This window comes from Bacillaceae bacterium S4-13-56, from assembly GCA_040191315.1.
Taxonomy (GTDB): domain Bacteria; phylum Bacillota; class Bacilli; order Bacillales; family JAWJLM01; genus JAWJLM01.
Genome location: JAWJLM010000001.1, coordinates 1 through 115343 on the forward strand (window position 1 = coordinate 1; position 115343 = coordinate 115343).

General features: G+C 37.2%; 114 protein-coding genes, 2 pseudogenes and 1 other annotated feature (1 of these 117 running past the window's edge). Of the genes and pseudogenes, 110 read left to right on the forward strand and 6 right to left on the reverse strand.

All coding sequences use genetic code 11. The annotated features are described in order from the left end of the window. Nucleotides 1–255: 255 nt before the first annotated feature. The 3 genes from RZN25_00005 to coaD all read left to right on the forward strand — a co-directional run bounded on the left by RZN25_00005 (nt 256) and on the right by coaD (nt 2036). Nucleotides 256–525, forward strand: coding sequence for a DUF2129 domain-containing protein (locus tag RZN25_00005; protein MEQ6375215.1), 270 nt, complete (start codon nt 256–258; stop codon nt 523–525). A gap of 463 nt (nt 526–988) precedes the next feature. Then, complete coding sequence (gene rsmD / locus RZN25_00010) at nt 989–1555, forward strand: 16S rRNA (guanine(966)-N(2))-methyltransferase RsmD (GenBank protein MEQ6375216.1); 567 nt, start codon at nt 989–991, stop codon at nt 1553–1555. A 1-nt stretch (nt 1556) separates the two neighbouring features. Then, nucleotides 1557–2036, forward strand: a complete 480-nt coding sequence (gene coaD / locus RZN25_00015; protein MEQ6375217.1) for a pantetheine-phosphate adenylyltransferase — start codon at nt 1557–1559, stop codon at nt 2034–2036. A 312-nt stretch (nt 2037–2348) separates the two neighbouring features. On the opposite strand, the gene ylbJ is transcribed toward coaD, so the two are convergent. Next, nucleotides 2349–3551, reverse strand: coding sequence for a sporulation integral membrane protein YlbJ (ylbJ, locus tag RZN25_00020; GenBank protein MEQ6375218.1), 1203 nt, complete (start codon nt 3549–3551; stop codon nt 2349–2351). Nucleotides 3552–3730: 179 nt separating this feature from the next. Here ylbJ and RZN25_00025 point away from each other — a divergent pair, with 179 nt between their 5' ends. Together RZN25_00025 and RZN25_00030 are read left to right on the forward strand one after the other, a co-directional pair. Next, nucleotides 3731–4519 carry a patatin-like phospholipase family protein gene (locus tag RZN25_00025; GenBank protein ID MEQ6375219.1) on the forward strand — a complete coding sequence of 263 codons (789 nt, stop codon included), beginning with the start codon at nt 3731–3733 and terminating at the stop codon, nt 4517–4519. After that, nucleotides 4519–5538 carry a SepM family pheromone-processing serine protease gene (locus RZN25_00030; GenBank protein ID MEQ6375220.1) on the forward strand — a complete coding sequence of 340 codons (1020 nt, stop codon included), beginning with the start codon at nt 4519–4521 and terminating at the stop codon, nt 5536–5538. Before RZN25_00025 ends, RZN25_00030 begins: the two co-directional genes overlap by 1 nt. 394 nt (nt 5539–5932) lie before the next feature. Here RZN25_00030 and RZN25_00035 read toward each other — a convergent pair whose 3' ends face one another. Next, on the reverse strand, nt 5933–7153 hold the full coding sequence (locus RZN25_00035; protein MEQ6375221.1) for a nucleotidyltransferase: 1221 nt from the start codon (nt 7151–7153) through the stop codon (nt 5933–5935). A 220-nt stretch (nt 7154–7373) separates the two neighbouring features. On the opposite strand from RZN25_00035, the gene RZN25_00040 reads away from it, so the two are divergent. From RZN25_00040 to RZN25_00055, 4 genes are all read left to right on the forward strand, one after another. Beyond that, on the forward strand, nt 7374–7889 hold the full coding sequence (locus tag RZN25_00040; protein MEQ6375222.1) for a YceD family protein: 516 nt from the start codon (nt 7374–7376) through the stop codon (nt 7887–7889). Between the two features lie 48 nt (nt 7890–7937). Then, nucleotides 7938–8111 carry a 50S ribosomal protein L32 gene (gene rpmF, locus RZN25_00045; GenBank protein MEQ6375223.1) on the forward strand — a complete coding sequence of 58 codons (174 nt, stop codon included), beginning with the start codon at nt 7938–7940 and terminating at the stop codon, nt 8109–8111. 273 nt (nt 8112–8384) lie between these two features. After that, a complete protein-coding gene (locus RZN25_00050) occupies nt 8385–9161 on the forward strand; it encodes an enoyl-CoA hydratase/isomerase family protein (protein ID MEQ6375224.1) in 777 nt (258 codons plus the stop codon). Between the two features lie 67 nt (nt 9162–9228). Further along, nucleotides 9229–9744: an RsfA family transcriptional regulator gene (locus RZN25_00055; protein MEQ6375225.1), complete on the forward strand. Its 516-nt coding sequence runs from the start codon at nt 9229–9231 to the stop codon at nt 9742–9744. A gap of 35 nt (nt 9745–9779) precedes the next feature. On the opposite strand, the gene RZN25_00060 is transcribed toward RZN25_00055, so the two are convergent. Further along, on the reverse strand, nt 9780–10265 hold the full coding sequence (locus RZN25_00060) for an N-acetyltransferase (GenBank protein MEQ6375226.1): 486 nt from the start codon (nt 10263–10265) through the stop codon (nt 9780–9782). 198 nt (nt 10266–10463) lie between these two features. On the opposite strand from RZN25_00060, the gene RZN25_00065 reads away from it, so the two are divergent. From RZN25_00065 to RZN25_00275, 43 genes and pseudogenes are all read left to right on the forward strand, one after another. After that, complete coding sequence (locus tag RZN25_00065; protein MEQ6375227.1) at nt 10464–11357, forward strand: 2-dehydropantoate 2-reductase; 894 nt, start codon at nt 10464–10466, stop codon at nt 11355–11357. Beyond that, the gene (locus RZN25_00070; GenBank protein MEQ6375228.1) at nt 11350–11733 is read left to right on the forward strand and encodes a DUF3397 domain-containing protein; all 384 of its coding nucleotides are present in this window, start codon (nt 11350–11352) and stop codon (nt 11731–11733) included. Before RZN25_00065 ends, RZN25_00070 begins: the two co-directional genes overlap by 8 nt. Nucleotides 11734–11810: 77 nt before the next feature. Then, complete coding sequence (gene bshC / locus RZN25_00075; GenBank protein ID MEQ6375229.1) at nt 11811–13436, forward strand: bacillithiol biosynthesis cysteine-adding enzyme BshC; 1626 nt, start codon at nt 11811–11813, stop codon at nt 13434–13436. Nucleotides 13437–13677: 241 nt separating this feature from the next. Then, nucleotides 13678–14109, forward strand: coding sequence for a division/cell wall cluster transcriptional repressor MraZ (gene mraZ / locus RZN25_00080; protein ID MEQ6375230.1), 432 nt, complete (start codon nt 13678–13680; stop codon nt 14107–14109). A 25-nt stretch (nt 14110–14134) separates the two neighbouring features. After that, the gene (rsmH, locus tag RZN25_00085) at nt 14135–15076 is read left to right on the forward strand and encodes a 16S rRNA (cytosine(1402)-N(4))-methyltransferase RsmH (protein MEQ6375231.1); all 942 of its coding nucleotides are present in this window, start codon (nt 14135–14137) and stop codon (nt 15074–15076) included. Nucleotides 15077–15110: 34 nt separating this feature from the next. Then, complete coding sequence (ftsL, locus tag RZN25_00090; GenBank protein MEQ6375232.1) at nt 15111–15497, forward strand: cell division protein FtsL; 387 nt, start codon at nt 15111–15113, stop codon at nt 15495–15497. 15 nt (nt 15498–15512) lie between these two features. Continuing rightward, nucleotides 15513–17747, forward strand: coding sequence for a penicillin-binding transpeptidase domain-containing protein (locus RZN25_00095; GenBank protein MEQ6375233.1), 2235 nt, complete (start codon nt 15513–15515; stop codon nt 17745–17747). Nucleotides 17748–17960: 213 nt separating this feature from the next. Then, a complete protein-coding gene (locus tag RZN25_00100) occupies nt 17961–19904 on the forward strand; it encodes a stage V sporulation protein D (protein ID MEQ6375234.1) in 1944 nt (647 codons plus the stop codon). Nucleotides 19905–20023: 119 nt separating this feature from the next. Further along, a complete protein-coding gene (locus RZN25_00105) occupies nt 20024–21487 on the forward strand; it encodes a UDP-N-acetylmuramoyl-L-alanyl-D-glutamate--2,6-diaminopimelate ligase (protein MEQ6375235.1) in 1464 nt (487 codons plus the stop codon). 12 nt (nt 21488–21499) lie between these two features. Continuing rightward, nucleotides 21500–22861, forward strand: coding sequence for a UDP-N-acetylmuramoyl-tripeptide--D-alanyl-D-alanine ligase (gene murF / locus RZN25_00110; protein ID MEQ6375236.1), 1362 nt, complete (start codon nt 21500–21502; stop codon nt 22859–22861). A gap of 21 nt (nt 22862–22882) precedes the next feature. Then, complete coding sequence (gene mraY / locus RZN25_00115; GenBank protein MEQ6375237.1) at nt 22883–23869, forward strand: phospho-N-acetylmuramoyl-pentapeptide-transferase; 987 nt, start codon at nt 22883–22885, stop codon at nt 23867–23869. Continuing rightward, nucleotides 23866–25215, forward strand: coding sequence for a UDP-N-acetylmuramoyl-L-alanine--D-glutamate ligase (murD, locus tag RZN25_00120; GenBank protein ID MEQ6375238.1), 1350 nt, complete (start codon nt 23866–23868; stop codon nt 25213–25215). Before mraY ends, murD begins: the two co-directional genes overlap by 4 nt. 55 nt (nt 25216–25270) lie before the next feature. Then, nucleotides 25271–26377 (forward strand): stage V sporulation protein E, encoded by a 1107-nt coding sequence (spoVE, locus tag RZN25_00125; protein MEQ6375239.1) that lies wholly within the window; start codon nt 25271–25273, stop codon nt 26375–26377. A gap of 102 nt (nt 26378–26479) precedes the next feature. Further along, nucleotides 26480–26604: pseudogene (locus tag RZN25_00130) on the forward strand (UDP-N-acetylenolpyruvoylglucosamine reductase). Nucleotides 26605–26788: 184 nt separating this feature from the next. Next, a complete protein-coding gene (locus RZN25_00135) occupies nt 26789–27574 on the forward strand; it encodes an FtsQ-type POTRA domain-containing protein (protein MEQ6375240.1) in 786 nt (261 codons plus the stop codon). Next, a complete protein-coding gene (locus tag RZN25_00140; GenBank protein ID MEQ6375241.1) occupies nt 27558–28253 on the forward strand; it encodes a DUF881 domain-containing protein in 696 nt (231 codons plus the stop codon). The genes RZN25_00135 and RZN25_00140 overlap by 17 nt, the downstream gene beginning before the upstream one ends. Nucleotides 28254–28258: 5 nt before the next feature. Next, the gene (locus tag RZN25_00145) at nt 28259–28972 is read left to right on the forward strand and encodes a DUF881 domain-containing protein (protein MEQ6375242.1); all 714 of its coding nucleotides are present in this window, start codon (nt 28259–28261) and stop codon (nt 28970–28972) included. A gap of 9 nt (nt 28973–28981) precedes the next feature. Further along, entirely contained in the window at nt 28982–29344 is a 363-nt protein-coding gene (locus tag RZN25_00150; GenBank protein ID MEQ6375243.1) for a small basic family protein, read from the forward strand. Nucleotides 29345–29784: 440 nt separating this feature from the next. Then, nucleotides 29785–31062 carry a cell division protein FtsA gene (ftsA, locus tag RZN25_00155; protein ID MEQ6375244.1) on the forward strand — a complete coding sequence of 426 codons (1278 nt, stop codon included), beginning with the start codon at nt 29785–29787 and terminating at the stop codon, nt 31060–31062. 68 nt (nt 31063–31130) lie between these two features. Further along, complete coding sequence (gene ftsZ / locus RZN25_00160) at nt 31131–32240, forward strand: cell division protein FtsZ (GenBank protein ID MEQ6375245.1); 1110 nt, start codon at nt 31131–31133, stop codon at nt 32238–32240. A 209-nt stretch (nt 32241–32449) separates the two neighbouring features. Continuing rightward, complete coding sequence (gene spoIIGA / locus RZN25_00165) at nt 32450–33370, forward strand: sigma-E processing peptidase SpoIIGA (protein ID MEQ6375246.1); 921 nt, start codon at nt 32450–32452, stop codon at nt 33368–33370. Nucleotides 33371–33400: 30 nt separating this feature from the next. Beyond that, nucleotides 33401–34120 (forward strand): RNA polymerase sporulation sigma factor SigE, encoded by a 720-nt coding sequence (gene sigE, locus RZN25_00170; GenBank protein MEQ6375247.1) that lies wholly within the window; start codon nt 33401–33403, stop codon nt 34118–34120. Nucleotides 34121–34266: 146 nt separating this feature from the next. Continuing rightward, nucleotides 34267–35046, forward strand: a complete 780-nt coding sequence (gene sigG / locus RZN25_00175; GenBank protein MEQ6375248.1) for an RNA polymerase sporulation sigma factor SigG — start codon at nt 34267–34269, stop codon at nt 35044–35046. 112 nt (nt 35047–35158) lie between these two features. After that, nucleotides 35159–35428, forward strand: coding sequence for a YlmC/YmxH family sporulation protein (locus tag RZN25_00180; GenBank protein ID MEQ6375249.1), 270 nt, complete (start codon nt 35159–35161; stop codon nt 35426–35428). A gap of 71 nt (nt 35429–35499) precedes the next feature. Beyond that, nucleotides 35500–36309 carry a peptidoglycan editing factor PgeF gene (gene pgeF, locus RZN25_00185; GenBank protein ID MEQ6375250.1) on the forward strand — a complete coding sequence of 270 codons (810 nt, stop codon included), beginning with the start codon at nt 35500–35502 and terminating at the stop codon, nt 36307–36309. Nucleotides 36310–36322: 13 nt separating this feature from the next. Beyond that, complete coding sequence (locus RZN25_00190; protein MEQ6375251.1) at nt 36323–36997, forward strand: YggS family pyridoxal phosphate-dependent enzyme; 675 nt, start codon at nt 36323–36325, stop codon at nt 36995–36997. Between the two features lie 80 nt (nt 36998–37077). Then, entirely contained in the window at nt 37078–37338 is a 261-nt protein-coding gene (locus tag RZN25_00195; GenBank protein MEQ6375252.1) for a YggT family protein, read from the forward strand. A gap of 67 nt (nt 37339–37405) precedes the next feature. After that, the gene (locus tag RZN25_00200) at nt 37406–38179 is read left to right on the forward strand and encodes a YlmH/Sll1252 family protein (GenBank protein MEQ6375253.1); all 774 of its coding nucleotides are present in this window, start codon (nt 37406–37408) and stop codon (nt 38177–38179) included. Nucleotides 38180–38269: 90 nt separating this feature from the next. Continuing rightward, on the forward strand, nt 38270–38794 hold the full coding sequence (locus RZN25_00205) for a DivIVA domain-containing protein (GenBank protein MEQ6375254.1): 525 nt from the start codon (nt 38270–38272) through the stop codon (nt 38792–38794). A 47-nt stretch (nt 38795–38841) separates the two neighbouring features. Beyond that, nucleotides 38842–39069 (forward strand) — a binding site (T-box leader). A gap of 94 nt (nt 39070–39163) precedes the next feature. Then, a complete protein-coding gene (gene ileS, locus RZN25_00210) occupies nt 39164–41920 on the forward strand; it encodes an isoleucine--tRNA ligase (GenBank protein MEQ6375255.1) in 2757 nt (918 codons plus the stop codon). 526 nt (nt 41921–42446) lie between these two features. Beyond that, the gene (locus tag RZN25_00215) at nt 42447–43121 is read left to right on the forward strand and encodes a hypothetical protein (protein MEQ6375256.1); all 675 of its coding nucleotides are present in this window, start codon (nt 42447–42449) and stop codon (nt 43119–43121) included. A gap of 130 nt (nt 43122–43251) precedes the next feature. Further along, complete coding sequence (gene lspA / locus RZN25_00220) at nt 43252–43710, forward strand: signal peptidase II (protein ID MEQ6375257.1); 459 nt, start codon at nt 43252–43254, stop codon at nt 43708–43710. A 3-nt stretch (nt 43711–43713) separates the two neighbouring features. Beyond that, complete coding sequence (locus RZN25_00225) at nt 43714–44628, forward strand: RluA family pseudouridine synthase (protein MEQ6375258.1); 915 nt, start codon at nt 43714–43716, stop codon at nt 44626–44628. Nucleotides 44629–44800: 172 nt separating this feature from the next. Further along, entirely contained in the window at nt 44801–45343 is a 543-nt protein-coding gene (gene pyrR, locus RZN25_00230; GenBank protein MEQ6375259.1) for a bifunctional pyr operon transcriptional regulator/uracil phosphoribosyltransferase PyrR, read from the forward strand. 195 nt (nt 45344–45538) lie between these two features. After that, entirely contained in the window at nt 45539–46450 is a 912-nt protein-coding gene (locus RZN25_00235) for an aspartate carbamoyltransferase catalytic subunit (GenBank protein ID MEQ6375260.1), read from the forward strand. After that, entirely contained in the window at nt 46434–47735 is a 1302-nt protein-coding gene (locus RZN25_00240; protein ID MEQ6375261.1) for a dihydroorotase, read from the forward strand. Before RZN25_00235 ends, RZN25_00240 begins: the two co-directional genes overlap by 17 nt. Then, complete coding sequence (gene carA / locus RZN25_00245; protein MEQ6375262.1) at nt 47710–48810, forward strand: glutamine-hydrolyzing carbamoyl-phosphate synthase small subunit; 1101 nt, start codon at nt 47710–47712, stop codon at nt 48808–48810. The genes RZN25_00240 and carA overlap by 26 nt, the downstream gene beginning before the upstream one ends. Then, the gene (gene carB / locus RZN25_00250; protein MEQ6375263.1) at nt 48803–52021 is read left to right on the forward strand and encodes a carbamoyl-phosphate synthase large subunit; all 3219 of its coding nucleotides are present in this window, start codon (nt 48803–48805) and stop codon (nt 52019–52021) included. The genes carA and carB overlap by 8 nt, the downstream gene beginning before the upstream one ends. Beyond that, nucleotides 52002–52766: a dihydroorotate dehydrogenase electron transfer subunit gene (locus RZN25_00255; GenBank protein ID MEQ6375264.1), complete on the forward strand. Its 765-nt coding sequence runs from the start codon at nt 52002–52004 to the stop codon at nt 52764–52766. The genes carB and RZN25_00255 overlap by 20 nt, the downstream gene beginning before the upstream one ends. Continuing rightward, nucleotides 52763–53704 (forward strand): dihydroorotate dehydrogenase, encoded by a 942-nt coding sequence (locus RZN25_00260; protein ID MEQ6375265.1) that lies wholly within the window; start codon nt 52763–52765, stop codon nt 53702–53704. Before RZN25_00255 ends, RZN25_00260 begins: the two co-directional genes overlap by 4 nt. Continuing rightward, nucleotides 53673–54392 (forward strand): orotidine-5'-phosphate decarboxylase, encoded by a 720-nt coding sequence (pyrF, locus tag RZN25_00265; protein MEQ6375266.1) that lies wholly within the window; start codon nt 53673–53675, stop codon nt 54390–54392. Before RZN25_00260 ends, pyrF begins: the two co-directional genes overlap by 32 nt. Further along, nucleotides 54379–55017: an orotate phosphoribosyltransferase gene (gene pyrE / locus RZN25_00270; GenBank protein ID MEQ6375267.1), complete on the forward strand. Its 639-nt coding sequence runs from the start codon at nt 54379–54381 to the stop codon at nt 55015–55017. Before pyrF ends, pyrE begins: the two co-directional genes overlap by 14 nt. 125 nt (nt 55018–55142) lie before the next feature. Beyond that, nucleotides 55143–55474: pseudogene (locus RZN25_00275) on the forward strand (MGMT family protein). A 311-nt stretch (nt 55475–55785) separates the two neighbouring features. Here RZN25_00275 and RZN25_00280 read toward each other — a convergent pair. After that, nucleotides 55786–57486: an NFACT RNA binding domain-containing protein gene (locus tag RZN25_00280; GenBank protein MEQ6375268.1), complete on the reverse strand. Its 1701-nt coding sequence runs from the start codon at nt 57484–57486 to the stop codon at nt 55786–55788. A 154-nt stretch (nt 57487–57640) separates the two neighbouring features. Between RZN25_00280 and RZN25_00285 the strand changes: the two genes are divergently transcribed. From RZN25_00285 to spoVM, 14 genes are all read left to right on the forward strand, one after another. Continuing rightward, nucleotides 57641–58519, forward strand: coding sequence for a YicC/YloC family endoribonuclease (locus RZN25_00285; protein ID MEQ6375269.1), 879 nt, complete (start codon nt 57641–57643; stop codon nt 58517–58519). Nucleotides 58520–58606: 87 nt separating this feature from the next. After that, a complete protein-coding gene (locus RZN25_00290; GenBank protein ID MEQ6375270.1) occupies nt 58607–58870 on the forward strand; it encodes a DUF370 domain-containing protein in 264 nt (87 codons plus the stop codon). An 11-nt stretch (nt 58871–58881) separates the two neighbouring features. Continuing rightward, on the forward strand, nt 58882–59496 hold the full coding sequence (gene gmk, locus RZN25_00295; protein ID MEQ6375271.1) for a guanylate kinase: 615 nt from the start codon (nt 58882–58884) through the stop codon (nt 59494–59496). Nucleotides 59497–59502: 6 nt separating this feature from the next. Next, nucleotides 59503–59706: a DNA-directed RNA polymerase subunit omega gene (rpoZ, locus tag RZN25_00300; protein MEQ6375272.1), complete on the forward strand. Its 204-nt coding sequence runs from the start codon at nt 59503–59505 to the stop codon at nt 59704–59706. A gap of 159 nt (nt 59707–59865) precedes the next feature. Further along, entirely contained in the window at nt 59866–61071 is a 1206-nt protein-coding gene (gene coaBC / locus RZN25_00305; protein ID MEQ6375273.1) for a bifunctional phosphopantothenoylcysteine decarboxylase/phosphopantothenate--cysteine ligase CoaBC, read from the forward strand. Further along, nucleotides 61068–63479: a primosomal protein N' gene (priA, locus tag RZN25_00310; GenBank protein MEQ6375274.1), complete on the forward strand. Its 2412-nt coding sequence runs from the start codon at nt 61068–61070 to the stop codon at nt 63477–63479. Before coaBC ends, priA begins: the two co-directional genes overlap by 4 nt. Before the next feature lie 15 nt (nt 63480–63494). Next, nucleotides 63495–64439 (forward strand): methionyl-tRNA formyltransferase, encoded by a 945-nt coding sequence (fmt, locus tag RZN25_00315; protein ID MEQ6375275.1) that lies wholly within the window; start codon nt 63495–63497, stop codon nt 64437–64439. Beyond that, nucleotides 64436–65794 carry a 16S rRNA (cytosine(967)-C(5))-methyltransferase RsmB gene (gene rsmB / locus RZN25_00320; protein MEQ6375276.1) on the forward strand — a complete coding sequence of 453 codons (1359 nt, stop codon included), beginning with the start codon at nt 64436–64438 and terminating at the stop codon, nt 65792–65794. The genes fmt and rsmB overlap by 4 nt, the downstream gene beginning before the upstream one ends. A 154-nt stretch (nt 65795–65948) precedes the next feature. Beyond that, entirely contained in the window at nt 65949–66701 is a 753-nt protein-coding gene (locus RZN25_00325; protein ID MEQ6375277.1) for a Stp1/IreP family PP2C-type Ser/Thr phosphatase, read from the forward strand. Continuing rightward, complete coding sequence (pknB, locus tag RZN25_00330; GenBank protein MEQ6375278.1) at nt 66701–68638, forward strand: Stk1 family PASTA domain-containing Ser/Thr kinase; 1938 nt, start codon at nt 66701–66703, stop codon at nt 68636–68638. Before RZN25_00325 ends, pknB begins: the two co-directional genes overlap by 1 nt. Further along, nucleotides 68638–69519: a ribosome small subunit-dependent GTPase A gene (gene rsgA / locus RZN25_00335; protein MEQ6375279.1), complete on the forward strand. Its 882-nt coding sequence runs from the start codon at nt 68638–68640 to the stop codon at nt 69517–69519. Before pknB ends, rsgA begins: the two co-directional genes overlap by 1 nt. A gap of 3 nt (nt 69520–69522) precedes the next feature. Further along, nucleotides 69523–70170 carry a ribulose-phosphate 3-epimerase gene (gene rpe / locus RZN25_00340; GenBank protein ID MEQ6375280.1) on the forward strand — a complete coding sequence of 216 codons (648 nt, stop codon included), beginning with the start codon at nt 69523–69525 and terminating at the stop codon, nt 70168–70170. A gap of 168 nt (nt 70171–70338) precedes the next feature. Continuing rightward, nucleotides 70339–70986: a thiamine diphosphokinase gene (locus RZN25_00345; GenBank protein ID MEQ6375281.1), complete on the forward strand. Its 648-nt coding sequence runs from the start codon at nt 70339–70341 to the stop codon at nt 70984–70986. 72 nt (nt 70987–71058) lie between these two features. Further along, nucleotides 71059–71139: a stage V sporulation protein SpoVM gene (gene spoVM / locus RZN25_00350; protein ID MEQ6375282.1), complete on the forward strand. Its 81-nt coding sequence runs from the start codon at nt 71059–71061 to the stop codon at nt 71137–71139. 149 nt (nt 71140–71288) lie between these two features. Here spoVM and rpmB read toward each other — a convergent pair whose 3' ends face one another. Then, nucleotides 71289–71477 carry a 50S ribosomal protein L28 gene (gene rpmB, locus RZN25_00355; protein MEQ6375283.1) on the reverse strand — a complete coding sequence of 63 codons (189 nt, stop codon included), beginning with the start codon at nt 71475–71477 and terminating at the stop codon, nt 71289–71291. 246 nt (nt 71478–71723) lie between these two features. Here rpmB and RZN25_00360 point away from each other — a divergent pair, with 246 nt between their 5' ends. From RZN25_00360 to rnc, 11 genes are all read left to right on the forward strand, one after another. Beyond that, nucleotides 71724–72089, forward strand: a complete 366-nt coding sequence (locus RZN25_00360) for an Asp23/Gls24 family envelope stress response protein (GenBank protein ID MEQ6375284.1) — start codon at nt 71724–71726, stop codon at nt 72087–72089. Nucleotides 72090–72127: 38 nt separating this feature from the next. Continuing rightward, nucleotides 72128–73801, forward strand: coding sequence for a DAK2 domain-containing protein (locus RZN25_00365; GenBank protein ID MEQ6375285.1), 1674 nt, complete (start codon nt 72128–72130; stop codon nt 73799–73801). Between the two features lie 466 nt (nt 73802–74267). After that, nucleotides 74268–74930 carry an L-serine ammonia-lyase, iron-sulfur-dependent subunit beta gene (gene sdaAB, locus RZN25_00370; protein MEQ6375286.1) on the forward strand — a complete coding sequence of 221 codons (663 nt, stop codon included), beginning with the start codon at nt 74268–74270 and terminating at the stop codon, nt 74928–74930. Nucleotides 74931–74958: 28 nt separating this feature from the next. After that, nucleotides 74959–75843, forward strand: coding sequence for an L-serine ammonia-lyase, iron-sulfur-dependent, subunit alpha (gene sdaAA, locus RZN25_00375; GenBank protein MEQ6375287.1), 885 nt, complete (start codon nt 74959–74961; stop codon nt 75841–75843). A gap of 1 nt (nt 75844) precedes the next feature. Further along, the gene (recG, locus tag RZN25_00380) at nt 75845–77878 is read left to right on the forward strand and encodes an ATP-dependent DNA helicase RecG (protein ID MEQ6375288.1); all 2034 of its coding nucleotides are present in this window, start codon (nt 75845–75847) and stop codon (nt 77876–77878) included. 108 nt (nt 77879–77986) lie between these two features. Continuing rightward, nucleotides 77987–78562: a transcription factor FapR gene (fapR, locus tag RZN25_00385; GenBank protein MEQ6375289.1), complete on the forward strand. Its 576-nt coding sequence runs from the start codon at nt 77987–77989 to the stop codon at nt 78560–78562. A 5-nt stretch (nt 78563–78567) separates the two neighbouring features. Then, the gene (plsX, locus tag RZN25_00390) at nt 78568–79563 is read left to right on the forward strand and encodes a phosphate acyltransferase PlsX (protein ID MEQ6375290.1); all 996 of its coding nucleotides are present in this window, start codon (nt 78568–78570) and stop codon (nt 79561–79563) included. A 1-nt stretch (nt 79564) separates the two neighbouring features. After that, nucleotides 79565–80506, forward strand: coding sequence for an ACP S-malonyltransferase (gene fabD, locus RZN25_00395; GenBank protein MEQ6375291.1), 942 nt, complete (start codon nt 79565–79567; stop codon nt 80504–80506). A 1-nt stretch (nt 80507) separates the two neighbouring features. Beyond that, nucleotides 80508–81248 carry a 3-oxoacyl-[acyl-carrier-protein] reductase gene (gene fabG, locus RZN25_00400; GenBank protein ID MEQ6375292.1) on the forward strand — a complete coding sequence of 247 codons (741 nt, stop codon included), beginning with the start codon at nt 80508–80510 and terminating at the stop codon, nt 81246–81248. Nucleotides 81249–81327: 79 nt separating this feature from the next. Continuing rightward, on the forward strand, nt 81328–81561 hold the full coding sequence (acpP, locus tag RZN25_00405; GenBank protein ID MEQ6375293.1) for an acyl carrier protein: 234 nt from the start codon (nt 81328–81330) through the stop codon (nt 81559–81561). A 119-nt stretch (nt 81562–81680) separates the two neighbouring features. Continuing rightward, on the forward strand, nt 81681–82358 hold the full coding sequence (gene rnc / locus RZN25_00410; GenBank protein ID MEQ6375294.1) for a ribonuclease III: 678 nt from the start codon (nt 81681–81683) through the stop codon (nt 82356–82358). 437 nt (nt 82359–82795) lie between these two features. Here the strand turns inward: rnc and RZN25_00415 are convergent, their stop codons facing one another. After that, a complete protein-coding gene (locus tag RZN25_00415; protein MEQ6375295.1) occupies nt 82796–83020 on the reverse strand; it encodes a DUF1128 domain-containing protein in 225 nt (74 codons plus the stop codon). A 140-nt stretch (nt 83021–83160) separates the two neighbouring features. Between RZN25_00415 and smc the strand changes: the two genes are divergently transcribed. From smc to RZN25_00580, 33 genes are all read left to right on the forward strand, one after another. Continuing rightward, nucleotides 83161–86745 carry a chromosome segregation protein SMC gene (smc, locus tag RZN25_00420; GenBank protein ID MEQ6375296.1) on the forward strand — a complete coding sequence of 1195 codons (3585 nt, stop codon included), beginning with the start codon at nt 83161–83163 and terminating at the stop codon, nt 86743–86745. After that, complete coding sequence (gene ftsY / locus RZN25_00425) at nt 86742–87734, forward strand: signal recognition particle-docking protein FtsY (GenBank protein MEQ6375297.1); 993 nt, start codon at nt 86742–86744, stop codon at nt 87732–87734. The genes smc and ftsY overlap by 4 nt, the downstream gene beginning before the upstream one ends. A gap of 83 nt (nt 87735–87817) precedes the next feature. Further along, nucleotides 87818–88150, forward strand: coding sequence for a putative DNA-binding protein (locus tag RZN25_00430; protein ID MEQ6375298.1), 333 nt, complete (start codon nt 87818–87820; stop codon nt 88148–88150). A 13-nt stretch (nt 88151–88163) separates the two neighbouring features. Next, nucleotides 88164–89507 (forward strand): signal recognition particle protein, encoded by a 1344-nt coding sequence (ffh, locus tag RZN25_00435; GenBank protein MEQ6375299.1) that lies wholly within the window; start codon nt 88164–88166, stop codon nt 89505–89507. A gap of 82 nt (nt 89508–89589) precedes the next feature. After that, on the forward strand, nt 89590–89862 hold the full coding sequence (gene rpsP / locus RZN25_00440; protein ID MEQ6375300.1) for a 30S ribosomal protein S16: 273 nt from the start codon (nt 89590–89592) through the stop codon (nt 89860–89862). Between the two features lie 14 nt (nt 89863–89876). Continuing rightward, nucleotides 89877–90104 carry a KH domain-containing protein gene (locus tag RZN25_00445; protein ID MEQ6375301.1) on the forward strand — a complete coding sequence of 76 codons (228 nt, stop codon included), beginning with the start codon at nt 89877–89879 and terminating at the stop codon, nt 90102–90104. Nucleotides 90105–90173: 69 nt separating this feature from the next. Further along, the gene (locus RZN25_00450; GenBank protein ID MEQ6375302.1) at nt 90174–90563 is read left to right on the forward strand and encodes a YlqD family protein; all 390 of its coding nucleotides are present in this window, start codon (nt 90174–90176) and stop codon (nt 90561–90563) included. Between the two features lie 9 nt (nt 90564–90572). Next, a complete protein-coding gene (gene rimM, locus RZN25_00455; protein MEQ6375303.1) occupies nt 90573–91091 on the forward strand; it encodes a ribosome maturation factor RimM in 519 nt (172 codons plus the stop codon). Beyond that, nucleotides 91088–91822, forward strand: coding sequence for a tRNA (guanosine(37)-N1)-methyltransferase TrmD (gene trmD, locus RZN25_00460; protein ID MEQ6375304.1), 735 nt, complete (start codon nt 91088–91090; stop codon nt 91820–91822). The genes rimM and trmD overlap by 4 nt, the downstream gene beginning before the upstream one ends. 146 nt (nt 91823–91968) lie before the next feature. Next, a complete protein-coding gene (rplS, locus tag RZN25_00465) occupies nt 91969–92313 on the forward strand; it encodes a 50S ribosomal protein L19 (GenBank protein ID MEQ6375305.1) in 345 nt (114 codons plus the stop codon). Nucleotides 92314–92434: 121 nt separating this feature from the next. Next, nucleotides 92435–92992, forward strand: a complete 558-nt coding sequence (lepB, locus tag RZN25_00470; GenBank protein MEQ6375306.1) for a signal peptidase I — start codon at nt 92435–92437, stop codon at nt 92990–92992. Nucleotides 92993–93257: 265 nt separating this feature from the next. Next, nucleotides 93258–94109: a ribosome biogenesis GTPase YlqF gene (gene ylqF, locus RZN25_00475; protein MEQ6375307.1), complete on the forward strand. Its 852-nt coding sequence runs from the start codon at nt 93258–93260 to the stop codon at nt 94107–94109. Nucleotides 94110–94515: 406 nt separating this feature from the next. Beyond that, entirely contained in the window at nt 94516–95277 is a 762-nt protein-coding gene (locus RZN25_00480; protein ID MEQ6375308.1) for a ribonuclease HII, read from the forward strand. 19 nt (nt 95278–95296) lie between these two features. Next, complete coding sequence (locus RZN25_00485; GenBank protein MEQ6375309.1) at nt 95297–97072, forward strand: hypothetical protein; 1776 nt, start codon at nt 95297–95299, stop codon at nt 97070–97072. Beyond that, on the forward strand, nt 97069–97350 hold the full coding sequence (locus RZN25_00490) for an EscU/YscU/HrcU family type III secretion system export apparatus switch protein (protein ID MEQ6375310.1): 282 nt from the start codon (nt 97069–97071) through the stop codon (nt 97348–97350). The genes RZN25_00485 and RZN25_00490 overlap by 4 nt, the downstream gene beginning before the upstream one ends. Nucleotides 97351–97435: 85 nt before the next feature. Beyond that, the gene (sucC, locus tag RZN25_00495) at nt 97436–98596 is read left to right on the forward strand and encodes an ADP-forming succinate--CoA ligase subunit beta (GenBank protein ID MEQ6375311.1); all 1161 of its coding nucleotides are present in this window, start codon (nt 97436–97438) and stop codon (nt 98594–98596) included. A 14-nt stretch (nt 98597–98610) separates the two neighbouring features. Beyond that, the gene (gene sucD, locus RZN25_00500) at nt 98611–99513 is read left to right on the forward strand and encodes a succinate--CoA ligase subunit alpha (protein ID MEQ6375312.1); all 903 of its coding nucleotides are present in this window, start codon (nt 98611–98613) and stop codon (nt 99511–99513) included. 63 nt (nt 99514–99576) lie between these two features. Then, nucleotides 99577–100497 carry a DNA-processing protein DprA gene (gene dprA, locus RZN25_00505; GenBank protein MEQ6375313.1) on the forward strand — a complete coding sequence of 307 codons (921 nt, stop codon included), beginning with the start codon at nt 99577–99579 and terminating at the stop codon, nt 100495–100497. Between the two features lie 116 nt (nt 100498–100613). After that, entirely contained in the window at nt 100614–102689 is a 2076-nt protein-coding gene (gene topA, locus RZN25_00510) for a type I DNA topoisomerase (GenBank protein MEQ6375314.1), read from the forward strand. Nucleotides 102690–103160: 471 nt separating this feature from the next. After that, nucleotides 103161–104057 (forward strand): tyrosine recombinase XerC, encoded by an 897-nt coding sequence (xerC, locus tag RZN25_00515; GenBank protein MEQ6375315.1) that lies wholly within the window; start codon nt 103161–103163, stop codon nt 104055–104057. Nucleotides 104058–104091: 34 nt separating this feature from the next. Further along, nucleotides 104092–104634 carry an ATP-dependent protease subunit HslV gene (gene hslV / locus RZN25_00520; protein MEQ6375316.1) on the forward strand — a complete coding sequence of 181 codons (543 nt, stop codon included), beginning with the start codon at nt 104092–104094 and terminating at the stop codon, nt 104632–104634. A gap of 19 nt (nt 104635–104653) precedes the next feature. Beyond that, on the forward strand, nt 104654–106045 hold the full coding sequence (gene hslU, locus RZN25_00525) for an HslU--HslV peptidase ATPase subunit (protein MEQ6375317.1): 1392 nt from the start codon (nt 104654–104656) through the stop codon (nt 106043–106045). A 33-nt stretch (nt 106046–106078) separates the two neighbouring features. Further along, nucleotides 106079–106858 (forward strand): GTP-sensing pleiotropic transcriptional regulator CodY, encoded by a 780-nt coding sequence (gene codY / locus RZN25_00530; protein ID MEQ6375318.1) that lies wholly within the window; start codon nt 106079–106081, stop codon nt 106856–106858. 594 nt (nt 106859–107452) lie between these two features. Next, on the forward strand, nt 107453–107836 hold the full coding sequence (gene flgB, locus RZN25_00535) for a flagellar basal body rod protein FlgB (protein ID MEQ6375319.1): 384 nt from the start codon (nt 107453–107455) through the stop codon (nt 107834–107836). Between the two features lie 2 nt (nt 107837–107838). Beyond that, the gene (flgC, locus tag RZN25_00540) at nt 107839–108294 is read left to right on the forward strand and encodes a flagellar basal body rod protein FlgC (protein MEQ6375320.1); all 456 of its coding nucleotides are present in this window, start codon (nt 107839–107841) and stop codon (nt 108292–108294) included. A gap of 11 nt (nt 108295–108305) precedes the next feature. After that, the gene (fliE, locus tag RZN25_00545; protein MEQ6375321.1) at nt 108306–108608 is read left to right on the forward strand and encodes a flagellar hook-basal body complex protein FliE; all 303 of its coding nucleotides are present in this window, start codon (nt 108306–108308) and stop codon (nt 108606–108608) included. 46 nt (nt 108609–108654) lie between these two features. After that, nucleotides 108655–110244 (forward strand): flagellar basal-body MS-ring/collar protein FliF, encoded by a 1590-nt coding sequence (gene fliF, locus RZN25_00550; protein ID MEQ6375322.1) that lies wholly within the window; start codon nt 108655–108657, stop codon nt 110242–110244. 12 nt (nt 110245–110256) lie between these two features. After that, nucleotides 110257–111270 carry a flagellar motor switch protein FliG gene (gene fliG, locus RZN25_00555; GenBank protein MEQ6375323.1) on the forward strand — a complete coding sequence of 338 codons (1014 nt, stop codon included), beginning with the start codon at nt 110257–110259 and terminating at the stop codon, nt 111268–111270. Then, the gene (gene fliH / locus RZN25_00560; GenBank protein ID MEQ6375324.1) at nt 111263–112006 is read left to right on the forward strand and encodes a flagellar assembly protein FliH; all 744 of its coding nucleotides are present in this window, start codon (nt 111263–111265) and stop codon (nt 112004–112006) included. Before fliG ends, fliH begins: the two co-directional genes overlap by 8 nt. Nucleotides 112007–112038: 32 nt before the next feature. Continuing rightward, complete coding sequence (gene fliI / locus RZN25_00565; protein ID MEQ6375325.1) at nt 112039–113319, forward strand: flagellar protein export ATPase FliI; 1281 nt, start codon at nt 112039–112041, stop codon at nt 113317–113319. Beyond that, nucleotides 113319–113762: a flagellar export protein FliJ gene (gene fliJ, locus RZN25_00570; GenBank protein ID MEQ6375326.1), complete on the forward strand. Its 444-nt coding sequence runs from the start codon at nt 113319–113321 to the stop codon at nt 113760–113762. Before fliI ends, fliJ begins: the two co-directional genes overlap by 1 nt. A gap of 8 nt (nt 113763–113770) precedes the next feature. Next, nucleotides 113771–114340 carry a hypothetical protein gene (locus RZN25_00575; GenBank protein ID MEQ6375327.1) on the forward strand — a complete coding sequence of 190 codons (570 nt, stop codon included), beginning with the start codon at nt 113771–113773 and terminating at the stop codon, nt 114338–114340. A 30-nt stretch (nt 114341–114370) separates the two neighbouring features. Further along, a protein-coding gene (locus tag RZN25_00580) for a flagellar hook-length control protein FliK (GenBank protein MEQ6375328.1) crosses the window boundary here: on the forward strand, nt 114371–115343 show its 5' portion. The gene runs 428 nt beyond the window's last position; only the first 973 of its 1401 coding nucleotides appear in the window; its start codon is at nt 114371–114373; its stop codon lies off the right edge, out of view.

A 115343-nucleotide genomic window follows, 5' to 3' on the forward strand; every position in this document is an offset into this window, starting at 1 on the left:
ACGAATTTTGTTATCGATTCAATCGACGTAAATTTGATGGTGAGTGGTTCAGTCGCTTACTAAAGTTGTGTGCATCTTCAAGCGCTATTACTTATTCTGAGCTAGTGGATAATCATTAAACTAAATTGAATGTCTATCACAAAGGGCTCGCTATTTAGCGAGCCCTTTGTAAATTGACAATTCAAGCAATTTTGCCTACACTAAAAACTGTATATGCTATTTAGAACGTTTACATAACATGGGGAGGGCGGAGTAATGGAACGCCAAGGAATTATCGTATGGTTTCAGCATATGAAAAACGTGCGCCAATTTAAAAGGTTTGGACATCTATTATATGTTTCCAAGGAAATGAAGTATGCTGTTATTTATGTTAATCAAGATCAAGTGGAACAAGTTAGTGAAAAACTGAATCGTCTTCCCTTTGTTTCAAAGGTGGAGTTATCTTATAAACCGTTTATTAAGACGGTCTTTGAAAGCAAAAAAAATGACAAGGAAAAAGAATACGAGTTTAAGTATGGATTATAGTTTGTTAGAAACTTGGCTTATCAGTAAAGGGATTCTTGAAAGCGTATTTTGCTTTTTTTGAAGCCCTTATACTCTTGAGTGCAAGTTCTAAGTTCTAATGTACTATCAAACGAACACAGTTATAATGATAGCAATAAAGTGCAAACCCCCTTAGTCAATAGGGTGTGGAGCTAGACAATTCTCTAACAACTTATAACTGATACTATAAAAAAAGCCTGCAGAGTGGCGTACACTCTGCAGGTTCCTTTTTGCCCCTACTATATAGAAGCAAGAAGGCAAAGGGAGAGGAGAAACCGGAGGAAGAACTTATGGGGAAACGTAAGTCTTCTCCGTCTTCTTGGAACAACTGTTTAGCTGTCCCTATGAAATATTATGGACAGTATTCCATGTTTTATACTTCACTTTTTCTTTTCTTGAATTTTTGTGATAGGATATTACAGAGAATCTGTTCAGGAGGAAAATCATGAGAATTATTGCTGGTGTCCATAAAGGCAGACATATAGAGCCTGTTCCTCATCAATCCACCCGTCCTACAACCGATAAAGTTCGTGAAGCTATTTTTGATATGATTGGTCCTTTTTTTAATGGAGGACTAGCTTTGGATTTATTTGCAGGAAGTGGGGGGCTAGGGATTGAAGGATTAAGCAGAGGATTTTCAAAAGTTATTTTTGTTGATCACCATCCTAAGGCTATAAAAACATTAAACCATAATATAAAAGAACTTAAGTTAGAAGATAAAACGGAGATCTTTAGAGCTGATGCAATTCGTGCTCTAAAAGGCGCGAGCAAACGTGATCTAGCTTTTGACTATGTTTTCTTAGATCCTCCCTACTTAAAATTTTCTATTCAAGACATTTTAATGCAATTGGAAGAACTAACTCTAATAAAAGACCAGGCTATTATTGTTTGTGAACATGATCAGAAGGAATCTTTACCGGATATTTTGAAAGGATTTCATAAAATAAAAGAAGAAACTTATGGAAGCGTTATTAAAGTGACAATCTATAAATGGAACAGGAAGGGCGAATAAGATGAAAACAAAAGCAATATGTCCAGGCAGTTTTGATCCCGTTACATATGGTCATTTAGATATTATTAAAAGAAGCGCTAAAATTTTTGATGAAGTGATCGTGGCTGTTTTCAATAATCAAAGTAAGTCACCATTATTTACAGTAGAAGAACGCCTTCACCTTTTAAGAGAAGTAACAAAGAATATAGGGAATGTAAAAGTCGATTCTTGCAATGGACTTTTAATGGATTATGCTAAAGAACAAGGAGCAAATGCCATCATACGTGGATTAAGAGCAGTTAGTGATTTTGAATATGAGATGCAGATTACTTCAATGAATCGAAAGTTAAACGATAATATAGATACCTTTTTTGTCATGACAAATAATCAGTATTCTTTTCTTAGTTCAAGTATAGTAAAAGAAGTTGCTAAATATCATGCTTCTGTTACAGATCTTGTTCCAAAAGTTGTTGAGGAAGCCCTACAAAAGAAATACTCCTAAAAAATCGCCAACTGGCGATTTTTTATTGTATCAGCTATAACTTAGGGCAGTTGATAGTATAAAAAACTAAGGCTTTCTCCATTAAGACTTGGCGGTAAACCAAGTTTTTCAAAAAATAAAGTATGAAATTTGTCTAGCTCCAGTGAAAAAGCTTCATCGAGTAATCTTCGAAGTTTTTGCCCCAAGTAATCGCACAAAGGAAAGCTACATAGAGGTACTTCGCAGAAACAAGTGCTTTTTCTTGTTTCGAAAGGCGCTTGCGCTTTTCTTAGGAGTATTTCAACTTTAAAATAATGTAAGGTTCTAATCTTTTTAAGATATCCAGCGCTTCAATTGTATAAAAATTGCTAAGGTTAAGGCAATTAAAGTAATGAAAGGTCCCCAAGAACTAATCAAGTGTAGCCAATCAATAGATCTGTCCCCAAATGACATTTGAACCGCAATCTCATCTGATGAAATGGCTTGTCGATTTACATATAAAGGAACAAAAAGTAGTACCGATAAGACACTTGCAAAAAAACCGTGAATCAACCTTCCGATGAAGTAAGGTTTAAAACGAATATCGGTCTCTCCTAGTATACTTGCCACTTGAGCTTGAACAGACAAACCATTGAAACCTAAAATGAAACTTACAACAATAATTTGCTCTAGAATCGATACATTTTGTGCTAGTGAAATCATCTGAGAACCAAGAGTAATCTCAAAGATACCAGAAATAAAAGGAATGGAAAGGTCATGTGGTAGCCCAATTAAATCCATCAATACATTCAACATTTCTGCAATAAATGGGGTGATATTAACTAAAAAAAGCAGTTTATTGAATACAGAAAACATGATGATAAATCCACCGATCATAAGCAAAGTATGTACAGAGCTGAGAACAGCATCCCCTAAGATTTTCCCAAAACCTCTCTTCTCTTCTTTTTGGGTATCATACATCGCCAACAGAGCTCGCTTCAATGAAAAATGTGAAGATTTATTGTTTTGATCATTGTTTTCTTCTTTACGACCATAAAACCTCATAAAAAAACCAACAAAGGCATTAGCACCATAATGGCTTACTGCTAGAAGTAGGCCTAGTTTTGGATCATGGAAAAAGCCGACTGAAACAGCGCCAAAAATAAAAAGCGGATTAGATGCATTAGTAAAGGATACAAGCCTTTCTGCTTCAATTCTGGAGATCTGCTCCTCCTGTCTTAATCGAGCTGTGATTTTTGCCCCAGAAGGATAGCCACTAGCCATTCCCATGGCCCAGACAAAGCCTCCAACACCCGATACTCTAAAAACGGGTCGCATCAATGGTTCAAACAAAATTCCAATAAATTTTACAACTCCAAATCCGATAAGAAGCTCTGCTGTAATAAAAAATGGAAGTAAAGAAGGGAATACGATCTCCCACCACATGTCTAATCCTCTTAAGGATGCTTCCAAAGACTGATCGGGGTAAATAATCAAGCAAACAGCCAGCGATAAAATTAAAAATGATGATGTATAAACTTTTATGTGACTTTTCATTCAAAGTGCCTCCGTTCCTTGCTTGGTCGCTATTTCTGTACTTATAGGAACAAAAAATGTAGAATAATCTTATCCCATTAGCAGAGACGCAGTGGCATGTCCCTTCTAACAATATACGCACATTAATCCTTGAGTTATGCCATAAAATAGAAAAAAGGGAGTTAAAGGGGGGGGGAGTTGTGCGAGATATTAAAATAGGTCTTGCACTAGGATCAGGTGGTGCTAGGGGATTTTCTCATTTAGGGGTTTTGCGGGTCTTTCATGAGGAAAATATAAAAGTAGATTATATTGCTGGAAGTAGCATGGGTGCTTTGGTGGGTTCTTTGTATGCTGCTGGACAATCTATTGAGGATATGTACCAGTTAGCTTATACATTTAAAAGAAAGTATTATTTAGACCTAACAGTCCCTAAAATGGGATTTATTCAAGGGAATCGAATTCTTGAATATATAAGGTTGTTTACATATGGTAAAAGTTTTGATCAATTACCTGTTCCTTTGTCAGTAATTGCAGCTGACTTATATACAGGGAATAAGGTTGTTTTTAATAAAGGTTCAGTTGCAGAGGCTGTTCGAGCGAGTGTTTCTATTCCAGGCGTTTTTGTACCAGTTCCTTATGGTGATCAATTGTTAATCGATGGAGGAGTCATCGATCGAGTTCCTGTTTCCGTAGTGAAAGAGATGGGAGCGGATATCGTAATAGGAGTTGACTGTGCCCACTTCAAAGATAATCATGATGTTCATTCTATTTATGATGTTATTATGCAGAGTATTGATATCATGCAGGATGAACTTGTAAAAGACGTTAAAGTTAATGCTGACGTTTTATTATTGCCATCTGTTGAACAATACAGCTCAAGATCATTTACAAACATTAGAGAAATTGTTGAAGAAGGAGAGCGAGAAGCCAGAAGGAAACTCCCAGAAATTAAGAGAATGATCGAGAAGTGGAAGGATGACCAAAGGTGATGTCTAACAAACGATATATGGCGGTTCTCATAATAGTTTTTTTAATATCCTTATTTGTAGGAAGCTATAGGCTTCCATATTATGTTTATAAACCAGGATCTGCTGATGCACTAGATCCAATGGTAACGGTTCAAGATGCTTTTAATAGCGAAGGAGATATGCATTTAGTAACGGTAAGGGGAGGGCAAGCAACTCCTCTTCAATTGTTACTAGCTTATATCCAACCGTTTTATGATATTTATCCTATTGAAGAAATTCGACCTGAAGGTGTTACAGAGCAAGAATACATGAATGGACAGCTCCACATGATGGAGACTAGTCAAGAGGCATCTATAGTAGTTGCTTATGAAGCTGCAAATAAAGAAATTTCAATTGAATATATGGGAGTCTATGTCATGAGTATACTAGATGGTATGCCTGCAGGAGAATTCCTCGAAATTGGGGACCGAATCATTCAGGTAGATGATATAAAAGTCGAAAAATCAGATGATTTGATTGACTATGTCTCTACTTTTCGTGAGGGTGAGTCAGTGGCTATTTCCTTTACTAGAAGTGGTGAAACCAAACTAGTTAATATTCCTTTAGCCGAATTTCCTGAGAATCCTGAAAAGGTGGGAATCGGAATTTCGTTAGTTACAGATCGTGAAATAGTTGTTGATCCAGAGGTGGAGTTTAAGAGTGGTGACATTGGGGGACCTTCAGCAGGGTTGATGTTTTCTTTAGAAATCTATGATCAATTAACAGAAGAAGATATTACAAAGGGATATCAAATTGCTGGCACAGGGGAAATCAACTATAATGGCGAAGTTGGCCGGATAGGCGGCATAGACAAGAAAGTTGTCGCGGCTGATAGCGAGGGAGTAGATGTCTTTTTCGCGCCATATGAAGGTGGTGCAAAAGACTCTAATTATGAAGTAGCTAAAAAAGCAGCTGAAAAAATTGGAACAGACATGAAGATTGTTCCAGTAGATACCTTCCAAGAGGCGTTATCCTATCTGCAAAACTTGGACCCTAAGTAAAGGGAAACTTCAATCAGTGTCCGTCCCCCTCGGATTGTAAGTGCTCAGGGGTATGATCTAAATGCCTTTAAACTATACGGTCATTTATGGGCAGCAGTAACACCCTCACCTACTCTTCTCGTTTTAGTTAAGATTTAAGGTAGGGTATTACTGCCTGTTCATTTAGACAAAATGAACCAAAAAAAGAGAGGGGTTTCTTGGAAAACGAGGAATCCTTTCTCATTTTTCGCATGATAAAAGTATAAAATTTGTCTAGCCTCAGCGAAAAAGCATCATCGAGTAATCGCACAAAGGAAAGCTACATAGAGCTACTTCGCAGAAACAAGCGATTTTCTTGTTTCGAAGGGCGCTTGGGCTTTTCTTATTAAGAGGTTTCTTTGAAAAACAATTTTTTCTACTTCATAACTTTCCCTAATCTTATTGGTGGTTGGTATTCTCTTTGTAATTGTTTTTGTTTCAGAGAGATTGGCAAAACACTAGTGTAAGCCGCTGTTGCCTTCTTTTCAATTTCAGCTATCCAATGGTCAGAATGATGAAGAGGGTGGATAACTGGGATTTCTATTCGATCTTTGACATAACGAAGATATTTTTGACCAATATCATCCATTCCTAGTACTCGAACATAAGGAATCTTAGGAAGGGAGTATGCAACTTCATCTTTTTTTGTCCCAGTTAAAATGTGTGTAAACATACGTTGTAATCTAGTCCATGTATATCGCTTGGTTTTGAGTAGATTCACCCAATTTTCGAAGTTTTTTGAGGTGAGAGCTGTTTCTTTTAACCTAAATTCAATGCCCTCATCTACTCCTAAAAATTTTGATAACTCATCAGTTGATGAAGTTAATATCTTATAATGTAAAAGGGGAAAATAACCCTCCCATTCATGCCACCTGCCATACTCTTCATAGTAGGAAGTCAATGTTTGATAAGTTGTTTTAGGTATGGCTACTTTTGCTAGATTCGTTATTTCTTGGTGGGTAAATATCTCCTTTCTGATACTTGTGGCACTTGCAATTTTATCTGCTATAAAGGGGTCGTGGTAATGACTTTTTGTTCTTTGAATAGTTAGTGGCTTCATATTATAAGAGTTATCCAAAATCTGTTTCACATAGCTATAACCCAAGATATTGTTAGGCTGTGTTAAGTCGATAGTTTGCTCGGAAATTCCAATTTGTGAGTATGCTTGCTTAGCTGCTTGAGGAAAGGAAAGTCCTTGTTGTATAAATTGAAGATGAAGTTCTTCAAATTCTGACTTTTTTTCTTTTTGTAAAGTATATGTATTTATAAAAGGGTCGATTGTTCCCTTTTCACTTCCAAAACATAGATAGTTTGTATCAAGGGCCTCTAACAGTTGAACGGCACCTTCAGCAAAACGATCACTATTTTGAACAGCATAAACATAAGGAAGCTCGATAACAAGGTCAACTCCAGACTGTAGGGCAATCGAAGCCCGCTCCCATTTATTAATAATGGCAGGTTCTCCTCTTTGCAGAAAATCCCCACTCATCACTGCTATGATACAGTCAGCATTAGTTACCCTTTTAGACTCATCTAAATGGTACTGGTGACCATTGTGAAAAGGATTATATTCGACGATAAGGCCACATGAAATCATTGTTTTTTCACTCCTCGTTCTCTCCTTGCCTATCTATTTTAGACTATTATCGTAGTAAAATCTAGAATTCATCCTGTTGTGAGAATTTCATGTTTTGAAAAGGGAATGATATAATCAATAAATAGTGTCTATAAGAAGGAATATGAATGGTGTCAAGAAAAGATATTGACAAATAGGCTAATTCCTTTTACAATAATTTTTGTTGCCTTGAGGTGATTATATGTTATTTCCGCTTCAAAAAATTAGAGCGGCCAATGGAAATTCAATTGAAATCAATGAAACCGTTGACTTGAGTGAAGTAAAAAAAGCAGATATGGATATAAGGGAGATCTCCCCGGTAAAAGTTACTGGTACAGTAAATAAACGTGGGGATGAGATCACTTTTTTACTTCATATTGAAGGAAAGATGATCCTGCCCTGCTCTAGAACTTTAGTGGATGTCCCTTATCCTTTTTCAAAGGATTTTGTTGAAGTTTTTTCTACTAGTCCTTACATTCAAGAAGGAAATGAAGAAGAAATTCATCCAGTTCGAGGAGAAGTCCTTGACTTAAAGCCCTTTATCAAGGAAAATGTTTTATTGGAAGTTCCTTTGAAAGTTGTAGCAGATGATGCAGAGGAGCAGAATTCACCTAGGGAAGGGAAAGGCTGGGAATTTATAGAGGAAGAACAGTCCTCGCAAAAAATTGACCCACGCCTTGCAAAACTTCAAGGTTTTTTTGATGATGAAACGGAGTAAGAAGATCCTTTAAATAGAGCCGGATCTACCGTGAAGGAGGTGTAACACATGGCAGTACCTTTTAGAAGAACGTCTAAGAAAGTAAAACGTCAACGTCGTACACATAAAAAATTACAGTTACCAGGAATGGTTGCATGTGACAATTGCGGAGAATATACAAAGTCTCATCACGTGTGTAAGTCTTGTGGACATTACAATGGAAAGCAAGTAGTGGAACAATAAAAAGACAAGGAGGATACTCGAGCTTTCGAGTATCCTCCTTTTTTAAAAGATTAAAAAAATCCGCCCTAGCTTCTGCGAAAAAACTTCACCGAGTAATCCTCTCAATTTCGCGAGCTGTGTTTCCTTTACTCTGCGTGACCCACATCCTCGAAAATGTAAAGCTCATTGTAACAAGTGTCTCTCACCCCATACGTCGAGAGTCAAGGGAGTTTGTTCTTTTGTTAGCAGATAGGAAAGTATAATTTTCTTATCTTTATAAAGGAGATGCTGATATTGTATAACACCATTACTTATTCTACATATAAACAAGGGGGACTATTAATTTTAAATCGACCACATAACAGAAATGCCGTTTCCTTTGAAATGATTGAGGAACTCAAAATGTTATTGCAGGATCTAAAGAATGAACCCAATATTAATTATCTCATTTTAACAGGGGCAGGATCTAGTTCCTTCTGTTCGGGAGGGGACTTACATGAATTTCACCCCAACATAAAGAAAAATATTCTTCTTGAAAAACTTTCTGCCATGAAGGGAATTCTCTATGATTTGGCTACATTCCCAGTACCTACTATTGCCCTGCTTAATGGACATGCTCGAGGGGGAGGCTGTGAAATTGCATCTGCCTGTGATTATAGAGTGGCTCAAGTTGGAAAAACTTTTGGTTATGTTCAAGCTGATTTAGGAATCTCAACTGGTTTTGGAGGAGGGAGTTTCCTATATAAGAGAATTTCCTCCAAACAAGCATTTGATTGGATTATGAAAGGAAAGATCTACACTTCTGAAGAACTGCATAATGTTGGATGGATCGATTCATTATTTCGTGAAGAAGGAATAGGTCACTATTCGTCTATTCCGCTGATAAGAACTTTAGAAGAACGAAATCATTATCAACTTATTCTTTGGAAAAAGCAATATATGAAAGAAATTGGGATTTTGAATGAAGATTTTTTAGAACAATTATCAAATGAAATACATGGTTGTACTCAATTATGGGGAAACAAACGCCATAAGGAGGCAATAGATTTGTTTTTTCGCCGGAAAAAGTAGGAGTCTTTCGATTCTATCAACCCTATGAATTGCATAAATTGTTAGTAAAATGAATAGGAGGGATCGAATGACAACACGTCAAGATGCTTGGAGTGAAGAAGAAGATTTAAAACTGGCTGAAATCGTGCTTAGGTATATAAAGGAAGGTAAGACTCAGCTTGAAGCTTTTACAGAAGTAGGGCACTTGCTTTCAAGAACCCCGGCAGCATGTGGGTTTCGATGGAATGCAACTGTTAGAAAACAATTTGATGAAGAGGTAAGAAAGGCCAAAGAAGAAAGGAAGACTAAAAAAAGACATTTACAAACGTCTCTAGTTAATTCATTGTCACTTCCTCTTATAGGTCAAAATGGAGAAACTATTGACGAAGCAATAGCTATACTTGAGAGAATGAAATTAGAGATGGACCATAAAGTGTCTAAAGTGAAAGATGAGAAGGAACTGGCTTATTTAAAAGCGGAGAACGAACAACTTAAAAATGAAATTCGCCGCTTCCGATTAGCTTGGCAGGAAATGGGGAAGGTTTGGCAATGGGCAATTAAAGAAGAAAAAGAGAAAGACGATTTACCTAAGGAAATATCTTAATGGAAAGTAAAAACGAAGGCGTGCTGCCTTCGTTTTTACTTTCCTGTAGGATCTTGTTCTTTTACTCCTTCTGGTAACCAAATTAAAGGATTTTCCCCTAAATCTCTTTCCATATCATAATGCACCTTTTGAAACCCCATTTTTTCCCAAAATCCGTGGCTGTTTATTCTCGGATTGGTTTTGATAGGCAGTTTAAAACTCTTCGCAAAATCAACAAGCTTCTTCCCTAAATTTTTACCCTGGTAGTCTGGGAGTACTTCCAATTTCCAAAGCTCTAAATAATCTTGAGGAGGTTCAAAATAATAATCATATTTTTTGTTTCTTCTATAAAGACTCATTCGTGCAACGAGTTTATTACCAAAATATATTCCGTAGAATGGTGACTCGGAGTCGTTCTCAACCATATTATTTTGCAAATCTTCCATCATGGACAATTCCTGTACTCCATACTCTTTAAACAGTTTAAATTCTTCAAGTGTTTTATAATTCACAAGTAAACGTTTTACTTCTAAGTTTTCCATTAAACATCCCCCTACAAAACTTTATCATATCACCTATAGTATAATATAAATATTTTCTGAATGAAACGAATTGTTAGATTATATTATGAAATCCATAAAAAAACTTTTGTTCATATTGTTTCCTAATTATAAAATGATTATAGTAGATAAGTAGCGATTTTTAAAAGAAAATGGGGAAAAGTCTGGAGGCGCATACAAGTGAAGATAGGAGTAATTGGTGGAGGGGCTTTAGGATTATTGGTATCGGGATTTCTAGCTTTGCACTCCCATAATGTCACACTTTATTGTAGACGCGAGGACCAACAAAAGAATATAGACAAAAATGGAATCTATATTGAGTCCGCTGTTCAAGCGAATTTTAATGTACGGGTATCCACTGGTATATTTCCTCATATTCAAGAGGAAGAACTCTTTATTGTTGCAACGAAGCAAAATGCCATCCATGATGTTATGAAAGTTCTTTCTAAGAAACTTCGTTCGGGTCAAGGAGTACTGTTTTTGCAAAATGGAATGAGCCATATTCAATGGTTTGACTGTATTCCGACAACAGTATATGTGGGTACGGTTGAACATGGGGCAAAAAAGGTATCTGATACACAAGTTGTACATACAGGAAATGGGCAGATTAATATCGCTATTTGGAAAGGAAATAAAGATTTGCTAGGTCTATCAGCTCGTCTACATCACGATACCTTTCCTTTTATATGGAAAGAGGATGGGCAAGCTCTATTAAAGTGGAAATTGATTGTGAATGCGGTAATCAATCCAATTACCGCTTTGTTCAAAGTGAAAAATGGAACTATTCTGAATAATGCCTATCTGTTGAAAATGGCCTATGACCTTTGCCAGGAAGCTAGTGGCGTTCTAAGGTTGCCCTTTGATGATGCCTGGAAATATGTTCAACAAATTTGTCAAAGAACATCGGAAAACGAATCATCCATGTTAAAAGATATTTTGAATGGACGGCAAACAGAAATTGATGCTATTTCAGGCTTTATTATAGATGAAGCAGATGATCAACCGATCCCCTATACTCTTTTTGTGTATCAAAGTATAAAAGCATTGGAAGAAGAGGAGAAAAGGAATGGTTAATGTTTTAGCCTATACAGTAGCCACTGGGATGACAATACCGCTCCCTATTGCTATAGTTACATATATGATTGTTCAAAAAACAACAAAAAATAATCGTCTTGCTGTAGATCTAACAGTTCATCTTTCCACTGTACTATTTATTGGAGGAGTTCATACGCTTCTCTATGTAATATTTGCTCGTTCTTTTCTTTCTTGGATCTTAATTTTAATCCTAGTTATTGCTAGTGTTATGGTTATTTTTCATTGGAGGGTTAAGGGAGAAATAATTTTTAGAAAATTCGTTAAAGGATTTTGGAAATTTAATTTTTTGATCTTTGGTTTACTATATATATGTCTCGCGGTTTTTGGATTAATTCATCGTATCCTTTCAATTTAAGCAAATCAGATGAAAGATAGAATAGACTTTAGTACAATTACATTCAAGTCAAACATGTTAGAAAGGAAACATATAAGATGACAGTAGAAGGGGTTTACATAGATAACGAAAGCCAATTTATGAAGGATTATCGTAATCAGTCTGCAAGCGTGATGCCTAAATTTCACTACAATCCCTATGATGAACAGGTAGATAAACAACGATTATTAGAACTTGATCAACGTGCTTATCCAAGGAATGAACTGGTAGAACATTTATATGTTTATAATGAAAAACTTGGTGCAGACACAAAAACGCTATCCCAAATCAAAAGACTTTCAGATGAAAAAAGTGTTGTGATTGTGGGAGGGCAACAAACAGGACTGCTTTCTGGCCCCCTATATACCATTCACAAAATTATTTCTATTTTATTATTGGCGAAAAAGAAAGAACAAGAACTGAATAGGCCTGTAATTCCCGTCTTCTGGATGGCAGGAGAGGACCATGACTTTGAAGAAATTAATCATATCTTTTTACCAGAAGAAAAGAGAATGAAAAAAATGAGAATCCTTCAAAAGGAGTGGACAAAAAAACCAACCTCTCAAATCACATTAGACCAAGAGGCATTCAAACAATGGATGGACAGAATATTTGAGCTCCTTCCAGAAACAGAAAATACTAGAATGTTGTATGTTCAAATAACGGATATAGCCAACCAATCAGAAACATACGTTGATTTTTTCGGGAGATTTATCCATCATTTATTTCAAGAAGAGGGACTGGTTTTACTTGATTCGAATCATCCTGAAATTCGCAAGATAGAAAAAGACTTTTTTAAACTAATAGTTATTCAACAAAAGGGAATAGCCTCCGGTACAGAAAAGATGGTAATGGATTTGATAAAGGGAGGATATCCAAAGCCATTTGATGCAAATACTTCCGATGGACATTTGTTCTTTCATAAAAATGAAGAGCGAGTGCTTCTAGTTCGTGATCAAGATGGTCACTGGGTAGGGAAGAACGGAGATATAGCTTTCACTGAACCTGAACTCCTGCATTTAATCCAAGAAACTCCAGAACAATTTAGTAATAATGTAGTCACACGCCCGGTGATGCAAGATTTGCTTTTACCGACTTTAGGCTTCGTTGGAGGCCCAGGTGAAATTGCCTATTGGGGTGCATTAAAGTTAGCGTTTGAAGCGGCAAATATTCGAATGCCACCCGTGTATCCGAGGTTATCCTTAACTCTCATTGACAGAGAGGTGCAAAAGTGGGGGAATCAACTACATTTTTCCTTAAAAGATGCCATTGAAAATGGATTGTTGACTCAAAAAAATCATTGGTTAAGGCATCAAGCTAATCCACCTATAGAAAAAATGGGGGATGAGCTAAAATTTGTTATTGAGGAAGCCCAACGCCCTATAAAGGAGTTTGCCCAAAACGTTGGTAAGGACTTAGGGCAATTAGCCGAAAAAAATCTAATTCACATGTTCCGAGAGGTGGATTATTTACAGGATCGAATTTATATGGCAATGGAAGAAAAATATGAACAAACTTTATCAAAATATAACCGTGCACATATAGAGCTTCGTCCAGAGAATGGTTTGCAAGAGCGATGTTGGAATATTGTTTACTGGATGAATCTATACGGAACAGATTTAAGTAAAAGACTTTTAAGAGACGATTATGATTGGGCAGCAAATCATCATATTTTTTATTTGTAGTGTTAAAATAGTCTAGGCAAATGCTGGGAAAGGAAGCGAATTCACAGACAGGGATAGCGCCACCCTTTTTAAAAACCTCGACAGTTTTTCAACAGACTAAAAAGATGGAATCGAATGATTCCATCTTTTTTTGGTTTTTTCTCATATAGGGGAGGACTTTTAATATATAAAAAAGAATAAATAAAGTGGTAGAAAGTGGGGGAATGTGGTATCTTAAAGTAAGAAAGTGGGTGGCCGGGATATGTTTATGGGAGAATTTCAACATAGCATTGATGCGAAGGGCAGAATAATAGTACCGGTCCGCTTTAGAGATGAACTTGGAGAAACTTTTATTGTTACAAGAGGACTTGATCAATGCTTATTCGGTTATCCTATGAGCGAATGGAAGGTTCTCGAGGAAAAAATGAAAAAACTTCCACTTACGAAAAAAGATGCACGTGCCTTCACTAGATTTTTCTTCTCTGGTGCAGTCGAATGTGAAGTGGACAAGCAGGGCAGAATTAATATCCCTCCACCTCTACGAGATTACGCAAAACTCGACAAAGAGTGCGTTGTAATTGGTGTCTCTAATCGTATTGAATTATGGGATAAAGCTAAATGGGGTACGTACTTTGATGAATCTGAGGAATCTTTCACTGAAATTGCAGAAAATATGATGGACTTTGATCTATAACACAGAAAGAAAAGCGGTGAAAAGGTTGTTTGAACACTACACAGTATTAAAAAAAGAAACAATAGAAGGGCTTTCTGTTAAGCCAAATGGGGTTTATGTCGATTGTACATTAGGTGGAGGAGGCCATAGTGAACAGATTGTTAGAAGATTGAATGAATCTGGACATTTATTTGCCTTTGATCAAGATGAACAAGCTATTAAATTTGCAAAAAGTCGACTATCAGAATACGGGGATAAAGTTACGTTTATACGTAGTAATTTTAGATATTTAAAAAAGGAACTTGAGGAAAGAGGAATCCAAGAAATAGATGGAGTTTTATTCGATTTAGGAGTATCTTCACCTCAATTGGATCAAGAGGAGAGAGGCTTTAGTTATCATCAAGATGCTCCCCTTGATATGAGAATGAACCAGGATCAGTTGCTATCAGCATATCATGTGGTAAACGAGTGGTCATATGAAGATTTGGTACGTATTTTCTTTCGCTATGGGGAAGAAAAATTCTCGAAACAAATTGCTCGTGTCATTGAAAAAAGAAGAGAATTAGCTCCCATTAAGACAACCGGACAGCTAGTTGAGTGCGTGAAGGAAGGGATTCCTGCTCCTGCAAGAAGAAAGGGAGGACATCCTGCCAAACGGGTTTTTCAAGCGATTCGAATAGCAGTGAATGATGAATTAGGAGCATTTGAAGAAGGATTAGCTGATGCGGGAAAGCTTGTAACTGTCGGTGGGCGAATTGCCGTCATTACTTTTCACTCCTTGGAAGACAGAATTTGTAAACAGATGTTTAAGGCATGGAGTGAATATCCAGATTTACCTAAAAATATTCCTGTTATTCCTGAGGAGTTTCAACCGGAATTTAAACTGATTACTAGAAAACCAATTGCTCCTTCAGATTTTGAATTAGAGGAAAATAGAAGGTCACGGTCTTCCAAATTAAGGATAATAGAAAAGATTAGACGCAAATAAATACAATCATGATAAAATGGGAAGGTGGAGAAACATGGCATCAACCGTAAGAAAATTAGAAACCTTAGGTCAACAAAGGCAACAACAAGTTCCTTACCAACCAATACAACCGAAAAAAAGCGAGCAAGTTGGTTCACGGAAATGGATTTCAACAGGTGAAAAGTGGTTATATAGTTTGTTTGCGATTATGATGATTGTTTCTTCAATCGTTGTCGTTACTTATTCAGCAAGTATCGATTCTACAAACCGTCAAATACATAGTTTAGAAGGAGATATTCAAGATCTGAAATTGCAAAGTCAGAGCTTAGAGTTAGAAGTCAAAGAGCTTTCTAAACCAGATCGTATTTTAGAAATTGCTAAAAATGCTGGTATGGATATCCGATATGCTGAAGTTAAACAGGCAAAGACGTTAAACAATTAAAATAGGAGTTTATATATGTCAAAGGGGAAAAAGAGCAGTAAACAAATGGCGGCATGGTTTATGGCGTTTTTTTCAGCCTTATTCTTGCTTTTGGCTGGAAGATTTTTGTACATTCAATGGACAGGGGTTGTTCAAGGTCAATCTTTACAGCAATGGGCAGATGAGAAAAGAACAAATAATTATACACTCCCTGCTGAGCGAGGAAAAATCATTGATCGAAATGGGATGGTTTTAGCCTATGACATCCCAACCTATAATATTTATGCAATCGTTGATGAATCTTATTCTGAAAGGTTACAGGAGCCAAAACATGTGGTTGATGCTAGAAAAACCGCTGATGCATTGGCTCCTTTATTGAATATGGACCCCAATGAGATTTATCAAATTCTATCTAAAGAGGGACAATTCCAGGTGGAACTTGGCACCAATGGAAGATATCTATCACAAAAAAAGAAGGAAGAAATAGAAGCATTAGATCTTCCAGGGATTCAGTTTAATCAAGTTCCTAGACGTTTTTATCCAAATGGACTTTTTGCCTCTCAAGTGATCGGGTTTGCTCTTTCCAAAGAAGGAGTAATAAAAGGAAGTATGGGAATAGAAAAGGAAATGGACGATTACCTCAGAGGAACCCCAGGTGAAATAAGCTACAAAAGGGATAAATACAACATTAAACTTTTGCAACCTGAAGAAATCATGACTTCTCCTAAGGATGGTGCTACTGTACAACTAACTTTAGACCAAAAGATCCAAACTTTTCTTGAGGATGCCATGTCGCAAGTAGAAGAACAGTATCAACCAGAAAAAATTATAGCAGTTGTAATGAATCCGAAGACTGGAGAAATCTTGGCGATGTCTAATCGTCCAAGTTTTGACTTAAATGACCGAAGTAATATTACAAATTGGTATAATGATGTAGTCTCTACTCCGTACGAACCGGGTTCTACTATGAAAATTTTCACGCTAGCTGCAGCCATTGAAGAAGGAGTTTTTCATGGTGGGGACACTTATCAATCTGGCCAATACAAGATTATGGAGGAAAGCAAGCCTATTAGAGATCACAATGGAGGAAAAGGTTGGGGCCAAATTACATTTTTGGAAGGTGTTCAACGCTCCTCGAACGTTGCTTTTGCTAAATTAGTATGGGAGATTCTTGGTACAGAAGTCTTTCGAGAATATTTGGATAAGTTTCACTTTGGACAGCCAACAGGTATAGATTTACCCGGAGAGCAAGCAGGTGAAATTTTATTTAATTATCCTATCGAGAAAGTAACAACCGCATTTGGACAGGGTTCAACTGTAACACCTATTCAACAAATGATGGCATCTAGTGCCGTTGCCACAGATGGAACGATGGTAAAACCTTATGTAATAAAAAAAATTATGGATTCTGAAAATGGAGAAACCATCAAAGAAGGAAAAACGGAACAGGTGGGTTCACCCATTTCTGCTGAGACCGCAAAAGAAGTTCGAGAAATACTTGGAACTGTTGTAACTGGGGAACATGGAACAGGAAAAAGGTATCAACTTGATGGTTATTCAGTTGCTGGTAAAACAGGAACGGCTGAAATTCCAAATCCAGATGGTCCAGGCTACTTATATGGTCATGGCGAATATATATTTTCTTTTTTAGGAATGGCACCTCTAGAAAATCCCGAACTCGTAATGTATGTTTCAGTGAAGCAACCCAAACTAGAAAAAACGGAGTCTGGGGCAGAACCAGTTTCTTTTATTTTTCGTACAGTAATGGAAAATAGCTTGAATTATCTTGAAGTAAAACCGGATACAGTAGATGTACCTGACATTACTTCTGTTTCTGTAGATCCTTTTGTTGGTAAATCTATAGAAGATGCCAAGAAGGAATTAGTAAGTAAGGGGATTCAACCAATTATTCTTGGGAACGGAAACACAATTAAAAGAATTCATCCAGATCAAAACACGGTTCTTCCAGGAGAGGATGTTTTTCTTTTAACATCAGATGATGAAATTACCATCCCAGACCTCACTGGCTGGTCTTTGAGGAAAGTAATGATGTTAGCCGACTTGCTAAAACTCGATATTGAAATAGCAGGCAATGGCTACGTAACGTCTCAGAGTAGACCTTTTGGAGATACGATAAGACCGAAACAGTATTTATTAGTAGAATTATCAGAACCAGAAAATGGACAGTCAGAACGAACAGGGGAAGGTAGTGTAATAGAACAAGAACAACTAGAAGATGAAAATCAGGAAAACCAATTGCAAATAGAATAAGATTAAAATTCAACCGGTGGCCGTCCCTCATGGATTGTTAGCGCCCAAGGGTTGACCATTAAGATTGGTGGTGCGGGTATTACTACCCGCTCATGCGGGATAATATTCATAGCAAGTAAAGATTCAAAAAGATAAGAACTAGACAGTGTTCTAACCAGTTCGCATAAAACATATACTTGGAAATAACGTAAAGTAGGACAAGAAGGTGATGTCATGAAACGTGTTTCTCAAGTAACAATGCGAAAAAGGTTGGTCACTGTCTTTTTGGTATGTTGGGCTGTTTTTCTCATTATTGATGTAAGGCTTGGGTATGTGCAATTTATTAAAGGAAATGAAATTGCGTTAAAGGCAGAGGATCTATGGAGTCGAAATATTCCATTTGAGCCTGAACGCGGGGAGATTTTGGACCGTAATGGGGAGGTTTTAGCTGAAAATGTTTCAGCACCTACGGTAATGGTAGTCCCAAGTCAAATTAATAATCCTCAAGAGACTGCAGAAAAATTAGCATCAGTACTTCCCATTACTGTGGAGAAGGCTTATCAGCATGTAACCAAGAGAACAAGTATTGAGGAGATCAAGCCGGAGGGTAAAAAAATTTCTATTGAAAAAGCAGAAGAGATTAGAATGTTAGATCTAGAAGGAGTCTATATTGCAGAAGATTCAAAGCGCCATTACCCAAAAGGATCCTATCTTTCCCATGTTCTGGGATTTGCTGGAATTGATAATCAAGGACTAATGGGTATTGAGCTATCTTATGATGAAGAGCTGAGTGGGGAGAAAGGAAGCCTTAAGTTCTATTCAGATGCAAAAGGAAGAAAGATGCCGGATATTGCTGACTCTTACAAGGCACCAAAGGATGGTCTGGATCTTATGCTCACAATCGATGACAGAGTCCAAACTATTATTGAAAGGGAATTAGACAAGGCTGTCGCGAAATATAATCCTGATGGGGCTATTGCAATTGCAATGGACCCAGACAATGCAGAGGTATTGGCCATGTCTAGTCGTCCAACTTTTGATCCAGAAAAGTATCAGGAAGTAGACCAAGAAGTCTATAATAGGAACCTACCTATTTGGAGTACATATGAACCAGGTTCTACTTTTAAGATTATTACCCTTGCAGCTTCTCTCGAGGAAAAGGTAGTTGATTTAGAAAAAGATAAATTTTATGACGATGGATCTATTGAGGTTGCTGGGAACCAACTCCATTGCTGGAAAAGCGGGGGACACGGAGATCAGACATATTTAGAGGTTGTCCAAAACTCATGTAACCCGGGGTTCGTCAATTTGGGAGAACGACTTGGAAAAGATAGATTATTTGATTATATTCGTGATTTTGGATTCGGAGAAAAAACGGGAATAGACCTTCAAGGTGAAGGTAACGGGATTTTGTTTAAAGAAGAGAATATCGGTCCTCTTGAAGCTGCAACCACAGCATTTGGTCAAGGTGTTTCTGTTACACCTATTCAACAGGTAGCGGCTGTTTCTGCTGCCATTAATGGAGGATATCTTTACCAGCCCTATGTTGCAAAGGCTCTAATTGATCCGATTACTGGTGAAATCGTTTCTGAGAAAAAACCTGTTAAAAAACGTCAAGTCATTTCAGAAGAAACCTCAAAGGAAATTCGTTACGCCTTAGAAAGTGTAGTTGCCCAAGGTACAGGGAAAGGAGCCTACGTTGAAGGTTACAGAGTAGGTGGGAAGACCGGGACTGCCCAAAAGGTTGGTGAAGCCGGAGGATATTTAGAAAATAATCATATTGTTTCATTTATCGGATTTGCCCCTGCGGATGACCCGGAAATTGTAATCTATGTGGCCATTGATAATCCTAAAAACACAGTTCAATTTGGAGGAGTCGTAGCTGCTCCAATAGTCGGAAATATCATGGAGGAAAGCTTGCGGGCCCTTGGTGTAGAAAAAAGAAAAGAAGGTATTGAAAGAGAAGTACAGTGGCCTAATGTTCCATTGGTAGAGGTTCCAAACTTAATTGGTCTAGAAACAAAGGATCTACAGAAATATTTGCTTCAAGTTCAATTGGACGCTGCAGGTGAGGGCAAATATATTGTAGATCAAGCTCCAGCACCAGGTGTAAAAATAGAACAAGATGAAAAGATTCGAATATTTCTATCCGATAAGCCATTAAAGAAAAAAGATTAAAAAATATATTTGTACATCTAGAACATTTGCTATAATAGTTGTAGCTTCTATCTGGTAATCAATCTAAAAGCTTGAAAAAGCTTAGGATGTATGAATGAACAGTTAGGAGTCGAACGAAAATGAATATTCATGAATTGATTTCAATCCTTCCGTTTTATCAATCCTATGGAACCATCCCAGACATTCAAATTGAAGGTATTGAAATGGATTCAAGGAAAGTTAATTCTAACTTTTTATTTGTTTGCATTGAAGGTTTTCATGTAGACGGTCATCAATTTGCCCCTCATGCAGTCGAGCGAGGGGCATGTGCCATTATAAGTCAAAAACCATTGGATATTCAAAGTGTTCCAGTGATTGTAGTCAATGACACGGTAAAGTCCCTAGCTATGATTGCAGACAAATTTTATCAATCTCCAACTCGTAGTCTAAGACTAATTGGGATTACAGGAACAAATGGGAAAACTTCTATATCTTATATGGTTGAAAAAATGTTTCAAAATATCGGGGAAATTACTGGACTTATTGGTACTATTCAAATGAGGATTGCAGAGAAAGAGTATGATGTAAGAAATACTACTCCAGACTCGTTATTTTTGCAGGAAAGCTTTCATAAGATGGAAAAGAGTGGGGTTTCCACTGCAGTGATGGAAGTATCCTCCCATGCATTAGATTTAGGAAGAGTATTTGGCTGTGACTTTGACATAGCAGTCTTTACTAATCTAACTCAAGATCATTTGGATTATCACCAAACGATGGAGGAATATTTCAGGGCAAAAAGCATGTTATTTTCACAACTGGGAAATACATACGACAAAGATCCTAAATTTGCAATAATTAATCTAGATGATTCATATGGAGAAAAATTACTTCGATGTACTGCCCAGCCAGTGATCACTTACGGATTAGAAGCAATCGCAGATATTGTCGCTAAAGATATTGTGTATGAACCTACAGGAACTACTTTTACCATTCGAACTCCTATAGGCGAAGAAGAAATTTCCACTCCACTTGTAGGTAAATTTAATGTCTACAATATTTTGGCGGCAACTGGTGTTGGTTTAGCTGCTGGAATTTCCCTCCCTGTTATGAAAAAAACGTTTGAACAGTTGTCAGGAGTTCGTGGCAGATTTGAATCAGTGCTCACGGGTCAATCATTTGGAGTGATCATTGATTATGCACATACACCTGCTTCCCTGGAAAATGTCCTAGAAACGGCAAAAGAAATGACAAATGGAAAAATCCATGTTGTAATAGGCTGTGGAGGTGACAGGGATCGAACGAAAAGGCCGAAAATGGCTCAAGTTGCTATAAAATACGGTGACATAGCTATCTTCACTTCTGATAATCCTAGAAGTGAAGATCCACAGGATATAGTTAATGATATGATTTCTGGTATAAACGGGGATAATTATATTGTTGAATTAGATCGTAAGAAGGCTATTGAGAAGGCTATCCTGGCAGCAAAACCAGATGATTTAGTTCTCATAGCTGGAAAAGGACATGAAACGTATCAAGAAATAAATGGGAACGTTTATCCATTTGATGATAGAGCAATTGCCTTACAAGTACTGAGAGATCTATAAAGGAGAAATTTTATGTTATTCGCAACTAAGGAACTAACTGACCGGTTTCCTAATCATCAAGGAGCCATATACGATGCCATACAAATTCAATCCATTATGACTGATTCACGAAAAGATTCCAAGGGAAGTTTGTTCGTTCCGATTGTTGGAGAGACATTTGACGGTCATGATTTTTTAAACGAGGCTATAAAAAAAGGTGCAATTGCAACCTTTTGGCAAAAAGATCATACATTACCTTCCTATATTCCAACTGACTTTCCTGTTTTCTTTGTTGAAAACACGATTCATGGTTTACAGGAATTATCTATCTTTTATTTAAGTAAAGTGAATCCAAAGGTGGTTGCGATTACTGGTTCGAATGGTAAAACAACAACAAAGGACCTTGTGGCGTCAATAGTCTCTCAAAAATTTATTACCCACAAAACACAAGGTAATTTAAATAACCATATCGGAGTCCCTCTTACCATTCTATCTATGCCTTTATCAACAGAAGTTTGTGTATTGGAAATGGGAATGAACCATTTTGGAGAAATAAGCGTACTTTCCAAAATAGCTAGACCTCATTTCGCTATTATTACCAATATAGGGGAGTCGCATATTGAGTTTTTAGGATCTAGAGATGGAATAGCAAAAGCAAAGTCAGAGATTCTGGATGGTCTGAGAGAAGATGGGACGTTTATATGCGATGGAGATGAACCCCTGTTAAAAAACACGAATGCAGAAAGAAAGTTATCATGCGGTTATCAGGAAGAAAATGATTTCTACATTTCAAGCATCAAGCAAAATCTTAACTCCACTAATTTTATAATAAATGAAAAGAAGGCTTTTACTTTTTCATTGTTAGGAAAACATAATGTTAAGAACGCAACCTTTGCTATTGCTGTAGGAGAGCTTTTAGGTATGGCTGACAAGGATATTCAAAAAGGTTTAAATGAAATTGAAATAACCAAAATGCGTTTTGAACCAGTAGCAGGAAAAAGAGGGTCTCTGATTATTAATGATGCTTATAATGCTTCACCTACGTCAATGAAAGCAGCTATACAATTAGTTCAGGAAATGCCACATAAGAAGATGAAAGTTCTTGTTCTAGGGGACATTTTTGAGCTTGGGGACAAAAGTGAAGAGTTCCACCGTTCTATTGCTGAGGTAATAACTGATGACAGTCATTATTTGTTTACCGTTGGAGAAAAAGCAAAATGGATTGCTGAAGAAGTTCTAAACAAACAAACCACAGTAAATGTTACTATCTGTAAAGACCGGATAGAACTAATTCAAAAGGTCGAACCATTGCTTCAAGAGGAAACGATTGTTTTAATCAAAGGATCGCGTGCGATGAAGCTTGAGGAATGTGTAGAGTCTTTTAAAGAAAGCTAATTCCAATAGGAGGAGATTGAAATGAACCAGGGAATATTGCTTATTACCTTAATTATATCATTTTTATTTACAGTACTCATCTCTCCTATTATCATTCCTTTTTTACGGAGATTAAAATTCGGGCAGAGTATAAGAGATGAGGGTCCAAAATCTCATATAAAAAAAACAGGAACGCCTACTATGGGCGGTGTCATGATTATTTTTGGAATCATATTTACAACCTTGCTTGTCAATTCACAATTTAATCTCAACCCAATGTCTTTTGAGGTTTTGTTACTTTTATTTGTATTAATTGGTTACGGACTTATTGGATTTTCAGATGATATTATAAAAATTATAAATAAAAGAAATTTAGGCTTAACCTCCAAACAGAAAGCTATAGGGCAACTTGTTATTGCAATAGTTGTCTATGCGATCTTAAGGTCGCACGGTTTCCCAACTTATATTCAAATTCCAGGTACAGATATTCAATGGGAGATTGGGTTGGCTTATCCTGTCTTTATTTTATTTATGTTAGTTGGTTCTTCTAATGCGGTGAATTTAACGGATGGCCTTGATGGACTTCTAGCTGGGACGGCAGCCATTGCTTTTGCAGCGTTTGGTATTTTAGCATGGAATGGAAATATTCAACCCGAGATTGCTATATTTTGTATGGCTATTGTTGGATCGTTGCTTGGATTTTTAGTATTTAACGCACATCCTGCTAAGGTTTTCATGGGGGATACAGGATCCCTTGCTTTAGGTGGAGCAATTGCCACAGTCGCTATACTTACAAAATTAGAGCTTTTATTAATTATTATTGGGGCGGTATTTGTTGTTGAAACATTATCTGTTATTATCCAAGTAATTTCTTTTAAAACGACTGGAAAAAGGGTATTTAAAATGAGTCCTCTACACCATCATTATGAGTTGTTGGGATGGTCTGAATGGAAAGTCGTTTCTACCTTTTGGATTGTAGGCCTATTATTTGCAGCATTAGGATTATATATTGAGGTGTGGTTGACGTGAACAAATTAGAGAATTTTCCCTACAAAAATATACTTGTTTTAGGCCTTGCAAAAAGCGGAGAAGCAGCTGCAAGGCTTCTTCATCGTAGTGGTTGTATGGTGCGGATCAATGATTACCAAGAGGAGGGTAAAAATCCGCTGGTTCAGGAACTTAGAAAGGAAGGTCTTGAAGTCATCACCGGTGGTCACCCACTCACTGTTTTATCTGATATTGAATTAGTAGTTAAAAACCCTGGTATTCCTTATTCGAACTCTATTGTTAAGGAAGCAATAAAAAGAAAAATACCTGTGATTACTGAAGTTGATTTAGCTGGAAGAATGATAAAGGGATCGATTATTGGTATTACAGGTTCCAATGGTAAAACGACAACGACTACTTTAATTTATAAGATGATTGAACAAGATCATATACCGGTAGAAATAGCTGGAAACATTGGAAAGACTGCTTCTTTGGTAGCGAGTGAAGCTGATCCGGAAGCAGTTTTTGTTGTAGAATTATCCTCTTTTCAATTAATGGGGATTCAAATCTTTCGTCCACACATATCTGTGTGGTTAAACCTTTTTGAAGCCCATTTAGATTACCACGGGACCATGGATGAATATGCCAAAGCAAAGGCGAAGATTTTTAAAAATCAAACCTCCGATGATTATTTTGTATACAATGCTGACGACTTGTCTATTAGACAGTTTCTTTTAGAATGTAAAGCAAAGGTAATCCCCTTTTCAACTACTTCAAAACAGTTAGAAGGAGCTTGGGTAGATGATGAATGGATTTATTTTCGAGATGAACGAGTTATTAGATTAAGCCAGGTAGTACTTGTGGGGAAACATAATTTAGAGAATATTCTTGCAGCTATTGCTTCTTCCAAACTCATTGGGGTTAATAATGAATCTATTGTTCATGTTCTTGAAACTTTCGGTGGGGTAGAGCACAGATTACAGTTTGTCAAAGAATTAAACGGCAGGCGATTTTATAATGATTCAAAAGCAACGAATATCTTAGCTACATCTAAAGCACTTGAGGCATTTGAACAACCTGTTATCCTGCTGGCAGGTGGATTAGATAGAGGAAATTCTTTTGATTCTTTATTACCTCATCTTAATTATGTAAAGGCGTTAGTTGTTTTTGGTCAAACATCAGAAAAAATTAAGGAAATAGGAAAACAAAAAGGAATAACAAAAATTATAAAGGTCGATAATGTTAGAGAAGCAGCCGTTAAGGCTTATGAAATCTCTGAAGAGGGTGACATCATTCTGTTATCTCCAGCATGTGCGAGTTGGGATCAATATCGTACATTTGAAGAACGAGGAGACATGTTTATGAATGCTGTGCATACATTAGAGTAGGGGCTTGTTTCTCTGATGTGCCAAGCCCCATTTATGTTCGAAATGGGGTGTTTTTTTGCAATCAAAACTTCTGCACAACCGACCAGATTGGCTATTTCTTATCTTGGTTTTTACATTATTAACCATTGGGGTAGTCATGGTTTATAGTGCTTCAGCAGTATGGAGTGAATACAAATTTAATGATCAGTTTTTCTATGCAAAGCGTCAGCTGTTATTTGCAGTAACAGGGATAATTGCTATGTTTTTTATTATGAAAATTCCTTATTTGACTTGGAGAACTTATGCTCCTACAATTTTAATCATCTGTTTTATTTTGTTAGGGATAGTGTTGGTTCCAGGAGTCGGCTTAGTCAGAGGAGGAGCTCAAAGTTGGATTGGAATTGGAGCGTTTAGTATCCAACCTTCGGAATTCATGAAACTAGGTTTAATCATGTTCCTATCTAAATTATTAACAGAGAATCAAAAATCAATCCAGTCTTTTAGAAAAGGTTTTATCCCTCCATTTTCTATTGTTCTTGCTGCCTTTGGATTAATTATGTTACAGCCAGATTTGGGGACAGGTGTGGTAATAGTTGGTACGAGCTTGTTACTTATGTTTATTGCTGGGGCAAAAATATCACATTTTATTGGACTTGGGATAGTTGGAATTGCAGGGTTTGTTGGATTGATTGCCTCAGCTCCCTATAGGATTCAAAGAATTACAGCATTTTTAAATCCTTGGGAGGATCCATTAGGTAGTGGGTTCCAAATTATTCAATCCTTATATGCCATTGGGCCAGGCGGGTTAATGGGGTTAGGGTTAGGTCAGAGTCTTCAAAAATTCTTTTATCTTCCTGAACCACAAACTGACTTTATTTTTGCGATATTAGCAGAGGAACTGGGTTTTATTGGAGGAACTTTTGTTCTTTTATTGTTCTTTTTATTTTTATGGCGCGGCATTCGAATAGCTTTGGGAAGTCCAGATATGTTTGGAACTTTGTTAGCATTAGGAATTGTTGGTATGATTTCCATTCAGGTGATGATTAATATTTCAGTCGTTACAGGATTAATTCCTGTTACAGGAATTACCTTACCTTTCCTTAGCTATGGAGGATCATCATTAACCCTTACATTGTGCTCAGTGGGGGTCCTTCTAAACATCAGTCAACATGCAAAGTATTAACTTAAGAAAACCACCTTTAAGGCTCGTCATCGGCGGGCTTTTTGCTTATTTAAAAGGTGCATTCCCTTCATTACAGTAAGGGCCGGCCACTGATTGAAGTTTCACTTTATTATAAATACTGAGAGTGCAATGTTTGAAGATGTAATTGCCCTTGTTGAACATGTGAAGAAAACCATTAAAGAAAAACTTCAATTGATTTGCACACTGAGGTAGAAATTATTAACTAGAAACTCTAAAAATTATAGAAAAACTAAAGAAAAATACTTTGTTTTGGGATAAAATTCCCTTCGATTTTATACAGACCTCTATGGTATAATGCTTCTATATCATGATGAAACGGCATCTTTGTATGCCGTTTCCTTTCTTTCATAGTACTAATCCAAGTTGAGAATTTATTGAGGGGATATATATATGTCAGATAAAAAAATAATCTCCATTGAGGAACGAATACCACAGTTAAAACAGTCCAGAAAGAAAAAAGCAAATCGAAGATTAGTGTTCTACCTGTCCATTTTTTTCTTGCTTATTGGTATTATTGTTTATCTTCAGTCTCCTTTAAGTGGGATAAAGACTATAGGTGTTACGGGGAACACATCATTGGAAAAGGACTTTATCATTTCTCAAAGCGGAATTCAACTTGGTGACAATCTTTGGAAGGTAGAACAGAAGGATGTAAAGGAAGCCTTGCTAAAAATACCGGAAATAAAAAATGTCTCTGTAAAAAGGAACTTTCCTTCAAGCTTGATTATTACAATTACTGAATTTCATCGTGTGGGATATGTTAAGATAGATGGCTCTTATTTTCCAATACTCGAAAATGGGACAGAGCTGATCAATCAACCTATGAATTTGCCTAATGGAGATGCACCTATTCTTCTAGGGTTTGAGGAAGGAATCTATCTTTCAGAGTTTACAGAAGAGTTAACAAACCTCCCATTATCTATTTCTAATCTTATTTCTGAGATTCATTGGATTCCTACAGATGAAAACCCCTATCGAGTAAAGCTTTATATGAACAATGGACTTGAAGTTCATACCTCTATTCGGAGATTTAGTCAAAAGATGTTAGCCTACCCTTCTATTGCTCAACAAATTGACCCAAATAAACCGGGCGTTTTACATATTGATGTTGGTGCTTTTTTTAAACCCTTGAATGAGAATGATGAGGAAGTGGACAACGATGAAATTGAGGGGTAATGATGTCATATTAGCATTGGTATTGCTTGTTTTCGGATTTATGGTTGCCTTTAGTTATCAATATACAAAAGAACAATCCGAAAATAAACGGATTTCAGAATCACTTAATGAGGATTATACTTACAGACAACAATTGGTGGAAATCAAACAAAAAAATAAAGAATTGAGAACTGAGCTCTTAAATAAGAAGACTAGGGTCCATGAATTAGAATCTAATCTTGCCTCTCAAGAATCTATCCTGTCTAACTATGTAGATGAGAAAACAAAATTGCAGATGCTAACCGGGGGGTTACCTATCATGGGTTCTGGTGTCGAAGTCACTCTTCAAGATGCAGAGTATGTACCTAGTGAGGGAAATATAAATCAATATATTGTACATGAAGGTCATGTATTAAAGGTCATACATGAATTGTATGCTGCAGGGGCAATTGCAATCGCCATTAATGGTCAAAGAATCTATCATGATAGTTTTATATCATGTGTTGGACCAGTCATATCCGTTGATGGCAAAAGCTTTCCATCTCCGTTTACTATATCAGCTATTGGTGATCAAGATACTCTTTACAAGAGTTTAGAGCTAACACAAGGTGTAGTAGATGAGCTTGTTGCTGAAAATATAACGGTAACTTTGCAAAAGAAGCAAGAAATTCAAATGAATGCAAGATTAACGAACGGGTGAATAAGATGAGGAATATAAAGCAACAGGTTATATTTTCTGTTATTTTCTTACTCATTGGTTATATGGTAACTCTCCAACTAAAAAGTGTTGGGCAACCCGAGATCCGTGATACTAGAGATTTATTTGAAGTAAGAGAAGAAATTAAAAGAGAGCAAAAAAACCAACAATATTTATATAAAGAATTAGAAAAAATCGATGAAACCATTGAACAATACACAGAAGCAAGTGAGGAAGAAAAAATAAACACATTACAAGACTCAGTAAGCTCTTTGAAAAAGCAGGCAGGGTTAACAGAAATCACTTCGACTGGCTTAACGATTACCATTTCCCCTATTTTGTATGGGATAGGTATGGAGGCACAGACTTATCCAACTCTATCTTCAGATTTATTACGAAGATTGATTAATGAACTAAACAAGTTTGGAGCCGATCATATTGCAATTGAAACAGAGAGGTTAACCTCCATTTCACCAATTAGAGAAGTAAACGGAAGGACCTATGTGAATCAACGGCCTGTTCCTCCACTTCCCGTTCATATCTATGTTGTCACTGATTATCCAGACCGAGTTCGGGATTTTTTAGAGGTTAGTGAGTCTAGGGACATATTTGCAATTGAGGACATGGAAATTACTGTAAAAGTAGAAGAAGTGACACTTCCCAAATACGAAGGCCATATAGAGATTGTTGAAATAGAGCTAGCTGAAGAACATACAAAGTAGGTGAACAATTTGTGGTTACCCGTTCTCTTCTTGTTAATAGGTATCAGTTTGGGATTATTAACTGATTTTCATCTCAATGATACTTATACAAATTATCTGTCCATTGCTTTGTTGGCGGCTTTTGACACATTAATTGGTGGAACAAGAGCACATCTTGAAGGTAAGTTTGATGAAAGTATTTTTGTATCGGGATTTTTTACTAATATTTTATTAGCTGCATTTTTAGCTTTCTTGGGATTGCAGCTTGGGATAGACTTATATTTAGTAGCTGTTTTTGCATTTGGAGTGCGAATTTTTCAAAATATTGCTGTAGCACGTCGAATTTTGCTAGAAAAATTTAAGAATTACAAGAAAATCAAAAAAAATCATTAGAAATAAGAAGGAAAATATCTAATTGTTGTGGAAATACAAACTGTATGTTTCATTTATTTTAAATAGAGGTGACTTTTTTAGTTTTCATTATTTTTATCCCTCATGCTTATCAAATCTTAAGTAAAATGAGAAGAGTAGGTGGGCGGATAAACTCCCATGAAAATAAAACATTAAATTTTTCATCTTTGTTGGTAAAGCTTGCTTCATGGTTGGCTTACCCGTAAGTGTCCGATTAATTCCAGGACCTTTAAGTCATACCCAACCATGGGTACTAACAATCAGTGGGGGATGAAGAAAGCCCCACCGATTCAAGTTTTACTTTATTTCTTAATCTTGATTAAATTTACACTTTTGGAAAATGCCATTCGTTGTTATTTGTTGGATAATTCGATACCATTTTGATATATTCGATGGCCTTATATTGTAGGAGGTGCCTTAGTTTGAATCACAATGAAATTTTAGTCAGCTTGGATATTGGTACATCAAAAATTAAAGTGATCATAGGTGAAGTTTTAAAAGATACATTGAACATAATCGGTGTAGGTACAGCTAAATCTCAAGGTATGAAAAAAGGTGCCATTGTAGATATTGATTTAACTGTTCAATCCATTCGTAACGCAGTTGAACAAGCTGAAAGAATGGTTGGAATGAATATAGATCGTGTAATAGTTGGAGTTAACGGAAATCATGTACAGATGCAGCCATGTCATGGAGTTGTAGCTGTTTCGAGTGAAAACCGCGAAATAGGAAACGAAGATATTACAAGAGTTATAGATGCTGCTCAAGTCATGTCTATCCCGCCAGAGAGAGAAATTATTGATGTGATACCAAAACAATTTATTGTAGATGGTTTGGATGAAATTAAAGATCCAAGAGGAATGATTGGTGTTCGTTTGGAAATGGAAGGTATCATTATCACTTGCTCGAAAACCATTTTGCACAATTTGTTGAAATGTGTTGAAAGGGCAAATCTTGAAGTGTTAGATATCTGTCTCCAACCTTTAGCAGCAGGCTCCGTTGCTTTGTCAAAAGATGAAAAAAATTTAGGAGTTGCATTAGTTGATATTGGTGGAGGAAGTACAACAGTTTCTCTTTTTGAGCATGGACACATCAAGGGGTCTAGTGTTATTCCTTTAGGTGGGGATATGATTACTAAGGATTTATCCATTGGTTTACGTACCTCAACTGAGGAAGCTGAGGAAATTAAGCAAAGAATTGGACATGCATACTTTGATCATGCTTCTGAAGAGGATTCTTTCGAGGTTTCTATAATTGGAAGTGATAGAAAACAATCATTTAATCAATTGCAAATTTCTGATATGATTGAGGCAAGGCTTGAAGAGATATTTGCTTTTGTAGATCAAGAAGTTCGTAGATTAGGATATAAAGATGTGCCTGGAGGATTTGTATTGACTGGTGGGGTAATGAGTATGCCAGGGGCACTTGACCTTGCCTATGATGTATTTCAATCTAATGTTAGAGTAGCAATACCGGATTACATAGGGGTAAGAGAACCGCAATTTACGTCTAGCGTTGGAATATTGCAATTTGCCTACTCCAATGCCAAAATACAAGGGAAACAATTAAACCAAGCTGTTTCTACTCATTCACCAGAAGCAAAAGTGAAAAAAGTAAAGGTTCCCGTAAAAGATAAACGTCAAAAGAAGCCAAAGGAATCGGGCTTGTCGAACTTCTTTAAATACTTTTTTGATGAATAAGACGTTCCCTTTCTCCATGAAATTAACTTCATTGAAACTTTGAATCTTGCAAAATAGGAGGAACGAAAATGTTGGATTTTGATACAAGTATGGAGCCGCTAGCAACGATAAAAGTTATCGGAGTTGGTGGCGGTGGAAGTAATGCCGTAAATCGAATGATTGAACATGGAGTTCAAGGTGTTGAATTTATAGCTGTTAACACGGATGCTCAAGCTTTAAATTTGTCCAAAGCACAAGTGAAAATGCAGATAGGAACGAAGTTAACTCGTGGGTTGGGAGCGGGTGCTAACCCTGAAGTAGGGAGAAAAGCAGCTGAAGAAAGCAAAGAGCAGATTGAGGAAGTCTTGCAAGGAGCGGATATGGTATTTGTCACGGCAGGAATGGGTGGAGGCACTGGGACAGGTGCGGCGCCTGTAATTGCTCAAATCGCTAAGGAGATTGGGGCATTAACTGTTGGGGTTGTTACTAGACCGTTTACCTTTGAAGGCAGAAAGCGTTCTGCTCAAGCAACTGGTGGAATTGATGCGTTCAAATCAAATGTGGATACTCTAATTGTCATCCCAAATGACCGATTGCTTGAAATTGTAGATAAAAACACCCCAATGCTAGAAGCGTTTAGAGAGGCAGATAATGTTTTGCGTCAAGGGGTCCAAGGGATATCCGATTTGATTGCTGTCCCTGGATTAATAAACTTGGATTTTGCTGATGTTAAGACCATTATGTCTGACAAAGGTTCAGCACTTATGGGTATTGGTGTTGCAACTGGAGAAAATCGTGCACAAGAAGCTGCTAAAAAAGCCATTTCTTCTCCACTACTTGAGACATCGATCGACGGTGCTCAAGGCGTATTAATGAACATAACAGGTGGGACAAACCTAAGTCTTTACGAGGTACAAGAAGCAGCGGATATCGTTTCTTCTGCAGCAGATCAAGAAGTAAATATGATCTTTGGTTCTGTCATCAATGAAACCTTAAAGGACGAGATCATAGTTACTGTTATTGCTACAGGCTTTGATGAAAATCAAATGCAAGCTCAAAAACCAAGGATCCTTGGGAAGGTTACACCTCAAAGAAAAAGAGAAGAATCCAAAAGAGAAACAGCTCCGGCTCACACAAATTATGAAGAGGATACACTTGATATTCCAACCTTTTTAAGAAATAGAGATCGTAGAAGATAAACCAACGCAAAAACGACTGATACTAATCAGTCGTTTTTTTATATTCAAAAGTCAAGAATTATTTCTAAATATTAATCGACTGAATAGAACAGAAACAACAAAAAATGGAGAAAAAAAGAACTAAATTCATGGCAACATCCGACACACTTTGTTGGCTCTATCTTTTATACTAACCATTAATGATTCCTTTAATAGAAAGGAAGACAATCTTGACTATCTATTTAGATGCCGTTTGGTTACTGAATGTGCTACTTGATGCCATGATTTTAATGTTAACTGCAGCCTGGACTAGAACATTTTTGCGAAAGAGAAGAATTATTTTAGGGGCTATATTTGCTTCTGTGATCGTTCCCCTTTCTGTATATTTTCCAGGTTCACCATTAGAGTCGATTCCTGGAAAAATTCTTTTTTCCATGGCAGTTGTATGGGTAACCTTTGATTTTCAAAATATCCGAATGTTTTTTCAAAAATGGCTCACTTTTTACTTTGCAACATTTGCATTAGGAGGAGGAATGGTAGGGTTTTATTTTTTGTTGGGAGAGCCATTTCATATTCAAGATGGAATACTCCTTACCAATAGAACCGGAATAGGAGCTGGTGTGACTTGGATTTATGTCATTGTTTTATTCCCATTGATTTGGATATTTTTGCATAATCGAATGAAGGAATTATTTGCTTTTAAATTAAAAACAGATCAACTTTTTCCTGTAACAATTAAAATGAATGGTCATTCCTATTCCACTCAAGGATTGCTTGATACGGGGAATCAGTTAGTAGACCCTTTTTCAAAGCGACCTGTCTTATTAGTAGATGAACCTTTTATTAAGCAGTGGTTTGACCATGAAGAGTGGCAAAGTTTAAAAACAGTCCATGAAACGTTTGACGTTTCTCTTCTTCCAGAAAAGTGGATTGGAAGAATTCATATGATTCCATATCAGGGAGCAAAGGGAATAAGTGAATTTATGTTGACTTTAAAGCCTGAACAAGTCATTTGTACCATTGAAGACAAGAAACAAATATTTTCAAAGGTTTTTATAGGGATTCAGTTTGGTCAAATGACGACTGACGAGAGTTATCATTGTTTGTTACATCCACATATGTGGATTGACTCCACTTCTACTGCTTCATAATTCTGATACTAACGAAAAGGGGAGAAAATCATGAGGTTACTGCGATTGCGACTTCAACTATTCTGGTACAAGCTAAAAGAGCGGTTAGGTTTAAAACCAAAAGAAATTTATTATATAGGAGGTAGCGAAGCTCTACCACCACCACTTTCAAAGGAAGAAGAACAAGAGCTTTTAACCAGATTACCAAAAGGAGATAAGGCGGCAAGAGCAGTATTAATAGAGCGAAATTTAAGGCTTGTAGTATACATTGCAAGAAAATTTGAAAATACAGGTATAAATATTGAAGATCTTATCAGTATTGGAACGATTGGATTAATAAAAGCTGTAAACACTTTTAATCCAGAAAAGAAAATTAAATTAGCCACATATGCATCAAGGTGTATAGAAAATGAAATATTAATGTACTTAAGAAGAAATAACAAACTACGTTCAGAGGTGTCATTCGATGAACCACTTAATATTGATTGGGATGGAAACGAATTGTTGTTATCAGATGTATTAGGTACAGAAAATGATATTATAACAAAGGGGCTAGAATCAAAAATAGATAGAAAACTATTGATAAAAGCTCTTGAACAACTGAATGACCGTGAAAAACAAATTATGGAATTAAGATTTGGATTAGTGGGTCAAGAAGAAAAAACACAGAAAGATGTAGCAGATATGCTTGGGATTTCACAATCCTACATTTCAAGATTAGAAAAAAAAATCATAAAAAGATTACAAAAAGAATTTAAAAAAATGGTTTGAATGAAAGTAAGAAAACCCTGAATAAATAACGTTTTCTAGAATGTCCTGAATTACTCGGGGCATTTTGTTCTATTTCCACAACTGCATAAAATTCCCCCCAACGGTAATACTAACGCATACACCAACTCCATATGGGAGGGAATGCAGTGACAAGACATAAGGTTGAGATATGTGGAGTAGATACATCAAAATTACCAGTACTCAAAAATGAAGAAATGCGTGTGTTGTTTAAAAGGTTGCAGGCTGGAGAATTAGAAGCAAGAGAACAGCTTGTAAATGGAAATCTACGTCTCGTATTAAGTGTCATACAAAGGTTTAATAACCGAGGTGAAAACGTTGATGACCTCTTTCAAGTTGGTTGTATCGGTTTAATGAAATCAATCGATAACTTTGACTTAAGTCAAAATGTAAAATTCTCAACTTACGCAGTACCAATGATAATTGGTGAAATAAGACGTTATTTAAGAGATAACAATCCTATAAGAGTGTCACGTTCATTACGTGATATTGCTTATAAGGCTTTACAAGTAAGAGAAAAATTGATTAATAAAACTTCCAAAGAACCAACAGCAGCTGAGATTGCAAAAGAGATGGACATCCCTCATTCCGATGTTGTTTTTGCATTAGATGCTATTCAAGATCCTGTATCCTTATTTGAGCCCATCTATAATGATGGGGGGGACCCGATTTTTGTTATGGATCAACTAAGTGATGAGAAAAATAAAGATTCCATATGGATCGATGAAATTGCACTGCAAGAGGGGATGCATAGATTAAATGAAAGAGAAAAGATGATACTTAATAAGCGATTTTTCCAAGGGAAAACTCAAATGGAAGTAGCCGAAGAAATTGGTATTTCTCAAGCTCAAGTTTCCAGATTGGAAAAAGCAGCAATAAGTGAAATGAACAAGCAAATTTTCGATTAAATTTCAGCACTGCCCGTTGGGTAGTGCTTCTTTTACTACTTCCTAATTAACAAAAAATCATTGCAATCCTTTCCCAAACACCGCATATAGTTTACTAAAGGCGGTGTTTTAGATGATTACTATTTCAGAACTCCAAGTGAAAGATATTGTCGCTGTAGATACAGGTAAAAAATTAGGACATCTCACAGATTTAGATATTGACATTCATCAAGGGGTTATTCGGGCAATTGTGATCACAACCAAAGGGAAGGTAATGGGAATGTTTGGTCAAGTGGAAGAGTGGGTAATACCTTGGAAAAACATCATCAATATAGGGGAAGATGTGATTTTAGTTCGACATGTTCAAACTCCTGTCATCAAGGAATATCCAAAGGTTGAGTGATTTCATTTCGAGAAACTTTATTAAAATTGTGTTAAAATAAACAAAAATAAGTTATAAGTGAGGGGTTTTTGTTGAAAGAACCTTTTCAAATGGTATCATCTTCTCTTTTAGCAATTGATGAATGGCAAAAAATTGAACCAACTCTTTCTGTGGGTTTCACAACCAAAATCGGAGGGGAAAGCAGAGCTCCGTACCAGTCTTTAAATCTTGCCTATCATGTGGCGGATGACCCGGATCGTGTTACAGAAAACCGGAAGAGAGTAGCTGAAGATCTTGGATTTCCTCTTACCCAGTGGATCATGGGAGAACAGATTCACGGAAAAAAAGTGGTTCGAGTAGGAGGTAAGGATGCGGGATTAGGTTCTATAGACAATCAAAGTAATATTGCACAAGTAGATGGGCTTATAACTAATGAAAAAAATCTATTATTAGTTGCTGCATTTGCAGACTGTACGCCCCTTTATTTTTGGGATCCTGTTAGCGGTAATATTGGATTGGCACATGCAGGTTGGAGAGGGACGGTACAAGGAATTGGAACAGAAATGCTTCGCCAATTTTTAGAAGCTGGATCTAAAATGAAAGATATTAAGATAGCAATCGGTCCATGTATTGGTCAGCCGTATTATGAAGTTGACACTGTGGTGATTGATCAGATCCCAGCACAGTATCATCGAGAGTCAATGATCTCACAGGTTGATTTCGCTCATTATTTGTTGAACTTAAAGGAAGTAAATCGTCAAATTTTGTTGGATTTTGGGGCTTGCCCGGGAAATATTCTCACTACAAACTACTGTACACACGAAGATTCTTCTCTGTTTTATTCACATCGAAGAGATCAAGGAAAAACAGGAAGAATGTTAGCTTATATCGGGAAAAGCTAGAAAGGGGTATATCATGCCTGTAGCAAAAAACTTGGCACAAATAAAACAAAGAATTGAGGATGCATGTAAAAAATCCAATCGAAATCCTGAGGATATTCAAATAATAGCTGTTACTAAGTATGTTTCAAATGAAAGGGCAGCTGAAGCCTTGGAAGCTGGTATAAAACATTTTGGAGAAAATCGTGTAGAGGGAATACAGGCTAAGTTTACTTATTTTCAAGATAAAGCCCATTATCATTTCATTGGAACTCTCCAATCACGAAAAGTAAAAGAACTACTACCATACATAGAAATGCTACACTCACTCGATCGTGAATCGATTGCAAAAGAAATCGATAAACGCTCAGAAAGGGTCATTCCTTGCTTTGTTCAAGTGAATACAAGTGGAGAGGAATCTAAGCAAGGTTTAGATCCATCTGAGGTTGAAGCTTTTATCGAAAAGTTAGCCAATTACTCTAAGGTCAGGGTAGTAGGATTAATGACCATGGCCCCCTTAACGGAGAATCAAAGTAAGTTACGTGAGACTTTTACTAATCTTCGTGAACTAAAAGAAAAAATAGAGGCTAAAGGGTTGACTCATGCCCCTTGCCACTTTTTATCTATGGGGATGAGTAATGATTTTGAGATTGCTATTGAAGAAGGAGCTACTCATGTACGTATAGGCTCCGCTCTCGTTGGCCATGAATAGTTGATACAAAATTACAATAAATAGGTGGACAAACCTAAAAGAAATGATTAAGGTAAAAGAGAAGAAGAGGTGGTGATTATATGTCAACGGTGATTAGTTTAATAGGGACAATCATATATTTTTATAATATATTATTAATTATTTATATCCTTATGTCATGGTTTCCAGGAGCAAGGGAATCATCATTCGGAAAAATGCTAGCTAATTTGTGTGAACCTTATCTAGAGCCCTTCCGAAAAATTATTCCGCCATTAGGGATGATTGATATTTCACCAATTGTCGCTATTCTGGTTTTAAATTTTGCATCTAGAGGCGTAAATCAGCTTGCTTTCATGTTTTAACATGATCCCCCTTGCCGATTATTTTAGCAGGGGGGTTTTTACTTATTTATAGAAGGTGAATTGAGGAATGAACATCTATCAACATTATCGTCCTGAAGAGCACCCATGGGTTGATTTGATTTTGTCATGGCAAGAAGAAGTGGGGACAACATATCAAAGAAAAAGAAGCGACTTTTTGAATCCAAGGGAACAATGGATCTTTCAATCGGTTATTGGAAAACACTCCGATTTTAAGTGGGAACTTTTTGGCGGTCATCCTGAATCAGAAAGAAAACGTGCTATTTTAGCCCCATTTTACGAAGAAATTCAAATGAAAGATTTCGGGTTAAAGCTTTTAAGAGCTTCCTATCCAACAAAATTCATGGATATTGGTCATCGTGATGTTTTGGGTTCTTTTATGTCCTTAGGCATAAAAAGAAGTAAACTAGGAGATTTATTTGTTCAGGATGGGATGATACAGATTATGATAGATGAAGATATATCTTCATATGTTCAAATGAATTTAACTAAAATGAAAAATGCGTCAGTTTCTTTTCAAGAAATTGCATTGACTGAGATAAAAAAGAGTGATGAGAAATGGTTGGAAAATGAAGGAACTGTATCTTCTCCAAGGCTAGATGCTATACTTAAAGAAATTTATCGTCTATCCCGTTCAAAGGCTTCTGAAGCCATTACAAGAGGAATGATTAAAGTTAATCATCAGCTAGTTGAAGATCCAAGCTTTATTATCCAGGAAGGAGACATTCTTTCTTTTCGTGGGAAAGGAAGAGCGAAAATGGATAATTTTCATGGGGTCACAAAAAAAGACAAGCACCGTTTTTCATATAAAACCTTAAAATAGTCGTGAAAAAAGAAGGATTTTAAGGAATTACGTCGAAATAAAATGTTAATAGAAAATGAACCAGACACGAATATTAAGGAGGTGGCCCTTGTGCCATTAACGCCATTGGACATTCATAATAAAGAATTTACTCGTACATTTCGTGGATATGATGAGGATGAGGTAAACGAATTTTTGGATCAAGTAATTAAAGATTATGAATTTGTAATCAGAGAAAAAAAGGCACTTGAGGAACAAGTAGCTCAACTTAATGAAAAGTTAGGCCATTTTAATAATATTGAAGGGACTTTGAATAAGTCTATTTTAATTGCTCAAGAAACTGCAGAAGAAGTAAAGGGGAATGCGAAGAAAGAAGCTAAGCTTATCATTAAAGAAGCGGAGAAAAATGCTGATCGAATAATTAATGAATCTCTCTCTAAGTCTCGTAGTATTGCGTTAGAGGTAGAAGAGTTGAAGAAGCAGGCAAAAGTCTTTAGAACAAGATTAAAGATGATGGTTGAAGCTCAGCTAGATCTAATTGATAATGATGATTGGGACGATATTTTTAATATAGAAAAGCTTGAAATAAATGAAGAGGAAGAATTTAATCGCCGGCTTGCAGAGAATAATTCTTGACGCAGAACTTATTTTTACATATAATTCAATAACATAATTGAATGATATGAACTACTATGACAGGGATAGTACAATTTGAGCGATTTCATAAAGCGAGTCAGGGATGGTGAAAGCCTGAATGGAATTTAAATTGGAAGATCACCCTCGAGTATCCACTCGAAAGAGAACAAGTAGATGTGGACGTTTTATTCACGTTACGAATGCTTCAAGAGGATTGATGTTATCAGAAAACAACAATCTAAAAGGGTGGTACCGCGAGCTTTCTCGTCCCTTAGGGATGTGAAGGCTTTTTTATATGGTGTAAAAGATTGCTTGAGTTTTATTAAAATTGTCAATGATGGTAAAAAGAATTAGAAGGAGGAAATGGTGTTGGAATACAAAGACACATTGTTAATGCCAAAAACAGATTTTCCAATGAGAGGAAATCTCCCCAATCGGGAACCTGTTCTCCAAAAGGAATGGGATGAACAAAACATTTATAAAAAGGTACAGGACCGAACCAAAGGGAGACCTTTATTTATTCTTCATGATGGCCCGCCATATGCAAATGGCGACATTCACATGGGTCATGCTTTAAATAAGATTTTAAAAGATATGATTGTTCGTTATAAATCTATGTCTGGATACCATGCCCCTTATGTTCCTGGTTGGGATACACATGGATTACCTATCGAAACTGCACTAACTAAAAACAAAAAAGTAGATCGCAAAAAGATGAGTGTGGCGGAATTTCGTCAACGCTGTGCAGAATATGCTTTAGAACAAATCGATCGTCAAAGAGAACAATTTAAGCAACTTGGAGTCCGTGGTGATTGGGAAAATCCCTATGTGACCTTAACAAAGGATTATGAATCTGCTCAGATTCAGGTTTTTGGAGAAATGGCTAAAAAGGGTTATATTTACAAAGGATTGAAACCAGTTTATTGGTCTCCATCAAGTGAGTCAGCTTTAGCTGAAGCCGAAATTGAATATTATGATAAACGTTCTCCATCTATTTATGTGGCCTTTGAGATTGCAGAAGGAAACGAATTCCTAAATGGAGAGGAAAAAATTATTATTTGGACGACAACTCCTTGGACTATTCCGGCAAACTTAGGAATTTCTGTCCATCCAGAAGTCACTTATTCTGTTGTGAAAGTAAAAGAGGAGAAGTTTGTCATTGCTCAAGACTTATTGGAAGAAGTTACAAAGGTGCTTGAGTGGGAAAATCCTGAGGTTGTAAAATCTTTCAAAGGTAAAGATATTGAGAATGTAAAGGCGAAACACCCTTTTTATGATCGAACTTCTTTAGTTATGGTTGGTGATCATGTAACAACAGAAAGCGGAACTGGTTGTGTGCACACGGCTCCAGGTCATGGGGAAGATGACTTCTGGGTAGGGAAGAAATATGGCCTTGATACATTGTGCCCAGTTGATGATAAGGGGTATTTTACTTCGGAAGCCCCTGATTTTGAAGGATTGTTCTATGAAGACGCAAACAAAGCAATTACCGAGCGCTTAGAGTCACAAAATGCTTTATTGAAATTAACTTTTATTACTCATTCCTATCCACATGATTGGAGAACAAAGAAGCCGACTATTTTCCGGGCAACAAGCCAATGGTTTGCTTCTATCAAAGACTTCAGAGATCAAATTCTTAAAGAGATTAATGAAGTAACGTGGGTTCCTAAGTGGGGAGAAACTAGATTATATAACATGGTTCGTGATCGTGAAGATTGGTGTATTTCTCGCCAAAGAACATGGGGAGTGCCAATTCCAGTCTTTTATGGAGAAGATGGAGAGCCGATCATAACAGATGAAACAATCAATCATGTTTCCCAATTATTTAGAGAACATGGTTCTAATGTTTGGTTTGAGTGGGAAACAAAGGATCTACTACCTGAAGGATTTACATCAGATCATAGTCCAAATGGCAAATTCACAAAAGAAACGGATATTATGGATGTATGGTTTGACTCAGGATCTTCTCATCAGGCTGTCCTTGTAGAAAGAGAAGAACTCCAGAGACCAGCAGATATGTATTTAGAAGGATCAGATCAATATAGAGGATGGTTCAATTCATCTCTTTCCACCTCTGTAGCTGTGACCGGGAAAGCTCCTTATAAATCAATTTTAAGTCATGGATTTGCATTAGATGGAGAAGGCCGCAAAATGAGTAAATCCCTTGGGAATGTCGTTGTTCCTTCTAAAGTCATGAAGCAGCTTGGAGCTGACATTTTGAGGTTATGGGTTGCAAGTGTTGACTATCAAGCTGATGTAAGAATTTCAGATGATATCCTTAAGCAAGTAGCTGAGGTGTATCGAAAGATTAGAAACACTTTCCGATTCCTACTTGGGAATTTGCGCGATTTTGATCCTAAGGTAGATCGTGTACCTGTTGAACAACTTCAGGAAGTAGATCAATATATGCTGTTACGACTGCAAGAAGTTGTTAATCGAGTTCGTAAAGGGTATGATACCTACGAATATTCAACAATTTATCACACTGTGCAGAACTTCTGCACGATTGACTTAAGTTCATTCTATTTAGACTTTGCTAAGGATATTTTATATATTGAAGCTAAGGATCATCCGCGTCGTCGTAGCATTCAAACGGTATATTATGAAACATTAACATCCTTGGTAAAGCTGTTGTCTCCAATCCTTTCTCATACAACTGATGAACTATGGAAGTTTATTCCTGGAGTAGAAGAGGAAAGCGTTCAGTTAACAGATATGCCTGAGCCTAAAGAGATGGAGGATCAACAAGAATTAAAGAAAAAATGGGATATGTTCATGGATGTAAGAGATGATGTCTTAAAGGCTTTAGAGGAAGCAAGAAATGAAAAGGTGATTGGAAAATCATTAGAAGCAAAAGTAACCATTGTTCCAAAAAATGAAGAGACAAAGAATTTGCTAAACAGCATTGAACATCTTCACCAATTGTTAATTGTTTCAGGAATTGAATTAAAAGATAAAGATGATAACTCTAAGGAATATGACCATGTTTTTGTCAAAGTTTCTCCTTACGAGGGTGAAAAGTGTCAAAGATGTTGGGTTGTTTCAGAAGAAGTAGGATCAAATGATAAGCACCCGGACCTATGTCCACGATGTGCAACAATTATAGAAGAACACTATGTGAATTAATACAAAAGTCTGCTGTTTTCAGCAGACTTTTTAAAAAGATAAAGTATAAAATTTGTCTAGCGCAAGCGCCCTATCGACTAGAGTCGGTTCCCTCCTCTCCATCGAAAAGTCAACATCGATGAAGGAGGTTCGGTTAAAAACGCGACATCCGATTACTCGGCCCACCGAAAACATTTGTCGCAACACCGAACTGACTCGCAGGATGCGAGCCCTCGTGAACCGTGTTTCCTTTGGGCCTACACGATGTAGGTCACCACACGATGTGACGGCTTTAGCCGACGATCCTTAATCCACCGCCTTACGTCGATGATCAAGGGTGCTTGCGCTTTTCTTAATATGTACGTGTGCTTTTCTTACTTTCATGTAACGATAAATAAATTCTTTAGAAACCTTCAAAAAAAGTTCACATGTTAGAAGGAAATATGGTAGGAAAATGTTTGAATTTTGTTTAAAATGAAAGTAGGTGAAAAAATTCACAAAGTTACTTAGGAAAACGCACCCAATTAGAAGGTGGAGGTTGGTGAACATGATAAGCTACGATGACAGGAGAATATTATTCTATAATCTGTTAGCAGAGAGCTTTGAGGGGAAAGTTACTAGCGACGTACTAGAAAAGTGGGTGTTTTTTCGTGATCATATAAAATTACAGCATTTTAATCAAGAAAAATCAATCATGCAAGAGTTAGATTCATTAGAAATTTTCATGACAAAAAATACAACAGAACTTAATCGAGATTTGGCTCAAGAGTATGGAAAGATTTTCTGGCAATTTACATGTAATTCTATTTCATTTCATTTAAATGAGGCTGGATTTCATTTGAATGATTTAATGAATGAGCCTTATTTATTTGCATTATGTCTGAAGCACTCTAGTAAAACTGGGCTTCCAGAAGACCATATAGCTGTTCAACTTTATATGCTAACGGACATTACTACAAAAATGGATAGGGCATTTAAAGATGGGGAAAAAAAACATCAAGAAAAATATTTTTATTATTTCACCCTCTTTCACCAACACTTTATTCATACATGGATCACTCCTTTTGGAAAATGTATAAGTTGTAAAAGCTCTCTTCCATTTTATCCTCTTCTCATACAAGTACTAACGGAATTAATTGAAAAGGATAAAGACTTTATAAAAATTATGGAAGCTCAGAAACCGAATAAGAATGATATTTTATCAAATGGGACGAAAAACTAAAAAGAAGCCAATGTGCTTCTTTTTAGTTTTTCTGGTATGAAAAAAAGTACCATGGAATAAGTAGGTGTTATTTCACTAAAGATATGCTAAAATTCAATAGGAATACAAACTAGAGTTGGAGGAAAAAAAGTTGTTGTATTATCTCTTATCGTTGGTTGTGATTTTTATTGATCAAATAACCAAATATATGGTCTCTACTAGAATGGATCAAGGAGATTCTATTGAAGTTATTTCATCTTTCTTTTACATAACCTCTCACCGAAACCCAGGTGCTGCCTGGGGAATTTTAAAAGATCAGATGGTATTTTTCTACATAATTACGATCATTGTCGTCGTCTTCGTTATCTACTTTATTCAAAAATATGGGAAAACAAATCGATTGTATGCGGTTGCACTTAGTTTAATATTAGGAGGAGCTATTGGGAATTTTATAGATAGGCTACTTTGGAAAGAAGTTATTGATTTCTTTGATTTTTATATCTTCAACTATGATTATCCGATCTTCAATATAGCTGATTCTAGTTTGGTTGTCGGTGTGATCCTGGTCCTTATAGCTACTTGGAAAGATGAAAAGAAAAAAGGAGTGTAAAGCTTGTCAGAGCATAAAGAATGGATTGTAGAAAAACAACAGAGTGGTACTCGTATTGATAAAGTAATTACAGATGCAAGTAATGATATTTCAAGAAGCCAAGTTCAAGGTTGGATGGAAGAGTCTCTTGTGTTGGTTAATGGTTCAACAGTAAAAAGTAATTATAAGTGTAAAGAAGGAGACCGTATTGAGTGGAGCATTCCTAAAGTGGTCCCAGTTGATATACAGCCTGAAAATATTCCACTATCTATTCTTTATGAAGATGAAGTTTTGCTGGTTGTAAATAAACCAAAAGGAATGGTCGTTCATCCATCAGCAGGACATCAAACAGGAACCTTAGTTCATGCCCTCCTCTATCATTGTACAGATTTATCAGGTATAAATGGAGAGTTAAGACCTGGGATCGTTCATCGAATTGATAAAGACACTAGTGGTTTACTGTTAGTTGCTAAAAATGATCAAGCCCATATTCATTTGTCTAACCAACTATCAGAAAAATCAATTACTCGGATATACGAAGCCATTGTTCATGGGGAGATATCTCATGACAAGGGTACGATCGATGCTCCTATTGGACGAGATCCAAATGACCGTCAAAAAATGGCTGTTGTAGATGGTGGTAAGGACGCTATCACCCATTTCGAGGTTAAAGAGCGGTTCGAAAATTTCAGTTATGTGTGGTGTAAATTAGAAACTGGTCGAACGCATCAAATTCGCGTACACATGAACTATATAGGTCACTCACTTGCGGGTGATCCCAAATATGGGCCAAAGAAAACATTATCTGTGAATGGGCAAGCATTGCATGCAAGGGTTCTTGGTTTTACACACCCTGTGTCAGGGGAATGGCTACAATTTGAGGTCGACCCTCCAAAGGAATTTGAAGACATTTTACAACAATTACGTTCAAATCATTGACAAATCCTTTTAGTAAGCTATAATCATAAGAGAATTATGAACCTTTAAAAGAAGTCCAGAGAGGCTACAAAGGTTACGGATCAGTTGGAATTGGTCTGCCCTTTTGTTGCCTTAGCAAAAGGGCTTTTTGTATGCCAAGGAGCCAAAGACGAAGCAAGCTGGAGGTAGGGATATGAATAAAAAGGCAACAGTTCTAGATGAAGCGGCTATTAGGAGAACACTTACAAGAATAGCACATGAAATTTTGGAGCATAACAAAGGGACAAAAAATCTATTACTCGTTGGTATAAAAACTCGCGGAATCCCTTTGGCTAATCGTCTAGCAAAAAGAATTGAAGCTATAGAGGGTGAGAAAGTTCCTGTTGGAGAGATTGATATTACGCTTTATCGAGATGATTTGACAAAAAAGAATAATCTTTCCGAACCAGAATTACAAGAATCGCGAATACCTGTGGACGTAACCGGTAAGATGGTGGTTCTTGTAGATGATGTTTTATATACTGGTCGTACAGTCAGAGCGGCAATGGATGCTTTAATGGATCATGGAAGGCCAGAGCAAATTCAGTTAGCTGTACTAGTCGATCGTGGACATAGAGAACTACCTATTCATGCAGACTACGTTGGAAAAAATGTTCCCACTTCTTTAGAGGAAATCATTATGGTTCAGCTTTCGGAAATAGACCCAGAAGAATCAGTTAGTATATACGAAAAATAAAAACAACCTTTACCATTTTGTCCAGAGAGACTTCAAAGGTTTGTTTTAAAAAGCAATCACTTTTTAATAAAGTCCAGAGAGGCTTTGAAGGGTGCTTATTCGGTTTAACTTTCTTACAAGGAAGTATAAGGCCAGCACACCTTTGTGCTGGCCTTTTTTTTACATAAAAGGATATTTCTTTGAGGAGGGTCTTTTATGAAGCATTTTACTCAAATGAGTAACTTATCAGAAGAGGATATTTTTTCAATTTTAAAAAGAGCACAAGAGATTATAGGAATGCAAGAAATACAGCCAATTCGTAAGAAGAGATATATCGTCAATGCTTTTTTTGAGCCCAGTACAAGAACTAAGATGAGCTTTGAAATGGCCGAGAGAAAGCTTGGATTGGATGTACTTCCTTTCCAACCTGAAGCTTCAAGCGAAAGAAAGGGAGAGTCGTTATATGACACAATAAAAACTTTAGAGGCTATTGGAGTAGATGCTGTTGTTATAAGACATTCAGAGGATCAGTATTATCAAAAAATTATTCCAAATCTATCAATCCCAGTCATTAACGCAGGAGATGGGAAAGGTGAACACCCTACACAATGTTTACTTGATTTGTTAACTATATTCCAAGAGTTCAAAACCTTCCAAGGGAAAAAGATTGTTATATCTGGGGATATAAAGCATAGCAGAGTTGCAAGATCAAATGCTTTGACACTCCATCGTTTGGGAGCAGATGTAATGTTTGCTGGTCCTGACACTTTTCAAGATCCAGCGTTACCTTATCCAGTGGTAAAGTTAGATCAAGTGATAGAAACGGTAGATGTCTGTATGATGCTAAGGGTCCAGCATGAAAGGCACTCTGAATCTTTTGGGGATATGGACTCCTTTTTAAAAACTTATGGATTAACAGAAGAACGGATGAAAAGACTCCCTGTCTCTAGTATTATTATGCACCCCGCTCCTATTAATAGAGGTGTAGAAATAGATGATACAGTAGTTGAATCTAGTAGATCACGCATTTTCAAACAAATGAGGAATGGTGTAGCGGTCCGAATGGCTGTACTGGAGCATGCTATGGAATTAAGAGAGGAGAAACTTTTATATGAAATTGTTCATTGATAATGGAAAGATGTTAAATAGAGAAGGTTTTTTGGAAGAAGTAAGTTTATCTATAGAAGATGGAAAAATTCACTTAATAAATCCTCGGATTCCTGAATTCGATCAAAGAATAGACGCGAAAGGTCAAGCCATTTTTCCGGGTTTCGTGGATATTCATGTCCACTTACGAGAACCAGGAGGAGAGACTAAGGAAACGATTGAAACCGGGTCTAAAGCTGCAGCTAGGGGTGGTTTTACAACTATCTGTCCAATGCCTAATACTCGCCCAGTACCAGACAGTATTGAAAACCTTAAGCTTATTTTAGATCGTATCAAGGATACAGCTCATGTACGTGTTCTCCCATATGCTTCAATCACAACAAGGCAATTAGGCAAGGAAATAACTCCTATGGAAGAATTAAAAGTTCTTGGAGCTGTTGCCTTTACAGATGATGGTGTAGGGGTTCAAGAAGCTGGCAAGATGTTAGAAGCGATGGAAAAGGCAAAAGAACTTGAAGCTACTATTGTTGCTCACTGTGAGGACAATACTTTAATTCAAGGAGGAGCCATTCATAAAGGGCAAAAAAGTAAAGAGCTTAGTATTCCGGGAATTCCCTCCATTTGTGAATCCGTACAAATTGCACGTGATGTTTTGCTAAGTGAGGCTACTGGTTGTCGCTATCACGTTTGCCATGTCAGTACAAAAGAATCTGTACGCGTCATCAGAGATGCTAAAAAAGCAGGAATACCTGTAACAGCAGAAGTAAGTCCTCACCATTTATTGTTAACAGAGGATGACATTCCAGGTGATAATGCCAACTTCAAAATGAATCCTCCTTTGAGAGGGGAAGGGGATCGTCTAGCTTTAATGGAAGGGCTGTTGGATGGAACCATAGACTGTATTGCTACGGACCATGCACCACATACTGAGCCTGAAAAGTCAGAAGGAATGCTTCATGCGCCATTTGGAATTGTAGGTAGTGAAACGGCCTTCCCACTCCTTTACACACATTTTGTTGAAACAGGAATCTTTACGCTTCAACAAGTTGTGGAATGGCTAACAATCAAACCTTCTCAAATTTTCAACCTTCCTTTTGGTACTATCAAAGAAGGAAGTACGGCCGATATAGTATTAGTAGACTTAGCTTTAGAAGAGGAAATTGACAAAAATACGTTTTACTCAAAAGGAAAAAACACTCCTTTTCATGGTTGGAACGTAAAAGGGATTCCGACTATGACTCTTGTTGAAGGAGAGCTTGTTTACAAAAAGGAGGATTACTATGCAAACTCGTTGGCTCGTTCTTGAAGATGGAACAATTTTTAAAGGGAAAGCATTTGGTGCTGACACGGATCAGTGGGGAGAGGTTGTCTTTAATACCGGGATGACGGGATACCAGGAAATATTAACAGACCCCTCTTATTGTGGTCAGATCTTAACAATGACCTACCCCTTAATCGGAAATTACGGAATTAACCATGACGACTTTGAGTCCATAGAACCTGCCATACATGGGCTGATAGTAAAAGAGGCAGCTGTTTATCCATCAAATTGGAGAAGCACGGAAACCATAGATGAATACTTGAAGAAAAAAAATATACCAGGTGTTTACGGAGTTGATACTCGTAAACTAACCCGGTTGATTAGAAACTCTGGAACATTAAGAGGTGCAGTTACTAGAAATGAAGTGGAAATTCCATCCATTATAGAGGAATTGAACAGAAAGGAACGCCCAAAAGATTTGGTGAAGAGAGTGTCTATACAAAAGCCATATGTAATTCCGGATCGAGGACATCGTGTGGTACTTGTTGATTTCGGTGCAAAGCACGGGATACTAAGAGAATTAACAAAACGAGGATGCCATATAACAGTTGTACCCTATAACACGACAGCCGAAGAAATTCTTCAATTAAAACCAGACGGTGTGCTTTTATCCAATGGACCTGGAGATCCTACCGACGTGATTGGAGCAACACAGACAATTCAACATTTATTTGGGAAGCTTCCAATCTTCGGAATTTGTCTTGGCCATCAATTATTTGCACTAGCTTGTGGAGCTACCACCTCTAAATTAACATTTGGTCACCGTGGATCAAATCATCCTGTGATTGAGCTTTCAACAGGAAGGATTGATATTACCGCACAAAACCATGGATATACAGTAGATTTAGACTCCTTGAATAATACTCAGTTGGAGCTTACACACCAATCGATTAATGATGGCACAGTAGAAGGATTAAGCCACAAATTATATCCTGCTTTTTCTGTGCAATATCACCCAGAGGCATCACCTGGACCAGAAGATTCAAATCCTTTGTTTGAAAAATTCATTACTCTCATAAGCAATGCACGTGAAAAAAAGGGGGATATCATTCATGCCTAAGCGAACAGATATTCATAGAATACTAGTTATCGGTTCTGGTCCTATTATCATCGGGCAAGCTGCAGAGTTTGATTACTCCGGAACACAAGCTTGCCAGGCGCTTCGTGAAGAAGGCTATGAAGTTATTTTAGTAAACAGTAATCCTGCTACTATAATGACGGACTATACGGTAGCTGACAAAGTTTATATGGAACCTCTTACAGTTGATTTTCTATCAAAGATTATTAGAAAAGAGCAACCCGATGCTTTATTACCTACACTTGGTGGGCAAACAGGGCTAAATATGGCCGTAGCTCTTCATGAAAAAGGAATTTTAGCTGAATACAATGTAGAAATACTTGGTACACCACTAGAGTCTATCCAAAAAGCCGAGGATCGTGATTTATTTCGTACCCTTATGAATGAGCTTAATCAACCTGTTCCTGAAAGTGTGATCGTTCGTAAAGTAGTGGAAGCGATAGATTTTGCTGATAAACAGGGTTACCCGTTAATTGTTCGACCTGCGTATACTTTAGGAGGTACAGGTGGTGGAATTTGTCACTCTAAAGAAGAACTTTTGGAAATTGTGAATAGCGGATTATATTTATCGCCAGTTAGCCAGTGCTTAGTAGAAAAGAGTATCGCTGGATATAAAGAAATTGAGTATGAAGTGATGAGAGATCATGATGATCACGCTATTGTTGTGTGTAATATGGAAAATGTTGACCCAGTTGGGGTACATACAGGAGACTCCATAGTTGTTGCTCCTTCTCAGACACTTAGCGACAGGGAGTATCAGATGCTTAGAAATGCCTCATTAAAAATCATTCGTGCCCTTGAAATTGAGGGAGGATGTAATGTTCAACTTGCCTTAGACCCTGACAGCTTTCAATATTATGTAATAGAAGTAAATCCAAGAGTAAGTCGGTCCTCCGCTTTAGCTTCTAAAGCTACAGGATATCCCATTGCAAAATTAGCAGCAAAGATTGCTATCGGTCTGTCCTTACATGAAATACAAAATCCAATTACGAAAAATACGTTTGCAAGCTTTGAGCCTGCGCTTGATTATATTGTTACAAAGATTCCAAGATGGCCGTTTGATAAATTTCATCATGCAAAAAGGGAATTGGGGACTCAAATGAAGGCTACTGGGGAAGTAATGGCCATAGGGAGAACATTCGAAGAATCCCTTCTAAAGGCCATTCGGTCATTAGAATTGAATGTAGTCGATTTGAATTTACCATTAGCAAATGAAATATCTGATGACGTTTTGGAATATCGCTTAAGTCATCCAGATGATGAAAGAATCTATCTTGTTGCTGAAGCATATAGAAGAGAATGGTCAATTAAACACATTTGGTCTTTAACCAAAATTGATTATTTCTTTCTTGCTAAGATTCAGAAATTAGTAGATTTAGAAAAAGAAATTACTCACTCACCAAAAAATCTTGAATTACTTGTTCGATCCAAAGAAACGGGATTCTCAGATCTAACGATTAGTAAGCTTTGGGGAATGTCTGAAGATGAACTCTATGACTGGAGAAAAGAAATCCAGCTTACGCCTGTCTATAAAATGGTAGATACTTGCGCAGCAGAATTTGAATCCGCTACTCCTTATTTCTATAGTTCCTACGAAGAAGAAAACGAATCTCTTCGATCCGATCGTCCGAAGGTCATGGTGATCGGGTCTGGACCAATTCGAATTGGTCAGGGAGTAGAATTTGATTATGCTACGGTTCACTCAGTTCTTGCATTAAAGCAAGCAGGATATGAAGCCATTATTATGAACAATAATCCTGAAACTGTCTCTACTGATTTTAGTATCTCAGATAAGCTTTACTTTGAGCCACTTACTTTGGAAGATGTAATGCATGTCGTTGATTTAGAGCAGCCATTAGGCGTCATCCTTCAATTTGGTGGCCAAACAGCTATAAATCTAGCAGAAGGATTAACAAGACGAGGGGTCAATGTACTTGGCACAAACTTAGAAGCCATTGATCAATCAGAGGATCGTGACAAATTTGAAAAGGCATTAAAGCAACTAGACCTTCCTGTACCACCTGGAATCATTGCCAAAAGTGTGCAAGAAGCCTTTCAAGGTGCCCGTACGCTTGGCTACCCAGTTGTTGTAAGACCATCCTATGTTCTCGGTGGGAGAGCAATGGAAATTGTATACAAAGAGGAAGAACTAGAACGGTACATGGAAGAAGCCGTCCGAGTGAATCCTGACCATCCAGTACTTGTCGACCGTTATTTAACAGGAAAAGAAATTGAGGTCGATGCTATTTGCGATGGGGAGTCTGTATTGATTCCTGGAATTATGGAACATATAGAACGCGCAGGGATTCATTCGGGAGATTCGATTGCCGTTTATCCACCTCAAACCTTAAGGCAAGATCAAATAGATATGTTAGTTTCCTATACAGAGAAACTTGCAAAAGGGCTTGGGATTAAGGGTTTGATGAACATTCAATATGTATTGCATGGTGAAAAAATATATGTATTAGAGGTTAACCCTCGGGCCAGTCGAACGGTTCCATTTTTAAGTAAAATAACGGGAATACAGATGGCTCAAATTGCAACAGAAGTAATACTTGGAAAAACCTTAAAAGAATTAGGTTATAAACCAGGTTTACACGAGAAGCCAAACGAGGTATTTGTTAAAGTTCCTGTCTTTTCGTTCGAAAAGCTGCGAAGAGTAGATACAACACTTGGCCCTGAGATGAAATCTACGGGAGAAGTACTTGGCCATGATGAAAGTTTGAACAAGGCCCTTTACAAAGGATTAACAGCCGCCGGCTTAAAAATTCCAACAGAAGGATCTGTATTGATTACAGTTGCTGATAAAGATAAAGAAGAAATAGTGGACCTTGCCAAGCGTTTCCATCATCTTGGGTTTAGGTTGTTAGCTACAACTGGTACTGGTGAATTTTTACGTAAATATGACCTTCCAGTAGAAACAGTAGGTAAGGTAGGAGCCGAGGGGATTAATGTAGTTAATGTCATTCATGATGGAAAAGCACAGCTTGTTATTAATACATTAACTAGAGGGAAGGAGCCTAGGCGTGATGGGTTCCGTATTCGAAGAGAAGGTGTTGAGCATGGGGTACCTGTTATTACTTCCCTTGATACGGCTCTTGCCTTGTTATCCGTCATTGAGTCAATGACATTTACTGCAACCCATATGCCAGATTATAAGGTGGGAGATTCTCTTGAACATTCACTCGTCTAAGATCTTACAAAATCAACCTATAGCAAAGGATACGTATAAACTTGTATTGTTAGCACCTAATTTAGAAGTCAATCCTGGTCAATTTATTCACATCAAAATTGGCAAGGGGACCCAATTTCCGCTAAGACGCCCATTATCTATTGCTGATTATGTTCCATTTTCTGGGGAGTTAACGATTTTGTATAAAATTGTGGGAGAAGGAACCAAAGAGATTTCTAGTTTAGAGGAAGGAGTGCATATAGAGTTTTTGGGGCCCTTGGGGAATGGTTACTTATTACAAGATGTTCCAGAATCAGCTCTTCTGATTGGGGGAGGAATAGGGATACCACCTTTGTATCTATTAGGAAAAAAATTACGAGAAATGGGTACACAGGTGAAATCTATCTTGGGATTTCAAACGGAGGCAGGAGCTTTTTATTTGAGAGAGTTTCAGGAGCTAGGGGAAACAATTGTGGTTACCAATGACGGAAGTCTTGGGGAGAAAGGGCGGGTAACAGATTATGTGGAACACTTTCTCCCAACGATCCATGGTTTTTATTCCTGTGGTCCCACCCCCATGCTTCAAGCAGTTACTCAATCAATGGGGAATGTTCCTGGCTATATTTCTGTGGAAGAACGGATGGGATGTGGAATTGGAGCATGCTTTGCTTGTGTTTGTAAAGTTACGGATGATAAAGATAAAAAAGGTTACCGGAAAATTTGTGTAGATGGTCCTGTATTTGAGAAGGGGGTTCTTCAATTATGAGTAAGTTAGCAGTTGAATTACCCGGATTATCCTTGAAAAACCCAGTTCTTACAGCTTCGGGATGCTTTGGATTTGGAAAAGAATATGCTTCATTTTATGATTTATCAATGCTTGGGGCTATAACCATCAAAGCCGCTACAAAAGAGGCTCGTTTCGGAAACCCAACTCCTCGTGTGGCAGAAACTCCTTCTGGGATGCTAAATGCTATTGGACTTCAAAATCCTGGTGTTAATGCGATTATGGAAGAGGAGCTTCCATTTTTGCAACAGTTTGGGGTCCCCGTGATTGCCAATGTTTCTGGAAACACGGAAGAAGAATATATAGAGGTTGCTCACAGAATTTCTAAGAGTCCATTTGTTTCAGCTATAGAATTGAATATCTCCTGTCCAAATGTGAAAGAGGGAGGGATCCAATTTGGAACCGACCCTGATACTGCTGGCCAGTTGACATCTTTAGTTAAAAAAGTTAGTGAGGTACCTGTCTACGTAAAATTATCTCCTAATGTAACTGATATTGTTTCTATTGCAAAAGCTGTGGAAGAAAATGGAGCAGATGGGTTATCCATGATTAATACTTTACTTGGTATGAGATTGGATTTGCAGACTGGAAAGCCTATTTTAGCGAATGGTACAGGGGGGTTATCAGGTCCTGCTATAAAGCCGGTTGCTATTCGTATGATTCATGCGGTAAGCCAAGTTGTGAATATCCCGATTATTGGAATGGGAGGGGTAACCACTGCAGAAGATGTGCTGGAATTCTTGTTAGCGGGTGCGTCAGCTGTTGCAGTAGGTACCGCTAATTTTACAGATCCACTTACTTGTCCAAGAATTATAGAACAATTACCAGAAGTTTTACGCCAATATGGCTATGAATCTGTTCAAAGCAGTATAGGAAGGAGCCATTCTAATGCAGAGGTCTCAAATATTTCTCGCGCTTGATTTTCCTAGTGGAAAAGAGACGCTAGAATTTTTGGAGAAAAATGAACTTTCGTCTGTTCCAGTGAAGATTGGAATGGAACTTTTCTATCAAGAAGGTCCTTCTATCATTGAAACTTTATTAAAAAAGGACCACCTTATTTTTTTAGATTTAAAGTTACATGATATTCCGAATACAGTACAACGTGCTATGCAACGATTAGCTTCATTAGGGGTCAGCATGGTCAATGTTCATGCAGCTGGTGGTCAGAAAATGATGGAGGCAGCAAAAGAGGGGCTTATTAAAGGAACTCCTCACGGTAAGAATCTCCCATTGCTAATTGGGGTCACTCAGCTTACATCTACAACAGAAGATATTTTGAAGAAGGATCTATTAATCAATGCCAGTTTGCAAGAAACTGTGCAGCATTATGCTTCTATATCTAGTCAGGCAGGGGCGGATGGTGTCGTGTGTAGTGTCCATGAAATTCCTTTAATAAAAGAAAGATGCGGGGATGATTTTCTTTGTGTAACTCCTGGAATCAGACTCTCGAATGGAGAACATCATGACCAGGCTAGAGTTGCCACGCCATTCTATGCAAGAGAAATGAAGTCTGATTTTATAGTGGTTGGACGTGTTGTTACACAATCCGAACAACCAAAGGAAGTTTATCAACATATAAAGGAGCAATGGGATTATGAAAACCACTAGAATGATAGCACGAGCTTTGCTTGAGATTGGCGCTGTGCAGGTGAATCCATCTGAACCTTTTGTTTGGTCTTCGGGGATGCTGTCACCTATCTATTGTGACAATAGAAAAACTATGGGACATCCAGAATTAAGAAAAAAGATTGCAGACAGTTTTGTTCAAACAGTCGAAGAAAAATTTCCACAAGTAGAATTAATTGCTGGTACATCAACGGCTGGAATTCCACATGCTGCTTGGGTAAGTGACCAATTAGATTTGCCTATGTGTTATGTAAGAGATAAAGCGAAAGGGCATGGGCGCAAAAATCAAATTGAAGGTGTTTATCACGAAGGTCAGAAAGTTGTTGTTATTGAAGATTTGATTTCAACAGGTAAAAGTTCTATTAACGTGGTAAAGGCCCTTCAAGAAGCGGGTTGTGAAGTCCTTGGAGTAGTAGCTATTTTCACTTATGGACTGCCAGCCGCTAGGGAAAGTTTTGCTGAACATCAGTTACCATATGAGACATTAACCAATTTCCATACACTACTTGAAATACTTGAGTCGGACAATGTGTTAACCCAGGAACAGATAGAACAAATTCAAAAATGGATTCAAAACCCGAAAGAATATCAAAGAGTGAGTCAGTGAAAGAGGCTAGGCTTGTGCCCTATCCCCTTTTTTATATAAAATATTTAGGTGAGCTATGAAGGATAAAACAATTAAGAGGTTGGGAGATTTGTTCTTCAAGAAGCTAAAGAGAAAGGAATTTTTAAATGACACTTTTCACTACAAAGGTTATACGTATCCTTCAAAATATACCCCAAGGAAAAGTCATGACTTATGGTCAGGATGCACGGTTTGCTGGAAATCTACGAGGGCAAGGCAAGTGGTAAGGATTCTTCATTCCATGAGTAGAAAATATAATCTCCCTTGGCATCGTGTAGTTAATTCCAAGGCAGAGGTTTCAACTCAGGATGATGAAGGTTATCAAGAACAAGTTCTTACCTAGAAAACGGAAGGAGTCCAAGTTGATTCTAAAGGTAAAATGCACTTGGAAAAATATCAATGGGAACCAGATCTATACTTGTTTGAAAACCATAGTTGATCCACACATAAATAACTTGAACACTAAATGAATGGAGTGAGAATAGAAATTACTAAAGGTGCGCAAAAGTGTATCAAATTGCTCTTTAAGGACGTAACTTGAGCATATGGCAAAAAAACTTAAGCATATCATTCAAAAAGCTGAGCATTAAAACAAGAATTTTGAGCATAGACCCTACTAAAGCTGCACATAAAAGGCTCAAATCTCGCATAAAGATCAAGTTTTGAGCCTAAAACCTAATTATTAAGCATAGAAAAGGGAGCAAAAACACAAAAGTCCCAAAGACCAATAACTCTTATCCCAAAAGAATCCTACCCTTTTAACTTCTGAACCACTTCTTCTTCCGGTGTAACATACAAGGTTTTCTGATTATCATAGATTACGTAACCTGGTTTGGCACCATTAGGTTTTTTTACATGACGAATTTGCGTATAATCCACAGGAACTGTACTTGATAACTTAGATTTACTGAAATAAGCAGCAAGAATTGCAGCTTCATAAAGGGTCTCCTCAGAAGGGGATGGGTCCTGAATGACAACATGTGATCCGGGAATATCCTTTGTATGAAGCCAGATATGATTTCTTGAGGCGAGTTTCATAGTTAAGTATTCATTTTGTTTATTGTTCTTACCCACCAAAATCGTGGTCCCATCAGCAGCTTTATATACTTCTGGCTCAGGCTTTGTTAGCTTCTTTTTTGTTTTTTGATGAGATTTCTTTAAGTATCCTTCTTCTCGTAATTCTTCTCGAATTTCTTCAATGTCGTCTTCCTTTGCACTTGCAATTTGTTGAAGGATTTGCTCCAAATAATCCATCTCTAGCCGTGCCTTTTTAATTTCTTCTTCGACCATTGTTTTTGATTTCTTTAACTTTTGATAGGTTTGAAAATATTTTTGAGCATTTTCAGAGGGAGTCCGATTTGGATCCAAATCGATTTCTATCTCCTTTTGTTCAGGGTCATAGTAATCAACCACAAGTACTCTAGTATCTCCTGGCTTTACCAAATGCAAATGAGCAGTTAGTAATTCACCCATTCTTTGATACATTTGGGTTTTTTCCGCTTTTTTTAGAGTTTCATAATGCTTTTCTATTTTTCGTTTATTTTTTTCCCACTCATTTTTTAAAAGCCGGGTTAAATCACCAGAAATTTGTTTTACACGATCACGCTCCGCTTTTCCTGCAAAAAATTGATCGAGCATTTCTGATATGGAAGAAAATTCTGCAGTTTCTCCTTGATGATTCGTTATAGGCAGGACGTGAAAATCTTCTTTGGTACCCAATAAGGTCACGGGTTTATATTCTTTATTTTTTACTTGTTCCATTAAGGTTTCGAATATGTGTGCAAAGGTTTCTTTATGAGCAAATTTAGCTCGAAACACAATTTCCCTAGCCAATAATGGAGAAAAACCAAGAAACATGGATACAATCTGTTTATCTAATTTTCCAGAGTTCCAGTCCAATTTACTTGTGAACTCCTCACCAGAAATGGACAAAGGATTTATTTTTCCTTGGCTAGGAGGGTATACGTATGCTTGTCCAGGCATGATGGTACGAAAAGAGTTTTGAGAAGGAGGTAGATGTTTCACCGAATCCAAAATCATCTCACGATTTGGATCAATAAGTAAAATATTACTATGTTTTCCCATGATCTCAATGACCAATTTTTTTTCGGAGACATCGCCAATTTCGTTTTTCCCGGTAAAGGTAATTTCGACAATTCGTTCCGTTTCTATTTGTTCAATTCTCTCAATAATAGCACCTACTAGATGCTTTCTTAATAACATGCAAAGCATAGGTGCTTCTTTAGGATTTTGGTATTTTTCCTCTGTTATATGAATCCGGGAATACATAGGGTGTGCCGAAATAAGTAATTGCTGGTTTTTCCCTTGTGCTCTAACTTGAAAAATCAACTCTAAAGGAGTAGGTTGATAAATTTTCATGACTCTTCCATTTTGAAGTTTATCTTTTAATTCATCAGTAACAGCATGTGTCACAATTCCGTCAAAAGCCATATTCTTTCACCTTCCAATCGTATCAAGTATAGCAAAAAAGGGTATAAAAGTCGTGAGAGGTCTCTAATAATTTACTTTTTAGTTCCTTTCTTATTCTGTTTTTTGGTATGATAGGTTACAGGTTATAAGTAGGGAAGAAACGGATGTGATCTAAATGGTTGTAAGTATGACTGGATATGGAAGAACTGAAGTCATGCTCGATAACATACAAATCACAATAGAAGTGAAGACTGTTAATCATCGTTTTTTAGATGTATCCATAAAAATGCCTCGCTTTTTAATGTTTTTGGAAGATCGAATGAAGAAAAAGATTCAAACCTTTTTAAAGCGCGGCAGAGTGGATGTATTTATAACACTAGAAGGAGAAGGAACGGTTGATCGTAAACTCCAGGTGGATTGGGGATTAATGGATCAATATATACAAGCTCTTGAAAAAGCTTCCACTCGGTATCAACTTGAAAAAAAAGTTTCTTTGTCAACATTACTTCAAATTGATGGAGTATTCAATGTTCAAGAACAAGAGCAAGGGCAGGATGAAATGCAGCAAAAAATTCTAGAAGCTCTTGAACAGTCTTTACATCAACTGCAGGATATGAGAATCAAAGAAGGATTAAACCTTAAAAATGATGTGATTGGGCGTCTAAAACAAATAAAAGCATTGGGTGAAAAAATTGAACAAAGACGTGACCTTGTCATAGAGCAATATAGAACAAGGATTTTAGAAAGAATAAGGGATTTCATACAGGAAGAACTAAAGGATGATTCAAGAATTTATCAAGAAGTTGCTCTCTTAGCTGAAAAAGGAGATATTACTGAAGAGATTACAAGGCTATTTAGCCATATACAGCAATTTGAAAATACACTCGATGCAAAAGATGCAATAGGAAGAAAATTAGATTTTATTGTACAAGAAATGCACCGAGAAGTGAATACTATAGGTTCTAAGTCCAGCGATGTGGAGATCAGTCAACTTGTAGTAGGATTAAAAAGTGAAGTAGAAAAAGTGAAAGAACAAGTGCAGAATATTGAATAATTTGTGTTAAATGATAGTTGCTTTTATAATTTAAGGATAATTAATCTAAAGAGAGAGTTATGGTTCATAGGTTGAGGAGGATCTTGCATGAGTATAAAGTTAATTAACATTGGATTTGGGAATGTTGTTTCTGCGAATCGAATCATATCAATCGTTTCTCCAGAGTCAGCTCCTATTAAAAGAATTATTACGGTAGCTCGGGAAAATAATAAACTTGTAGATGCGACCTATGGGCGTAGAACGAGAGCTGTCATTATTACAGACAGTGATCATGTTGTATTGTCTGCAGTTCAACCAGAAACTGTTGGACAACGTGTCTTAAGTCATGATGATATTCCTGAAGAAGGGTAGGATTATATACAGTGAATGAAGAAAAAGGAATCCTTTTTGTCCTTTCTGGACCATCTGGTGTTGGGAAAGGAACAGTGAGGAAAGCATTGTTTGAGCAATCCAACAATCTCCACTATTCCATTTCTATGACAACTAGACAACCAAGACAAGGAGAACAAGATGGAATAGACTACTTCTATAAAAGCAAAGAAGAATTTGAACAATTGATTAGAGATGGAAAAATGTTAGAGTGGGCAGAATTTGTAGGAAATTATTATGGTACTCCAAAAGACTATGTCCAAAAAACATTAGATGAAGGGAAAGATGTTTTTCTTGAAATTGAAGTGAATGGTGCACTTCAAGTGAGAAAAAATTTTAAAGAGGGAGTTTTTATTTTCCTTATTCCTCCTAGTCTGGAAGAATTAAAAAACCGTATTATTAGCAGAGGAACAGAGACCGATGAAATTGTTCAAAATCGTTTAAATGAGGCAAAACGAGAAATTAAAATGATGGATGCGTATGATTATGTAGTTATTAATGATAAAATAGATCATGCAGTTGAAATGGTTAAAGCGATTGTTAAAAGTGAACATTGTAAACGTGAACGGATTGCACAATCATATAAAAAAGTATTGGAGTGTGAATAATTTATGATGTTAGAACCTTCTATTGATTCATTACTTGAGAAAATCCATTCAAAATATACTCTTGTGACGTTGTCAGCTAAACGCGCACGTGAAATGCAGGAAAATGGTGATTTACTAATTAGTAATCCAAAATCCCATAAATTTGTAGGTAAGGCTTTGGAAGAAATTTACCAAGATAAATTAAAGTATACATCAGATGTACAGGAGTAGTTAGTAATATTTTTTCAATAAAGTAATCTGTATTTCCGCCTAAGAGGCTCGCCAATTTGGCGAGCTTTTCTCATTTAAACCTCACATATTGCTTTCTTGAATACGTGTATAATAAGGGGAGATATAGGAGTTCGAAAATATAGCTAAGGGGAGTAGGACATGCTAACTGGAAAAAAAATTATCCTAGGTGTATCTGGAGGAATTGCTGTCTATAAGGCATGTACATTAACAAGCCGTTTAGTTCAAAGAGGGGCTCAAGTTAAAGTGGTGATGACTGAATCGGCGCAAGAGTTTGTTACACCACTTACTTTTCAAGCTTTATCAAGGCAACCTGTTTTTGTTGATACTTTTGATGAAAAAGACCCATCCAAAATTGCTCATATTGATATAGCCGATTGGGCTGATTTGGTGTTATTAGCACCAGCCACTGCAAATGTGATAGGAAAGCTAGCCAACGGGATTGCCGATGATATGTTAAGTACTGTTATGTTAGCCACACAGGCTCCTGTTTATATAGCACCTGCGATGAATGTCCATATGTATGATCATCCAGCTGTAAAGAAAAATATGAAGACCCTAGAAGAATATGGTTATTCTTTCATTGAGCCCGGCGAAGGTTATTTAGCATGTGGATATGTAGGAAAAGGGAGGTTAGAAGAGCCCGAAACTATTATAGATGTGCTGGAGCAACAACTCCGTTCAGAAGCTACTCTAAAAGGAAAAAAAGTTTTGATAACCGCTGGTCCTACTCAAGAAAGTTTAGACCCTGTCCGTTATTTCACGAATCATTCTTCTGGGAAAATGGGGTATGCTCTTGCGGAGGAAGCTTATAAAGCTGGAGCAAATGTAACGCTTATAACAGGTCCGACAAGCTTACAATGTCCTAACAATGTAAAATGCATTTCAGTGATTACTGCACAGGACATGCTTAAGCAAGTTCTTGAACATTATGATTCCAGCGATATTGTAATCAAGTCAGCAGCTGTTGCAGATTATAGACCAAAAATAATTGAGGATGAAAAAATAAAAAAGAAATCAGATTATTTATCTATTGAGTTAGAGAGAACGACAGATATACTGGCAACTCTTGGACAAAAAAAGAAAGATCAGTATTTAGTTGGATTTGCTGCAGAAACACAAAAGGCAGTTGAATATGGAAGAGACAAGCTTGATCGTAAAAATTTGGATGCTATTGCGATCAACAATGTAAAAGATGAGGGTGCTGGTTTTGGTAAGGATACCAATGTCATTACTTTTATCACAAAAAGCGGAAAACAAATAGAGATGGAAAAGGCATCCAAAAACGTTATAGCCAAAAAAATGATCGAATTGATTGTTCAAGACTTTGAGGAAGTGAGATTTTGAAAGTTGCAAAAGTAATTGTGGATGTCCCAGTCGATCAAACAGATAGGACGTTTGATTATTTTGTACCCGAAAAGTTAAATGGCATTGTTAGCCCGGGTGTTCGAGTAGTTGTACCCTTTGCAGGAAGAAGGCTTCTAGGTTTTGTGATAGAAATCACTGACCATTCGGACTTTGATCGACTAAAACATGTCGAAGAAGTATTAGATTTTATTCCAGTATTAACTGAAGAGCTTTTGTCCCTTGGTAAATGGCTATCTGAAAAAACGTTATGCTTTCAAATATCAGCTTATCAAGCGATGCTTCCGAAAGTGTTTAAAGCAAAATATGAAAAAGAATTTTGGTTGGCCGCTGATTTTGAACAGTTACCAGAGGAATTAAAACCTCTATTTCTTCATCGAGAGGTCATAACCATGAAAGATGTTGATGAGGCAAAAGTTTCTTATTCCTTGCTTCAAAGGTGTATCCAAAAGGGATTAATCGATGTGAAACACAATGTCTATCGAAAAGAAACGAAAAAGCATATTACGGTTCTCTCTCTAGCAAAAGAACAAGACGTTATTTTAGAAGAAATAGAAAGCCTTCCTTCTCAAGCTAGTAAGCAAAAAAAGATTTTATCATGGTTTTTGCAACAAAAGGAGAGGGTTTCCTATCAAGAGGTCCAAAATGCAAACCATACAACAAGATCAACCATCAAATCATTAGTAGAAAAAGGTTTATTGAAGGAAAAAAAAGAGGAAATTTACCGAGATCCCTATGAAGGTAGAGAGTTCGAACAAACTCAACCTTTTGTTTTAACACAGGAACAGGAAACGGTGATTATTCCCATAAAACAAGCCATTCAAGAAAATCAAAGTGAAACCTTCCTGCTACATGGAGTAACAGGATCAGGAAAAACGGAGGTTTATTTGCAGTCTATCCAAATGGTGATCGACAAAGGAAAAGAAGCAATTGTTCTCGTTCCAGAAATTGCTTTAACTCCGTTAATGGTAGAAAGATTTAAAGGTAGATTTGGTCCTTATGTTGCGGTTTTACATAGTGCTCTCTCTGATGGAGAAAAATATGATGAATGGAGAAAAATTCAGAAAAAAGAAGTGAAGGTAGTGGTTGGGGCGCGATCAGCCATTTTTGCTCCATTTGATAATATTGGTCTCATCATTTTAGACGAAGAACATGAGGGGACCTATAAGCAAGAAGATCATCCCCGTTATCATGCTAGGGATGTAGCTATCGAAAGAGCCTCTTATCACAAATGTCCAGTTGTACTAGGAAGTGCAACTCCGTTAATGGAATCGTATGCTAGAGCTAAAAAAGGTGTCTATCGCTTACTTACATTATCTAAACGTATGAATGATCAACAAATGCCGGCAGTAGAAATTATTGATATGAGAGATGAGCTTCACCAGGGGAATCGGACCATGTTTTCTCGCTCTCTTATGGAAAAAATGAAGGATCGTATTCAAAAGAGAGAACAAATTGTCTTGTTTTTAAACCGAAGAGGGTATTCCACCTTCGTAATGTGTAGAGATTGTGGTCATACATTAGAATGCCCTCATTGTGACATTTCTCTAACCTTTCATCGGGAAAACTCACAATTGAAATGTCATTATTGTGGTTATGAAGAGCGAATGCCACAAAAATGTCCCTCATGCCAAGAAGAGCAAATTCGTTTTTTTGGTACTGGTACGGAGAAAGTCGAAGAGGCACTTTATCAACAGTTACCACATGCTCGTGTCATCCGTATGGATGTTGATACAACTAGAAGAAAAGGAGCTCACGAGAAGTTGCTCACAAAGTTCGGAAATGAGGAAGCAGATATATTACTAGGAACCCAAATGATCGCTAAAGGTTTAGATTTTAAAAAAGTTACTTTAGTAGGAGTTCTAGCTGCAGATTTGTCCCTTCATCTTCCGGATTTTAGAGCCTCGGAGAAAACTTTTCAACTTCTTACTCAAGTGTCTGGAAGGGCCGGGAGACACGACCTTCCTGGAGAAGTCATCATTCAATCTTATAATCCAGAACATTATAGTATAGAATTGGCAAGTCAACATGATTATTTGTCTTACTTTCTAAAAGAAATGCAAGTACGAAAATTGGTGGAATATCCTCCTTACTATTTCTTGGCCTTAATCACGGTATCTCACAAGAATCAAATATATGCTCAAAGAAAAACGGAGGAAATCGTTCTTTTACTTCAAAAGCATTTATCGGACACTACTAAAATCTTAGGACCTACCCCTTCCCCCTTATCACGGGTGAAGGATAGATATCGTTTTCAATGCATGATAAAATACAAAAATGAGCCCAATTTAGAGGGAAAAATGAGAAAAGTGATTCAACGTTTTGAAGAGGAAATGAGAAAAAAGGATTTAATCATAACCGTTGATTTACAACCTTATCAAATGATGTAGATCTTAAGGAGGTCAATCATGAAAGTTATCTTTATGGGGACTCCAGATTTTTCTGTACCAATACTTCAACGTTTGCTTGCTGATGGGTATAATGTCTGTGCAGTTGTAACACAGCCTGATCGACCAAAGGGAAGAAAAAAGATTTTAACCCCACCACCTGTGAAAGTAGAAGCGGAGAAAAATGGGATACCAGTCCTACAACCGGAAAAAATAAGAAATAATTATAAAGAAATTTTGGATTATAAACCAGACTTAATAGTAACGGCTGCCTTTGGACAAATTTTGCCTGAAGAAATACTGAAGGCACCAACCTATGGATGCATCAATGTCCATGCATCATTCCTGCCAGAACTTAGGGGAGGCGCTCCCATACACTATGCGATCCTGCAAGGGAAAAAAGAAACGGGCGTCTCTATCATGTATATGGTAAAGGAATTAGACGCAGGAGATATATTATCACAAGTTAAGGTCTCTATTGAGGAGGAAGATCATGTAGGATCTTTACATGACAAATTATCCATTGCTGGAGCAGACCTTTTATCTGAGACGATTCCCAACCTGATTTCAGGTCATATAACCCCTGTTCCACAAGAGGATGAAAAAGCAACCTTTGCCTATAACATAAAACGAGACCAAGAAAAAATCGATTGGAAACAAACCAACGAAGAAGTGTATAACCACATCCGTGGGCTTCATCCATGGCCAGTAGCCTTTACCATTTTAGATGGTTCCGTTTTGAAAGTTTGGTGGGGACAAAAGGTAAATGGCCCCTTCCAAGGGAAACCTGGTGAAATTGTAGATGTACTAGATGAGGGGCTTATTGTTCAAACAGGTGACCAAAAGGGAATATTAATCACCGAATTACAACCATCTGGAAAAAAAAGAATGGAAGCTGGAGAGTTTTTAAGGGGAGCGGGGCAATTTATACGAAAAGGTATGAGACTAGGTGATTCGACATGACTTCTCCCAACGTTCGTGAATTAGCTTTAGATATCTTGGTGCGTGTAGCTACTCAATCAGGATATAGCCATCTATTAATTGACCAGACATTGAAGAAAAATAGAATGGACTCCCGAGACAAGGGTCTACTTACGGAAATCGTTAATGGAACAATACAGAGGAGAAATACTTTAGATTATTATTTACAACCATTTCTACAGAAAAATAAAAAATTAGAGCCATGGGTTCAATGGTTGCTCTATATGTCTATCTACCAAATGATTTACCTAGATCGTGTTCCTCAACATGCTATAGTTCATGAGGCGGTTACCATTGCAAAGAAAAAGGGGCATAAAGGGATTGCTTCTTTAGTAAACGGGATCTTGAGAAATGCACAACGGAAAGGTTTTCCATCCCTTGAACAAATGACAGACCCAATGGAACGCTTATCTATTGAAACAAGTCATCCCCTTTGGCTAATTCAAAGGTGGATCGAACAATACGGGTTTGAAATAGTCAAAGAGATGTGTTTTGAGAATTTGGGAAGGCCTTCGCTTTCTCTTCGAGTTCAAACCTTACGCATGAATCGAGAGAAAGTGATTGAAAAATTAAAGAACGATGGAATTGAAGCTAAAGCAAGCGAACTTTCTCCTTATGGAATAAGAGTGGAAGATGGAAGTGTCCTACACCATCCTTTGTTCACAGAAGGGTATCTGTTAGTGCAGGATGAGAGTTCAATGTTAGTTGCTCCTTTTCTAAGGCCTATAAAAGGAGAGACTGTTGTTGATGCATGTGCAGCTCCAGGGGGGAAAGCCACTCATATTGCTGAACAAATGCAGGATGAGGGTGTTATATATGCCTATGATCTTCATCAATCAAAAGTAAAGAAAATTGAGCAAAATGCTAAAACGCTTCAATTATCCATCATAAGGGCAAAACAATCAGATAGTAGACAATTAAAAGATCATCACCAACCTGAGTCTATTGATCGTCTCTTGCTGGATGCTCCCTGTTCCGGCCTAGGTGTTATAAAAGGAAAACCAGAAATTAAATATCAAAAAAGTGAAGAAGATATAAGACAGCTTTCAAAAGTGCAGCTTGAGTTATTGGAAGCAGTTGCTCCATTAGTAAAAGTAGGGGGGACTCTACTGTACAGTACATGTACAGTAGACCGACAAGAAAATGAAGGAACTGTCTCTAGATTTTTAGAACAACACTCTGAGTACATAGTAGATCCCAACTGGATTAAAGAAATCCCTTCACTATTGAAGAAAGGGAAAGGCTTATCTGAATCTGGTCTGCAAATTTTCCCGCAGGATTTTCATTCCGATGGATTTTTTATGGTCGTATTGATAAAGATTAATTCTTCCAAGTAACTAAAAAAACAGGATTTTTGTCTACTTTTGGCAAATAAGAAAGTATAAAACTTTTCATTTGGACTAATATGACATTTTTTGAAAAACGAATGCTGTATTTTCTCATCGTTATTAGATGACAAAAGGAAGAACGAAGAGGAGAAGAGGTGACAGGATGAAAGGCTACTTTTTAACCGATCAAGGTCAAGTGCGGACGCATAATGAAGATGCTGGTGGTGTTTATATAAATTCAAATGAGCAGTTGCTTGTAGTAGTGGCTGATGGTATGGGTGGGCATCTTGCGGGTGACGTTGCAAGTCATATGGCTACTTCCTTATTACAATCCAGCTGGGATGAAGCACCATTGATTAATGGTTCAGAGCTGGCAGAGCAATGGCTACGTGAACGGCTTATAGAGATCAATCAAAAAGTGTATCAACATTCATTAGAAAATGACAGTTGTAAAGGTATGGGAACAACAGTAGTTGCCGCTATTTGTACGAAAGATTATTTTACTGTAGCTCATATTGGAGACAGTCGTTGCTACTTAAATAATTCTTATGGTTTTAAACAAATAACAGAGGACCATTCTTTAGTTAATGAGTTGGTTCGTTCTGGACAAATTACTAAGGAAGATGCTGAACATCATCCTAGAAAAAATGTTTTATTAAAAGCATTAGGGACAGAAGAGGAAATAAGAATTGATATTAAAACACTGTCATGGGATCCAAATGATAGGTTGCTTTTATGCTCTGACGGATTAACGAACAAAATAAGTGATGAAGAATTAGTTGAATTTGTAACCTCTCAGGATATAAAACAAGCTGCTGAGAATTTAGTTCAGTTGGCAAACGATAGAGGTGGCGAGGATAATATTTCTCTTGCACTCATTCACTATGATCACCCAAAGGAAGAAGGTGATTCATAATGCTCGAAGGAAGGCGACTAAGTGATAGGTATCAAATCCGCGAGGCAATCGGTGGCGGAGGGATGGCTAATGTCTATTTAGCTCGAGATTTAATCTTAGATAGAGATGTAGCTATTAAAGTTCTTAGGCTAGAATATTCCAATGACGAGGAATTTATTAATCGCTTTCGTCGGGAAGCCCAGTCTGCTATAAGTCTTTCTCATCCTAACATCGTAAATATTTTTGATGTTGGAGAAGAAGATGATATCTACTATATCGTTATGGAATATGTTCCGGGGATGACCTTAAAGAAATATATCCAAAAATATGGGCCACTAGAAGTGGAAGAATCTTTGGATATCATGCAGCAGATCATCTCGGCTATTACTCATGCTCATGCAAATCATATTGTTCATCGAGATCTAAAGCCACAAAATATTCTAATTGACCATTCAAATCATGTAAAAGTGACAGACTTTGGTATTGCGATGGCACTTAGTGCGACTACCATTACACACACAAATTCTGTTCTTGGTTCTGTTCATTATTTATCACCAGAGCAAGCACGTGGAGGAATGGCGACAAAAAAATCAGATATTTATTCTTTAGGAATTGTTTTGTTTGAATTACTTAGTGGTCGATTGCCTTTTTCTGGTCAATCAGCCGTATCGATTGCTTTAAAACATTTACAAAGTGAAACTCCTTCATTAAGAAGATGGAATCCGGACATCCCTCAAAGTGTGGAAAATGTAGTGTTAAAAGCAACAGCTAAAGATCCTTTCCATCGATATGACAGTATTCAGGAAATGGGAGAGGATTTAGCAACTGCTTTAGATGAGTCTAGGAGAAATGAACAGAAATTTTTCATTCCAGATGATGGAGATGAAGTAACGAAGGCTATTCCAATCATTACGAATGATACCTTCAGAGAAAAGGATCACACGAAGGATACGATTGTACATAAAGGACAAACTAGTTCAAAATCCGATAAATCCGGGAAGAGAAAGGCAACCATATGGATTGCTTCTATCTTTGGTGTTCTATTTCTAGCAGCATTGACAGCCATTTTTATTTTACCTGATTTGTTAAAGACTGAAGAAGTTCAAATTCCTGATGTAGTTGGAGAAGACTATGAGGACGTGCTAAATGAGTTAACGGAATTGGGGCTTAAAGTGAATCAAGAAACGGAAAACTCCGAGGATATAGAGGAAGGTAAGGTAATTCGTACAATTCCTAAAACAGGGTCTACCGTAAAAAAAGGAGCAGAAATCACTGTTTACTCAAGTTTAGGAGAAGAAAAAGTTGAATTTAAGGATTATATTGGAGAAGATTATGATCAAGTTAAAGCTATATTAGAACGGGATGGTTGGACTGTAAACAAGGAAGACCAATACTCTGATGATCCAGTAGGAGTAATATTAGAGCAAGAACCTGCAGCAGGGGAAGAGGTCGTGCCTGGAGAAACCGAAGTGAAATTTATTGTTAGTCTAGGGCCAGATAAAATTAAAGTTCCCAATTTGATTGGAATGACTGAGGAAGAAGTCCTTCAATCCATTGGAGATAATTTCACCGTCGATATGAAATATGATTACTCGGATACTATAGAAGAAGGTAAAGTAATTTCTCAAGATCCAACAGCTTTAGTAGAGAAAGAAAAAGGTTCTATAATTGCCGTAATCTTTTCGCAGGGACTTGAAGATTTACCACCACAGAATGTAGAAGTTCCAATATTCATTAATATGGATGAGGAAAAAGGGGCTCAACAAGTAATGATATATATCCAAGATATGAATCGTGACATAACACAGGTAGCTGATGAATTTGTGATTATGGAAGACACGGATTATACAATAACCTTATTAATTGCTCCTGATTCAGAAGCGGAATACAAAGTGATGCTTGACGGGGAAATATATTATCAAGAAACAGTGCCATACGAAAAGGGTGATCAACCGTAATGCCTACTGGAAAAATAATCAAAGCGTTAAGCGGTTTTTATTACGTGAAGTCAGGGAATCAAATCTTTCAATGTAGAGGAAGAGGGGTTTTTCGGAAACGAAAAATTACTCCTCTTGTTGGAGATGAAATTGAATTTGAAGAAAGCAACCCTAATGAAGGGTATATCCTTGATATAAAACAGCGTAAAAATGAGCTGAAACGTCCACCAGTAGCGAATGTGGATCAGGCCATTATTGTTGTTTCCGCAGCAGAACCTGATTTTCACCCTTTTTTACTTGATCGATTTCTTGTTCTTGTAGAATCTAAACATATTGAACCAGCCATTTGTGTAACTAAAATGGACCTTGTCAAAGAAAAACAGGAAGAGTTAGTAGCGAGTTATATAGAGGATTACAAGAATTTGGGATACGAAGTAGTGGCTGGTTCTTCAAAGAATGAAGGAGGAATTCACGAGGTTCTTCCCTTGTTCCAAGATAAGACTTCAGTAATTGCAGGACAATCGGGTGTTGGTAAATCTTCTCTTCTAAATGCGATTCACCCAGACCTTAATATTGAGACGAACGATATATCTCATAGTTTAGGAAGAGGGAAGCATACAACACGTCATATCGAGTTAATCGAAATGAATGGTGGATTGGTGGCAGATACACCTGGATTTAGCTCACTGGACCTGACTGAGATAGAACTTGAAGAGTTATCTTCCTGTTTCCCTGAAATGGTAAAAAGGCAAAATAGCTGTAAATTCAGAGGGTGCCTTCATTTGAATGAGCCAAGATGTGCAGTAAAAGAAGCTGTTGATACAAATCAAATCCCATCCTATCGTTATGATAGCTATCTCCAAATTGCAGAGGAAATAAAAAATAGAAAGCCGAGGTACTAATTTATGGTTAAAATTGCACCATCCATTTTGTCGGCCGATTTTGCCCGCTTAGGTGATGAGATTAACGATGTTGAACAAGGCAGTGCTGATTATATACATGTTGATGCGATGGACGGACACTTTGTTCCGAACATAACCATTGGTCCACTAGTTGTGGAGGCAATTAAGCCCATTACAACTTTACCTTTAGATGTTCATCTTATGATAGAGAATCCAGATCAATATATTCCTGATTTTGCAAAAGCTGGAGCCTCTATCATTTCCGTTCACCAAGAGGCATGCATCCATCTACACAGAACTATACAACTTATTAAACAGTTGGATATAAAGGCTGGTGTTGTTATTAATCCAGCAACACCTGTTGATCTTCTTTTTCCTATATTGGAAGAAGTTGACTTAGTCCTTATTATGTCTGTAAATCCTGGTTTTGGAGGTCAGAGCTTTATTCCATCCTCCTTATCCAAAATTAAAAAATTAAAAGAGTGGAAACAAGAATACTCTTTTTCCTATGAAATCGAAGTAGATGGGGGAGTAAATCCTCAAACTGCGAGGCAATGTGTAGAAGCAGGTGCTGACGTTCTCGTTGCTGGAAGTTCTATTTTTAATATGAAAAATAGAAAAGAAGCAATCCAAGCCATCCGGAACGCATAAGCATGAAGTTTCACTTTATGTGCCGATAAGTCTAATGTCATAAGATGATTCCTCAGAGTAAAGGAATCCTCTTTATCATTTTTTTGATAAAGACTAATCTTTTTTTTAGTCTATAATTGGAACGTTTTTTCTAGAAAATATTCATGATCTACGAGGTGGGTTCGTATAATGTACAGAGTTGCTATTGTGGGCGGGGCACCTAAGGATAATATTCCCTCACTAAAAAAATTTGAAAAGAATGTAGATTACTGGATTGGGGCAGATGGTGGAGCAGTAACTATTACACAACAGAATGTGCCGTTAGACTTGGCCATTGGTGATTTTGATTCTGTTTCACAGGTGGAAAAGAATTACATAGAAGAGAATGCTAAAGATTTAAAATCTTATCCTAAAGAAAAAAATGAGACGGATTTAGAATTAGCGATTTATTATGCCTTAAGTAAAAAGCCTACAGAAGTCCTGCTTTTTGGAGTCACTGGTGGTCGTTTTGATCATACAATGATAAATGTACAAATGTTATATACCTTTGTTCAAAAAGGGATCCAAGCCTCTATCTATGACTCTCAAAACAAGATCACCTGCCATCTACCTGGAAAGTATGAAGTTTTTTATGAAGAAGAATATCCCATACTTTCCTTTCTACCATTGTCAGAAACAGTAATGAATCTATCACTGGAAGGGTTTTATTATCCATTGGAATCTGCGACTGTTCATTGGGGACTAAGTCGTACGATTTCAAATGAGCTTATTGAGGAAAAAGGTACTTTTTCATTCTCTAACGGCATATTATTACTTGTAAAGAGCCGAGATGCATAGGGAAGATCTTCTGAATCAAATGAGGGCTCCATCATTTAATGAGGCGTAATTGAATGTGAGGAGGGGGTAATCATGAAATTCTATACCATCAAACTGCCAAGGTTTCTAGGTGGTTTTGTTCGAGCAATCATCTCTACCTTTAAAAAGGATTAACGAACGATTAGAACTGTGAGCTACCACTCACTCTGGACGCCTCATTGGAGTAGACCTTCAGTGAGGTTTTATTTTTCCATGAAAAAAGCTACAATCATTTTTGAATTGTAGCTTTTCCATGTATAGTTTTTCGTTTTCATTATTCTATACTATGCGCGTTCGATCTTACCAGATTTCAACGCGCGTGCTGATACGTATACACGTTTTGGCTTACCATCAACCATGATACGCACTTTTTGAACGTTCGCTTTCCAATTACGTTTATTCGCATTCATCGCGTGGGAGCGCGCATTACCTGAACGAGTTTTACGTCCTGTGACGACACATTTACGGCTCATTAAAAATCCCTCCTACTGCCTTTTTCTATCATTAAATTTCTTAGCAAACACTTACTAAATTTATCACAACCTTGTGAAGAATGCAATCGTTCAGGAGAAATATATCAAGAAAAATCTCTTGACAGATGAAGGAAAAAAGTACATTGTAATAAGGGGTTTGGATACATACTGTAAGTGCCTGCTTTAAAAAAGACTTCCCTTATAGTAAAATTAGGTTATGCTTTCTAGAATAAAGGAGGATGTAAGATGTCCATTGAATTAAATACAAGCTATGGTCAAATAAAGATTTCCACTGATGTAATCGCTACAATTGCTGGTGGTGCCGCAGTTGAATGTTATGGAATTGTTGGAATGGCTTCTAAGAACCATGTAAAAGATGGGATCGCTGAAATTCTTCGTAAAGAGAATTACTCCAAGGGTGTCGTAGTACGTCAAGATGGAGATGAATTGCATATTGACATGTATATCATAGTCAGTTATGGGACGAAAATCTCGGAGGTTGCTCACAATGTACAATCTCAAGTGAAATATACATTAGATAAAACAGTCGGTTTATCAGTTAATTCTGTGAATATTTTTATACAGGGTGTTAGAGTATCTAACGAAACTTAATTGATGCTGTAGTAAGTGTAGTGAAGGAGGAAATCTTAGTGACGATTCGAACGTTAAATGGAACAACTTTTGCAGAAATGATCTTAGCTGGTGCAACACATTTGTCTAATCAATCGAAAATGATTGATGCACTGAATGTATTTCCCGTTCCAGATGGAGATACAGGAACGAATATGAATCTTTCAATGACTTCTGGAGCAAATGAAGTAAAAACAATAAGTGATGATCACGTAGGTAAAGTAGGTCAAGCACTTGCTAAAGGATTACTGATGGGCGCAAGGGGAAACTCTGGGGTTATTCTGTCACAGTTATTTAGAGGCTTTGCCAAGGTACTAGAGAATAAAGAAACCATAACAACAAAAGACTTTGCTAATGCCTTAGAAGGTGGAGTAACTACTGCATATAAAGCTGTTATGAAACCAGTGGAAGGTACAATTTTAACTGTTGCTAAAGATACAGCTAAACATGCAGTATCTGCGGCGAAAAAAGAAACCGACTTTATCCCATTTCTTGAATCAGTTTTAAAAGAATCAAAAGCTTCTTTGAAAAGAACTCCAGACTTACTACCAGTGCTCAAGGAAGTAGGAGTAGTTGATAGTGGTGGCCAAGGGTTAGTAACTATTTATGAAGGCTTCTTAGCATCCCTTAAGGGGGAGGACCTTCCGCAATCATCAGAAGCACAACCTGATATGGAAGATCTAGTGAATGCAGAACATCATAAAGTTTCACAAGACTTTATGAATACAGAAGACATAGAGTTTGGCTATTGCACTGAGTTTATGGTTAAGTTCGAGGATGAAAAGCTTGCAGAAAATCCATTTGATGAGCAAGTTTTCAGAAATCAGCTAAGTGAGCATGGAGATTCTTTGCTAGTTGTATCTGATGAAGAGGTTGTAAAAATTCATATTCATGCAGAACATCCAGGGGAAGTTATGAATTACGCTCAACAATTTGGAAGCTTGATCCGTATTAAGATCGACAATATGCGTGAACAACATGAATCTATCGTTGGGAAGAGGGACAAGAAAAAAGAAGTTACACCAAAAGAAAAAGCTGAATTAGGGATTGTAACTGTAGCTATGGGCGATGGAATAAAGCAGTTATTCTTAAGCCTTGGCGCAACGGTTGTGATTGAGGGCGGTCAAACGATGAACCCGAGTACTCAGGACATTTCAAATGCTATCAATGAGTGTAACGCAAAAAAAATCATTGTTCTTCCTAATAATAAAAATATAGTTATGGCGGCAGAGCAAGCGGCGAAATTAGCGGAAGAAAATGTCGTGGTTGTGCCTACAACCTCAGTTCCACAAGGAATGAGTGCTATTCTTTCTTTCCATCCAAATCAGTCGTTGGAGGAAAATACAGAGGCAATGAAAGAAGCGGCGTCTTCTGTAAAAACAGGACAAATCACATATGCTGTTCGTGATACTCAAATCGATGGAATTACCATTGAAAAAGATCATTTCATGGGGCTAGTCGATGGAAAAATTAAGGTTTCAAAACCTAATATTATTGAAGCAACTCACTCATTGTTACAAGAAATGATCGATGAAGATGAGGATGAAATTTTAACAATCCTTCAAGGCCAAGACGCTTCAGATGAGGATGTAGAAGAAATTGAAGCTTTTATTGAAGAAAACTATGAGGATATTGAAATAGAGGTTCACAAAGGAAATCAACCAATCTATACGTTTATTTTTGCAGTAGAATAATACGACAAAAGTTAATTAATTTAAGAAAAAGTGAAATAAAAGATGATTCCTCAAAATTGTGGAATCATCTTTTTTGCTTTTTATTAAGTGCATGAAAAGAATGTATGAAGCGTATGCTCATTATTCTTTCTATAAGCTCAAACTATTTTGTTTATGCGCTATTTTCATCTTTTATGCTCGGAAACCGTAGGGGTTATGCTCAAAAATCAAGGTTTTAAGCGCGACATTTTCATTCCTATGCTCAACTTTTAATCCATAAGCTCAATATTCTCCGTTTAAGCTCAAAACTTCAATCTAATGCTCACACCCCTCACCACCCCTCAATACCATCAACCCCCACCTCCCAACCCCCATGAATAAGCCCCAAAAGGATAAGTTATTAAGTCCTGGTCTCTACTTATAGGGTGATTATGTTATAATGTATCCGTATTATTTAGTCATCGCAGATAAGAAAGGTGATGGTAAAATGAAATACCGTTCCGTTTTTGATATTATCGGTCCCGTCATGATTGGTCCTTCAAGCTCACATACAGCAGGTGCCGCCCGAATAGGTAGAGTGGCTAGGGACTTATTTAACCGGGAACCTAAATGGGCACATATTCATTTGTATGGTTCTTTTGCAAAAACCTATCGTGGTCATGGAACAGATGTTGCAATCATTGGGGGATTATTAGACTTTGATACTTTTGATCCAAGAATTTCCGAGTCTTTAGAGATTGCCAATCGTTTGGGAATGAATATTAAGTTCTTTGAAGAAGATGCCGTTACTGATCATCCTAATACTGCAAGGGTCACAATAGGAGATGATCAGGGAACACTGGAGATAGTAGGAATCTCTATAGGTGGAGGAAAAATTGAGATCACAGAATTAAATGGTTTTCCCTTACGTCTATCAGGAAACCATCCTGCTATCATAGTCATGCACAACGACCGTTATGGTGCAATTGCCTCCATAACTCAAATCTTAGCAAAACATGAAATTAATATTGGCCATATGGAAGTTTCACGAAAAGAAATTGGCAAGGAAGCTTTAATGGTTATAGAGGTTGATCAAAATATTGGAGAAGAGATTCTTCAAGAACTCCATAAAGCAGATCATATTTTACAAGTAGCTCGCATCGCAGAGTAATAACAACGAGGGGGATGGTGCAAACATGTTGTTTCGAAATGTTAAAGAATTAGTAGAATTAGCCGAAAAAGAAAATATACCGATTTCAGAAATTATGATTAGGCAAGAAATGAAGATTTCTGAAAGATCAAGAGAAGATTTAATGGAACAAATGGACCACAATTTACAAGTCATGGAGAAGGCTGTAGAGGACGGTTTACAAGGAGTAAGGTCTCATTCCGGTCTAACTGGGGGAGATGCTGTACTCATTCAGAACTATATGAAAAACCACGAACCACTATCAGGATATCTATTGCTTGATGCGGTGAGTAAAGCAGTAGCAACGAACGAAGTAAATGCTGCCATGGGAACCATTTGTGCCACACCAACCGCAGGGAGTGCTGGTTGTGTGCCTGGTACGCTATTTGCCGTTAAAAATAGACTGAATCCAACGAGAGAACAGATGATCAGATATTTGTTTACTTCAGGTGCATTTGGGTATGTAATAGCAAATAATGCGTCCATTTCTGGAGCAGCAGGGGGCTGTCAAGCTGAAGTTGGTTCTGCTGCTGGAATGGCTTCAGCTGCGATTGTGGAAATGGCAGGAGGAACACCTCAACAAAGTGCAGATGCAATGGCTATCACGTTAAAAAATATGCTTGGATTAGTATGTGACCCAGTGGCAGGCTTAGTAGAAGTCCCTTGTGTAAAAAGAAACGCTATGGGAGCATCAAATGCAATTGTTGCTGCAGACATGGCTTTAGCTGGAGTGACAAGTCGTATACCTTGTGATGAAGTAATTGATGCAATGTATAAAATTGGTCAAACGATGCCAGTTTCCCTACGAGAGACTGCATTAGGTGGTTTAGCTGCAACACCAACAGGAAAAGAACTAGAAGCTAAAATTTATGGTATCCCAAGAATGGGGGATTAAAGTGAACAAAACACCTGTTGAACAACTACCGGGTGTCGGTGAGAAAGTAAAAGAAAGTTTGCAAGGAATTGGTATTGAATCTGTAGAAGATTTGCTATATTACTTTCCTTTTCGCTATGAAACCTATGAAGTCAAATCATTATCAGAATTGCAACACGATGAAAGAGCAACCATAGAGGGAAAGGTGATTTATCCACCTTCCCTTGTTTTTTATGGTAGAAGAAAATCGAAACTAACATTAACCTTAGAGGTTGAAAATATGATTGTGAAAGCTGTTCTATTCAATCGTGCTTTTGCGAAAGATCAATTGCAACCAGGAGATTGGATTACTGTAACTGGAAAGTGGGACCAAAGGAAACTCCAAGTTACTGTCAGTCAATACCATAAAGGAAAAGCAAAGCACCTCCAACCTATTCAACCCGTTTATCCTTTAAGAGGTGATATTAAATTGCAGCGCTTGAAGAGGTGGATAAGCTCAGCTCTATCATTCAGCAATGGTTCCCTTGAGGAATATATTCCAAAACGGTATTTAAAACAATATAAATTACCTACCCTTTTTCAAGCACTACATACTATGCACTTTCCAGAAAATCATTTTGCTTTAAAACATGCGAGAAGAAGGTTTGTCTTTGAGGAGTTGTTCATTTTTCAATTAAAAATGCAATTACTTCGAAAAAAGAAAAAGGAAGCAACAAAAGGGAATACTAAAAATTGGGACAAGTTCTCACTCCAAGAATTCGTTGATCAATTACCCTTTGAACTTACAGATGCTCAAAAACAATCATCTAGAGAAATTCTTTTGGATTTAAAAAGTCCATTTCGAATGAATCGTTTGTTACAAGGGGATGTTGGTTCTGGGAAGACCATAGTTGCTGCCCTTTCTGTATATGCCGTTCATTTGTCTGGATACCAAAGTGCCATAATGGTTCCTACTGAAGTTCTTGCAGAACAACATTATCAATCTTTATCCGAGCTTTTTAATAATCACGTAAAAGTTGTTCTTTTAACTGGGTCTATAAAAGGGAAGAAAAGAAGAGAAATAGTAGAGTTGATTAAGAATAATCAGGCAGATGTAATTGTTGGTACCCATGCCCTCATTCAAGATGAAATTGAATATTCAAAGCTAGGTTTTGTTGTTGTTGACGAGCAGCATCGTTTTGGAGTTCAGCAAAGAAGAATTTTGCGAGAAAAGGGCTTAGTTCCCGATGTTTTATTTATGACAGCAACACCAATTCCAAGAACGTTATCTATAACAGCATTTGGTGACATGGATGTTTCTACCATTGATCAAATGCCTGTAGGGAGGAAGCCTGTTAAGACCTATTGGGCAAAAGAACAAATGATATCCAGAGTCCTTCACTTTATAGAGGAAGAAGTGAAAAAAGGACACCAGGCGTATGTTATTTGTCCTTTAATTGAGGAAAGCGAGAAATTGGATATCCAAAATGTATTAGATGTCTATCAACAGCTAACGGCTTATTTTTCTCCAGTTTATCAAGTTGGACTGATGCATGGAAGACTTAGTAATGAGGAAAAAGAAAATGTAATGAGAGAGTATACGAAAAATAATGTTCAGGTTTTGGTTTCAACAACTGTAGTAGAAGTCGGTGTGAACGTTCCTAATGCCACAGTGATGATGATTTATGATGCGGAGCGTTTTGGTCTAGCCCAACTCCATCAGCTGCGCGGAAGAGTAGGAAGAGGGAAAGAACAGTCTTATTGTATTCTTCTAGCCGATCCCAAGACTGATGTAGGGAAAGAGCGAATGCAAGTTATGACACAAACTACCGATGGGTTTGAACTATCAGAATTTGATTTAAAGCTAAGGGGGCCGGGAGACTTTTTTGGAAAAAAACAATCTGGGCTGCCTGATTTTAAAGTAGCCGATCTAGTCCATGATTATCGCGCCCTTGAAACGGCAAGAAAAGATGCTCAACAGGTGATTGAGTCTGGGCTCTTAGAAACGGAAGAATTTATAAATTTAAAAAAGATAGTAGAGCAAGACCCTATCTTTCAAGGTGAGATTTTGGACTAATAGGATGGTTGCATAATTTTAACTGGTATTATATATTACTATTAGTACCTAGTCTTAAAAATATAAAATACGATATGATATATTGCAATATTTGGATGGTGTCGATGGATGAGACAAAAAAAGAAAGAACGCCAAGAAAAACTAATGGAAACAATTAAGGAATCCCCATTTATTACAGATGATGAGCTTGCTGCAAGATTTGATGTTAGTATCCAAACAATTCGTTTAGATCGTATGGAATTAGCTATACCCGAATTAAGAGAAAGAATTAAGTCTGTCGCAACCAATCAATGGAATGAAACGGTTAAGGCACTTCCAATTGAAGAAGTTATTGGGGAAATTGTGGACTTGGAGTTAGATAAACAGGCCCTGTCCATATTAGATATTAAAGAAGAGCATGTATTTTCACGTAATTTCATTGCTCGTGGTCACCATTTGTTTGCACAAGCCAATTCTTTAGCAGTTGCTGTCATTAATGACGAGCTTGCCTTAACAAGAAGTGCAACGATCCATTTTACCCGTCAAGTTAAAAAAGGAGAGCGGGTAGTGGCAAAGGCACAAGTGGTTGGACATGATTCAGTAAAGGGTCGAACAACAGTGAAAGTTTCTACCTTTGTTGAAAATGAACTTGTTTTTTCAGGTGAATTTGAAATGTATCGTTCAAACCAACGAAAAGGAGAATGAAAATCATGAAAATAGCAATCGATGCTATGGGAGGAGACAATGCTCCAAAAGCCATTGTACTTGGAGCCATAGAAGCGGTGAAACAGTTTCCAAATATAGAAATTACTTTATTTGGGAACGAAGAGAAGATTAAACTTTACCTAACGGAGACAAATCGTATAAAAGTGGTACATACAAATGAAGTGATCACATCTGAGGATGAGCCAGTGCGTGCCGTTAGAAGGAAAAAAGACGCTTCTATGGTATTAATGGCAAAAGAAGTCAAAGAGGGACGGGCAGATGCTTGTATTTCTGCAGGAAATACAGGAGCCCTTATGAGTGCGGGTCTATTTGTTGTAGGAAGAATTTCAGGAATTGAACGTCCGGCCCTTTCCCCTACCTTGCCAACAATAGATGGTAAAGGATTTCTTCTGCTAGATGTTGGTGCGAATGTTGATGCTAAACCTCAACATCTTCTCCAATATGCTGTTATGGGATCCATTTACGCTGAAAAAGTACGTGGGATTGATCGTCCTAAAATAGGTCTTTTAAATGTGGGAACTGAGTCAGGGAAAGGAAACGATTTAACGAAGAAGTCTTTTTACATTCTACAAGAAGCACCGATCAACTTCGTGGGAAATGTAGAAGCCCGAGATTTATTGCAAGGGGCTGCAGATGTTGTAGTTACCGACGGATTTACAGGGAACGTGACTCTTAAAACCATTGAGGGAACAGCTTTATCAATGTTTTCAATGATAAAAACTACCTTTATGTCATCCCTGAAAACTAAGATTGCAGCAGCCGTAGTCAAGAATGATTTAAAAGCTTTAAAAAATCAATTAGATTACTCTGAATACGGTGGTGCGGGTTTATTTGGACTTTCAGCGCCAGTGATTAAGGCTCATGGATCATCTAATGCAAAGGCTATTGTTAGTGCTATAAAGCAAGCCATTGAGATGGTTGATCAAAATGTTGTGGCTACAATAGAAAAAGCCATTCAACAAACATCAAAGGAGGAGTAATATGAAAAAAGTTGCCCTTGTCTTTCCTGGCCAAGGTTCACAGGTCATAGGAATGGGAAAGGATGTTTTTCATACATATGATCGTGTTAAGGATTGTTTTCATGTTGGCGAGAACCTCTTAGGCTATCCTATATTAGATTTAATGTTTAATGGGCCGGAAGAGGAACTGACAAAGACGGAAAATGCTCAACCAGCCTTATTATTAACAAGTATTGGGATATTGAGAGAACTTGAGGCCCAAGGTGTCCAAGCAACTGTTACGGCGGGGCATAGTTTGGGAGAATACAGTGCGATGGTTGCAGCTGGAGCCATATCATTTGAAGAGGCTTTGCCATTGGTACATGAACGAGGAAAGTTAATGGAGAAAGCTTTCCCTTCTGGAAAAGGGGCTATGGCAGCGGTGCTGGGGTTAAATGCTGAAGAAATTCAGACAACTCTTGAACAGATAAATGCTGGCGAAGAGATTGTAGATATAGCAAATTATAATTGTCCTGGGCAAATTGTTATATCAGGTACGAAACAGGGGGTTCAACGAGCTTCAGAATTTCTTAAAGACAAGGGTGCTAAACGTGTCATTGAATTAAATGTTAGTGGCCCCTTTCACTCAAGACTCATGAAGCCAGCAAGTGAATCATTTTCAGAAGTTCTTCAAAACATTAAATTCCAAGATTCAAATGTTCCTGTTGTGATGAATGTTTCAGCAAATGCATCATCAAAGAAAGAAGAACTTCAAGATGCTTTGGAAAGACAATTATATTCTCCTGTTCAATGGGAGGAAACCATTCGTTCCATTCTCGATATGGACGTAGATGCAATAGTCGAAGTCGGTAGTGGGAAGGTATTAAGTGGTCTTGTGCGAAAAGTAGAAAGACGAATGAAGACTTTTTCTGTCCAAGACACAGATAGCTTAAATGAATTTATAAACTGGTACAAGGAGGACTAACATGCTACTAGGACAAGTCGCACTTGTTACAGGTGCCTCAAGAGGTATTGGGCGTGCAATTGCGTTAGAACTAGCCAAAAATGGTGCAAAGGTTGTTGTGAATTATTCGGGAAGTGAGCAAAGAGCAGAGGAAGTTGTTACTGAAATTAAGGCAATGGGACAAGAAGCTTTAAAAATAAAAGCAAATGTATCCAATGAAGAAGATGTAAAAGCTATGGTTAAAGAGACGATTGACACTTTTGGTCAATTAGATATACTTGTCAATAACGCAGGCATTACCAGAGACAATTTACTAATGCGCATGAAAACCGAAGAATTTGATCAAGTGATTGAAACAAATTTAAAGGGAGTATTTCTTACAACAAAAGCGGTTACTAGGCAAATGATGAAACAAAAGAAGGGCCGTATTATCAACATTGCATCCGTAGTGGGTGTGATAGGGAACCCGGGACAGGCGAATTATGTCGCTGCTAAAGCAGGCGTCATTGGTATGACAAAATCCAATGCCAAGGAATTAGCTCCAAGGAATATCCTTGTCAATGCTGTAGCGCCTGGGTTTATAAAGACTGATATGACGGATCAATTAACAGAAGAACAACAAAAAGAAATGCTTCATCATATCCCACTTTCTCGGCTGGGCGAAGGTGAAGACGTTGCCAAAGTCGTCCGGTTTTTAGCAAGTCCAGATGCTAATTATATCACTGGTCAGGTTATTCATGTAGATGGCGGGATGGTCATGTAGATTCACTCTAGACGAAAGGGACCATTTTTAAGTAAAATCGTAAATAGCGATAGACATACTTGAAGGGAGGTGACATGATATGGCAGACGTATTTGACCGCGTAAAACAAATTATTATTGACCGCTTAGATGTTGATGAAGCAAAGGTGATAATGGAGGCTTCCTTTAAGGAAGACCTAGAGGCTGACTCCCTTGACGTAGTTGAGTTAGTAATGGAACTAGAAGATGAATTTGATATGGAAATTTCTGATGATGATGCTGAAAAAATTAATACCGTTGGAGATGCTGTGAATTACATAAACAGCCGCGGTTAATAATAGCATTTTTGGAAGATAGGGAAGTGGATAACTTTTTTATCTGTTCTAAAAATCTCGTAGTCTAAAGGCTGCGAGATTTCTCCTATTCTAAAACATATAGAAAATGGTGGATATAAGTGAACTTCGATAACTTTCAACAAAAGATTGGTATAACATTCCAAAATCCGGATTTGTTAAAACAAGCATTTACCCATTCATCATATGTGAATGAGCATCGAAAACAGCCTTTTGAGGACAATGAGCGTCTCGAGTTTTTAGGAGATGCGGTTCTAGAGCTTACAATCTCCGATTATTTATATAAAAACTTTCCTAAAATGAGTGAAGGTGAATTAACTAAATATAGAGCAGCCATTGTTTGCGAAGCTTCTTTAGTGCATTTAGCTCATGACCTTCAATTTGAAAAACTGATTCTTCTAGGAAAGGGAGAAGAAATTACAGGGGGTCGGCAACGTCCAGCGTTACTAGCAGACGTGTTTGAGGCCTTTATCGGGGCAATATATCTAGACCAGGGATATGAGGTTGTTGTTCAGTTTCTTAAGCAATTTGTTTATCCTAAGATCAAAAAAGGTGCTTTTTCTCATGCGATGGATTACAAAAGTCAACTTCAGGAAGTTGTTCAAAAAGTAAAGAATGGCACCATTGAATATGAAATCACAGAGGAGAGAGGCCCTGCTCATAATCGAGAATTTGTTGCCCATGTCATCATCTCAAATTCAGTGGCTGGTATAGGTATCGGGAGGACTAAAAAAGAAGCAGAGCAAAAAGCAGCCCATGAGGCATTAAAAAAGTACTAGAAAAATGAGCTAGGACAAAACCGCGATAAACCGCTTTAAAACTATTAAACCAGTTTCCTATTCTGTATGGTTAAATTATGTCCTCTTAATCCGTTTGAGTGCTATGAAAAGTTATTGGGTGACGTTTCATACGTTTAGAGACGGTTTCATAATTTCAAGTGCTAAAAGAGCAGGTTTTAAGTGACACTCTTTTAGTTCTTAGTGCCGATTCTATGATTTGTTTGCTATTCACTTTCCTTGGGTGCTAACAATCAATGGGGGACGGTCACTGACTGATGTTTCCTTTTATTTAGGTGCCAGAAGCTGGATGAACTTGAGCGCAAAACGTTCAAATAAAAAGATGATTCCTGGAAATAAATGAGGAATCATCTTTTTATTATTTGTTACATTTTTTTCAGGCCCTTTCAAGATGCGAAAAGCGTTTTGTTTTCTAAACCTTATTTCCTTCGGTATTTGCCTAACTCCTCAACAATAGCTTGGATTTCAGATACACTAAAGTTCTCTTTAGCATGAATCATATCATATAAGTTCTTAATCTCTTCGTAGTTTTTTAATGGGTAGTCCTTTGGGTCCATGATGGAACGGTTTACTACTTGTAATTTTTTTGCCATTTCTTGGATCATAAAGGATAAATTTTCTTGGTTTTGCATATCTAAAGTCATGATTTCACTCCTTTTCTGTAATCTATTCATAGATTCTTCTATGTAGCTCTCTTAATATGATAAAATAGAAAAGTTAAATTACAACCCTTTAGTTATTTTTTGTTTAAAAAAAATTGATATACATAGGAGGAAAGTTGAGCATGTTCCTCAAGCGTTTAGAAACAGTAGGTTTTAAGTCATTTGCGGAGCGAACTACAGTAGAATTTGTTCCAGGAGTAACAGCCGTTGTTGGGCCTAATGGAAGTGGAAAAAGTAATATTATTGATGCTGTACGTTGGGTATTAGGAGAACAATCTGCAAAATCTCTTCGAGGGTCTAAAATGGAAGACATCATTTTTGCAGGAAGTGATTCGAGAAAACCATTGAACTTTGCTGAAGTATCCCTCATTCTTGATAATGCAGATCAGACATTGCCTATTGATTACCATGAAGTTGCTGTCACGAGAAGGGTTTATCGCTCCGGAGAAAGTGAATTTTTAATTAACCAGCAATCTTGCCGTTTGAAGGATATCGTTGATCTTTTTATGGATTCTGGTCTTGGAAGAGAAGCATTCTCTATTATTAGTCAGGGGAAAATAGAGGAAATTCTTAGTTCAAAGGCTGAAGAACGGAGAACGATCTTTGAAGAAGCTGCTGGTGTGCTGAAATATAAAAATCGCAAGAAAAAAGCGGAGTACAAATTAGCTGAAACACAAGAAAACTTAAATCGTGTAGAAGATATTATTTACGAATTAGAACAGCAATTGGAACCACTTAAGGAACAAGCGGCTATTGCTAAAGAATACTTGGATAAAAAAGAAGTATTAAAGGAAAAGGAAGTTTCTCTTCTTGTAACTGAAATAGAAGCTTTTCACTTAGAGTGGCAGGCCATTTTAAGTGAATTGAAAGAGAAACAAGATGAAGCAATCAAACTTCAAACGGAGATCCAATCAGGTGAGGCAGAGATGGAGGCAGAGCAAAGCCAAATTCAAACCCTTGAGGAATCTATAGAAAAGCTACAAGAATCCTTGTTAGAATTGACAAGGGATTTAGAGCATATTGAAGGAAAAAAAGAGTTATATCACCAACGATTACGGTATTCAGAAGAAAAAATTCTTAAGATTGACCAAGACTTATTAGCTTATCAAAATCAGAAAGAGAACCTAGATGTTAAGATTCAACTGCAAAGGGAAGCGGCTAAAGTAAAAGAAAAGTCATTATTTGAAGTTAAGAAGCAGGTGGAAGAGAAGGAAAAGGAGTTTAGTCATCTATCAATAAACACAGAAGAAGTGTTGGAAAACCTTAAAAGTGATTATATTGAAAGGTTGAATGAACAGGCTGCCTTAAGAAATGAGACACAATCTCTAAACAAGCAAAGGGAGCAGGTTGAACGAAGAATTCAAAGACTGCGAGAGAAGTTTCAAGACTCTATTAGTGAAAGAAAAATGATTGAAGCACAAATAAGTGACCGAAACTATAAGGTTTTAGAGAGCGAGGAAGAGCTTAGCCAACTTCTTTCATCTTTACAACAGTTAAATCAAGAAAAAAACAGGGCGGAAAAAGCCTTAGAACAAGATCAATCAAAGCTTTATCAGGGATATCAATTTGCAGAAAAACTTCGGTCCAAAAAAGAGATGCTAGAAGATTTAAAAGAAGATTTCTCTGGTTTTTTCCAAGGGGTAAGAGAGGTTTTGAAAGCACGTGAAAACAAAGAATTAAATAATATTTTCGGGGCAATTATCGAACTTATATCTATACCAGATGATTACGTGACGGCGATTGAAACCACTTTAAATGCACAAGCTCAGCATATTGTGGTTCAAAATGAGAACACTGCAAGAGAGTGCATTTTATATCTTAAGAAGAACCAAAAAGGGAGAGCAACCTTCTTACCTTTAGAATCCATACAAGAGAGATCAATCCCATCCTCCCTTCTTCAGGGAATTAAAAATGATTTGGGATTTGTTGGCGTAGCTTCCGACTTAGTTTCTAGTGATCCAACTGTTTCAAAGGCAGTTCGTCACTTGCTAGGACATATTGTTATTGCAAAGACCCTAAAAGATGCGAATCGCTTGGCTACTCAGCTTTATCGAAAGTACAGAATTGTTACTCTCGATGGAGATGTCGTTAATCCAGGCGGATCTATGAGTGGAGGGGCAAAAGCGAATACGAAGTCTTCTCTATTTACAAGAGACAAAGAATTGCAGGATGTTACTAAGAAATTAGAAGAATACCAAGTGAAAATTAAGGCATTTGAGCAACACGTAAAACAACAAAAAGAAAAGCTAAAGGAAATTGAACATCAACGCGTAGAACTTGAGCAAAAACGTTCATCCATTGAAGGGAAACTCCAAACAAGAAGAGATGATTATAAAGAGATTTCCTATCAGGAAAAAAGAATGAATGAACAACTTGCTTTATTTGATCAAGAAGAAAGCCAACTTACACAGGAAGAAAAGGAATATAGATCTCAGCTGACTAAATGTAAGGAACAAATGGATTTACTACAAGAAAAGATTCAGTTAATGAAAGAGGAAATGGATCAATTATCTAGGCAACAGAGTGAACAAAGAACTTCAAAAGAATCGGTAAGTGAAGTTTTACAAAGTCTACGTATAAAGCTAGCAGAAAATCAAACCGAGCTTCGTAGTGAGGTAGACAAACATCAAAGATTAAAAAAGGAATTAGAGGTTGTAAAAGAATCAATCCTTGAGCTTACAAATGAAAGACATCAGATCGAAGAAGAAATAAAAGGGGAAGAGTCTGAGGATGTACTAGTTGAAAAACTAAAAATGGTCAAGCAAGAGAAATTTCAGACGGAGCAACTTATTCAACAACGAAGAGAAAACCGTTTGAAAAGAATTCAAAAGGTTCAAGATGAAACACGAGAGCTTAAACAGATTAAGAAGATTTTTGAAGCTCTTCAAAATGAGATCCGGCAAAAGGAAGTTAAATCCAATCGACTAGACGTAGAATTGGAAAATCGTCTTCATACGTTGCGTGAGGACTATACTTTGTCGTTTGAAAAGGCTAAATCCAATTATCCAATTGTTGATGATGTAGAGGAAGCACGCAAGAAAGTGAAATTTATTAAACGTGAAATAGAAGAGTTAGGAGCAGTAAATATTGGTGCTATTGAAGAATATGAACGTATCAAAGAAAGATATGAATTTTTATCAGAACAACAATCTGATCTTGAACAAGCTAAATTGACTTTACGTGAAATTATTGCTGAAATGGACCAAGAGATGTCAAGGAGATTTGAAGATACTTTTTCTCAAATTCGAATAGAGTTTCAGAAGGTATTTAAAGCGTTGTTTGGTGGTGGTCAGGCTGACTTAAGGCTAACTGACCCATCCGCAATATTGGAGACAGGGGTAGACATTGTTGCACAGCCACCAGGTAAAAAACTACAAAATTTGGGGTTGCTCTCTGGTGGAGAGCGCGCTTTTACTGCCATTGCTTTGTTATTTGCAATCTTGACAGTTCGGCCAGTACCATTTTGTATTCTGGACGAAGTGGAAGCTGCACTTGATGATGCTAATGTTAATCGTTTCGCTCGTTACTTGAAAAGATTTAGTCAAAATACACAATTCATTGTGATAACTCATCGAAAAGGAACGATGGAGGAAGCTGATGTTCTGTACGGTGTAACCATGCAGGAATCTGGTGTATCAAGGCTTGTATCAGTGAAACTAGAAGAAACGAAGGAATTTGTGGAAGTAGGAAAGGAAGATCGCAATTGAGTTTATTTAAAAAAATAAAGGAAAGATTTACGACTGATACTGACACAGTGACAGATAAGTTTAAAGGGGGTCTTTCTAAAACTAGGGAATCCTTTGCATCTAAAATGAACGATCTTGTTGCTCGATATCGTAAAGTTGATGAAGATTTTTTTGAAGAGTTGGAAGAAGTATTGATTTCAGCAGATGTCGGTGTACAGACAGTCATGGAACTTATAGATCAACTACGTTTCGAAGTACAAAGACAAAACATTAAGGATACACAGGAAGTTCAGGGCGTTATCTCTGAAAAACTAGTTGATATCTATTACGGTGATGAAGATAACCAAATAGAGAGTTTAAACCTCCAGGAAGATGAACTATCTATTATCCTGTTTGTTGGTGTGAATGGTGTTGGAAAAACAACAACAATTGGTAAGCTAGCCCATCAGTTAAAGGAACAAGGAAATAAGGTTATTCTAGCAGCAGGTGATACGTTTCGTGCAGGAGCCATTGAACAGTTGGAAGTATGGGGAGATCGTGTGGGTGTTGATGTTATTAAGCATAGTGCGGGAAGTGACCCAGCAGCTGTTATTTTTGATGCAGTGAAAGCTGCTAAGTCAAGAGGCGCAGATGTTCTTCTTTGTGATACTGCTGGTAGACTTCAAAATAAAGTAAACTTGATGAATGAACTTTCAAAGGTAAAACGTGTGATTGAACGTGAGGTTCCAGGAGCACCTCATGAAGTCTTATTGGTACTTGACGCAACAACAGGTCAGAATGCTATGAGTCAAGCAAAAACATTTTCAGAGGCAACTAATGTTTCTGGCATTGTTTTAACCAAACTTGATGGTACAGCTAAGGGGGGAATTGTTTTAGCCATTAGAAATGAGTTGAATATACCAGTTAAATATGTAGGATTAGGTGAGAAGATGGAAGATTTACAAGAATTCGATGCCCATGCCTTTGTCTACGGTTTATTTGCTGGTCTAATTGATGAGAAAGAAGAATAGGAATTGGAAATTTCTTGACAGACTTCGTAAATACCCTTAGTATTTTATTGTAAAGGTAATTCACTTAACAAGGAGTGCTTGCTTTGTTAGAAAAAACGACAAGAGTTAATTATTTATTCGATTTTTATCAAGAATTATTAACACCAAAGCAGCGGAACTACATGGAAATGTATTACCTTGAAGACTTATCCTTAGGAGAAATATCTGAATCCTTTGATGTGAGCCGTCAAGCAGTATTCGATAATATTCGTCGAACAGAGGCAATGTTAGAGGATTATGAAGAGAAATTAAAACTTTATGACCGCTTTCGGAGAAGGAAGTCGCTTATTTTAGAGATGAAAAAATTGATTTCTCAATCTTCTCCTGATATTCAAAAAATGAAAGAGCTGTTAGATCAAATTGAGAATTTAGAATAGGAGGTACGGCTTTATGGCATTTGAAGGGTTAGCCGACCGACTGCAAAATACGATGAAAAAGATACGGGGAAAAGGAAAGGTAACAGAAGCTGATGTTAAAGAAATGACCAGAGAAGTTCGTCTGGCGCTTCTAGAGGCTGATGTTAATTTTAAGGTAGTAAAGGACCTTATTAACCGTATTAAGGATCGTGCTGTTGGGCAAGAGGTAATGGGGAGCTTAACCCCTGGACAACAAGTTATTAAGATTGTTCAGGATGAATTGACAGTACTTATGGGTGGAGAACAAAGTAAGATTGCTGTAGCAGACCGTCCACCGACTGTTATCATGATGGTTGGTTTGCAGGGTGCTGGTAAAACAACCACTACAGGAAAGCTTGCAAATCATCTTCGTAAGAAATATAACCGTCAGCCATTGTTAGTTGCAGGAGACATTTATCGACCAGCAGCTATTAATCAATTGGAAACCATCGGGAAGCAGCTGAACTTTCCTGTGTTTTCAAAAGGGACAGATGTTTCTCCTGTCGAAATTGCAAAGGAAGCAGTAGAACAAGCTAAAAAAGAGCATCAAGATTACGTATTAATAGATACCGCGGGTCGCCTCCATGTAGATGAACATCTAATGGATGAGCTAAAGCAGATGAAGGAACAAGTAAAACCGGATGAGATCTTTTTAGTAGTAGATGCTATGACAGGGCAAGATGCCGTCAATGTTGCTCAAAGCTTTGATGACCAATTAAATATTTCGGGCGTCATTTTAACCAAGCTTGACGGGGATACTCGTGGAGGAGCAGCATTATCCATTAAAGCAGTTACTGGGAAACCAATTAAGTTTGCTGGTATGGGCGAGAAAATGGATGAATTAGAGCCTTTCCATCCAGAAAGAATGGCTTCCCGTATTTTGGGTATGGGGGATGTGCTATCCTTAATTGAAAAAGCACAAACAGAAATCGATGAGACAAAGGCAAAGGAAATGCAGGAAAAAATGCGTACAATGTCCTTTACTTTTGAAGATTTCTTAGATCAACTGGCGCAAGTAAAAAAAATGGGTCCTTTAGATGAGTTACTAGGCATGATTCCGGGTGCCAATAAAATGAAGGGGCTCCAAAATGTCCAAGTGGATGATAAGCAACTTTCCCATGTGGAGGCTATCATTCAATCCATGACTAAAAAGGAAAGACAAGATCCAAGTGTAATGAATGCTAGTCGTAAAAAAAGAATTGCCAAAGGATCTGGGACCTCAGTTTCTGAGGTCAATCGTTTGCTGAAACAATTTGATGAAATGAAGAAAATGATGAAGCAAATGAGTGGTATGCAAAAAGGAAAAGGTGGTAAAGGAATGAAGTTTCCGTTCATGTAATGTAAAAACACTTTACACACCAATAAATCTTTGATAAAATCTAAACTTGTGATAAACATTCGTAAATGGAGGTGCACTAAACATGGCAGTTAAAATCCGCTTAAAGCGTATGGGTTCTAAAAGAAAACCTTTTTATCGTGTAGTTGTAGCAGATTCACGTTCACCACGTGATGGACGTTTTATTGAAGAAATTGGAACATACAATCCGGTTGTTAGTCCAGCTGAAGTCAAGCTTGACGAAGACAAGGCTGTAGATTGGATGTCAAAAGGCGCAAAGCCTAGCGATACTGTTCGTAATTTGTTCTCCCAACAAGGCATCATGAAGAAATTCCATGACTCTAAAAATCAAAAGTAAAGTAGAGTGATACCATGAAAGCCTTAATTGAAACGATTGTTCGACCATTAGTAGACCATCCAGAAGAGATTGTCATTACTGAAAAAGAAGAAGAACGTAAAATCGTTTATCATTTAACTGTTCACCCAGAAGATGTTGGAAAAGTGATCGGAAAAGGTGGACGTATTGCTAAAGCAATCAGAACTGTAGTTTATGCTGCTGGTTCTGATTCTAAAAAACGCATTTTTTTAGATATTATGTAAAAAGGGAAGGGGATACCTTTCCCTTTTTGTATAATTAATAATTAAATGTGGATAGATAGGGGTCTAAAGATGAAAATTATAAGGAAGACAACCATAAAGCAAATCTTGACTCCAGACAGCAAGGCCAACATGAAAAATCGGTTTTTGGAAAGAAAAAAGCAACTCGAACAAGAGGCCAAGCAACTGCAGTTTGAAAAAAAGAAGATAGAAAAAAAGCTTAATTATTCAAAGGAAGAAGTATCTAAAAGATTTCAAATAGAACTTGACCAAAGAAAAGAACAAATTCGTTGGTTAGATTATCAATTATCACAACTTGAGATACTTCCCTTAGGAAGTGAAATCACAGAAGGTGAAACAGAATCCATTGTTGAGGTTAATATAGGAGATTCATGGGAAACCTTAATGAAAGATAGCTGTATTGTCGTAAAAGATGGTATAGTTGATCGAATAGATGGTTAGGTGATGGAAATGAAAAAGATGTTTAATGTTGGTAAAATAGTCAATACACATGGAATCTATGGTGAGATTAGGGTTATCAAAATAACTGATTTTGAGGAACGGTTTGAGCCTGGGAATCAGCTTTACTTTAAATCCCCTAATGGTGAAGTAGAAGGTCCCTTTAAAATCACAGCTCATCGAAAGCATAAAAATTTTGATTTGATAAAGTTTGAAGGACTTGAAAATATTGATGTTGTTGAGCGTTTTAAAGGTGGAATGCTAATGATTTCTGAAGAACAACAGGAGGAATTAGAAGCAGGAGAATATTATTATCATGAAATCATTGGATCGAGTGTGTTCACCCTTGAAGGAGATGAGATTGGGGAGGTTAAAGAAATTCTATCACCAGGCGCTAATGATGTATGGGTGATTCGTCGTAAAGGAAAAAAAGATCTACTTATTCCCTATATTGAATCCGTTGTGAAATCAGTAGATCCTTTAAATAAAACGATAGCTATTGAACCCTTGGAAGGAATGTTAGAGGAATGAAAATAGATGTTCTAACTCTTTTTCCAGAGATGTTTCATGGGGTTTTAGAATCTTCAATACTTAAACGTGCTCAAGAAATAGACGCTTTTACATCTAATTTAATTAATTATCGTGATTTTTCAACTCAAAAGCATCATAAAGTAGATGATTATCCATATGGTGGTGGAGAAGGAATGGTTCTTACTCCCCAGCCAGTTTTTGATGCAGTAGAATATGCGAAACAGAATTCCTCACATAACCCCAGAGTAGTTTTACTGTGTCCACAAGGAGAAAGATATACCCAAAAAAAAGCTGAAGAATTTTCACAGGAAGAACACCTCATCCTTATTTGTGGTCACTATGAGGGATATGATGAGCGGATAAGAAAATACCTTGTAACGGATGAAATTTCTATAGGCGACTATGTATTAACAGGTGGAGAATTAGGAGCAATGGTAATTATAGATAGTGTGGTCCGTCTCCTCCCAAGAGTGTTAGGGAACGAAGAATCCGCTATTAAGGACTCTTTTTCTACGGGGCTTTTAGAACATCCTCACTATACGAGACCACAAGATTTTAGGGGGATGAAGGTTCCAGATATACTAATTTCAGGAAATCATCAAAAAATAGATGAATGGCGAAAAAAAGAAAGTCTCAAAAGAACTTATGATCGAAGACCTGACCTACTAGAAAATGCACCTCTATCTAATATAGAAAAAACATGGATAAAAGAATGGAAAGGCTCTTTTTGATGCATTCTTTTCTTCTTTTCAATATTGCATTCTTGTTTTTAATATGATATATTAGTCCTTGTGCTTAAGTACTTACTTAAGGTTTTATCAACGATGTTCCGCTGTTAGAATCTAGCAAGAGCATTGAGTTGGAAGGAGTGGCATACATGCAAAAGTTAATCGAAGAGATTACTAAAGATCAACTTCGTACAGACTTACCTGTTTTTCGTCCTGGCGACACTGTAAGAGCCCATGTTAAGGTTGTTGAAGGTAGCCGGGAACGCATTCAGGTGTTTGAAGGTGTTGTCATTAAACGTCGTGGTGGCGGTATTAGTGAAACATTTACCGTACGTAAGATTTCTTCTGGTGTAGGCGTAGAGCGTACGTTCCCTGTACATTCTCCACGTTTAGACAAGATTGAAGTTATTCGTCGTGGTAAAGTTCGCCGTGCTAAGCTTTACTATCTACGTAACCTACGTGGAAAAGCTGCGCGTATTAAAGAAATTCGCTAACATAAAGTAGCAAAAGGAGCTTGAAGTTTCAAGCTCCTTTTTTCCACTTAAGTTATGATAAAATAAAACGTAGACTAATAAATAGATAATATGAGTCCTAATAAAAGTGGGGGGAACTTCCATGTCAAAGAAAAAAAATGAATGGTTTGAATGGATAAAAGCAATCGCGATAGCGGGAATAATTGCTGTTGTCATTCGTGTATTTTTCTTTGCTCCCATTGTAGTGGACGGGCCATCAATGTTGCCAACCTTACATACTGGAGACCAAATGATTGTTAGCAAATTTACATACCAAATCAAAGAGCCTGAGCGTTTTGATATTGTAGTATTTCATGCCACGGCAAGGAAGGATTATATAAAAAGGGTTATTGGGTTGCAAGGTGAGCATATTGAGTATAAAGATGAAACACTATATGTAAACGGACAAGCTGTAGAAGAACCTTTTTTGGATGAACGAAAATCCCAATTAGGAGAACATCAAGTCTATACCTATGATTTTAAATTAGAAGAATTGCGTGGAGAGTACGATCGTATACCTGAAGGTTTTATCCTTGTTCTAGGAGATAATCGAACAAATAGTACGGATAGTCGTTCTCTAGGATTAATTAGTTTGGACCAAGTGGTTGGGAATACAAGCCTAATTTATTGGCCCTTTGATAGAATTGGTTTTGTTGAGTAAGGAAAGAATAAAAGATATATTTATCCCGCATTTACGGGCAACCAACCATGAAGCAAGCTTCACCAGCAAGGATAAAAAATTTAATGTTTTATTTTCATGGAAGTAATACCCTCCACCTCAAATTTTAGAGTAGGTGGGGGATAAACACCCTGTAAATGCCCGATTGGTTGGGCCTTTAAGTTCTACCCTTGGGCGCTAACAATCAGTGGGGGACGGCCACTGATTAAAGTTTCACTTTATGAGCAATGGTTAGGATGATGTATGAATGACTATCCAATGGTTTCCTGGCCACATGGCAAAAGCACGTCGAGAAGTTCAGGAAAAACTAAAGCTAGTTGATTTTGTTATGGAACTGGTTGATGCAAGGGTTCCCTATTCCTCGCAAAATCCTATGCTCCACGAAGTGTTGCAACAGAAACCAAAGATGATTATTTTGATGAAAAAAGATTTGGCAGATGATCAAATGACCAATCGTTGGTTAAGTTACTTCAAGGAACAGGGAATTGTGGGAATAAGTGTAAATGTAAATGATGGTAAAGACATTCAAAAAGTAATTCAAACAGCTAAAATGATGTCACAGGAACGAATGGATCGTTTACGTGCAAAGGGAATAAGACCACGGCCTGCAAGAGGTATGATTTTAGGAATACCGAATGTAGGAAAATCCACGTTAATTAATCGCTTAGCACAAAAAAAGATAGCCAAAACAGGAGATAAGCCAGGTGTTACCAAATCGCAGCAGTGGATCAAAGTAAAGAAGGATTTTGAACTACTAGATACACCCGGAATTTTATGGCCTAAATTTGAAGATGAAGAAGTAGGATATCGATTAGCAGTGACAGGTGCAATTAAGGACCAGTTACTCCCTTTATCTGACTTAGCAATTTATGCTATTCGTTATCTGCAAAAAGTGTATCCTAATGTGATTTTAGAACGTTACCAAGTTAAAGCTGATCAAGAAGATATGGAATATATTTTTGATCAGATTGGAAAAAGGCGTGGATGTTTGGATGCGGGTGGAGTTGTTAACTATGACCAAGTAGCCGAGGTCATTATAAGAGATATCCGTTCTGGAAGATTAGGGAGAATTACTTTTGAAACTCCTGAAGACCTGTAAGATAAGGGTGTATAAAGACTTGCTGTGATGCGAGTCTTTATTTCAAGATAAGAAAGAAAATTTGTCTAGCTTCAGCGAAAAAACTTCGAAGTTTTTGCCCCCGAGTAAGTTAAAGCTACATAGAGCTACTTCGCAGAAACAAGTGATTTTCTTGTTTCGAAGGGCGCTTGCGCTTTTCTTAACAGATTTTCCGAATGGAAAAACCCACTCCTTTAGTGTGGGATGAGAGTGAGGTCAAATACGGAGTACCACTGTTAAACAGACGGTTGTGGTACTTCAAGTATTTAAAGATCTCACTTTTTTCAATCAAGTGAAGAAAGTTCACTTCAGAGAATTCTTTGATGATATTTCCATTGAAATTTAATCAAATAAATGGAAGAATCTGATAATAAAAGGGGAAGAAAAAATGAATAAAACCGTATCAGAAATAAAGGATCTCTTACATGGGGGGAAAATCACGAAAAGCGACTGGGATACTATCCTTCAGGATGACCGCAAGGGTGTTCAACTTCTTGTTAAGCGCTATGAAAAATTGAAAAGCCAAAAAGAAATGCTCAGAAATAAATTTTATCAAATGAGCGAGTTTGAAAATAGATACAGAGCCAAAGGGATTAATAATATCGCAGGTGTTGATGAGGCGGGTCGTGGGCCTCTAGCTGGTCCTGTGGTAGTTGGAGCAGTGATCCTTCCTCAAAACTTTTACTTGGAAGGACTAGATGATTCAAAAAAGTTAAATGAAGGATTAAGAGAGAGATTTTATAAATACATAATAGAGCATGCTGTTTCTTATAGCGTAACAGTTATTGAACCTGGGGAAATTGATCAATGGAACATATTAGAAGCAACAAAACGAGGAATGGTGCACAGTATCCATAATTTAAATACACAACCAGAAGTGGTATTGATTGATGCTGTCCAATTAGAAATTCCTTTTCTTCAGGAATCTCTTATCAAAGGGGATCAACGTAGTATCTCCATTGCGGCAGCAAGTATTATTGCTAAGGTTACTAGAGATAGATTGATGAAAGAATGGGGTAATAAATTTCCAAATTATGGATTTGAAAAGCATATGGGTTATGGGACTAGGGACCATTTAGAAGCTTTAAGAAAATTTGGACCAACACCGATACACAGAAGAACTTTTTCGCCAGTTAAAGAATATTTGTAAGAAAGGATGGAGAATGGATATGAAATCAAATGTGTTGGGATCTATTTTTCATTCCTTATCTTCAGCTATTTCTAATAAGGATGTCCCTCAAAAAAACTTGAATCAAGGTCAAGTAATCAACGGAAAAGTCTTAAATATTTATCCAAACAACCATGCAATGGTGCGTTTAGCTGGAATTTCTTATATTGCCCAAATGGAAATTCCATTAGATGTTGATTCCTCCTATTTATTCCAAGTAGAAACAGTAGGACAACCTATAAAATTGAAAATGATAAGCCCTATTCGTGAACAAGGACATTTTTCGTTTTTGGAAAAATTAGGATTGCCCAATCACTCTTTCTTGCGAAATCTTACACTCCAATTAATCAAGGAGAATATACCTTTTGATAGGAATATATTAATTCAAGCATTAAAGTGGACAAACGAAATAGAAGATTCCCAAAAAGCTAGCCAGATCATTGTAAAAATGCTCCGAGAACAATGGCCTATAAAACAAGAGATTTTTGAGGCTTTTTACGTACTGGAAAAAGAGGGAAAGAAGGCTAGCCATTCATTCCTCTCCGTCCTTGAAGAACATATTGATAGTTATCCAATGGAAAAAAAAGAATCAGTTTCCCACTTGATGAATCAACTTGGTATGTCTCAAACTTCTCCCCCTTCACAATTAATTTCGGAAAGCCGGAGTCAACACCAAGAGATTTGGACGAGATTAGTCTCCAAGATGAGTATTCAATTGCTTAACCTTGATCCACCTATTGATGAGAAAAATATAACGACTCTCGTTAGTAAGCTGCAGTTCATAGTTTCGAAACAACTTGGTTTTGATCAAAATGAAATAAATTACTATCAGCAAACCCTGAAAAGGCTAGAAAAGATAGATTATTCCTCCACGAAATGGAGAAGTGAAGTCTCTTCTTTATTAATACATCCTTCTTTTCAAAAACTTTTAAAGGCATCATCCCCATTTTTATCGCTTGCTGAAAAAGATACTGTTTCTAGTATTATACATCTAGTAGAACAAAAGAATAATCAACGTTTATCTAGCTTTTTGCTTTCAAAGGAAAATTCCATGAGATTGAAAGATGTTTTTTCTAGTATTCAACTCTTGTTATCTCAACAGCTTGATGCAGAAGAAACCAGAATAGTCATGCCACTTCTGGCTAATCTTCCACTGAACGAAAATGATGTGACTGCCAAGGATTTTTTTGTACGGATAAAAAATTATCTTCAGCTTAGTGGGATAGACTTTGAGCAAGCAGTCCAAAAAAGTGAAACTGGTCAGATTCCTGAAACTATAAAATCTGCTCTTCTTTCTTTATCAGCATTTGAAACGAGTGATCATGTAAAAAAGGCTTTGCAAATATTCACGGGTCTTCAACTTTTATTTCAAACTGAAAATCATCATCAAATACAGTGGAATTTTCTTTTTCCAGGATACGTTTTCCAATTACCCTCAGATGCATTTGTACAAATTTCCGGAAGAAAGAATAAGGAAAAAGAAATTGATGCGGATCACTGTTTTATTTTGTTTTATTTGGAGCTTGAGAATATGAGAGAAACGATTATACACATGGAAGTCCAGGATAGGAGAGTTCAAGTTTTAATCTATAATCAAAACGAACATATAATGAATATAGTACAGGAAATTAAAGGAAATTTAAAACAAGGATTAGAAGCATTAGGTTATCACTTAACCCAGGTAAAAGTAATGTCTCTTGCAAAAAATACGCCAAACACTAGTCGTTTAGACGCATACTCCAATTCATATCCGACGGGAGTTGATTTTACAGTATGAGTGGGTCAAAGAACAAAAAAGAGGCTGTTGTATTAAAATATGCAGAACAAACGGACTATGCCCCTAAAGTTGTGGCAAAGGGTAAAGGGTTGGTTGCAGAACAGATTTTGCAGAAAGCATATGAAAATCATATTCCAATACAAGAAGACCCCACATTACTAGAATTATTAAGTGAATTATCTATTGATCAATCCATTCCCGAAGAATTATATCAAGCGGTAGCAGAGGTGTTTGCTTTTATCTATAAGATTGACCAAGAGCTAAAAAACAAGAATTGATGCAATTATAGACCTATTTGTGGACAATTAATAAACATTTTTTATACAATGGGTATGCAGTGACATTTTGATGGGAGGATGGAACATGAACATTCACGAGTATCAAGGGAAGGAAATATTGCGCAAATACGGCGTAGCAGTCCCAAATGGGAAAGTTGCCTATACCGTAGATGAAGCCGTGGAAGCAGCAAAAGGGCTAGGTACAGATGTCACGGTTGTAAAAGCTCAAATCCATGCCGGGGGTAGAGGTAAAGCCGGAGGAGTAAAAGTTGCTAAAAACCTGGACGAGGTTCGTACATACGCGGATGAAATACTGGGTAAAACTCTAGTGACTCACCAGACAGGTCCAGGAGGTAAAGAAGTAAAGCGCTTACTGATTGAAGAAGGATGCGATATTAAGAGCGAATATTATGTAGGGGTAGTTCTTGATCGTGCTACATCAAGAGTAGTTATGATGGCATCTGAAGAAGGCGGTACTGAGATCGAGGAAGTAGCGGCAGAAACTCCCGAGAAAATTTTCAAGGAAGTTATTGATCCAGTTGTTGGATTAACAGCATTCCAAGCACGTCGTTTAGCATTTAATATTAATATTCCAAAAGAGTTAGTTGGGAAAGCTGCTAAATTTATGCTTGGTCTTTATCAAGTTTTTGTTGAAAAAGATTGTTCAATTGCAGAGATCAATCCTTTAGTCACTACAGGTGACGGTCAGGTTATGGCACTGGATGCCAAATTAAACTTTGATGATAATGCATTATATCGCCAAAAAGATATTATGAACTATCGTGATCTTGATGAAGAAGATCCAAAAGAAATTGAAGCATCTAAATATGATCTGAGCTATATTTCCTTAGATGGAAATATTGGCTGTATGGTTAATGGTGCTGGATTAGCCATGGCAACCATGGACATTATTAAACATTATGGCGGAGAGCCCGCTAACTTCCTAGATGTTGGGGGCGGTGCAACTGCTGAAAAAGTAACAGAAGCGTTTAAGATCATTTTGTCTGATTCCAATGTAAAAGGAATCTTAGTCAATATCTTTGGCGGAATTATGAAGTGTGATGTAATCGCTGAGGGTGTTGTTGAAGCTACAAAACAAGTTGGACTTGAAATTCCTTTAGTTGTTCGCTTAGAAGGAACGAATGTGGACCTTGGAAAAGCTATACTTGAGGAATCTGGCTTAAATATTACTTCTGCAGAATCTATGGCTGATGGTGCCCAAAAGATAGTAGAACTAGTAAAATAGGAGGGACGGACAGAATGAGCGTTTTTATTAATAAAGATACAAAAGTTATTGTTCAAGGTATTACAGGGTCCACTGCCCTATTTCATACAAAGCAAATGCTTGAATATGGCACAAAAATTGTAGGTGGAACTACACCAGGAAAAGGTGGCCAGGAAGTAGAAGGAGTACCTGTTTTTAATACTGTTCAAGAAGCAGTAGAAAAAACAGGCGCCAATGCTTCGGTTATCTATGTTCCTGCTCCATTTGCATCTGATGCTATTTTAGAAGCAGTTGATGCAGAATTGGATCTTGTCATCTGTATTACTGAGCACATTCCTGTACTAGACATGGTAAAAGTCAAGCGTTACATGGAAGGGAAGAAAACTCGACTTGTGGGTCCAAACTGTCCTGGAGTTATTACACCTGAAGAGTGTAAGATTGGAATTATGCCTGGATATATTCATAAGAAAGGACATATTGGGGTTGTGTCTCGCTCTGGTACGTTAACTTATGAGGCTGTTCATCAACTATCGGAAGCTGGATATGGTCAATCTACAGCTGTAGGTATTGGTGGAGATCCTGTGAATGGAACAAACTTCATCGATGTTTTAAAAGCATTTAATGAAGATCCTGAAACAGAAGCTGTTATTATGATTGGTGAAATTGGTGGTACAGCAGAGGAAGAAGCTGCTGAGTGGGTAAAAGCCAATATGAAGAAACCAGTTGTAGGCTTTATTGGTGGGGCCACAGCGCCTCCAGGAAAACGTATGGGGCATGCTGGTGCTATTATCTCAGGTGGAAAAGGGACTGCTGATGAAAAGATTCGTGTAATGAATGAGTGTGGAATTAAAGTAGCAGAAACTCCATCTGTTATGGGAGAAACCCTTATTCAAGTTTTACAAGAGACGGGCCTTGCGGAGAAGTGTAAAACTCATTAATTTTATTAAATTGGATCCCTTGTTTCTAAAATAACAAGGGATCCACAAAAAAGGATGTGACCTATGTATTCATTTCATGAAAATCTTATTCATCTTCATGCTGCACGCGGTAGTACGAGAAAGCTTATTTGGTCTGTACTTCGTATAGATCCCCGCCTAGAACACTTCCGGAAATGGACAACCAAAGATTGGGAGTTCCAATTTCATGTACCTCAACAAAGATCATCTTCTCTAATCGCAGATCTTCGAAATGAACACCTTCTCCAATCTCTACTTTTTCCTAACCGTTACCAAATTGTCACCTTTTTTGATAAAACATATCCACCTTTACTACGAATGGTTCCTGATCCTCCTATAGTTCTCTATGCAAGGGGTAATTTATCTTTTGCCACACAAATGCCTTCTTTAAGTGTAGTTGGAACACGAAACCCATCAGAACAAGCATGGGTGGTCATGAACCGTATACTAGAACCTTTATGTGAACAGAATTGGGTAATTGTCAGTGGTTTAGCTAGGGGAATAGACTCTTTTGCGCATAAAATAGCCCTTAATCATAAATCTCCTACAATTGCCGTTCTAGCTTTCGGTGTAAATGAATGTTATCCAAAAGAAAACTCCGCATTGCTAACGAGAATAAGTAAAAATGGTTTATTGTTAAGTGAATACCCGCCATTTCAAAAACCGCAACCATGGCAATTTCCCGAAAGAAATCGGCTGATTAGTGGACTTGGATTTGGAACACTTGTCATAGAAGCAAAAGAGAAAAGCGGTTCCTTAATTACTGTAGACCAGGCTTTAGAACAAGGGAGAGAGGTATATGCTGTACCTGGACCAATTTTTTCAGAGGAATCCAAAGGATGTCATTTATTAATTCAACAAGGAGCAAAATTAGTACAAAATACCTATGATTTAGTGGAAGATTGGGAATCTAGAAAAGTAGAATGGCGTCGAATTTTGGAGAATAAAGAGGTTGTTTTTCCATAAATATCAATTGAATTAGATTTTTCTGTTTGACAAAACGGAAAGAAATGATTAATAATGAGGAAGATTTTATAAATAGGCATAATCATCAAGTAATACCTCTATGGGAGGATCGTAGCATGGCAGATTATCTTGTAATAGTAGAGTCTCCAGCAAAAGCAAAAACAATTGAACGATATCTGGGGAAAAAATATAAAGTAAAAGCATCCATGGGACATGTCCGTGACTTGCCTAAAAGTCAGACGGGTGTTGATGTGGAGGATAATTTCAAACCGAAATATATAACGATCAGAGGAAAAGGTCCTGTTCTAAAGGAATTAAGAACCGCTGCAAAAAAAGCCAAAAAAGTTTATTTGGCAGCTGACCCAGATAGAGAAGGAGAAGCTATTGCGTGGCATTTAGCTCATAGTCTTGAGTTAGATGACACTTCTGATTGCCGAGTGGTTTTTAATGAAATAACAAAAGAAGCCATTGTTGAGTCGTTTAAGCATCCTCGTGGAATTGATATGGACCTTGTCAATGCCCAACAAGCTAGAAGAATCTTAGACAGATTAGTTGGATATAACATTAGTCCTTTGTTATGGAAAAAAGTAAAAAAAGGATTAAGCGCTGGTCGAGTACAGTCCGTAGCCGTTCGACTTATCATTGATAGGGAAAAGGAAATAAAAAATTTTAAGCCTGAGGAATACTGGTCTATTTCTGCTCAATTTAAGTATAAGAAAGAAAAATTTGAAGGAGCATTTTATGGGGTGGATGGTGAAAAGGTAGATCTCTCCTCGAAGAAAGATGTAGATGAAGTTTTAAATCAACTTAACGGAAGTGATTTTAACGTTGATAAAGTAAACAAGAGAGAGAGAAAGAGAAACCCGTCAGTGCCATTTACTACTTCTTCCTTGCAGCAAGAAGCTGCACGTAAGCTTAACTTTCGTGCTCGAAAAACCATGATGATTGCTCAACAACTTTATGAAGGAATTGAATTGAGCAAGAAAGAGGGTACAGTCGGTTTAATCACCTACATGAGAACGGATTCTACAAGGATTGCAGATTCTGCTAAGAAGGAAGCTGCTGACTTTATACAAAAAGAATATGGTAAGGATTATTTAGGAGAACAAAAAGGGGCTAAGAAATCTCAAAATGCACAAGATGCACATGAAGCTATACGTCCTACATCATCCTTTCGAAACCCTAAAGTGGTGAAACAGTATCTTTCTAGAGATCAGTATCGACTCTACAAATTAATTTGGGAGCGTTTTATTGCAAGTCAAATGGCTCCAGCGATCATGGATACTGTAACGGTTCATTTGTTGAACCAAAAGGTTGAGTTCCGTGCTACTGGATCCCAAGTTAAATTTAAGGGATTCATGAAAGTTTATGTAGAAGGTACTGATGATGAGAAAAAGGAAGAAGATAAATTACTTCCTGATTTAATTGAAGGAATGAAAGTAAAGGCTGATACAATAGACCCTAATCAGCATTTTACTCAACCACCTCCAAGATATACAGAGGCACGATTAGTTCGTACAATGGAGGAGCTAGGGATTGGGCGCCCTTCAACTTATGCACCTACTCTTGACACGATCCAACGCAGAGGTTATGTTGCTTTAGATAATCGCCGTTTCATACCAACTGAGCTTGGAGAAATAGTAACCAGTATAATGAAAGAGCACTTCCCAGAGATAATTGATGTTGATTTCACCGTTAAAATGGAAGGTGATCTGGATGCTATTGAAGAAGGAAAAGAACAGTGGGTAAAGGTTATAGATTCCTTCTATGGTGGATTTTCAAAAAGATTAGAAAAAGCTGAAGAAGAAATGGCTAAAATTGAAATTAAAGATGAGCCAGCAGGGGAAGATTGCGAACAATGCGGAAGTGAAATGGTATTCAAAATGGGTCGGTACGGCAAGTTTATGGCTTGTTCAAATTTTCCTGAGTGCCGAAACACGAAACCTATTCTAAAAGAAATAGGGGTCAAGTGTCCGAATTGTAAAGATGGGAACATAGTTGAGAGAAAGAGTAAAAAACGGAGAACATTTTATGGTTGTGATAATTTCCCTGAGTGTGATTTTGTTTCATGGGATAAACCAATTAACCGTCCCTGTCCGAAATGTCAATCACTGCTTGTTGAGAAAAAGCTTAAAAAAGGGATACAAATACAGTGTACGAAGTGTGATTATAAAGAACAGCAACAACAGTAAGGATATTTCCTCAATGTTTTTGAATAAGTACCTTAATAAAAAATGATTCCTTAATTGGGAATCATTTTTTTACAAGATAAAGTATAAAATTTGTCTAACTCCAGCGAAAAAGCTTCATCGAGTAATCTTCGAAGTTTTAGCCGACGATCCTTAATATCGGTGAGGTTCACCGCCTTACGTCGATGTCCACAAGAAATGCTTCTTAAGAATTTTCTTCGCAGAAACAAGTGTTTTTCTTGTTTCGAAGGGCGCTTGCGCTTTTCTTACTTTTTATTTTTTAATTTCCTATGTGTGTTTGACTTCAACGTAAGAGAAAGATATAATTTCGAATGGTAAGTAATAACACTTGACAAAATAACAACAAATATAATGTACAATTCAGAATTTTGTTACAATTTAGTAAAATCCATTGCAAAATAAAATGTCATATGTTACGATTTAATCGCCTTATGTGAGGTGGTGAATAAGAGGTTGTTTTTAAAGTGGAATCATGCATTCGTTGAATACTTGCAGCTTGAGAAAAATGCTTCCGAATATACGATTGAATTTTATCAGAAAGATTTGGATTCCTTTTTCTCTTTTCTACATAGGGAGGGTATTTTAGACCTCGAGGAAGTAACTTTTTCGATGATTCGAGTTTATTTAACAGATTTACAGGAACAGAAATTGTCAAGAAGGAGTGTATCACGAAAAATTTCAAGTTTGCGTTCCTTTTACAGGTTTTTAGAGAGAGAGGGGCATGTAAGTGGCAATCCATTCTTAGCTGTCTCTTTACCAAAGCTTGATCATAAAATCCCTGATTTTTTATATGAGGAAGAGATGAAACCACTATTTTCTATTAGTGATCTATCGACACCGCTAGGCCAAAGAAACCAAGCTTTGCTTGAGCTCTTATATGGTACGGGGATCCGAATAAGTGAATGTACCTCTTTAACGGTAGAGGAAATTGATTTTTCGATTGGTACGATCCTTGTCCACGGGAAAGGTAGAAAAGAAAGATATGTTCCTTTTGGAAGATTTGCTCAAGAAGCAATTGAAACCTTTTTGGAAGATGGACGTAAGAAGTTATTAAATGTTTCTAAAGAAGATACAAGTGTTGTTTTTTTAAATGGAAAAGGGAAGCCTCTCACACCAAGAGGGGTTCGGTTTATTTTGAACCAGATGGTGGAACAAGCGGCTTTATCTATTAAAGTGTATCCTCATAAGCTAAGGCATACATTTGCTACCCATTTATTAAATGAAGGAGCAGACCTTAGATCAGTTCAAGAATTGCTCGGTCATGAAAATCTTTCAACAACACAAATATATACCCACGTAACTAAGGAACATTTACGTAAAATTTACTTGAAAAACCATCCTCGCGCATAGCATTTTAAGTTTAAAGGAAATGAGGTGTGGGACCATGATAGATAGCTTTCACGCAACGACTATTTTTGCCGTTCAACACAATGGCCAATGTGCCATGAGTGGCGATGGTCAAGTGACATTTGGAAACGCTGTCGTTATGAAACACAAAGCGAAAAAAGTAAGAAGATTATTTAATGGGGAAATACTAGCAGGATTTGCAGGTTCAGTGGCAGATGCTTTTACTCTTTTTGAAAAATTCGAGGGAAAACTTGAAGCATACAATGGGAATCTTCAGCGTGCTGCGGTAGAACTAGCAAAGGAATGGAGAAGTGATAAGGTTCTTCGAAAGCTGGAAGCAATGTTGATTGTAATGAATAAAGAACATATGTTTATTGTTTCAGGAACGGGAGAGGTTATAGAACCTGATGATGGAATTTTAGCCATAGGTTCAGGAGGACACTATGCATTATCGGCTGGAAGAGCGCTGAAACGTTATGCACCTGAAAAAACAGCAGAAGAAATTGCTAAAGCTGCGTTAGAGATTGCCGGTGAAATATGTGTCTATACAAATGATCAAATTGTGCTGGAGGTATTATAATTTAGGAGGCGTTTCTTAAATGGAACATTTAACACCACGACAGATTGTGGATCGTTTGGATCAATTTATCATCGGGCAACAGGATGCCAAAAAAGCAGTTGCTGTTGCTTTAAGGAACCGTTATCGACGTATGATGCTTGATGATAAATTAAAGGATGAAATTGTTCCAAAAAATATTTTGATGATAGGACCAACTGGTGTAGGGAAGACGGAGATTGCGCGACGTTTAGCAAAACTAGTTGGTGCACCTTTTATTAAGGTGGAAGCTACTAAGTTTACTGAGGTAGGCTATGTGGGACGAGATGTAGAATCCATGGTTAGAGATTTACTTGAAACTTCTGTCCGAATGGTGAAAGAAGAAAAAATAGAAGCTGTGAAAGATAAAGCAATAGACCTTGCGAATAAAAGTTTGGTTAAATTAATTGTTCCGGAAAAAAAGAAACAGGCGCAATTTAAAAATCCATTTGAAATGCTCTTTTCAAATACACAGGAAGATCCTTCTGACCAAGGGAAAACAGAAGAGAAAGATGAAATTGACTCAAAAAGAAAACAAATTGAACATCAGCTGGCCTTAGGTGAATTGGAGGATACCATGGTTAATGTAGAGGTTGATGAACAAACACCGTCGATGTTTGATATGCTACAGGGATCGGGTATGGAACAAATGGGGATGAATATGCAAGATGCCTTTAGCCAATTCATGCCCAAGAAAAAGAAAAAGAGACGCTTGCCTGTTTCGGAGGCAAGAAAACTTCTTATTCATGATGAGGCCCAAAAGTTGATTGACATGGATGAAGTGACACAGGAGTCTATCAACCGTGCGGAACAATCAGGGATCATTTTTATTGATGAAATTGATAAGGTTGTAGGCAAAAATGAGGGACAAGTGAATGTATCACGTGAGGGTGTGCAACGTGATATCCTTCCAATAGTGGAGGGATCGACTGTAATAACCAAATATGGCCCTGTAAAAACAGATCACATGCTTTTTATTGCTGCGGGTGCTTTTCATATGGCAAAACCTTCTGATCTCATCCCTGAACTTCAAGGCCGCTTCCCAATTCGAGTAGAGTTGAAGAAACTCACCGTTCAAGACTTTGAGAAGATTCTTAGAGAACCTAATAATGCTTTACTTAAGCAATACAAAGCGCTTTTACAAACTGAGGGTATAAACATTGAATTTTCTGACGATGCTGTTCATAGGTTGGCAGAAGTGGCCTATCAAGTGAATCAAGAAACAGATAACATTGGTGCAAGGCGTTTGCATACTATCCTTGAAAAGCTCTTAGAGGATTTGTCCTTTGAAGCTCCAGATATAACAATGGAGAAGATAGAAATCACAAAAAATTACGTAGACGAGAAACTCTCGTCCATTGCTAAAAATAAAGATTTAAGCCAATTTATTTTATAAAACATTGCTGTATAAAGGACTAGGAGGAAAAAAATGAAACTTTTAGATCGTGCTAGAATGATTAATGCTATGCTTCAAAAAACAACTGGGAAATCAGTTAATTTTAATGATGTAGCCGCGATATTACGTAATGCAACAGAAGCAAACATCTTCATTGTTAGTCGTAGAGGGAAACTTTTAGGTTATGCCATTAAGCAGGAAATTGCCAATGAGCGTATGAAGCGTATGTTAGAAGAAAGACAATTTCCAGAAAGTTATACAGAAAACCTGTTCCAAATTCGAGAAACTACACCAAATCTTGATATTAATAGTGAATATACAGCATTTCCAGTTGAAAACAAAGATTTGTTTAAAGATAGTTTAACAACAATAGTACCTATTATTGGTGGCGGAGAACGCTTAGGAACCTTGATTCTAGGGAGATTAACCGAGAGTTTTTCAGATGATGACCTACTACTTGCTGAGTATGGAGCAACTGTTGTTGGAATGGAGATACTCCATGAAAAGACGGAGGAAATTGAAATTGAAGCTCGAAGTAAAGCGGTTGTCCAAATGGCTATTAGCTCTTTATCTTATAGTGAACTTGAAGCAATTGAACATATTTTTGAAGAACTGGAAGGTAATGAAGGCTTGCTAGTCGCAAGTAAAATAGCTGATAGAGTTGGAATTACGCGTTCAGTAATTGTTAACGCACTTCGCAAGTTGGAAAGCGCGGGTGTCATTGAATCTCGTAGTTTAGGGATGAAGGGAACGTATATCAAGGTTCTAAACAATAAATTTCTGATTGAACTTCAAAAAATGAATGCAAAATAAACTAAAAATAGTCAAGGGAGATTATCCCTTGGCTATTTTTATATAGTATCAGCTATATATAGGTTGAAGTGAAAAAAAGGGGTTCCTGATTTTCGAAAGATAATAAAGCAAAAAATCTGTCTAGCTTCAGCAAAAAAAGCTTCATCGAGTAATCTTCAAAGCTTTAGCCTCAAAGCTACATAGAGCCTCTTCGCAGAAACAGGTGAATGTAACTTAGAAAAATAATTTTCTTCTATATAAATATGTCATTTTAGAAAAAAACTTTGCTCAGCACCCCCATAAATAATGATTTCGCATTTCAATAATGTTCGTAATATGTCATAATATAGCTATGTTTGTCATATGCTCAACAATATTTTTACAAGATTTTCATTACATACATTTTGTCGTCTCTTTTTATTATAAAAATAGATTTCAAGACTTTAACCTATGTTATTACCAAATTATAGGGTATAGCGAGTCGCCATTTGTCGAATTCAACTGAACGATAATTGTTTTTTAGTGATATCACCTCATGACATTGTTGGTATTTTTTCTTTACAATAAAATAAAAGATAGGTCATTTATCATATTAATATTATGAGGAGGGAGAATATGTCATTTTTTGGAGATACAATTCAAAATCTCGAACGATCACTAGATTATGCTTCGGCAAAAAACAAGGTGATCAGTCAAAATATCGCAAATATTGATACTCCGGGATATAAAGCAAAATCAGTTGAATTTAAGAATGTATTAGAGTCAACTCTGGATGCAAAACGAACGAATCCTAAACATATTCCTTTTCAGAATGATAACCTTGTTCCTTATCGAATCAAAGAACAGCAGACTACAGCTTATAACCATAACGGAAACAATGTAGACATTGATAAGGAGATGACCGAGCTTGCCAAGAATCAAATTTATTATCAGGCTTTGGTCGATCGAATAAACGGAAAGTTCAATAGTTTGGAAACTGTTCTTAAGGGAGGTAGATAAGGATGAGTATTTTTGATTCGTTAAACATTAGTGCAAGTGGTTTAACAGCACAACGTCTTCGTATGGATGTCATTGCATCAAACTTATCAAATGCAGAAACCACGAGAGCTATTCAGAATGAGAATGGCGAGTGGGAACCTTATCGGCGTAAAATGGTAGTTTTTGAGCCGAAGGAAACACCCTTTCAAAGCTTCTTGCAAAAGGCACAAGCAGATACGGTATCAGTTGGTAAAGGTGTAAGGGTTCGAGAGATAGTAGAGGATCAAGAGCCATTTAAGAGTGTTTATAATCCATCTCATCCAGATGCTGATGAAAATGGTTATGTAATGTTACCGAATGTTGATCCATTAAAGGAAATGGTGGATTTGATGAGTGCCACTAGGTCCTATGAAGCTAACGTTACTTCAGTCAACGCAACGAAGGATATGTTATTAAAAGCATTAGAAATTGGAAAGTAGGAGGGGAATAAATGTCGAGTATACAGGTGATTGGAAGTCAGCTAAGCCCATTGGAAAACATAAATCTTAAAAAAGTTACTCCGGGAGAAGCCCAAAGTAATTTCGCTGGTCAGCTTCAAAACGCTATTAATCATGTGAATCAAACGCAAATTCAGTCTGATTCAAAAACGCAGGCTCTAGCAAATGGAACCATTGATGATCTTCATGACGTTATGATAACAGCTCAAAAAGCCAGTATAACCCTTCAAACAGCCGTAGAAGTTCAGGGTAAAGTTATTGAAGCTTACAAAGAGATTATGAGAATGCAGATTTAGTGAATACGTTTTACATCAATTTTTGGATGTGGATTTGGGGGAAAATATGAACGAGAAACTACAGCTATATATACAAAAAGTGACGAATTTTTGGACGGAACGGTCATCAGCACAAAAAAGCATGATGATTGGTGGGGTGGTATTAGCAGTATTACTCATTTCTGTTCTCAGCTATTTTTCCTCCCATCCCAAAATGGTTCCATTATATAGTAACCTAACCATCCAAGAGGTAGGACAAGTGAAACAAGAGCTTGAAGCTAGGGCAATCCAACATGATGTCGGACCAGGAGGAACAACTATTTTAGTTCCAGAAGATAGTGTGGATTCCTTGTTGGTAGATTTAGCTGCTGTCGGCCTTCCTAATACAGGCCATATAGATTATTCCTATTTTAGTCAAGACTCATCGTGGGGGACAACAGATAGTGAGTTTGAGATGGTTCGCTTGGACGCCACGCAAACAGAGTTAGCTAATCTGATTACGCAAATTGATGGGATTTCAAAAGCTAAAGTGATGATAAACCAGCCGGCTAATCCTGTTTTTATAAGCGATGTAGAAATGGAATCATCTGCATCTATTGTTATACATACAGATCCGGGTTTTCGATTCGATCCAAATCAAATCCAAGGTCTTTATCGGTTAGTTTCTAAGTCAGTACCGAATCTTCCAACTGAAAACATTGTGATCATGAATCAAAATTTTGAGTACTTTGATTTAGAAGAAGAGTACACAAGTGGAAATACCTATGCTACACAACAACAAATAAAGAAAGATGTTGAAAAGGACATCCAACGAAGAGTACAGCAGATGCTTTCCACAATGATTGGGCAAGAAAAAGTAATGGTTTCGGTAACCGCTGATATTGATTTCACTCAAGAAAATCGCGTAGAAAATATCGTTGAACCAGTTAACCTAGCGACTATGGAAGGGCTACCTGTAAGTGTAGAAAGAATAAGAGAAACATACTCTGGTAATCCACCAGTTGGCGGAGTAGCAGGAACTGGGGATGAAGATGTTCCAAACTACAACACAGAAGTGGAAGGAGATAATGGCTCCTACGAATTAGTAAAGGAAACCATTAATAACGAGTTTACAAGAATTACGAAAAACATTCAGGAAAGCCCTTATAAAGTAAGGGACTTGGGGATACAAGTCGCTGTAGACCACGCTAAAATGCAACAAAATGGTGAAGAAATTCAATACCTTTCTGAAGAGGAGCAGGAAACCGTTAGAAGTGATATCACTTCTATTTTGAGTTCCATTGTTAGTACATCCGTTTCGAAGGATTATGGGGAAGTGATACCTGACAATAAGATATCTATTGTATTCCAAGAGTTCAATGGAAGGACACCTGTTGCACAAACACCTCCAGCCTTCACGATTCCTTATTGGATTTATGTTGTTGGTGGGGGAGTATTACTGTTAATTGTTATTTTAATTGGGTTATTGTTGCGGAGAAGAAAAAACAAGGAAGAAGAGATTGAAGAGTTCAAACAAGAAGAGATGATCTCTATCCCGGAAATTGATCAAGAAAAAGAAACAGATTCAACAGCCAGAAGAAAGCAGCTTGAACGATTAGCAAAAGAAAAGCCAGAAGATTTCGCGAAACTTTTAAGATCATGGATTGCAGAGGATTAAGGAGGAAGGATTATGCCGAAACATAAAGGAGAATTGACAGGACGACAAAAAGCGGCACTTCTTCTCATTTCCCTAGGACCTGACGCATCAGCCCAGGTATATAAACACTTAACAGAAGAAGAGATTGAACAACTTACATTAGAAATTTCTTCAGTAAAAAAAGTGAACTCTTCTCAAAAAGAGGAGATATTAGAACAGTTTCATGAGATCGCCCTTGCTCAAGATTATATTGCTCAAGGTGGAATCGCGTATGCAAAGACTGTTCTCGAAAAGGCTCTAGGATCGGAAAAAGCAAGTATGATAATCAATCGATTAACATCTTCCTTACAAGTTAAACCTTTTGATTTTGCAAGGAAAGCGGATGCGGCGCAGATTTTGAATTTTATACAGAACGAACATCCACAAACTATAGCGCTTGTCCTCTCCTATTTGGATTCGGTACAAGCTGCACAAATACTTTCCGAATTGCCCCAAGAAATGCAAGCCGATATAGCTAAAAGAATCGCATTAATGGATAGTACATCACCGGAGATTATCAATGAAGTTGAACAAATTCTAGAACGGAAGCTATCAGCTACAGTAACTCAGGATTATACACAAACTGGTGGAATTGAAGCAGTTGTAGATGTGTTAAATAGTGTTGATCGATCAACGGAAAGAACAATACTTGATGCATTAGAAATACAAGATCCGGAGCTTGCAGAGGAAATTAAAAAGAGAATGTTTGTTTTTGAAGATATTGTGACATTAGATAATCGAGCTATACAAAGAGTAATTAGAGATGTTGAAAATGAAGATCTAATGCTCTCGCTTAAAGTTGCAAGTGAAGAGGTTAAGGATATTGTTTTTAAAAACATGTCAAAACGTATGTCTGAGACCTTTCAGGATGAAATGGAGTTTATGGGTCCTGTTCGCTTAAGGGATGTAGAAGAGGCACAAACTCGAATTGTAGCTGTAATTCGTCGTTTAGAAGAAGTGGGGGAAATTGTAATTGCACGTGGTGGAGGTGATGATATCATTGTCTAATCTTTCCTCTACCAGGGTAATTGGACTAAAGTCGATCGAAATTCGTCAGGAAGGTTTGCACCACGACGAGGAGACTATTGAGAATTCTAAAGAAAAAATGATGTACAAATTTCAACAGGCTGAACAACAGCTTCAAAATGCTCAAAATCAAGCGGAAGCTCTGATCGAGAAAAGTAAGCTTCAAATAGAGGAAGAAAGAAAGCAGTGGGAAGTAGAAAAGGAAGAACAAAGGAAAAAGGCGATTGAGGACGGCTTCCAAGAAGGCTACCAGCATGGACAAAAGAAGGCATATGAGGATTACAAAAGTTCCCTTCAATTTGCTCAAGATACGATTGATGAAGCCAGAGTTGAGTATCTGAACATTATTAATCAATCAGAAGAGACTATTCTCGCGCTAGGTATAAAAATCGCAAGTAAAATTACACGATTATTATATGAGGATAAACCGGAGACATTCACTGAGCTTATCAAGCATGCTATCCGTGAAATAGAGGACCAACCTCAGATCAAAATATTTGTTCATCCGAAATATTATTCTTTTGTAATCGAACAAAAAGATGAACTGTTAGCAATTGTAAATCCGAAAGCGGAGTTACTGATATATCCCCATGATGAGCTGAACTCCGAAGGTTGTTATATAGAATCACCTATCGGAAGAATAGATGCAAGTATAGATACGCAGCTCCTTCATATCAGAGAAAAACTGTTCGAGCTCATAGAGGAGGAAAAGGGGTGAAAGTTGATTTCTTACTAGATGAAATTGAAAGAATGGATTCGTATAAGAGGTACGGAAAAATTCACCGAGTAGTAGGATTGACGATTGAGTCAAAGGGTCCAGAAGCGAGTGTAGGAGATCTTTGCTATATCCATCCTCCAAAGAAAAAAGGGCAAAAAATTCCTGCTGAAGTGGTGGGATTCCATGATGAAAATGTACTCTTAATGCCATTTCATTCTACACAAAACGTAGCTCCGGGATGCTTGGTAGAAGCAACTTCCAAGACTTTGGAGGTGAAAGTGGGAAGAGGTCTTATTGGTAAGGTGATCGATGCATTTGGCAAACCATTAGATGGTAAAGATCTTCCGAAAGGATTGCGCTCAGTTCCGACAGAACAGCAGCCGCCAAATCCACTGACAAGAGCTCCTATTTCTGAACCGTTACAAGTTGGTGTTCGTTCCATTGATGCTCTACTGTCAGTTGGTAAGGGGCAAAGAGTGGGGATTTTTGCCGGAAGTGGGGTTGGAAAAAGTACTTTACTAGGTATGATAGCTAGAAATAGTAATGCTGATCTAAATGTTATAGCGCTATTAGGAGAAAGAGGACGAGAGGTTCGAGAATTTATTGAAAAGGATTTGGGCCCAGAAGGGTTGAAAAAATCCATTCTTATCGTCGCTACTTCAGATCAACCGGCCTTAATGAGGATAAAAGGAGCTTATACAGCAACTGCTATTTGTGAATATTTCCGTGACCAGGGACTTCACGTTAATCTCATGATGGATTCAGTTACTCGAATTGCGATGGCCCAGCGTGAAATCGGGTTAGCGATAGGGGAACCTCCTACAACCAAAGGATATACACCTTCTGTTTTTGCGATTTTACCTAAGTTGTTGGAAAGGACAGGTCCAAATCATATTGGTGCAATAACAGCCTTTTATACCGTATTGGTTGATGGTGATGATATGAATGAGCCGATTGCAGATTCAGTTCGAGGAATACTTGATGGACATTTCGTACTGGATCGAAAATTAGCTGAACAAGGACAGTTCCCAGCAATAAATGTTCTTAACTCTATTAGCAGGGTAATGAATCAGGTCGTTGTTCCTGAACATCTTTCCTCTGCTGAAAAATTAAGATCGCTTTTAGCAACCTACAAAGAAAATGAAGAGCTTATTCAGATTGGAGCCTACAAAAAAGGTTCATCACGAGAAATAGATGAGGCTATTCAATATTATCCCAAGATCATTTCATTTTTAAAGCAAGACGTTCATGAACAAGTAACAAGAGATTCATCCATAAATCAACTGGTAGCATTGGTTGGAGGTAATAGGTAATGGGGAATATTCAATCTCTATCAAAGATTTTGAACATCAAAGACCTTGAAAAACTATCTCTTCAAAAGGAATACAAACAAATCGTAGAGCGCTTTGAAGATGTGGGTACAAAACTTTATCATGTGTTGAAAAAAAAAGAGGAAGCTGAAAAAACGGTAGAGGTAGGGTTGAAAAATAAAATGGAGGCTCATTCCCTATTTAGCTACTATCAATACATCGACAAACTTGCACATGAAGAAAGTGATCTTCAAAACGAGCTTCAAAACATACGTATGGAAATGGATCTTAAACAGCAAAAACTTACAGATGCTCATGTTGAAGTTAAAAAATTCGAGACATTGATCGATAGACAAAAGCAATACATAAAAAAGGAAGAAAATAGAATGGAAGCTTTATTCATGGATGAGTTATCCATGCTTCAATTTGTAGCAAAGCGAAATTAGGTGATGAAATGGCGAAGGATGAAAAGAATTCTGAAAAAACAGGGAAAATCAAATGGATTTTTTTTATCGTTGTCATCCCTTTCCTATTTGCCGTTGCTGTTACCTTACTTATTTTGACTGTAGCTGGAATCAATCTTTTTGATATAGCAGAAAAGTACGGGAAAGAAATTCCAGTTGTTAGAGAGTGGGTTAGCCAAGAAGAAAGTGCAGAAGAACAGTTAGATAGGTATAAGAAAATGGTTAGTGATTATGAACAGGAGATAACTTCTTTAAACCAAACCATTGAGGAAAAAGAAAGGTCAATTTCTAAATTAGAAAATCAACTGCAAGAGTTAAATCTTGTCTTAGATCAAACTAAAGAAAAGTCTATAAACATTGAAGAAGCAATGACTAACATTTCACAATCATTTGTAGAGATGGATCCTATTAATGCAGCTAATATTCTTGAAAAGTTAGAAGAACAAACAGCTTTGAAGTTACTGGAAAAACTGCCGAATGACACTAGAGGGAATATTCTCGCCAAGATGGACCCAGAAGTAGCTGCAAGACTAACAGAGTTGCTTTTGCAAAATCTATAAAAAGTTAGCCACTTGAAAGGAGGTGAAACAGTGAACACGATCATACAGTCAATGCCAACTTCTAGCATCAATTCGTTGTTTATGGGCAATAAAATACCAGAAGGAAACACATCACCCTTTAGTCTCCTTTTTAGTTCCGAAACGTCAAAGGATTTAGAAATCGATACGTTGGCTATGAACAATCTTACTCCAATTATTGAAGATCTTTTAAGAAGTATTTCTAAACTACTAAATAGCCTACAAGAAGGAGAAAAACCGGCTCCTAATCAAGAGGAAAAGGAGTTAGAGTCGATTAGTCAGCTTATAGAAGATTTGAGCTCTCAAAATCAGCTTTTTGAAGGAATAAAGCGAAGTCTGACAGAGGAGTTTGCAACTTTTTCTTCAGAAGAAAAGATGGAACTTTTGACATTCATAAAAAAACATGTCATTGAAATGGATGAAACTGCAACAACGTCTAATTACATCCAGAGTTTTTTTATTGATACAGCTCAAGTCATGATGACACCTAACTTTTCAGATTTAGATGTGGAGAAAATAACCAGTATTACTCAAAGTCTATACACCTACTCTGAGATGATCAGTAAAGAGGTTAATAGATTTTTAGCTCATTCAGGGGATTCGACTGAACAGTTAAAGGCGGCAGCACTAATTTTACAACAACTGAGGGAACTAACTAGTTTTCTAAAACAACAAAGTATCCAAGTGAATGATTCGAGTCAGTTATTCAAACGGATTTTTAGTGGAGGGAAACTTGAATCGAATCAACAGGAAATGATTCAAATACTGGTTCAAAACTATTTACGAAGGACATCTACAACTCCTAAAGGCAACTATGTACAGAATGCAACAGTCACTACACAAGACATTTCCAAATGGATAACACAGGCTATGGAACGACAAGGGATGACATTAAAAACTACGAATCAAACCCTTTATGTTCCTGAGGGTAACAGTATGCCAATGTCTAAGATTGAACAATACATTATACGTCTCCCAGTAAACC

What these genes read in the sequence shown, in the direction of transcription:
- mraY (MEQ6375237.1), top strand. Translation starts at nt 22,883, where the DNA reads ATGAACCAGGGAATATTGCTTATTACCTTAATTATATCATTTTTATTT.
- carB (MEQ6375263.1), top strand. Translation starts at nt 48,803, where the DNA reads ATGCCTAAGCGAACAGATATTCATAGAATACTAGTTATCGGTTCTGGT.
- ftsZ (MEQ6375245.1), top strand. Translation starts at nt 31,131, where the DNA reads ATGTTGGATTTTGATACAAGTATGGAGCCGCTAGCAACGATAAAAGTT.
- pyrR (MEQ6375259.1), top strand. Translation starts at nt 44,801, where the DNA reads ATGAATAAAAAGGCAACAGTTCTAGATGAAGCGGCTATTAGGAGAACA.
- RZN25_00190 (MEQ6375251.1), top strand. Translation starts at nt 36,323, where the DNA reads ATGCCTGTAGCAAAAAACTTGGCACAAATAAAACAAAGAATTGAGGAT.
- ylqF (MEQ6375307.1), top strand. Translation starts at nt 93,258, where the DNA reads ATGACTATCCAATGGTTTCCTGGCCACATGGCAAAAGCACGTCGAGAA.
- fliI (MEQ6375325.1), top strand. Translation starts at nt 112,039, where the DNA reads ATGGATTCGTATAAGAGGTACGGAAAAATTCACCGAGTAGTAGGATTG.
- RZN25_00480 (MEQ6375308.1), top strand. Translation starts at nt 94,516, where the DNA reads ATGAATAAAACCGTATCAGAAATAAAGGATCTCTTACATGGGGGGAAA.
- RZN25_00485 (MEQ6375309.1), top strand. Translation starts at nt 95,297, where the DNA reads ATGAAATCAAATGTGTTGGGATCTATTTTTCATTCCTTATCTTCAGCT.
- lepB (MEQ6375306.1), top strand. Translation starts at nt 92,435, where the DNA reads ATGTCAAAGAAAAAAAATGAATGGTTTGAATGGATAAAAGCAATCGCG.
- codY (MEQ6375318.1), top strand. Translation starts at nt 106,079, where the DNA reads ATGAAACTTTTAGATCGTGCTAGAATGATTAATGCTATGCTTCAAAAA.
- spoVM (MEQ6375282.1), top strand. Translation starts at nt 71,059, where the DNA reads ATGAAATTCTATACCATCAAACTGCCAAGGTTTCTAGGTGGTTTTGTT.
- murF (MEQ6375236.1), top strand. Translation starts at nt 21,500, where the DNA reads ATGTTATTCGCAACTAAGGAACTAACTGACCGGTTTCCTAATCATCAA.
- RZN25_00140 (MEQ6375241.1), top strand. Translation starts at nt 27,558, where the DNA reads ATGAAATTGAGGGGTAATGATGTCATATTAGCATTGGTATTGCTTGTT.
- rpsP (MEQ6375300.1), top strand. Translation starts at nt 89,590, where the DNA reads ATGGCAGTTAAAATCCGCTTAAAGCGTATGGGTTCTAAAAGAAAACCT.
- smc (MEQ6375296.1), top strand. Translation starts at nt 83,161, where the DNA reads ATGTTCCTCAAGCGTTTAGAAACAGTAGGTTTTAAGTCATTTGCGGAG.
- RZN25_00575 (MEQ6375327.1), top strand. Translation starts at nt 113,771, where the DNA reads ATGGCGAAGGATGAAAAGAATTCTGAAAAAACAGGGAAAATCAAATGG.
- RZN25_00240 (MEQ6375261.1), top strand. Translation starts at nt 46,434, where the DNA reads ATGAAATTGTTCATTGATAATGGAAAGATGTTAAATAGAGAAGGTTTT.
- flgC (MEQ6375320.1), top strand. Translation starts at nt 107,839, where the DNA reads ATGAGTATTTTTGATTCGTTAAACATTAGTGCAAGTGGTTTAACAGCA.
- RZN25_00280 (MEQ6375268.1), bottom strand. Translation starts at nt 57,486, where the DNA reads ATGGCTTTTGACGGAATTGTGACACATGCTGTTACTGATGAATTAAAA.
- RZN25_00105 (MEQ6375235.1), top strand. Translation starts at nt 20,024, where the DNA reads ATGAATATTCATGAATTGATTTCAATCCTTCCGTTTTATCAATCCTAT.
- plsX (MEQ6375290.1), top strand. Translation starts at nt 78,568, where the DNA reads ATGAAAATAGCAATCGATGCTATGGGAGGAGACAATGCTCCAAAAGCC.
- rimM (MEQ6375303.1), top strand. Translation starts at nt 90,573, where the DNA reads ATGAAAAAGATGTTTAATGTTGGTAAAATAGTCAATACACATGGAATC.
- RZN25_00345 (MEQ6375281.1), top strand. Translation starts at nt 70,339, where the DNA reads ATGTACAGAGTTGCTATTGTGGGCGGGGCACCTAAGGATAATATTCCC.
- coaBC (MEQ6375273.1), top strand. Translation starts at nt 59,866, where the DNA reads ATGCTAACTGGAAAAAAAATTATCCTAGGTGTATCTGGAGGAATTGCT.
- RZN25_00445 (MEQ6375301.1), top strand. Translation starts at nt 89,877, where the DNA reads ATGAAAGCCTTAATTGAAACGATTGTTCGACCATTAGTAGACCATCCA.
- rpoZ (MEQ6375272.1), top strand. Translation starts at nt 59,503, where the DNA reads ATGTTAGAACCTTCTATTGATTCATTACTTGAGAAAATCCATTCAAAA.
- sucD (MEQ6375312.1), top strand. Translation starts at nt 98,611, where the DNA reads ATGAGCGTTTTTATTAATAAAGATACAAAAGTTATTGTTCAAGGTATT.
- RZN25_00035 (MEQ6375221.1), bottom strand. Translation starts at nt 7,153, where the DNA reads ATGATTTCATGTGGCCTTATCGTCGAATATAATCCTTTTCACAATGGT.
- RZN25_00200 (MEQ6375253.1), top strand. Translation starts at nt 37,406, where the DNA reads ATGAACATCTATCAACATTATCGTCCTGAAGAGCACCCATGGGTTGAT.
- bshC (MEQ6375229.1), top strand. Translation starts at nt 11,811, where the DNA reads ATGACAGTAGAAGGGGTTTACATAGATAACGAAAGCCAATTTATGAAG.
- ftsL (MEQ6375232.1), top strand. Translation starts at nt 15,111, where the DNA reads ATGGCATCAACCGTAAGAAAATTAGAAACCTTAGGTCAACAAAGGCAA.
- RZN25_00290 (MEQ6375270.1), top strand. Translation starts at nt 58,607, where the DNA reads ATGAGTATAAAGTTAATTAACATTGGATTTGGGAATGTTGTTTCTGCG.
- flgB (MEQ6375319.1), top strand. Translation starts at nt 107,453, where the DNA reads ATGTCATTTTTTGGAGATACAATTCAAAATCTCGAACGATCACTAGAT.
- fapR (MEQ6375289.1), top strand. Translation starts at nt 77,987, where the DNA reads ATGAGACAAAAAAAGAAAGAACGCCAAGAAAAACTAATGGAAACAATT.
- RZN25_00060 (MEQ6375226.1), bottom strand. Translation starts at nt 10,265, where the DNA reads ATGGAAAACTTAGAAGTAAAACGTTTACTTGTGAATTATAAAACACTT.
- trmD (MEQ6375304.1), top strand. Translation starts at nt 91,088, where the DNA reads ATGAAAATAGATGTTCTAACTCTTTTTCCAGAGATGTTTCATGGGGTT.
- RZN25_00095 (MEQ6375233.1), top strand. Translation starts at nt 15,513, where the DNA reads ATGTCAAAGGGGAAAAAGAGCAGTAAACAAATGGCGGCATGGTTTATG.
- fabD (MEQ6375291.1), top strand. Translation starts at nt 79,565, where the DNA reads ATGAAAAAAGTTGCCCTTGTCTTTCCTGGCCAAGGTTCACAGGTCATA.
- topA (MEQ6375314.1), top strand. Translation starts at nt 100,614, where the DNA reads ATGGCAGATTATCTTGTAATAGTAGAGTCTCCAGCAAAAGCAAAAACA.
- RZN25_00260 (MEQ6375265.1), top strand. Translation starts at nt 52,763, where the DNA reads ATGAGTAAGTTAGCAGTTGAATTACCCGGATTATCCTTGAAAAACCCA.
- RZN25_00135 (MEQ6375240.1), top strand. Translation starts at nt 26,789, where the DNA reads ATGTCAGATAAAAAAATAATCTCCATTGAGGAACGAATACCACAGTTA.
- RZN25_00360 (MEQ6375284.1), top strand. Translation starts at nt 71,724, where the DNA reads ATGTCCATTGAATTAAATACAAGCTATGGTCAAATAAAGATTTCCACT.
- mraZ (MEQ6375230.1), top strand. Translation starts at nt 13,678, where the DNA reads ATGTTTATGGGAGAATTTCAACATAGCATTGATGCGAAGGGCAGAATA.
- rpmF (MEQ6375223.1), top strand. Translation starts at nt 7,938, where the DNA reads ATGGCAGTACCTTTTAGAAGAACGTCTAAGAAAGTAAAACGTCAACGT.
- RZN25_00005 (MEQ6375215.1), top strand. Translation starts at nt 256, where the DNA reads ATGGAACGCCAAGGAATTATCGTATGGTTTCAGCATATGAAAAACGTG.
- RZN25_00235 (MEQ6375260.1), top strand. Translation starts at nt 45,539, where the DNA reads ATGAAGCATTTTACTCAAATGAGTAACTTATCAGAAGAGGATATTTTT.
- fliG (MEQ6375323.1), top strand. Translation starts at nt 110,257, where the DNA reads ATGCCGAAACATAAAGGAGAATTGACAGGACGACAAAAAGCGGCACTT.
- acpP (MEQ6375293.1), top strand. Translation starts at nt 81,328, where the DNA reads ATGGCAGACGTATTTGACCGCGTAAAACAAATTATTATTGACCGCTTA.
- RZN25_00070 (MEQ6375228.1), top strand. Translation starts at nt 11,350, where the DNA reads ATGGTTAATGTTTTAGCCTATACAGTAGCCACTGGGATGACAATACCG.
- pknB (MEQ6375278.1), top strand. Translation starts at nt 66,701, where the DNA reads ATGCTCGAAGGAAGGCGACTAAGTGATAGGTATCAAATCCGCGAGGCA.
- sigE (MEQ6375247.1), top strand. Translation starts at nt 33,401, where the DNA reads ATGAGGTTACTGCGATTGCGACTTCAACTATTCTGGTACAAGCTAAAA.
- rsmD (MEQ6375216.1), top strand. Translation starts at nt 989, where the DNA reads ATGAGAATTATTGCTGGTGTCCATAAAGGCAGACATATAGAGCCTGTT.
- rpe (MEQ6375280.1), top strand. Translation starts at nt 69,523, where the DNA reads ATGGTTAAAATTGCACCATCCATTTTGTCGGCCGATTTTGCCCGCTTA.
- dprA (MEQ6375313.1), top strand. Translation starts at nt 99,577, where the DNA reads ATGTATTCATTTCATGAAAATCTTATTCATCTTCATGCTGCACGCGGT.
- pyrE (MEQ6375267.1), top strand. Translation starts at nt 54,379, where the DNA reads ATGAAAACCACTAGAATGATAGCACGAGCTTTGCTTGAGATTGGCGCT.
- rpmB (MEQ6375283.1), bottom strand. Translation starts at nt 71,477, where the DNA reads ATGAGCCGTAAATGTGTCGTCACAGGACGTAAAACTCGTTCAGGTAAT.
- fliJ (MEQ6375326.1), top strand. Translation starts at nt 113,319, where the DNA reads ATGGGGAATATTCAATCTCTATCAAAGATTTTGAACATCAAAGACCTT.
- rsgA (MEQ6375279.1), top strand. Translation starts at nt 68,638, where the DNA reads ATGCCTACTGGAAAAATAATCAAAGCGTTAAGCGGTTTTTATTACGTG.
- fliE (MEQ6375321.1), top strand. Translation starts at nt 108,306, where the DNA reads ATGTCGAGTATACAGGTGATTGGAAGTCAGCTAAGCCCATTGGAAAAC.
- RZN25_00180 (MEQ6375249.1), top strand. Translation starts at nt 35,159, where the DNA reads ATGATTACTATTTCAGAACTCCAAGTGAAAGATATTGTCGCTGTAGAT.
- RZN25_00195 (MEQ6375252.1), top strand. Translation starts at nt 37,078, where the DNA reads ATGTCAACGGTGATTAGTTTAATAGGGACAATCATATATTTTTATAAT.
- coaD (MEQ6375217.1), top strand. Translation starts at nt 1,557, where the DNA reads ATGAAAACAAAAGCAATATGTCCAGGCAGTTTTGATCCCGTTACATAT.
- RZN25_00325 (MEQ6375277.1), top strand. Translation starts at nt 65,949, where the DNA reads ATGAAAGGCTACTTTTTAACCGATCAAGGTCAAGTGCGGACGCATAAT.
- RZN25_00145 (MEQ6375242.1), top strand. Translation starts at nt 28,259, where the DNA reads ATGAGGAATATAAAGCAACAGGTTATATTTTCTGTTATTTTCTTACTC.
- sdaAB (MEQ6375286.1), top strand. Translation starts at nt 74,268, where the DNA reads ATGAAATACCGTTCCGTTTTTGATATTATCGGTCCCGTCATGATTGGT.
- carA (MEQ6375262.1), top strand. Translation starts at nt 47,710, where the DNA reads ATGCAAACTCGTTGGCTCGTTCTTGAAGATGGAACAATTTTTAAAGGG.
- RZN25_00490 (MEQ6375310.1), top strand. Translation starts at nt 97,069, where the DNA reads ATGAGTGGGTCAAAGAACAAAAAAGAGGCTGTTGTATTAAAATATGCA.
- rplS (MEQ6375305.1), top strand. Translation starts at nt 91,969, where the DNA reads ATGCAAAAGTTAATCGAAGAGATTACTAAAGATCAACTTCGTACAGAC.
- RZN25_00285 (MEQ6375269.1), top strand. Translation starts at nt 57,641, where the DNA reads ATGGTTGTAAGTATGACTGGATATGGAAGAACTGAAGTCATGCTCGAT.
- ffh (MEQ6375299.1), top strand. Translation starts at nt 88,164, where the DNA reads ATGGCATTTGAAGGGTTAGCCGACCGACTGCAAAATACGATGAAAAAG.
- RZN25_00450 (MEQ6375302.1), top strand. Translation starts at nt 90,174, where the DNA reads ATGAAAATTATAAGGAAGACAACCATAAAGCAAATCTTGACTCCAGAC.
- ylbJ (MEQ6375218.1), bottom strand. Translation starts at nt 3,551, where the DNA reads ATGAAAAGTCACATAAAAGTTTATACATCATCATTTTTAATTTTATCG.
- pyrF (MEQ6375266.1), top strand. Translation starts at nt 53,673, where the DNA reads ATGCAGAGGTCTCAAATATTTCTCGCGCTTGATTTTCCTAGTGGAAAA.
- fabG (MEQ6375292.1), top strand. Translation starts at nt 80,508, where the DNA reads ATGCTACTAGGACAAGTCGCACTTGTTACAGGTGCCTCAAGAGGTATT.
- hslV (MEQ6375316.1), top strand. Translation starts at nt 104,092, where the DNA reads ATGATAGATAGCTTTCACGCAACGACTATTTTTGCCGTTCAACACAAT.
- RZN25_00040 (MEQ6375222.1), top strand. Translation starts at nt 7,374, where the DNA reads ATGTTATTTCCGCTTCAAAAAATTAGAGCGGCCAATGGAAATTCAATT.
- sucC (MEQ6375311.1), top strand. Translation starts at nt 97,436, where the DNA reads ATGAACATTCACGAGTATCAAGGGAAGGAAATATTGCGCAAATACGGC.
- RZN25_00055 (MEQ6375225.1), top strand. Translation starts at nt 9,229, where the DNA reads ATGACAACACGTCAAGATGCTTGGAGTGAAGAAGAAGATTTAAAACTG.
- RZN25_00215 (MEQ6375256.1), top strand. Translation starts at nt 42,447, where the DNA reads ATGATAAGCTACGATGACAGGAGAATATTATTCTATAATCTGTTAGCA.
- rsmB (MEQ6375276.1), top strand. Translation starts at nt 64,436, where the DNA reads ATGACTTCTCCCAACGTTCGTGAATTAGCTTTAGATATCTTGGTGCGT.
- RZN25_00415 (MEQ6375295.1), bottom strand. Translation starts at nt 83,020, where the DNA reads ATGACTTTAGATATGCAAAACCAAGAAAATTTATCCTTTATGATCCAA.
- fliF (MEQ6375322.1), top strand. Translation starts at nt 108,655, where the DNA reads ATGAACGAGAAACTACAGCTATATATACAAAAAGTGACGAATTTTTGG.
- RZN25_00030 (MEQ6375220.1), top strand. Translation starts at nt 4,519, where the DNA reads ATGTCTAACAAACGATATATGGCGGTTCTCATAATAGTTTTTTTAATA.
- RZN25_00100 (MEQ6375234.1), top strand. Translation starts at nt 17,961, where the DNA reads ATGAAACGTGTTTCTCAAGTAACAATGCGAAAAAGGTTGGTCACTGTC.
- hslU (MEQ6375317.1), top strand. Translation starts at nt 104,654, where the DNA reads ATGGAACATTTAACACCACGACAGATTGTGGATCGTTTGGATCAATTT.